Source organism: Hwangdonia sp., assembly GCF_048381975.1.
In the GTDB taxonomy this organism is placed as follows: domain Bacteria; phylum Bacteroidota; class Bacteroidia; order Flavobacteriales; family Flavobacteriaceae; genus Hwangdonia; species Hwangdonia seohaensis.
Genome location: NZ_JBLWYT010000003.1, coordinates 115,343 through 230,685, shown reverse-complemented (window position 1 = coordinate 230,685; position 115,343 = coordinate 115,343). Strand labels below are relative to the sequence as shown.

The 115,343-nt window shown below is 35.3% G+C and carries 98 protein-coding genes and 1 tRNA gene (2 of these 99 running past the window's edge); 53 read left to right on the top strand and 46 right to left on the bottom strand.

Annotation, left to right across the window (positions count from 1 at the left end; translation table 11 throughout):
* The 19 genes from ACN5J7_RS07190 to ACN5J7_RS07100 form a co-directional block, all read left to right on the top strand.
* Window positions 1-905, top strand: the 3' portion of a protein-coding gene (locus ACN5J7_RS07190; protein ID WP_418603372.1) for a glycosyltransferase family 2 protein. The gene continues 43 nt to the left of window position 1, outside the view; only the last 905 of its 948 coding nucleotides appear in the window; its start codon lies beyond the left edge, outside the window; the stop codon is at window positions 903-905.
* A 45-nt stretch (window positions 906-950) separates the two neighbouring features.
* Window positions 951-2,204, top strand: coding sequence for a UDP-glycosyltransferase (locus ACN5J7_RS07185; protein ID WP_418603371.1), 1,254 nt, complete (start codon window positions 951-953; stop codon window positions 2,202-2,204).
* Window positions 2,204-3,334 (top strand): glycosyltransferase, encoded by a 1,131-nt coding sequence (locus ACN5J7_RS07180; RefSeq protein WP_418603370.1) that lies wholly within the window; start codon window positions 2,204-2,206, stop codon window positions 3,332-3,334. The genes ACN5J7_RS07185 and ACN5J7_RS07180 overlap by 1 nt, the downstream gene beginning before the upstream one ends.
* Window positions 3,334-4,416 carry a glycosyltransferase family 2 protein gene (locus ACN5J7_RS07175; RefSeq protein ID WP_418603369.1) on the top strand — a complete coding sequence of 361 codons (1,083 nt, stop codon included), beginning with the start codon at window positions 3,334-3,336 and terminating at the stop codon, window positions 4,414-4,416. Before ACN5J7_RS07180 ends, ACN5J7_RS07175 begins: the two co-directional genes overlap by 1 nt.
* A gap of 63 nt (window positions 4,417-4,479) precedes the next feature.
* Window positions 4,480-5,481 (top strand): N-acetylneuraminate synthase family protein, encoded by a 1,002-nt coding sequence (locus ACN5J7_RS07170; RefSeq protein WP_418603368.1) that lies wholly within the window; start codon window positions 4,480-4,482, stop codon window positions 5,479-5,481.
* Window positions 5,481-6,638: a UDP-N-acetylglucosamine 2-epimerase gene (neuC, locus tag ACN5J7_RS07165; protein WP_418603367.1), complete on the top strand. Its 1,158-nt coding sequence runs from the start codon at window positions 5,481-5,483 to the stop codon at window positions 6,636-6,638. The genes ACN5J7_RS07170 and neuC overlap by 1 nt, the downstream gene beginning before the upstream one ends.
* Before the next feature lies 1 nt (window position 6,639).
* Entirely contained in the window at window positions 6,640-7,338 is a 699-nt protein-coding gene (locus tag ACN5J7_RS07160; protein ID WP_418603366.1) for a cytidylyltransferase domain-containing protein, read from the top strand.
* Window positions 7,338-9,044, top strand: a complete 1,707-nt coding sequence (asnB, locus tag ACN5J7_RS07155) for an asparagine synthase (glutamine-hydrolyzing) (RefSeq protein ID WP_418603365.1) — start codon at window positions 7,338-7,340, stop codon at window positions 9,042-9,044. Before ACN5J7_RS07160 ends, asnB begins: the two co-directional genes overlap by 1 nt.
* Window positions 9,041-10,444 (top strand): UDP-glycosyltransferase, encoded by a 1,404-nt coding sequence (locus ACN5J7_RS07150; protein WP_418603364.1) that lies wholly within the window; start codon window positions 9,041-9,043, stop codon window positions 10,442-10,444. The genes asnB and ACN5J7_RS07150 overlap by 4 nt, the downstream gene beginning before the upstream one ends.
* 18 nt (window positions 10,445-10,462) lie before the next feature.
* On the top strand, window positions 10,463-11,896 hold the full coding sequence (locus ACN5J7_RS07145; protein WP_418603363.1) for an MBOAT family O-acyltransferase: 1,434 nt from the start codon (window positions 10,463-10,465) through the stop codon (window positions 11,894-11,896).
* 1 nt (window position 11,897) lies between these two features.
* The gene (locus ACN5J7_RS07140; protein ID WP_418603362.1) at window positions 11,898-12,791 is read left to right on the top strand and encodes a hypothetical protein; all 894 of its coding nucleotides are present in this window, start codon (window positions 11,898-11,900) and stop codon (window positions 12,789-12,791) included.
* Window positions 12,788-13,930: a glycosyltransferase family 4 protein gene (locus ACN5J7_RS07135; protein ID WP_418603361.1), complete on the top strand. Its 1,143-nt coding sequence runs from the start codon at window positions 12,788-12,790 to the stop codon at window positions 13,928-13,930. The genes ACN5J7_RS07140 and ACN5J7_RS07135 overlap by 4 nt, the downstream gene beginning before the upstream one ends.
* Window positions 13,927-15,465, top strand: coding sequence for a glycosyltransferase family 2 protein (locus ACN5J7_RS07130; RefSeq protein WP_418603360.1), 1,539 nt, complete (start codon window positions 13,927-13,929; stop codon window positions 15,463-15,465). The genes ACN5J7_RS07135 and ACN5J7_RS07130 overlap by 4 nt, the downstream gene beginning before the upstream one ends.
* Window positions 15,466-16,461 (top strand): glycosyltransferase family 2 protein, encoded by a 996-nt coding sequence (locus ACN5J7_RS07125; protein WP_418603359.1) that lies wholly within the window; start codon window positions 15,466-15,468, stop codon window positions 16,459-16,461.
* Window positions 16,458-17,579 carry a glycosyltransferase gene (locus tag ACN5J7_RS07120; RefSeq protein WP_311940224.1) on the top strand — a complete coding sequence of 374 codons (1,122 nt, stop codon included), beginning with the start codon at window positions 16,458-16,460 and terminating at the stop codon, window positions 17,577-17,579. The genes ACN5J7_RS07125 and ACN5J7_RS07120 overlap by 4 nt, the downstream gene beginning before the upstream one ends.
* Window positions 17,576-18,646: a glycosyltransferase family 4 protein gene (locus ACN5J7_RS07115; RefSeq protein ID WP_311940226.1), complete on the top strand. Its 1,071-nt coding sequence runs from the start codon at window positions 17,576-17,578 to the stop codon at window positions 18,644-18,646. The genes ACN5J7_RS07120 and ACN5J7_RS07115 overlap by 4 nt, the downstream gene beginning before the upstream one ends.
* A complete protein-coding gene (locus ACN5J7_RS07110) occupies window positions 18,643-20,013 on the top strand; it encodes an O-antigen ligase family protein (RefSeq protein WP_418603358.1) in 1,371 nt (456 codons plus the stop codon). The genes ACN5J7_RS07115 and ACN5J7_RS07110 overlap by 4 nt, the downstream gene beginning before the upstream one ends.
* Window positions 20,014-20,056: 43 nt before the next feature.
* Window positions 20,057-21,067, top strand: coding sequence for a glycosyltransferase family 4 protein (locus ACN5J7_RS07105; protein ID WP_418603357.1), 1,011 nt, complete (start codon window positions 20,057-20,059; stop codon window positions 21,065-21,067).
* 58 nt (window positions 21,068-21,125) lie between these two features.
* The gene (locus ACN5J7_RS07100) at window positions 21,126-22,517 is read left to right on the top strand and encodes a sugar transferase (RefSeq protein WP_418603356.1); all 1,392 of its coding nucleotides are present in this window, start codon (window positions 21,126-21,128) and stop codon (window positions 22,515-22,517) included.
* A 147-nt stretch (window positions 22,518-22,664) separates the two neighbouring features.
* Here the strand turns inward: ACN5J7_RS07100 and ACN5J7_RS07095 are convergent, their stop codons facing one another.
* Together ACN5J7_RS07095 and ACN5J7_RS07090 are read right to left on the bottom strand one after the other, a co-directional pair.
* Window positions 22,665-23,837, bottom strand: a complete 1,173-nt coding sequence (locus ACN5J7_RS07095; protein WP_418603355.1) for a DUF4105 domain-containing protein — start codon at window positions 23,835-23,837, stop codon at window positions 22,665-22,667.
* A gap of 58 nt (window positions 23,838-23,895) precedes the next feature.
* The gene (locus ACN5J7_RS07090; protein WP_418603354.1) at window positions 23,896-24,966 is read right to left on the bottom strand and encodes a PorV/PorQ family protein; all 1,071 of its coding nucleotides are present in this window, start codon (window positions 24,964-24,966) and stop codon (window positions 23,896-23,898) included.
* Between the two features lie 128 nt (window positions 24,967-25,094).
* Here ACN5J7_RS07090 and ACN5J7_RS07085 point away from each other — a divergent pair, with 128 nt between their 5' ends.
* From ACN5J7_RS07085 to ACN5J7_RS07075, 3 genes are read left to right on the top strand one after another with little or no spacing between them, the layout of a single operon-like run.
* Window positions 25,095-25,844 carry a CDP-alcohol phosphatidyltransferase family protein gene (locus ACN5J7_RS07085; protein WP_418603353.1) on the top strand — a complete coding sequence of 250 codons (750 nt, stop codon included), beginning with the start codon at window positions 25,095-25,097 and terminating at the stop codon, window positions 25,842-25,844.
* 5 nt (window positions 25,845-25,849) lie between these two features.
* A complete protein-coding gene (locus ACN5J7_RS07080; RefSeq protein ID WP_418603352.1) occupies window positions 25,850-26,731 on the top strand; it encodes a DUF808 domain-containing protein in 882 nt (293 codons plus the stop codon).
* Window positions 26,732-26,787: 56 nt separating this feature from the next.
* Entirely contained in the window at window positions 26,788-27,099 is a 312-nt protein-coding gene (locus ACN5J7_RS07075) for a GIY-YIG nuclease family protein (protein ID WP_418603351.1), read from the top strand.
* Window positions 27,100-27,374: 275 nt separating this feature from the next.
* Here ACN5J7_RS07075 and lptB read toward each other — a convergent pair whose 3' ends face one another.
* The 4 genes from lptB to ACN5J7_RS07055 form a co-directional block, all read right to left on the bottom strand.
* Complete coding sequence (lptB, locus tag ACN5J7_RS07070) at window positions 27,375-28,115, bottom strand: LPS export ABC transporter ATP-binding protein (protein ID WP_311940242.1); 741 nt, start codon at window positions 28,113-28,115, stop codon at window positions 27,375-27,377.
* Window positions 28,116-28,220: 105 nt separating this feature from the next.
* The gene (locus tag ACN5J7_RS07065) at window positions 28,221-28,571 is read right to left on the bottom strand and encodes a carboxymuconolactone decarboxylase family protein (protein ID WP_418603350.1); all 351 of its coding nucleotides are present in this window, start codon (window positions 28,569-28,571) and stop codon (window positions 28,221-28,223) included.
* Window positions 28,564-29,388: a twin-arginine translocase subunit TatC gene (gene tatC / locus ACN5J7_RS07060; RefSeq protein WP_418603349.1), complete on the bottom strand. Its 825-nt coding sequence runs from the start codon at window positions 29,386-29,388 to the stop codon at window positions 28,564-28,566. The genes ACN5J7_RS07065 and tatC overlap by 8 nt, the downstream gene beginning before the upstream one ends.
* Complete coding sequence (locus ACN5J7_RS07055) at window positions 29,388-30,305, bottom strand: KpsF/GutQ family sugar-phosphate isomerase (RefSeq protein ID WP_418603513.1); 918 nt, start codon at window positions 30,303-30,305, stop codon at window positions 29,388-29,390. Before ACN5J7_RS07055 ends, tatC begins: the two co-directional genes overlap by 1 nt.
* A gap of 254 nt (window positions 30,306-30,559) precedes the next feature.
* Between ACN5J7_RS07055 and recQ the strand changes: the two genes are divergently transcribed.
* Window positions 30,560-32,764, top strand: coding sequence for a DNA helicase RecQ (gene recQ, locus ACN5J7_RS07050; RefSeq protein ID WP_418603348.1), 2,205 nt, complete (start codon window positions 30,560-30,562; stop codon window positions 32,762-32,764).
* A 356-nt stretch (window positions 32,765-33,120) separates the two neighbouring features.
* Here recQ and ACN5J7_RS07045 read toward each other — a convergent pair whose 3' ends face one another.
* The 5 genes from ACN5J7_RS07045 to ACN5J7_RS07025 all read right to left on the bottom strand — a co-directional run bounded on the left by ACN5J7_RS07045 (window position 33,121) and on the right by ACN5J7_RS07025 (window position 36,540).
* On the bottom strand, window positions 33,121-33,546 hold the full coding sequence (locus ACN5J7_RS07045; RefSeq protein WP_418603347.1) for a hypothetical protein: 426 nt from the start codon (window positions 33,544-33,546) through the stop codon (window positions 33,121-33,123).
* 396 nt (window positions 33,547-33,942) lie between these two features.
* Window positions 33,943-34,638, bottom strand: coding sequence for a hypothetical protein (locus ACN5J7_RS07040; protein WP_418603346.1), 696 nt, complete (start codon window positions 34,636-34,638; stop codon window positions 33,943-33,945).
* Between the two features lie 147 nt (window positions 34,639-34,785).
* On the bottom strand, window positions 34,786-35,244 hold the full coding sequence (locus ACN5J7_RS07035) for a hypothetical protein (RefSeq protein WP_418603345.1): 459 nt from the start codon (window positions 35,242-35,244) through the stop codon (window positions 34,786-34,788).
* Between the two features lie 135 nt (window positions 35,245-35,379).
* A complete protein-coding gene (locus tag ACN5J7_RS07030; protein WP_418603344.1) occupies window positions 35,380-35,913 on the bottom strand; it encodes a GNAT family N-acetyltransferase in 534 nt (177 codons plus the stop codon).
* 18 nt (window positions 35,914-35,931) lie between these two features.
* Window positions 35,932-36,540 carry a DEAD/DEAH box helicase gene (locus ACN5J7_RS07025; RefSeq protein ID WP_418603343.1) on the bottom strand — a complete coding sequence of 203 codons (609 nt, stop codon included), beginning with the start codon at window positions 36,538-36,540 and terminating at the stop codon, window positions 35,932-35,934.
* A 97-nt stretch (window positions 36,541-36,637) separates the two neighbouring features.
* Here ACN5J7_RS07025 and ACN5J7_RS07020 point away from each other — a divergent pair, with 97 nt between their 5' ends.
* On the top strand, window positions 36,638-37,843 hold the full coding sequence (locus tag ACN5J7_RS07020) for a multidrug effflux MFS transporter (RefSeq protein ID WP_418603342.1): 1,206 nt from the start codon (window positions 36,638-36,640) through the stop codon (window positions 37,841-37,843).
* A gap of 8 nt (window positions 37,844-37,851) precedes the next feature.
* Here the strand turns inward: ACN5J7_RS07020 and ACN5J7_RS07015 are convergent, their stop codons facing one another.
* Both ACN5J7_RS07015 and ACN5J7_RS07010 read right to left on the bottom strand, forming a co-directional pair.
* Window positions 37,852-38,370 (bottom strand): DinB family protein, encoded by a 519-nt coding sequence (locus tag ACN5J7_RS07015; protein WP_418603341.1) that lies wholly within the window; start codon window positions 38,368-38,370, stop codon window positions 37,852-37,854.
* Window positions 38,371-38,380: 10 nt separating this feature from the next.
* On the bottom strand, window positions 38,381-40,141 hold the full coding sequence (locus ACN5J7_RS07010) for an ABC transporter ATP-binding protein (RefSeq protein ID WP_418603340.1): 1,761 nt from the start codon (window positions 40,139-40,141) through the stop codon (window positions 38,381-38,383).
* A gap of 504 nt (window positions 40,142-40,645) precedes the next feature.
* On the opposite strand from ACN5J7_RS07010, the gene ACN5J7_RS07005 reads away from it, so the two are divergent.
* Entirely contained in the window at window positions 40,646-42,565 is a 1,920-nt protein-coding gene (locus ACN5J7_RS07005; RefSeq protein WP_311940269.1) for a DUF294 nucleotidyltransferase-like domain-containing protein, read from the top strand.
* The gene (locus ACN5J7_RS07000) at window positions 42,562-43,227 is read left to right on the top strand and encodes a 3'-5' exonuclease (protein ID WP_311940271.1); all 666 of its coding nucleotides are present in this window, start codon (window positions 42,562-42,564) and stop codon (window positions 43,225-43,227) included. Before ACN5J7_RS07005 ends, ACN5J7_RS07000 begins: the two co-directional genes overlap by 4 nt.
* Window positions 43,228-43,251: 24 nt before the next feature.
* On the opposite strand, the gene ACN5J7_RS06995 is transcribed toward ACN5J7_RS07000, so the two are convergent.
* Genes ACN5J7_RS06995 through ACN5J7_RS06985 form a run of 3 tightly spaced genes read right to left on the bottom strand, consistent with a single transcriptional unit; the run spans window position 43,252 to window position 46,602 of the window.
* Window positions 43,252-44,949 carry a sodium:solute symporter family protein gene (locus ACN5J7_RS06995; protein ID WP_418603512.1) on the bottom strand — a complete coding sequence of 566 codons (1,698 nt, stop codon included), beginning with the start codon at window positions 44,947-44,949 and terminating at the stop codon, window positions 43,252-43,254.
* 19 nt (window positions 44,950-44,968) lie between these two features.
* On the bottom strand, window positions 44,969-45,226 hold the full coding sequence (locus ACN5J7_RS06990) for a DUF4212 domain-containing protein (RefSeq protein WP_311940273.1): 258 nt from the start codon (window positions 45,224-45,226) through the stop codon (window positions 44,969-44,971).
* Window positions 45,223-46,602, bottom strand: a complete 1,380-nt coding sequence (locus ACN5J7_RS06985; protein ID WP_418603339.1) for an alanine/glycine:cation symporter family protein — start codon at window positions 46,600-46,602, stop codon at window positions 45,223-45,225. The genes ACN5J7_RS06990 and ACN5J7_RS06985 overlap by 4 nt, the downstream gene beginning before the upstream one ends.
* Window positions 46,603-46,749: 147 nt before the next feature.
* On the opposite strand from ACN5J7_RS06985, the gene ACN5J7_RS06980 reads away from it, so the two are divergent.
* From ACN5J7_RS06980 to ACN5J7_RS06965, 4 genes are all read left to right on the top strand, one after another.
* Window positions 46,750-47,112: an RNA methyltransferase gene (locus ACN5J7_RS06980; RefSeq protein WP_418603338.1), complete on the top strand. Its 363-nt coding sequence runs from the start codon at window positions 46,750-46,752 to the stop codon at window positions 47,110-47,112.
* Between the two features lie 82 nt (window positions 47,113-47,194).
* On the top strand, window positions 47,195-48,148 hold the full coding sequence (locus ACN5J7_RS06975) for a hypothetical protein (protein ID WP_311940279.1): 954 nt from the start codon (window positions 47,195-47,197) through the stop codon (window positions 48,146-48,148).
* Between the two features lie 118 nt (window positions 48,149-48,266).
* Window positions 48,267-50,666: a TonB-dependent receptor domain-containing protein gene (locus ACN5J7_RS06970; RefSeq protein ID WP_311940281.1), complete on the top strand. Its 2,400-nt coding sequence runs from the start codon at window positions 48,267-48,269 to the stop codon at window positions 50,664-50,666.
* 21 nt (window positions 50,667-50,687) lie between these two features.
* Window positions 50,688-51,281 (top strand): YdeI/OmpD-associated family protein, encoded by a 594-nt coding sequence (locus ACN5J7_RS06965; RefSeq protein WP_311940283.1) that lies wholly within the window; start codon window positions 50,688-50,690, stop codon window positions 51,279-51,281.
* A 300-nt stretch (window positions 51,282-51,581) separates the two neighbouring features.
* On the opposite strand, the gene yajC is transcribed toward ACN5J7_RS06965, so the two are convergent.
* The 3 genes from yajC to nusB all read right to left on the bottom strand — a co-directional run bounded on the left by yajC (window position 51,582) and on the right by nusB (window position 53,467).
* Window positions 51,582-51,878, bottom strand: a complete 297-nt coding sequence (gene yajC / locus ACN5J7_RS06960) for a preprotein translocase subunit YajC (RefSeq protein WP_311940285.1) — start codon at window positions 51,876-51,878, stop codon at window positions 51,582-51,584.
* A 12-nt stretch (window positions 51,879-51,890) separates the two neighbouring features.
* Window positions 51,891-52,436 carry a DUF1573 domain-containing protein gene (locus tag ACN5J7_RS06955; protein ID WP_311940287.1) on the bottom strand — a complete coding sequence of 182 codons (546 nt, stop codon included), beginning with the start codon at window positions 52,434-52,436 and terminating at the stop codon, window positions 51,891-51,893.
* Window positions 52,437-52,519: 83 nt separating this feature from the next.
* Complete coding sequence (gene nusB / locus ACN5J7_RS06950; protein ID WP_311940289.1) at window positions 52,520-53,467, bottom strand: transcription antitermination factor NusB; 948 nt, start codon at window positions 53,465-53,467, stop codon at window positions 52,520-52,522.
* Window positions 53,468-53,667: 200 nt separating this feature from the next.
* On the opposite strand from nusB, the gene ACN5J7_RS06945 reads away from it, so the two are divergent.
* Both ACN5J7_RS06945 and ACN5J7_RS06940 read left to right on the top strand, forming a co-directional pair.
* Complete coding sequence (locus tag ACN5J7_RS06945) at window positions 53,668-55,425, top strand: ABC transporter ATP-binding protein (protein ID WP_311940291.1); 1,758 nt, start codon at window positions 53,668-53,670, stop codon at window positions 55,423-55,425.
* Window positions 55,426-55,590: 165 nt separating this feature from the next.
* Complete coding sequence (locus tag ACN5J7_RS06940; RefSeq protein ID WP_311940293.1) at window positions 55,591-55,977, top strand: PUR family DNA/RNA-binding protein; 387 nt, start codon at window positions 55,591-55,593, stop codon at window positions 55,975-55,977.
* 194 nt (window positions 55,978-56,171) lie between these two features.
* On the opposite strand, the gene ACN5J7_RS06935 is transcribed toward ACN5J7_RS06940, so the two are convergent.
* Together ACN5J7_RS06935 and lysA are read right to left on the bottom strand one after the other, a co-directional pair.
* Window positions 56,172-57,101, bottom strand: a complete 930-nt coding sequence (locus tag ACN5J7_RS06935; RefSeq protein ID WP_311940295.1) for a sterol desaturase family protein — start codon at window positions 57,099-57,101, stop codon at window positions 56,172-56,174.
* A gap of 131 nt (window positions 57,102-57,232) precedes the next feature.
* Window positions 57,233-58,495, bottom strand: coding sequence for a diaminopimelate decarboxylase (gene lysA, locus ACN5J7_RS06930; RefSeq protein WP_311940583.1), 1,263 nt, complete (start codon window positions 58,493-58,495; stop codon window positions 57,233-57,235).
* A 175-nt stretch (window positions 58,496-58,670) separates the two neighbouring features.
* Here lysA and sucC point away from each other — a divergent pair, with 175 nt between their 5' ends.
* A complete protein-coding gene (sucC, locus tag ACN5J7_RS06925; RefSeq protein WP_418603337.1) occupies window positions 58,671-59,861 on the top strand; it encodes an ADP-forming succinate--CoA ligase subunit beta in 1,191 nt (396 codons plus the stop codon).
* Between the two features lie 40 nt (window positions 59,862-59,901).
* On the opposite strand, the gene ACN5J7_RS06920 is transcribed toward sucC, so the two are convergent.
* A complete protein-coding gene (locus ACN5J7_RS06920; RefSeq protein ID WP_311940299.1) occupies window positions 59,902-60,159 on the bottom strand; it encodes a DUF1456 family protein in 258 nt (85 codons plus the stop codon).
* A 369-nt stretch (window positions 60,160-60,528) separates the two neighbouring features.
* On the opposite strand from ACN5J7_RS06920, the gene ACN5J7_RS06915 reads away from it, so the two are divergent.
* Window positions 60,529-60,942, top strand: coding sequence for a TerB family tellurite resistance protein (locus ACN5J7_RS06915; protein ID WP_418603336.1), 414 nt, complete (start codon window positions 60,529-60,531; stop codon window positions 60,940-60,942).
* 69 nt (window positions 60,943-61,011) lie between these two features.
* Here the strand turns inward: ACN5J7_RS06915 and uvrB are convergent, their stop codons facing one another.
* The 6 genes from uvrB to ACN5J7_RS06885 form a co-directional block, all read right to left on the bottom strand.
* Window positions 61,012-63,015 carry an excinuclease ABC subunit UvrB gene (gene uvrB, locus ACN5J7_RS06910; RefSeq protein WP_418603335.1) on the bottom strand — a complete coding sequence of 668 codons (2,004 nt, stop codon included), beginning with the start codon at window positions 63,013-63,015 and terminating at the stop codon, window positions 61,012-61,014.
* Between the two features lie 27 nt (window positions 63,016-63,042).
* Entirely contained in the window at window positions 63,043-66,621 is a 3,579-nt protein-coding gene (locus ACN5J7_RS06905; RefSeq protein ID WP_418603334.1) for a T9SS type B sorting domain-containing protein, read from the bottom strand.
* Window positions 66,622-66,764: 143 nt separating this feature from the next.
* A complete protein-coding gene (locus ACN5J7_RS06900) occupies window positions 66,765-71,651 on the bottom strand; it encodes a choice-of-anchor L domain-containing protein (RefSeq protein WP_418603333.1) in 4,887 nt (1,628 codons plus the stop codon).
* 139 nt (window positions 71,652-71,790) lie between these two features.
* The gene (locus tag ACN5J7_RS06895; protein WP_418603332.1) at window positions 71,791-74,499 is read right to left on the bottom strand and encodes a T9SS type B sorting domain-containing protein; all 2,709 of its coding nucleotides are present in this window, start codon (window positions 74,497-74,499) and stop codon (window positions 71,791-71,793) included.
* 28 nt (window positions 74,500-74,527) lie between these two features.
* Window positions 74,528-75,352, bottom strand: coding sequence for an ABC transporter permease (locus tag ACN5J7_RS06890; RefSeq protein ID WP_311940315.1), 825 nt, complete (start codon window positions 75,350-75,352; stop codon window positions 74,528-74,530).
* 32 nt (window positions 75,353-75,384) lie between these two features.
* Entirely contained in the window at window positions 75,385-76,281 is an 897-nt protein-coding gene (locus tag ACN5J7_RS06885) for an ABC transporter ATP-binding protein (protein ID WP_418603331.1), read from the bottom strand.
* Between the two features lie 123 nt (window positions 76,282-76,404).
* Here ACN5J7_RS06885 and ACN5J7_RS06880 point away from each other — a divergent pair, with 123 nt between their 5' ends.
* Complete coding sequence (locus ACN5J7_RS06880; RefSeq protein WP_311940319.1) at window positions 76,405-77,469, top strand: hypothetical protein; 1,065 nt, start codon at window positions 76,405-76,407, stop codon at window positions 77,467-77,469.
* Here the strand turns inward: ACN5J7_RS06880 and ACN5J7_RS06875 are convergent.
* Genes ACN5J7_RS06875 through ACN5J7_RS06840 form a run of 8 tightly spaced genes read right to left on the bottom strand, consistent with a single transcriptional unit; the run spans window position 77,466 to window position 83,748 of the window.
* Window positions 77,466-77,978 carry an IS1096 element passenger TnpR family protein gene (locus ACN5J7_RS06875; protein WP_418603330.1) on the bottom strand — a complete coding sequence of 171 codons (513 nt, stop codon included), beginning with the start codon at window positions 77,976-77,978 and terminating at the stop codon, window positions 77,466-77,468. The genes ACN5J7_RS06880 and ACN5J7_RS06875 overlap by 4 nt on opposite strands.
* Window positions 77,979-78,016: 38 nt before the next feature.
* Entirely contained in the window at window positions 78,017-79,030 is a 1,014-nt protein-coding gene (locus ACN5J7_RS06870) for a COX15/CtaA family protein (protein WP_418603329.1), read from the bottom strand.
* A gap of 56 nt (window positions 79,031-79,086) precedes the next feature.
* Complete coding sequence (locus tag ACN5J7_RS06865; RefSeq protein ID WP_418603328.1) at window positions 79,087-79,542, bottom strand: GNAT family N-acetyltransferase; 456 nt, start codon at window positions 79,540-79,542, stop codon at window positions 79,087-79,089.
* Between the two features lie 2 nt (window positions 79,543-79,544).
* Window positions 79,545-80,960 (bottom strand): HD domain-containing protein, encoded by a 1,416-nt coding sequence (locus ACN5J7_RS06860; protein WP_418603327.1) that lies wholly within the window; start codon window positions 80,958-80,960, stop codon window positions 79,545-79,547.
* A gap of 30 nt (window positions 80,961-80,990) precedes the next feature.
* On the bottom strand, window positions 80,991-81,365 hold the full coding sequence (locus ACN5J7_RS06855) for a GxxExxY protein (protein WP_418603326.1): 375 nt from the start codon (window positions 81,363-81,365) through the stop codon (window positions 80,991-80,993).
* A gap of 27 nt (window positions 81,366-81,392) precedes the next feature.
* Window positions 81,393-81,953, bottom strand: a complete 561-nt coding sequence (locus tag ACN5J7_RS06850; protein WP_418603325.1) for an L-threonylcarbamoyladenylate synthase — start codon at window positions 81,951-81,953, stop codon at window positions 81,393-81,395.
* 8 nt (window positions 81,954-81,961) lie between these two features.
* Window positions 81,962-82,633 carry a class I SAM-dependent methyltransferase gene (locus ACN5J7_RS06845; RefSeq protein WP_418603324.1) on the bottom strand — a complete coding sequence of 224 codons (672 nt, stop codon included), beginning with the start codon at window positions 82,631-82,633 and terminating at the stop codon, window positions 81,962-81,964.
* Between the two features lie 38 nt (window positions 82,634-82,671).
* Window positions 82,672-83,748, bottom strand: coding sequence for a glycosyltransferase family 4 protein (locus ACN5J7_RS06840; protein ID WP_418603323.1), 1,077 nt, complete (start codon window positions 83,746-83,748; stop codon window positions 82,672-82,674).
* An 83-nt stretch (window positions 83,749-83,831) separates the two neighbouring features.
* Between ACN5J7_RS06840 and ACN5J7_RS06835 the strand changes: the two genes are divergently transcribed.
* Window positions 83,832-84,593, top strand: a complete 762-nt coding sequence (locus ACN5J7_RS06835; protein ID WP_418603322.1) for a lipopolysaccharide kinase InaA family protein — start codon at window positions 83,832-83,834, stop codon at window positions 84,591-84,593.
* On the opposite strand, the gene ACN5J7_RS06830 is transcribed toward ACN5J7_RS06835, so the two are convergent.
* Together ACN5J7_RS06830 and glf are read right to left on the bottom strand one after the other, a co-directional pair.
* Window positions 84,571-85,341, bottom strand: a complete 771-nt coding sequence (locus ACN5J7_RS06830) for a glycosyltransferase family 2 protein (protein ID WP_418603321.1) — start codon at window positions 85,339-85,341, stop codon at window positions 84,571-84,573. The two genes, ACN5J7_RS06835 and ACN5J7_RS06830, sit on opposite strands and share 23 nt — an antisense overlap.
* Window positions 85,342-85,365: 24 nt before the next feature.
* Complete coding sequence (gene glf / locus ACN5J7_RS06825; protein ID WP_418603320.1) at window positions 85,366-86,472, bottom strand: UDP-galactopyranose mutase; 1,107 nt, start codon at window positions 86,470-86,472, stop codon at window positions 85,366-85,368.
* Between the two features lie 60 nt (window positions 86,473-86,532).
* Here glf and ACN5J7_RS06820 point away from each other — a divergent pair, with 60 nt between their 5' ends.
* Window positions 86,533-87,576, top strand: coding sequence for a beta-1,6-galactofuranosyltransferase (locus ACN5J7_RS06820; protein ID WP_418603319.1), 1,044 nt, complete (start codon window positions 86,533-86,535; stop codon window positions 87,574-87,576).
* Here ACN5J7_RS06820 and ACN5J7_RS06815 read toward each other — a convergent pair.
* Window positions 87,573-88,628 (bottom strand): glycosyltransferase family 9 protein, encoded by a 1,056-nt coding sequence (locus ACN5J7_RS06815; RefSeq protein ID WP_418603318.1) that lies wholly within the window; start codon window positions 88,626-88,628, stop codon window positions 87,573-87,575. The two genes, ACN5J7_RS06820 and ACN5J7_RS06815, sit on opposite strands and share 4 nt — an antisense overlap.
* Window positions 88,629-88,729: 101 nt before the next feature.
* Window positions 88,730-89,545 (bottom strand): 2,3,4,5-tetrahydropyridine-2,6-dicarboxylate N-succinyltransferase, encoded by an 816-nt coding sequence (locus tag ACN5J7_RS06810; protein WP_418603317.1) that lies wholly within the window; start codon window positions 89,543-89,545, stop codon window positions 88,730-88,732.
* 326 nt (window positions 89,546-89,871) lie between these two features.
* Between ACN5J7_RS06810 and ACN5J7_RS06805 the strand changes: the two genes are divergently transcribed.
* The 9 genes from ACN5J7_RS06805 (at window position 89,872) to ACN5J7_RS06765 (ending at window position 95,070) form a co-directional block, all read left to right on the top strand.
* On the top strand, window positions 89,872-90,189 hold the full coding sequence (locus ACN5J7_RS06805; protein ID WP_311940347.1) for a hypothetical protein: 318 nt from the start codon (window positions 89,872-89,874) through the stop codon (window positions 90,187-90,189).
* Window positions 90,190-90,292: 103 nt separating this feature from the next.
* On the top strand, window positions 90,293-90,703 hold the full coding sequence (gene ruvX, locus ACN5J7_RS06800) for a Holliday junction resolvase RuvX (protein ID WP_311940349.1): 411 nt from the start codon (window positions 90,293-90,295) through the stop codon (window positions 90,701-90,703).
* Between the two features lie 66 nt (window positions 90,704-90,769).
* On the top strand, window positions 90,770-91,360 hold the full coding sequence (locus ACN5J7_RS06795) for a T9SS type A sorting domain-containing protein (protein ID WP_311940352.1): 591 nt from the start codon (window positions 90,770-90,772) through the stop codon (window positions 91,358-91,360).
* Between the two features lie 111 nt (window positions 91,361-91,471).
* Complete coding sequence (gene def, locus ACN5J7_RS06790) at window positions 91,472-92,062, top strand: peptide deformylase (protein ID WP_311940354.1); 591 nt, start codon at window positions 91,472-91,474, stop codon at window positions 92,060-92,062.
* A 58-nt stretch (window positions 92,063-92,120) separates the two neighbouring features.
* Complete coding sequence (locus tag ACN5J7_RS06785) at window positions 92,121-92,552, top strand: DUF5606 domain-containing protein (RefSeq protein ID WP_418603316.1); 432 nt, start codon at window positions 92,121-92,123, stop codon at window positions 92,550-92,552.
* 160 nt (window positions 92,553-92,712) lie between these two features.
* The gene (locus ACN5J7_RS06780; RefSeq protein WP_418603315.1) at window positions 92,713-93,273 is read left to right on the top strand and encodes a TlpA family protein disulfide reductase; all 561 of its coding nucleotides are present in this window, start codon (window positions 92,713-92,715) and stop codon (window positions 93,271-93,273) included.
* A gap of 69 nt (window positions 93,274-93,342) precedes the next feature.
* The gene (locus ACN5J7_RS06775; RefSeq protein WP_418603314.1) at window positions 93,343-94,305 is read left to right on the top strand and encodes a D-2-hydroxyacid dehydrogenase; all 963 of its coding nucleotides are present in this window, start codon (window positions 93,343-93,345) and stop codon (window positions 94,303-94,305) included.
* A gap of 82 nt (window positions 94,306-94,387) precedes the next feature.
* Complete coding sequence (locus tag ACN5J7_RS06770; RefSeq protein ID WP_311940363.1) at window positions 94,388-94,717, top strand: hypothetical protein; 330 nt, start codon at window positions 94,388-94,390, stop codon at window positions 94,715-94,717.
* Complete coding sequence (locus ACN5J7_RS06765; RefSeq protein ID WP_311940365.1) at window positions 94,714-95,070, top strand: hypothetical protein; 357 nt, start codon at window positions 94,714-94,716, stop codon at window positions 95,068-95,070. The genes ACN5J7_RS06770 and ACN5J7_RS06765 overlap by 4 nt, the downstream gene beginning before the upstream one ends.
* Before the next feature lie 35 nt (window positions 95,071-95,105).
* On the opposite strand, the gene ACN5J7_RS06760 is transcribed toward ACN5J7_RS06765, so the two are convergent.
* From ACN5J7_RS06760 to ACN5J7_RS06735, 6 genes are all read right to left on the bottom strand, one after another.
* Window positions 95,106-96,254, bottom strand: a complete 1,149-nt coding sequence (locus ACN5J7_RS06760; RefSeq protein ID WP_418603313.1) for a lycopene cyclase family protein — start codon at window positions 96,252-96,254, stop codon at window positions 95,106-95,108.
* A gap of 15 nt (window positions 96,255-96,269) precedes the next feature.
* The gene (locus ACN5J7_RS06755) at window positions 96,270-96,719 is read right to left on the bottom strand and encodes a sterol desaturase family protein (RefSeq protein WP_418603312.1); all 450 of its coding nucleotides are present in this window, start codon (window positions 96,717-96,719) and stop codon (window positions 96,270-96,272) included.
* 9 nt (window positions 96,720-96,728) lie between these two features.
* Window positions 96,729-97,568, bottom strand: coding sequence for a phytoene/squalene synthase family protein (locus ACN5J7_RS06750; RefSeq protein ID WP_418603311.1), 840 nt, complete (start codon window positions 97,566-97,568; stop codon window positions 96,729-96,731).
* A gap of 4 nt (window positions 97,569-97,572) precedes the next feature.
* Complete coding sequence (locus ACN5J7_RS06745) at window positions 97,573-99,036, bottom strand: phytoene desaturase family protein (RefSeq protein WP_418603310.1); 1,464 nt, start codon at window positions 99,034-99,036, stop codon at window positions 97,573-97,575.
* 45 nt (window positions 99,037-99,081) lie between these two features.
* Complete coding sequence (locus ACN5J7_RS06740) at window positions 99,082-99,981, bottom strand: MerR family transcriptional regulator (protein WP_418603309.1); 900 nt, start codon at window positions 99,979-99,981, stop codon at window positions 99,082-99,084.
* A gap of 100 nt (window positions 99,982-100,081) precedes the next feature.
* A tRNA-Leu gene (locus ACN5J7_RS06735) sits at window positions 100,082-100,166 on the bottom strand.
* Window positions 100,167-100,542: 376 nt separating this feature from the next.
* On the opposite strand from ACN5J7_RS06735, the gene ACN5J7_RS06730 reads away from it, so the two are divergent.
* The 7 genes from ACN5J7_RS06730 to ACN5J7_RS06700 form a co-directional block, all read left to right on the top strand.
* Window positions 100,543-101,553, top strand: coding sequence for a LacI family DNA-binding transcriptional regulator (locus ACN5J7_RS06730; protein WP_311940377.1), 1,011 nt, complete (start codon window positions 100,543-100,545; stop codon window positions 101,551-101,553).
* Between the two features lie 260 nt (window positions 101,554-101,813).
* The gene (locus tag ACN5J7_RS06725) at window positions 101,814-105,020 is read left to right on the top strand and encodes a SusC/RagA family TonB-linked outer membrane protein (RefSeq protein WP_418603308.1); all 3,207 of its coding nucleotides are present in this window, start codon (window positions 101,814-101,816) and stop codon (window positions 105,018-105,020) included.
* 27 nt (window positions 105,021-105,047) lie between these two features.
* The gene (locus ACN5J7_RS06720; protein ID WP_311940381.1) at window positions 105,048-106,544 is read left to right on the top strand and encodes a SusD/RagB family nutrient-binding outer membrane lipoprotein; all 1,497 of its coding nucleotides are present in this window, start codon (window positions 105,048-105,050) and stop codon (window positions 106,542-106,544) included.
* 224 nt (window positions 106,545-106,768) lie between these two features.
* Window positions 106,769-110,149 carry a VCBS repeat-containing protein gene (locus ACN5J7_RS06715; protein WP_418603307.1) on the top strand — a complete coding sequence of 1,127 codons (3,381 nt, stop codon included), beginning with the start codon at window positions 106,769-106,771 and terminating at the stop codon, window positions 110,147-110,149.
* A gap of 10 nt (window positions 110,150-110,159) precedes the next feature.
* Entirely contained in the window at window positions 110,160-113,528 is a 3,369-nt protein-coding gene (locus ACN5J7_RS06710; protein ID WP_418603306.1) for an FG-GAP-like repeat-containing protein, read from the top strand.
* Window positions 113,529-113,531: 3 nt separating this feature from the next.
* Entirely contained in the window at window positions 113,532-114,905 is a 1,374-nt protein-coding gene (locus tag ACN5J7_RS06705; RefSeq protein WP_418603305.1) for an aldehyde dehydrogenase family protein, read from the top strand.
* 27 nt (window positions 114,906-114,932) lie between these two features.
* Window positions 114,933-115,343, top strand: the beginning of a protein-coding gene (locus tag ACN5J7_RS06700; protein WP_418603304.1) for a sodium:solute symporter. It continues 1,170 nt past the right edge of the window; the window shows 411 of its 1,581 coding nt (coding positions 1-411); its start codon is at window positions 114,933-114,935; its stop codon lies off the right edge, out of view.

Below are 115,343 nucleotides of genomic sequence, written 5' to 3'. Positions count from 1 at the left end.
TAATCGGCGATACCTTACAAAGTATATTAAATCAAACCTATCCAAATTGGGAATGTATTGTGGTCGATGACGGGTCAACAGACAATACCAACCAAGTTGTTAATAGTTTTATTGCCAAGGACGCCCGTTTTTCTTTTTATAAAAGGCCAGAAAACAGACTAAAAGGCGCCAATGCTTGTCGTAATTTTGGATTTGAAAAAAGTAAAGGAGACATTATAAACTGGTTGGATAGCGACGATTTATTTGCTTCAAATCATTTTGAAATTCATTTAGAACAACATAAAAACAACGAGGTTGATTGCGTGGTGTCCAAAGCAAAAACATTTGAAAGCAAACCAGAAGAAACCAGTGGATTTTGGTCAAATGTAGTGCCAAAAAGCCAACCTTGGAACGACATGATTTGTGGGAGAATAAGTTGGGCAACACCAACGGTTACTTGGAAAATAAACTCTTTAGAAAGTAAGCCTTTTTGCGAAAAACTGCAAAGTTCGCAAGAATGGTTTTTTCACACCTCAATGCTGCTGAATAATGTTTCATTTAAAATAATCGATATCAATACCATCTTTGTTAGACGGCACGAAGAAAGAATAGGAAAAAGTGAAAGCCCTCAAAAATTTTTGTCCAGATTTAGCTCAAGGTTAACGATATATAAATCTTTAAAAAGTGATAAGAAACTAAATAATCATTTAGAATTCCATTTGTTTCGAGTGATGCTAAATGCATTAAAAAAATCTGCCTTTCACGGATACTTAAGTAATGTGTTTTTAATGTCGTTTCCATTATTAAGGTATGGGATAATTTCGATATATTGGAAACCCTTATACAGGGCCATTCTATTTGGGACACCTGTGTACTTTATTTTTAAAAAGGGAGAAACTTTTTTTAAACTTGAAGAACACGTTTAAAATTTAATAGTAATCAATATTTGAATATAAAATATAAAATATAAAATGAAAGTGCTGGTTTTATGTGAATCCCTGAATGAAAACGATAGTAGCGGCACCAAAGGGCGTGTGGGTTTGCTGAAAAGTTTTGTAAAAGCTGGATTTAGCGTAACCGCATTGCACTATTCTCAAAAAGACTTAGAAATTGAAGGTGTTGAATGCATTCTGGTAAAAGAAAATAAAGCAAGTTTGCTATTTGTTTTAAGTAGAATTCAACGCTTACTTTTTAGATGGTTTAAAATTAATATTAGCCCTACTGTCGATAAATTATTTGGTTTTCCTTTTGGTTTTTTTAACGATGCTAAAAGTTTATCTAAAGCCGTTAAAAAGTTTAAACCATATGATTTTCAAATGATTTGGACATTAAGTAAAGGCGATAGTTACAGGTCTCATAAAGCGGTATTAGCATTGCCCCAATGGCATAAAAAATGGTATGCATATGTGCACGATCCTTACCCTCAACAACTATATCCGCGCCCGTATAATTTTGTGCCCCACGGTTACAGAAAAAAACGCTATTTTTTCAGGGCTATTACTCAAAAAGCTAAGCGTGTAGTGTTTCCAAGCTTATTGCTCAAGGAGTGGATGCAAAGCTATTTTGTGGATGTAAAAGGTAAAAGTTTGATTATCCCACATCAACTCAGAAGCATTCCTTTCTCAAAACGAGATTTACCTAACTATTTCGATACAGATAAATTTAATTTACTGCATGCAGGTAGTTTACTGGATTTAAGAGACCCGAAGCCCATAATAGAAGCTTATAAAGAATTTTTAAACAAAGTTCCAAAAGCAAAAAATGATTCTTCTTTATTGTTCATAGGAAAAACATCCGTTTTTACCGGTTATTTATTAAAACAGCAATCACGAATCCCACAAATATATTTAAGTAAAGATTATGTGCCTTTTAAAAACGTTTATGCAATGCAACAATTGGCATCAATAAATATAATTTTGGAAGCAAAATCAGAAATCAGTCCATTTTTACCAGGAAAGTTTCCACATTGTGTAGCAGCCAATACCCCCATATTTTTAATTGGGCCATATTATAGTGAGTGTAAACGAATTTTAGGCGAAACTTATCAGTATCAATTTGATTTTGATGATGTTGATAAGCTTGCAAATGCTATGGTAGAGACTTATAAGATTTGGCAAGATGATAAAGAAATGCTAAAACTTAATCGAAAAGATTTGATACAGTATTTATCGGCAAATCACCTTAAAAAAGTTATAGATGAAACCTCTGAAAATTTAGTTGTTTAATGAAGGTTCTTATAGTTTCAATGCGCTCAATTCATACCATAAGGTGGGTGTCTCAATTAAGAGATAGTGGGCACGAGGTATTTTATTTCGATATATTAAACGGAGGTTATATAAAAGCATGGGATTGGGTAGAGCAGCATACCAATTGGCGCTATAAGTTTGGAAATTTTAAAGGGCGGGTTTTTTTGAAAAAGCATTTTCCAAAAATTCACAAGCTTTTTGAAAATAATGCAGAAAAAGAATTTGAAATTGTTTTAGATAAATTTAAACCCGATGTGGTGCATAGTTTTGTAATGTACAGTTGTTGCGTACCTATTTTAAAAAATATGCAGAAACATAAATATATTAAATGGATATACTCGGCTTGGGGTAACGATTTGTATTTTTATCAAACCGTTCCTAAATATAAAAACGACATTGTTAAAACCTTGCCAAGGATAAATTATATGTTTGCAGATTGTAATCGTGATCTTAATTTAGCCAAGGTTTTAGGTTTTGAAGGCGAAACTTTGGGTAGTTTTCCCGGAGGCGGCGGTTATAATTTATCAGATTATAATCCATATATAAAAGCACTTAATCATAGAAATATTATTTTAATAAAGGGTTACGAGCAACGTTTTGGAAAATGTTCGGTAGTGCTTAATGCGGTTTCAAAAATAATTAAAAATTTAACTGATTATAAAGTAGTTGTTTTTGGTGCTGATTTAGAGTTGAAACAGTATTTAACCAAACATACGATAAGTGATAAAATTCAGATTTTAGATTATATGCCACACAAAAAGGTTCTGGAATTAATGGGGAAATCCATCATTTATATAGGAAACAGTGTTTCTGATGGGATGCCAAATACCTTGCTCGAAGCCATTATAATGGGCGCATTCCCAATACAATCAAATCCTGGGGGCGCCACTGCCGAAATTATAAAGCATCAGGAAAACGGATTGTTAATTGGCGATGCCGAAAACACAGATCTAATTCAAGAATTAATTTTGCAAGCCATCAACAGTAAAAAAATGATTGAAAATGCATTTAATCATAATCAAAAACTAAAACATAATTTAGATTTTAAGGTGATTCAAAAACAAGTATTGCAAGCCTATAATCAAGTTGAAAATGAATTGACAAAATAATGTTAGAAATTATTTTTCCATATCGAAATCGAGGTATTGAACGCGTAAAGAAATCGTTAGATGCTTTGGCTAATCAAACCAATAAAAATTTTTCAGTCCATTTTGTCGATTATGGATCCGATATCGAAACCGCTAAACAAGTTGAGGTATTAATACAGAATTACAGCTTTGCAAAGTATCAATATCATCCAACCAACTTTCAGCCATGGAATAAATCCAGGGCTTTAAATACCGTTATTAAGCAGCTAAAAGCAGGGTTTTGTTTTGTAGCAGATATCGATATGATTTTTCATCCTGAATTTGTTGCTCGTGCTATCACACTTCAAAAAGAAAATACAGCTACTTATTTTAAAGTGGGTTTTCTATCTGAAAACGAAACTAAATATTCAAAACAATTCAATGCTTATTCCATAAATTTTGAAAGCACCCACGAAGCAACCGGCTTAACCATGTTTCCTGTAAAAGCATTACATGAAGTAAAAGGGTTCGATGAGTTTTATCATTTTTGGGGTGCCGAAGATACCGATGTACATGTGCGTTTAAAAAACGATGGATGCAAGATTGTTTACTATGAAAAAGAAATTTTGCTATTGCACCAATGGCATAAAAGTTATAGAAGCAAAGAATCCCAAAATATCACATCAGATTTGCAGCTTGGTGGAGTTGTAAGGTTAAATCACCAACATTTAATGTATGCAGGTTTTAATAACAAAACCAGTGTAAATCTGTGTAAATGGGGCGAACCGCTTTCCAAAGAGAATTATCGATCCTTGATGGGTTTTTCTGGTGAATCGAAAAAAATCTTAAACAGAAAAGAAGCTATTGATTTCTTGTTGTTTTGTAAACTTCCAGAAGTTGATAAAACGGTGATGCGCTTTGAAGTTGGATTAGACGATTTTCAGAACTCTATAAAATATAAAGTAAAAAGATTATTAGGTAAAAAAACTCCGAGTTACTACACTTTAAAAGAGGTTAATGATATGCTGTTAACCCATATTATAGCGTTTTACAGAGATTACGATTATATATATAGAGTATTTGAATCTGAGAACAAAATAGAATTAACGCTTAAAAAACCTTAATTTCCAATGGCTTTTAAACAAGGATTTGTGTTGCAAAACCACTTTAAATATTATATTTGATTGATGGGAGTTTTTACAATAGCAGAAATTGGTCAAGCTCATAACGGGAGCATAGAAAAGCTACATAAATACATTGATGAAGTAGCAAAAACAAGGGTTGATGCCATAAAGTTTCAGACCCATATCGCCGATGCCGAAAGCAGTATTTATGAACCTTTTAGGGTAAAGTTTACCAATGAATACGCCACGAGATTCGACTATTGGAAAGCCATGGAGTTTTCTGAAGAACAATGGATTGAAATAGGAAAGCACTGTAAAAAAGAAGGTTTAACCTTTATTAGCAGTCCGTTTAGCAATGCCGCCGTAGATGTGTTGGAGCGAGCCGAAGTAGAGCAGTACAAAATTGGGAGTGGAGAAATTACTAATTTTTTACTATTAAAAAAGGTGGTTGATACAGGAAAACCAATTATCATTTCAAGTGGCATGAGCTCGATTGAAGAGTTAAATAAAACGGTTGGTTTTTTAAAAAAACACGATGCCAATTTTTCTATTTTGCAATGCTCAACAAGCTATCCAACTAACCCTAAAAACTACGGATTAAATGTAATTAACGAACTAAAAGGACTTTACGGTGTACCCGTTGGGTTTTCTGATCATTCTGCAAAAACAGCAACTGGAATAGCTGCTGTGGCTTTAGGAGCAGAGATTTTAGAGTTTCACGTGGTTTTTAATAGAGATGAATTTGGGCCAGATGTTACCTCTTCGTTAACCATTAACGAAACCATCGAATTGGTTAGAAGCGTCAAGCAAATTCACGAAGCATTAAAACATCCTGTTGATAAAAAAGATAATAGCGCTTTTGCGGATTTAAAACAGATTTTCGAAAAATCGCTAGCCGTAAATAAAGATTTAAAAAAAGGGCACAGTATTACTTTTAACGATTTAGAAGCCAAAAAACCAAAAGGCTATGGCATCGATGCCTCAAAATATAAGTTGGTTTTAGGAAAAAAGATTAATAAAAATTTGAGTCAGTGGGATTTTTTAAATAATGAAGATATAGTATAATGACAAATCGTAAAATATGTGCAGTAATTACAGCACGACCATCTTATAGCCGAGTAAAAACAGCATTACAGGCAATTAAAGACCACCCTAAGTTGGAGTTGCAATTAGTAGTTGCAGGCTCAGCATTATTGGATAGATATGGCAATACCTTAGATTTTATTGAAAAAGACGGGTTTGTTGTAAACGAAAAAGTCTTTATGGTTTTAGAGGGCGAAAATAAAACTGCCATGGCAAAAACCACGGGTTTAGGTGTTATGGAGCTCGCCAATGTGTTTTACAACCTGCAACCCGATGCGGTCTTAACCATTGCCGATCGTTTTGAAACCATTGCCACCTCCATTGCCGCGGCTTATCAAAATATACCATTAGTGCATTTGCAAGGTGGAGAGGTAACGGGTAATATCGATGAGAAAGTACGGCATGCCAATACAAAATTAGCCGATATTCATTTAGTGGCTTCAGAAGATGCAAAAAAACGCGTAGAGAAAATGGGCGAAGATTCTGCTTATGTTTTCAATACGGGTTGCCCGTCCTTAGATATTGCTGCCCAAGTTTTAAAGGCTCCACAATTGGATTTCAACCCTATTGAAAAATACGGTGGCGTCGGTGGCAATATTTCTTCAAAGGGCGATTATTTAGTGGTTATGCAACACCCGGTTACCAACGAGTATAAAGCCGCTAGGGAAAATGTTTTGAAGACATTAAGGGTTATTGACGATTTAAATATACCTACGTTCTGGTTTTGGCCTAATGTAGATGCCGGAGCAGATGGGACATCAAATGGCATCCGGTCTTATCGTGAAATCAATAAACCCAAAAACATCCATTTTTTTAAAAATATGGAATCTGTAGATTTTTTAAAACTGCTCGTCAACAGTAAATGCCTCGTTGGAAATAGCAGTGTGGGCATTCGGGAATGTTCGTTTTTAGGCGTACCTGTGGTTAATATCGGCACCCGACAAAACCGACGATTGCGAGGCGAAAATGTTATCGATATAGATTATAATGAAGATGCAATTAAAAACGCGATAAAATCACAATTAGCCAATCCAAAGAAGACTAAAAGCAATGTTTACGGAAATGGAGATAGCGGTAAGAAAATAGCTGAGGTTTTAGCGAATACAGACCTGCACTTTCATAAAACCATCATGTATTAAAATGAAAATATTAGGGCTCATACCAGCACGGGGTGGCAGTAAAGGTATTCCGAACAAAAACCGAAAGGTGTTAAACGGAAAACCCTTGTTGCAATATACAATTGAGGCTGCTTTAGGCTCTAAGTTACTCAACCGGGTTGTGTTTTCTTCTGAAGATGAAACGCTTATCAAATTAGCTAAATCGTTGGGGGTGGAGGTGCCTTTTGTGCGTCCTTCAAATTTATCAAATGATAATTCCGGTACGTTAGAAGTGGTGCAACACGCCATAAAAAACCTTAAAGAAAACGGTGATGGTTTTGATGCTGTTTGCCTGCTTCAGGTAACCAATCCGTTTAGGACTTCAGAGTTTATTGATGAGGCTATAAAAAAATTTAAAACTTCTGGGGCAGACACGCTGCTTTCAGTTTTAAAAGTACCACATGAATACAATCCGCATTGGACGTTTAAAGTGTCTGAATCGGGGCATTTAAAATTGGCTACGGGAGAAAAACAAATCATAAAAAGACGTCAAGATTTACCCGATGTCTATCATCGAGATGGTGCCATTTATTTAATAAAATCAGATACCATTTTAAACCAAAACACGATTTACGGAAAAACGATTAGCTATATAGAATCCAACCCCAAACGCCATATAAATATTGATACAGCCAAAGATTGGGAAAAAGCAGTAGAATTGTCAAAAAACCTTAACCTATAATGTGTGGAATAGCGGGAATTATTGGGCAAAAAGCTTCCGAAGGGAGTTTGCAAAAAATGCTTTTGGCACAAAGGCACCGTGGTCCTGATTTTACGGGAACTTTCTTAAAAAATGATGTGGCATTGGGGCATAATAGGCTTTCGATAATCGATACCTCTCCCAATGCGAATCAACCCTTTATTTCAAATTGCAAAAGATATATTTTATGCTTTAATGGCGAAATATATAATTATCTCGAATTAAAAAACGAACTGCAAAACTGTTACGATTTCAAAACGGTTTCAGATACCGAAGTACTGTTAGCCGCCTATATTAAATGGGGAGAAAACTGTTTGCATCGATTAAACGGCATGTTCTCGTTTACCATTTGGGACACTAATAAACAGGCTCTTTTTGCCGCTCGTGATAGGTTTGGGGTTAAGCCTTTTTATTATGCACATAAAGGCGGTTCTTTCTATTTTGCCTCCGAAATAAAAACACTTTTTACTGGAGGAATTCAAAAGAAAACAAACGATTCGGTTTGGGCAAACTACTTTGTTTATGGCAGTTACGGCATGCCAAACGAAACATTTTGGGAAAATGTAAACCAATTACCTGGTGGTTGTTTTTTGTGCTTTAAAAAAGGAAATATTTCCACCAAAAGATGGTATGTCTTTGAAAACGAAATAAAAAAATATAAAGAAAAATTACCTTTTGAAGACGTTAAAGCTATCTATAAAAACTTATTGGAAGATAGTATTAAACTACGATTTCGCTCTGATGTGCCCATAGGGTTTAATGTGAGTGGCGGATTGGACAGTTCCGCTCTTTTAGCCTTGGTGAATAAAAACGAAAAAGGACAAAACATAAACGCTTACACTTTTTATACAAACAATTCGGATTATGATGAATTACCTTGGGTTGAAAGTCTTTTAAAACATACAAAGAATCCGTTGGAAAAAGTACGTTTTAATGCTAATCAAGTCAAAGAACTTAGTGATACCATGTCAACTTATCAAGACGAGCCCTTTGGCGGAGTGCCCACAATGGCTTACGCTGAAATTTTCAAAAAAGCCAGAAAAGATGGCGTTATCGTTTTGTTGGATGGACAAGGTATGGACGAGCAATGGGCGGGTTACGACTATTATTTGAATAACAACAATAGCGTGATTCAAGGTGTTAATAAATCACCGTTTAAACCTGAAATTTTAAATGATGAATTTTTAAAACTTGCTAAAAAACCAGAGTATCCCAAACCTTTTGATAGCAATCTTTTAAACTTACAATTCAGGGATTTGTTTTACACCAAAATTCCGAGGGCATTGCGTTTTAACGATCGCATTTCCATGGCCAATAGTACAGAATTAAGAGAACCTTTTTTAGATTATAGGCTAGTTGAATTTGCTTTTGCCCAACCGTTAAATTATAAAATCAAAGATGGCATACAAAAGTATTTATTAAGATCTTTAACCTCTGAATATTTATCGGATGATGTAACGTATGCACCCAAACGCCCCTTGCAAACACCACAACGTGAATGGTTGGCCAATAATTTAAAAGATTGGGTGCAGTTAAAAATAGACACATTAAAAAATGTGGACTGGTTTAATGAAGCATTAATGGAAAAAGAATTACAATATTATTTTAATAAAAATCAGGACAGCAGTTTTCATATCTGGCAGTGGATTAATACGAGTCTGCTCTTAAATTCGAGCAAAAATACATGAAAAATAAGGTTTTTGTTTTAGTTTCCGATGGTGTTAGCCTTCGCAATTTTGCTTATACCTCCTTTTATAAATTAGGAATTGCGCAAGGTTACGATGTTGTTTTTTGGAATGCCACACCTTTTAATTTGGAGCAACTTAACTTAAAAGAAGTTAAAATAAATAATGCTAAACCAGGTGCGTTTTCAGATGTATTAAAAACGGCATTAATAAGAATTGAACTGAATCTGTTTTCAAAACGCGATAAGGATGATATCTATCATAAATACAAGTTTCCGTTATCTTATAAAAGCATTAAAGCTTCGGTTAAAAGTTTAATTGTTCAAAGTTATATTACACGATATAGTTCTGAAAAAGGCATTCTAAAAATACGTCAAAAAATAGCTTCTTCAGAAAGAAAGACAAGCTATTATAAAGATTGCAAAACCACTTTGGAAACCGAAAAGCCAGACTTCATTTTGTCAACCAGCCAACGTGCATTAACCGCCTTTGCGCCTTTAACGGCAGCACAAGATTTAAATATACCAACGGCATCGTTTATTTACTCATGGGATAATATCCCTAAAGCGACAACGGTAGTAACAACTGATTTTTATTTTGTTTGGAGTACATATATGAAAAACGAGTTGCTCCATTATCAGCGTTACATAGCGTCAAATCAAATTAGAGTAACGGGCACACCTCAATTTGAAAATCATTTTGATATAGCTTTACAGGAATCAAAAACAGACTTCTTCAAATCCCATAATTTAGATTTGAATAAAAAATATATTTGTTTTAGTGGTGATGATATAACCACTTCACCCAAAGATGAAATGTATTTACGAGACCTTGCAAAAGCTGTGAGAAGCCTCAATAAAAAAGAGCATAATCTGGGTGTGGTATTTAGAAAATGCCCTGTTGATTTTTCGGATAGATATGATGCCGTAATTAAAGAATACAACGATGTAATTGTGCCCATAGAACCAAAATGGAAAAAAATGGGAGCAGCTTGGAACAGCATTTTACCAACCAAAGAAGATTACAAATTGCAAACCAACATTATTGCACATACCGAATGCGTTGTAAATTTAGGATCGTCTATGGTGTTTGATTATGCGGCACATAATAAACCTTGTGCTTTTATAGATTATAATTATTTAAACGCTTCAAATTCGTATAAAAAAGGTGTGTATGTTTATGATTTTGTCCATTTTAGGTCAATGCCTTCTTCGGAAGCCGTAATTTGGTTGTCTAACCCAAACACTATGGCAGACCAATTGGCAGCGGTTTTGGAAAACCCATCAAAAACAATATCAAAAGCTAGGGCGTGGTTTGAGATTATCAATGCACATCCACCAGAGCATGCTTGTAATCGTTTTTGGGAAGAGATAGAAAAATTGGTGATTAAAAATGATGCCTAAAATTTTAAACAATTAACAATGCTCTTCAACTCCATAGCTTTTCTAGTATTTTTGCCAGCTACCTTTTCTTTGTATTGGTTTTTGCTTAAAAAAAGTACAAAAGGTCAAAATATACTGTTGTTGTTGGCGAGTTATTTTTTCTACGGCTGGTGGGATTATCGCTTTTTAATTCTTATTGCATTAAGCACCATTGTTGATTATTTTGTAGGGTTATCGCTTGAAAAAGAATCAGTTGCTAAAAAGCGAAAACGTTTATTGGGTTTTAGTTTAACATTCAATTTGGGGTTATTGGGTTTTTTTAAATACTACAATTTTTTTATTGAAAGTTGGATTGATGCTTGGCAAAACATAGGTGTCGAAATGCATGCCTCAACCCTAAATATTGTACTGCCAGTTGGTATTTCGTTTTATACCTTTCAAACCCTAAGTTATACTATAGATGTTTATCGTAAAAAACTCCAACCAACACATAATTTTATCAACTTTGCCACCTTTGTGGCTTTCTTTCCGCAATTGGTAGCTGGCCCCATTGAACGCGCCACAAACTTATTGCCTCAATTTTCTGTAAAAAGAAATTTTAATACCGAAAGGGCCATATCTGGCATACATTTGATTATTTGGGGCTTGTTTAAAAAAATAGTAATTGCCGATAGTTGTGCGACCTATGTAAATGCCATTTTTAGCGATTACGAAACACTAAATACATTAACGCTGTGCATTGGGGCTATCTATTTTGCATTCCAGATTTATGGCGATTTTTCTGGTTATAGCGATATAGCCATTGGTACAGCCAGATTATTTGGTTTTGAATTAATGCGAAACTTTAATCTGCCTTATTTTTCCAGAGATGTGGCAGAGTTTTGGCGCAGGTGGCATATATCTTTATCAACATGGTTTCGCGATTATTTATACATTCCTTTAGGTGGCTCAAGAGGAAATAAGGCTAACCAATTACGTAACGTATTCATTATATTTTTAGTAAGTGGTTTTTGGCACGGAGCCAATTGGACTTTTATTATTTGGGGGACGTTGCATGCCGTTTTTTTCATTCCTCTATTATTAAGAAAGCAAAACAGGAAACATTTAAACCAAGTTTCAGAGACAACATTAATACCATCCTTTGGAGAGCTATTTAAAATGCTTAAAACCTTTGCACTTGTTACATTAGCTTGGGTGTTTTTTAGGGCCGACAATGTGTCTATTGCAATTGGCTATCTACAAAGATTAGCGCTAAACCTGAATTTTAAAATTGAATATTTAACAATTGAAAGATATAGTATAGAAATGTTTGCTCTTATAGGTATATTTATACTTTTAGAATGGTTTAACAGGCAAAAGGAACATCCTTTTTCCGGTAGATTTAAATGGATTAAGATTACAGGTGTCATGCTTATGCTACTTCTTTTTGGAGTATATTCAGACCACCAAGAATTTATATATTTCCAGTTTTAATATGAAGGAATTTTTAGGGTACATATTTAAAATACTTATTATTGCTTTCGTTGTCATGTATGTTTTTGATAAGGTTTATTCCTATACCTTCCAAAATGGAACTCCGAGAAATAAAATTCATAAAATATTACAATTAAAAAACCAACATTACGATTATGCTTTTTTGGGTTCGTCAAGAACCGAAAACCATATAGATTGTGAACTTGTTGAAAAATTAACAGGGAAGTCCTGTATAAACTTAGCTATTTCGGGTGGGACTATAGGCGACATGTTAATATTAATGACCATTGCAGAATCTAAAGGAATCACCTTTAACGAGGTCATTTTACAAGTGGATTATAGCTATAACAGTTCAGGGATATCCAATAATTTTAGGGCAAGTTTAGTTCCGTATATAAATCATAAAGTGGTAAAGCAACAACTAGTTAAAAATGGAGAAAGTGTGTTTTATAATTACATCCCCTTTTATCGCTATTTAAAATACGATAAAGTAGTTGGTTTTAGAGAGTTTTTTTCGGTGCTTTTTAATAAGAAACCTAAAACAGATCTTAATGTAGGCTTTGCTCCAAAAACAGGACAAGGGTTGGCGGTTTCCGGTAAATTACCCGATAAATTTAAAGCTGAAAATGATGAGTTGACCGCACTATTCAGACTTATGGAAAAGCGGAATACAAAGGTGGTTTGTTTCACAGCACCCTATTGTAAAAATATTGAAAACCGAGCGTTTATGCGTACTTTAAAATCCCGAGTCCCTGATTTAAATGATTACATTTCAATATTTGATAACAATCCCGAGTTTTTCTTTAATTGCGGACACCTTAACATTGAAGGCGCTAGAGCCTTTACTAAAATTATTACCGAAGACCTGATTCAACCTACAAAAACTAATCTATGAAAATTGCCTTTTTGACTCCCGAATACCCACATAGACGTACAGGTACAGCAGGTGGCATTGGCACCAGTATACTAAACTTAACAAAAGGTTTAACTGCGCTAGGGCATCAAGTTGTTATTTTGGTTTACGGGCAAGATAAAGATGCTTATTTTGAAGAAGATAACGTGCAGTATTATAAAATAAAGAATATTAAAATTAAAGGTTTATCGTTTTATTTTACCCAAAAAAAAGTAGAGCGTTTAATTGATAAATTATATTCCGAAAATAAGATTGATATTGTTGAAGCGCCAGATTGGACAGGCTTTACAGCATTTATAAACCCTAAATGCCCATTGGTAATTAGAGAAAATGGTAGCGACACCTATTTTTGTCATTTGGATAATCGACCAGTAAAGTTTAAAAATAAATATCTCGAAAGACGGGCCTTAAAAAAAGCCGATGCCATTATTTCGGTAAGTCATTTTACTGGAACCGTTACCAATAAGTTATTCAAATTAAAAAGACCTTTTACTGTAATTCCCAATGCTATCGATGTTTCGGCTTTTAAGCCATTGCCAAAAACAGATACTCGACTTACCATTTTATATTTTGGAACATTAATACGAAAAAAAGGCCTGTTGGAGTTACCGGAAATTTTCAATAAAGTGCATGCTGAAAATAAAGAAGCAAAACTTGTTTTAGTGGGGAAAGACAGTCCGGATATTTTTACGAATTCTAAATCCACTTGGGCATTAATGCAGCCTTTGTTTAATGCAAATGCTATAAAAAAAGTAAACTATTTGGGTGCTGTACCTTATAAAGACATGCAAGATTTAATACTGCAAGCTACAGTTTGTGTGTTCCCTACATTTGCAGAAGCTTTACCGGTATCATGGATTGAGGCTATGGCGATGGAAAAACCCATTGTAGCCTCCAATGTGGGTTGGGCAAAAGAAGTGATTTCAGATGGGATTAATGGCTATTTAGTGCATCCAAAAGACCATACAGCCTATGCAAACCGAATTGTTGAGCTCATGGAAAACACTAGTCTGCAAACAGACTTTGGTAAAGCCGCTAGAAAAAAAGCAATCACTACGTTTAGTGCAGAAGTAGTTGCAAAACAGAGTGTTGAATTTTATAAATCGATGGTTACTTCATGATAATAGTGTTTCATAAACAAGGTAAAATTACAGATTTGAGAGGCGACTCTCAGCCTAATTTACATGTTTATACACAAAAGAAGGTAACGTCATCGTTATTCGATTTGGCATCAAATCACCCAAATTGTATTTTAGTTTGGTGCCACGAATCTCTAAAAGAACATATTAATATTGAAGGTATAAAGGCATCTTTTCATCTTAAAAACATGATGCTTTCTTATGGGGCAAACCCATATTTTTCCAACCGGATTGGTTATGTTGAAGATTCTCCATTTTTAAAAATAAATAAAACCGTAAAATACCCAACATGGTCAATGAGTAGTCAAGTTGGCGCTATTTACGCATCGCAGCTATTAAAGTTTAAAAACAAAATACAGTTGAACGATACTTTCGATTTTGTTTTAAACACCATGGCAAAACAGGGCATGCCCAATGGTTTGTTTTGTTATTCCGAGCCTAAACTTTTAAATAAAAATGCCGCTTTTATTCATTCTGAAACAGCTTCAAACATTCAATTGTTTAAGTTTGTAAAACTACATTATAAAAGTGTTTGGAGCAGTTTATTGCTTCTTAATATTATAGTAAACGAAGCTAAGTTTCCTATATGGGCTTTTGTTCGGAATTTGCTTAAAAGACAACAAAAATTCAAGTTGAAATTTGATTTAGAACCTCTTGATAAACAAGTTATAAAAACGAGCTCGACAATAGATGTTATTATTCCAACCATCGGGAGAAAAGAATATTTGCATAATGTGTTAAAAGACTTGTCAAATCAAGCTTTATTGCCCACAAAGGTGATTATTGTTGAACAAAATGAAGCTATTAATAGTAAAACGGAATTGAATTTTATCGAAAATGAAAAGTGGCCTTTTAGTATTGTTCATAAATTTATACATCAAACAGGAGCATGCAACGCCCGTAATTTGGCTTTAAAAGAAACAACCTCAAACTATGTTTTTTTTGCTGATGATGACATAAGATTTAATGAAAATTTATTGTTAAATAGCATTAATTTTATGCATGAGAATTATATAAATGCGATGACTCTAAGTTGTTTAAGGAAAGATGAAGTAGAAGTTTTTAAAACCACATTTCAGTGGTCGTCATTTGGTTCGGGTTGTAGTATCGTAAAACGTAATGTTTTAAATAAAACCGAATTTAATGTAGCTTATGAACATGGTTTTGGAGAAGATGCCGATTATGGCATGCAATTAAGGAATCTTGGATTAGATATCATATATTATCCAAAAGAAACAATAATGCATCTAAAAGCACCCGTAGGTGGTTTTCGTGTACCGCACAAGCACCCTTGGCAAAAGGAGCTCGAAGTGCAACCCAAACCTTCCCCATCAGTAATGCTGTATCGATTGAATAATTCAACTCCGCAACAAGTTTTGGGTTACAAAACTAAGCTGTTTTTTAAATACTATAAAGCGCAAAAAGTTAAAAATCCAATAATGTATTATAAACGATTTAAAAAGCAATGGGCACAAAGTTTGTTTTGGGCTAATATTTTAAAAGAACAAGATAAATAAATGAAACTTTCATTAATTATATGTACCTATATGCGGAGCGAACCTTTATTGAAGTTGCTGTTTTCAGTAAAGGAACAAACCCTATATCCCAATGAAATATTAATTATCGACAGCTCTATTGATGATAAAACGAAACAACTATTTAAAAACCATACCTTTAAAAACCTAAGTTATTATAAAGTTGAAGAAAAGGACAGAGGCCTAACCAAACAACGTAATTTCGGAATTAATTTAGTTGATGAAACTTCAGAAATTATTTGTTTTTTAGACGACGATATTATTGTGAAACCAAATTACTTTGAAAATCTAATAACTACCTACAAAGAAAAACAAGATGCTTTGGCTGTTGGCGGTTATATTTTAAATGATAATGTATGGAAGTTGTCCGATAATAAAAACAATAACAACAATTTCTATTTTGATGGCTGGATGCGCAACGAACCAGCACGTTTTAAATTAAGACGAAAGTTTGGTTTGCTTCCAGATAAAATTCCTGGTTTTTTCCCAACCTTTGCCCACGGAAGATCTGTTGGTTTTTTGCCGCCTTCTGGAAAAATTTATCATGTGGAACAAATTATGGGGGGCGTATCGTCATATAAAAAAGAGATTTTTGAGCAACTTAATTTTTCAACCTATTTTGAAGGCTACGGATTGTACGAAGATGCCGATTTTAGTTTACGGCTCTCAAAAATAGGTAAGCTTTACGTAAACACTGCAGCCCAATTGTACCATTATCACGACGATTCAGGCAGACCAAATAAGTACAAATATGGTAAAATGGTAGTAAGAAACGGGTGGTATGTTTGGCGTGTAAAATATCCAAACCCCACTTTAAAATCTAGAATAAAATGGAATGCCACTTCGTTTTTGTTAACGATTATCAGGTTTACAAATGTTGTAAATACAAATAAGAAGAAAGAGGCTTTAACCGAAAGTTTGGGTAGGATAGTAGGTTGGTGGTCATTAGTTTTTAATAAACCAAAAGTGCAATTATGAGGTTTTTAATCATTTCGCACACCAAACATAAGCAGCAAAATAATGTGCTTTATGCTTATGCGCCTTATGTTCGCGAAATGAATTTATGGTTAAAATATGTAGATGAAATTGAAATTGTAGCTCCAAAAATAAAGACTCCTATTTCAACTATCGAAATGGCGTACAGACATGATAATATTCGCCTTAACACCGTACCCTCAATAGCATTTACTTCGATTAAAAAGGGGTTAGAATCCTTTATTAAAATTCCAATAATTTTCATTTCTATTTTTCAGGCCTGCAAAAGAGCCGACCATATTCATTTACGTTGCCCCGGAAATATTGGGCTTTTGGGGAGTTTGGTTCAAATATGTTTTCCAAAAAAAATAAAAACCGCAAAATACGCTGGCAATTGGGATCCAAAAAGCAAACAACCATTAAGTTACAAATTTCAACAATGGATTTTAAGCAACACGTTTTTTACTAAAAATATGCAAGTGTTGGTTTATGGCCATTGGAAAAACCAAGCCAAAAATATTAAGCCGTTTTTTACGGCCTCATTTTCTGAAAAAGATAGAGTTAAGGTTGAAGAACGCGATTATAATAACAGGTTGCACTTTGTTTTTATAGGGACTTTGGTAAAAGGAAAACGACCCCTTTTTGCTATTAAATTGGTGGAACAATTAAAAAAAGAAAACAAAAATGTTTTTTTGGAACTTTATGGGGAAGGACTTTTAAAAGAAACGCTCAACGATTATGTAATTAAAAATGGTTTAAAAGATGTTGTTTTATTTAAAGGCAACCATAGCGCGTCGATAATTAAACACACGCTGAAAAGAGCACATTTTTTAATACTGGCATCAAAGTCCGAAGGTTGGCCCAAAGCCATTGCCGAAGCTATGTTTTTCGGAACTATTCCAATTGCTACCAAAATTTCGTGTCTACCGTTTATGCTTGATTATGGAAATCGCGGTATTTTGATTGATGAAAATTTGGATACGGCCATCCATCACCTTACGAATCATTTAAAAAATGAATCGCTCTTAAAATCTATTTCGAAAAACGCTAGTAATTGGTCTCAAAATTATACTTTAGAAGCCTTTGAAAAAGAAATTGTTAAATTGTTAAAGCCACAATGAAAGTATTACAATTAATAGATTCTTTACAAACTGGAGGTGCAGAACGCACTGCGGTAAATTATGCTAATTTACTGGCTGATTTAATTGATAAATCTTTTTTGTGCGCAACACGTTTAGAAGGTGCATTAAAAACAACCATAGACAAAGATGTTGGATATGTGTTCTTAAATAAAAAAAACACCATCGATTTTAAAGCCATAAAAAAACTGAATGCATTTATTAAAATGCACGACATTGATTTTGTGCACGCGCATTCTACATCCTATGTGCAAGCAGCTATTTTAAAAATATTTAATAGTCGTATTCAGGTCATATGGCATGATCATAATGGAAATAGAAATTCCCACGGCTTATTTAAAAATTTGGTGTTAAAGTTCTGCTCGATTTTTTTTAATAAAGTAATTGTGGTCAACACCAATTTAAAGCTTTGGGCAGAAAAAAACCTATTTACAAAAAACATATACTACCTATCTAATTTTTCTGTTTTAACAGAAGAAAAACAACGCACAGTTTTAAAAGGAAATATCGGGAAACGTATTGTTTGTTTGGCAAATTTAAGGCATCCCAAAAACCATATACTGCTTTTAAATGCATTTAAAAATATTTCAGACTATAAAACTGATTGGAGTTTACACTTAATAGGCGAAGATTTTAACGATGCCTATTCAAACCAAATAATAGCATATATTATTGAAAACAAACTAGAGGATCACGTTTTTTTATATGGCTTAAGGCAAGATATAAATTATATTTTATCACAATGTGATATTGGGGTATTATCCTCGTCATCAGAAGGGTTACCATTGTCTTTGTTAGAATACGGATTAGCTAAACTAGCTGTTGTAGCTACTAATGTTGGCGATTGTAATAAAGTGATAACTAACAATTCAGAAGGTATATTGGTAAATTCTAATGATGTAGATGCATTTTCAAAAGGCTTATTAAAATATATCAATAATGAAGACGAGCGCACACAAGCTGGCGAAATGCTGTATAAAAATGTAACTAATAATTTTAGTGCTAAAAAAAACTTAGAGCAATTAATTTCAATTTATAACAAAGCGTGAAACAGTATAGTTACATAACGTTAATCGTGTTTCATGTGGCTTTAGCTGTGGGCATATTTATTTTTGAGCCCTTATCTAAAGTTTACTTTATAGCCATTCTAGCTATTAGTTTATACAGCATCATAAATGCTCCAGCAAAAAAACGATATGTATATGTTTTGGGAGCGTGTGCGTATGTGGTTGGTTCAGAGGTGTTTTTAAGGATGACTGGAGGCAATTTTATATACGAAGCATCAAAGTATTTTGTTATTTTATTTGTTTTGTTAGGTATGGCTTTGGGCGATGGTATTGGTAAAAAATCATATATATACTTTATGTATATTTTGGCTTTAATACCCGGCATTGTTGTGGCAGCCAACACCTTGGGCTTTGAAACCAATGTAAGAACAGCTATTGCTTTTAACTTAAGCGGACCAATTTGTTTAGGAATAGTGGCCTTATACAGTTATAAACGAAATGTAACAATTGTAGCACTACAGAATATTTTATTAGCCGCAGTTTTACCAATAATAACTACAACAGCTTATTTGTTTTTATATAGCCCCAGTATTGAAGCCATTTTGTCTGGAACTCAGTCAAATTTTGAAGCTTCAGGAGGGTTTGGGCCAAATCAAGTGTCAACCGTATTGGGTTTAGGTGTTTTTTTATTGGCAGGCAGATTGTTTTTGCAATCCAAAACACTTTTTTTAAAGATTTTAAACGTTTCAATATTAGGCTTAATGGCATACAGGGCTATCATCACATTTAGTAGAGGGGGCGTTTTCGTTGCCGTTGTCATAATTTTAGCTTTTATTGCTGTGTTTTATTTTAAATCTTCGTCCAAAACAAAGCTACGGCTAACGTTTACATTACTGATTTTAGGATTGGCAATATTGTTAACATGGTATGTTAGCTCTTTTAATACAGGAGGCTTAATAGATAAACGTTATAATAATCAAGACGCAATTGGCAGAACAAAAGACGATGTAACCACGGGAAGGACAGGTTTGCTAACAAACGAATTAAACGAATTTTTCGAAAATCCATTTTTAGGCGTTGGCGTTGGTAAATTAAAGGAGTTACGATTTGAAAAAGAAGGCATACAAGCTGCATCGCATAACGAAATGAGTAGAATAATTGGAGAACACGGTATTTTTGGCGTGGTAGCTTTTTCAATACTATTGCTAGCACCATTGTTTTTAAGGTTTAAAAACAAAAAAAACATATATTTCTTTTCCTTTTACTTATTTTGGTTTTTAACCATTAACCATTCATCCATGCGTATCGCAGCACCTGCATTTATTTATGGCTTATGTCTATTAAATATTCAGTTTGAAAAGCGAACCAACAAAAAAAGCATACCCATTAAAATACAGCATCGCGAATAGCAAATGACATCTGAGCTAATGAAAAGCAATAAAACTTAAACGGATGAAAAACCTATTGTACATAGGAAACAAATTATCAAACAAGGGGAGAACGGTAACCTCTATTGAAACTTTGGGTAAATTGCTTGTAGATGAAGGTTTTACGGTAAATACAGCATCCAGCAAAACGAATAAAATTTTAAGGTTGTTAGATATGTTTTTTAGTGTTTTAAAACATAGGAAGCAAACTGATTATGTTTTGATAGATACATACAGCACTTCTAATTTTTATTATGCCTTTTTTATTAGCCAGTTGTGTCGATTTTTAAAAATAAAATACATCCCAATTTTAAGAGGTGGAAATTTACCTAACAGGTTAAAAACGCATCCAAAATTATCAAAAGCAGTATTTAATCACGCGTATAAAAACGTGGCGCCATCAAAGTATACACAATCTAATTTTGAAGCCTTGGGATTTTCAAATTTGGTTTGTATTCCCAATAGTATCGAAATAAAAAATTACTCGTTTAAGGCACGTTACTTTGATAAGGTGAAACTATTGTGGGTGCGTTCGTTTTCAAAAATTTATAATCCATTATTGGCCATAAAGGTTTTAAAAGCCTTAAAGGACGACCAGATCGATGCAGAGCTTTGTATGGTCGGTCCAGAAAATGATGGGAGTTTAGAAGAAGCAAAAAAATATGCTGAAACGCTTAATGTAAAAGTAACCTTTACTGGAAAATTAGAAAAAGAAGCATGGATTAACTTATCTAAAAGCTTCAATATTTTTATAAATACCACCGATTTAGACAATATGCCTGTAAGCGTTATTGAAGCCATGGCGTTGGGCTTACCTGTAGTTTCCACAAATGTAGGTGGTATGCCTTATTTAATAACCAATAACAAGTATGGTATATTGGTAAAACCCAATAATGTTGAAGCGTTTATAGAAGCCATAAAAAAAATTAAAAACCAACCAGAACAAACCGAATTAATGGCAGTTTCAGCCAAAAGTAAAGCAGAGGAATTGGACTGGAATACAGTTAAAAACCTATGGATTAAACTCTTAAAATAATTAGAGCATAATTAAATTTACTTACTATATTTATAGTCTCTCGATTTTCACTTAAAACATGTCAAAAAAAGGAATTCATTTTAATATTTCCGAACGTAAAGTTCTACTGCGAATATTCGATTTTATTTCTGTGCTTGGTGTGTTGTATTTTGTAAGCCATACATTCGATTTTGACTATTTTACCATTACCAAAGAAAACTGGACATGGGTTTTTGTATTAATGATTTATATATTGGTTTTTGGTACAATTTTCGAATTGTACGATTTACAAAAAGCGAGCAAGATAGAAACGGTGTCGGCTAATATTGTGTTAACGGTATCCATAACCGTTTTGTTCTATTTTTTAACACCATTTTTCACACCTGTATTACCGGTTAATCGATTGCAAATCCTATACTTTTATTTCGCAATTCTGTTTGCGCTTTTTGTTTGGAGACTGGCATACATAACTTTTGTGGTGTCGCCCAGGTTTTATAAAAAAGTACTTATAGTTGGCGAAACATCCAACATTCAGGCTATTGTTGAGGCTTTTAATGTTGCAGATCCGAATTATAAAATAGTGGGCTTTATTAATTGTGAAGCCAATAAAACCGATAAAATTAAATTTAAAGGAATTGTTGAGTACAGTCCCAAGCAAATTTATCAGGTTATTAAAGATGAAAACATATCCGAAGTCGTTATAGCCAGTTACAATTCCGAAACTATAACCCCAACCATTTACAAAGACCTTATTACTCTTTTAGAAGGCGGATTCCCCATAAATGAATACACACAGGTTTACGAGGATTTAACCCGTAGAATTCCCATACAGTTCATCGGAAAGGATTTTTACAAGTATTTTCCGTTTAGCCGAAGCAACCAAAATAAACTATATTTATTTTTTCATCGATTTTTTGATATACTGATAGCGGTAATGGGTGTTTTGGTCGGGATTATTTTATTGCCATTAATCCTTTTGGGAAATGCTATTGGCAATAGAGGAACGCTTTTTTATTCCCAAGAGCGCATTGGTAAACACGGAAACCTTTTTAGGATTATCAAATTCAGGACCATGATTAAAAATGCTGAAAAAGAAGGTGCGGTTTGGGCGAAGAAAAACGATGCCAGAATTACCAAATTCGGTAAATTTTTAAGACATTCAAGGTTAGATGAAATCCCACAATTTTGGAATATTTTAATGGGTGATATGAGTTTGATCGGCCCAAGGCCAGAACGTCCGTATTTTGTTAGAGAACTATCTCAATTACTTCCGTTTTACGAAACCCGCCATATCATTAAACCAGGGTTGACAGGTTGGGCGCAGGTAAAAACCAGATACGGCTCATCGGTTGATGATAGCCTTCTTAAACTTCAATACGATTTGTATTATATTAAACATCGAAGCTTTTTTCTGGACATGAATATTCTTGTAAAAACGCTAAGTACCGTGATATTTTTTAGAGGACAGTGATTTTGTGTTCAGTTTTCAGTCGCAGTATTCAGTTACAGTCTCAGCTTTTAGTATATCATTGTTTCGGTCAAAACTCCGTGCACCTCTGTGAATCTCAGTGAATCTCTGCGTAATAATTTGGTCTCGGTTTTCAGTCGCAGTTTTCAATCATTTAACATTAAAATACTTTATCAAATACACATATCTAATAAAAAGGGCGATTAAAAGCGGAATTAATCCAATGGCAAACACTTGTACGCCAATTAGCCAATGCAGGGTCATTAAACAAAGTAAAATGACTAATAGCTTTAAATATTTAACAAACCAATTGCTAGGTTTCTTTTTTAAGAGTTGCGGTATCACTAATAAATTTAGTGCAAAAGCCCAAAGTAAATTGTAGTTTTGGTGTGTTCCGGTGTGGTCGGTTGCAAACCAAAGCAATAGAATAAATACACCAACAATGCCTGTAATGCCGAACAAAACAACGTCCAGCCATGTGCTGCGTTTTTCATTTTTGCGGTCGCTGTAAGTGATATATAATATGAGTAATCCTACAAACCCAAAAACGAATAACGGACTGGTAAAAAACGACGTTGGTTTAACTCTGTTTTTTTGTTGAAAAAGTATTTTGCTTTCCTTTACCAACGGCTCGTTATTGGTTTTAATAGTTGCATTTTCAAAGAATTTATAAATAAACTCAGGTAAAAACATGTGCTGTTCGGGTGTTGCTTTTCTGTCGATTACCGAACCTAAAGCCACATCAATCCCCAAACTTCCCCAAGAATTTTTGTTGAGGTTATTATGAATTAAAGTTCTAAAAGTTTCATGTTTAAAGCCTTTGGGTTCGTTAAAAGTAATGTTGTCATTTAAAGCAATTTTGGTAACATCCTTAATTTTAGTCGCACAATTATCAAAAAAGAACTCATATAAATACTCCCTGTTTTCTGGCTTGTAGTTATTGACCAAAAAATTATAAAGCCTTTGTTTCTCCAGTTGCGAAAGATTTAAAACTTGTTCTTTAACCGTTCTATCTTGTCTAATGTAATAACTTAAAAGATCATAATAATCACTTTTTCCAAGCGAATAATTTAATTTGCCAGTTGCAAATTTTAAATAAAAATAAGGTGTCGAAAAATTAAAAAGACCATAATCATACGTTTTATCAAGATTTAGGGACTCATCTTTTATTCTAAAAGCGTTATGTCCAAAAGCGTCATTTAAAGAATTCCCGGGTCCAATAGTTAATACACTAATTTTGGCTTCGTTTGACAATTCAATTTGTTGCCCAAATGAAGTTTTAATACATAAAAGAAAACATAAAAGAAGTAGTGTTTTTTTCATTTAAAATTGTTTTTTTGGCTTTAGCATGATTTTATTTAACAAATACTTTTTAATGAGCTTATCTAAAAATACTTAAGTCGAGTTTTAATGAAAACACATTCGAGTATAAGGCTACACTCTGGTCGCCAATATCGGTAAACGCATAATCTATTTGAACGCCGTTATATTTAAAACCCACACCAAAACTGGGTTGAAAGCTCAATTGCTCGGTGTTATCTATTTGCATTTCGTTTTGAAAATTACCAACACCAGCACGTAAATAAACCATATCGACATAGCCAAACTCAAAGCCTATAGCTGGATTTATACTGGCGAATGATGATGAAATAACATCGTTGTTTTCCTCGAACCGAACATTTAAATTAACCGCTGTTAACAAGGTGTAGTCCACATTAAAATCGACTAATTTTGAAACTCCTATTTGTAGTTTCGGTATGGTGATTTCGGTAGTTTCTGGTAATTCTTGATTTTGGCCTGCAACCGCATTTTGTATTTTGGCAAACTCGTCCTCGTCAATGGCCCAAGCATTAAACGTGGTGGTGATATCGCGCGCCATAACACCAAATTTCCAATTGTTTTTGGTTTCAAACTGAATGCCAACATCAAAACCAAAACCCCAAGACGCCGCAAAATCGCCAATAACGCGTCTTATAATTTTCGCATTTACCCCATAATTTAAACCTTGAACCGGAAGTTTTCTGGCATACGAAAAGGTTAACCCGTAATCGGCAGTCGAAAACAAACTAATTCTGTCGTAATTAATATTGCCCTGTGCATCAATTAACTGTGTGGTATTTAAAATGTCATCAACCGCAAAACGAATTAGCGAAATGCCTACAGCACTTCTGTTATCAATAGGCATCGCAAAGGCCGCATAATCGTAATTGGCAATATTGGCAAAGTAACTGGAGTGCATCAAAGCGAGCTGACTGTCTTCAAGATTTAATAGCCCCGCAGGATTCCAATAACCGGAATTCACATCGTTGGTATGCGCCGTAACCGCGCTACTCATGCCCAAAGCTGCGGCATCAACGCCAATATTCATAAACTCGTTGGAGTATTTTCTAACGGTTTGAGCGCATAGGGTTAGTGTTAAAAAGCAAAATAATGTGGTTATGTAAGCCTTCAATCGCTATTTTTTTTACAAAGATGCATATAATTTATCACCTAATAAACTTGAAATAATAATAGATATTGTTTGATAGTTGTTTTTCACAACAATAGTTTGTTATTTTTACATCTCTAAAAATTAAATTTATGAAGCGATATATTCCGAATGCACTCACTCTTTTAAACCTGTTTTCAGGATGTATTGCCGTAATTTTTGCCGTTAACGATAATTTTGTTGCAGCGGCTTTGTTTGTTTTTCTCGGAATTTTCTTTGATTTTTTTGATGGTTTTGCAGCACGAAAATTAAACGTACAAAGCGAATTGGGCGTGCAATTGGACTCCTTGGCGGATATGGTTACCAGCGGATTGGTACCCGGAATTGTTATGTTTAAACTTATAGGGTTAACGCAACGTGTTTGGACAGATGATTTTTACGACCACGACAGTTACAATTCGCTTTTAGAAATATCGGGCGGAAGTTTTTTGCCGTTTTTAGGATTGGCAATTACATTGGCATCGGCTTATCGATTGGCAAAATTCAATATCGATACCGAACAACAAAGCTATTTTAAAGGATTACCAACACCGGCAAATGCTTTACTTATATTGTCGTTGCCGCTAATTATGGAATATCAGAATAGCGATTTAATAAACTCTATAATTTTAAATCAGTGGTTTTTAATGGGATTAACCGTTTTTAGTTGTTGGATATTAAATGCAAACACTAAACTCTTCGCCTTAAAATTTAAAGATTGGAGTTTTAAAAACAATGCCACACGCTACATTTTTATACTGCTCTGTGTGGTGCTGCTAATTATACTCCAGTTTGCAGCCATCCCAATTATTATAATACTTTATATTTCCATGTCTGTTTTAGACAACCTAACTTCAAAATAGCATATATGGCATCAGGGTTTTTTGCAATATTCGACGACATAGCGGCTTTAATGGACGATGTTGTGGTAATGAGTAAAATAAGTACAAAAAAAACAGCAGGTATTTTGGGCGACGACTTAGCGGTGAATGCCGAAAAAGCCACAGGGTTTGTTTCCTCAAGAGAGCTGCCCGTTTTATGGGCCATTACCAAAGGTTCTTTTTTAAATAAATTAATCATTTTACCCATTGCCTTTTTGCTCAGTGCTTTTGCGCCATGGGCGGTTACCTTGGCTTTAATATTGGGTGGTGTGTATTTAGCTTTTGAAGGCGCAGAAAAAATATACGGATTTTTTGTGCCCCACGAACACGATAAAGTTGAAACTAAACCTGAAAATCTTTCAAAAGAAGCTATTTTAAAAACTGAAAAAACCAAGATTAAATCGGCTATACTTACCGATTTTATTTTGTCGGTAGAAATTGTAATTATCGCTTTAGGCACGGTTTTGGGCAGACCTATTTTGTTTCAAATTATAGTGGTTTCCATTGTTGCCATTATTGCTACCGTTGGCGTTTATGGTATTGTAGCCCTTATTGTGAGAATGGACGATTTTGGTTATAAGCTTGTAAAAATGAGCAGCAAAGAAAAAAGTGTTTCAAAGTTTATCGGCAACTTTTTAATAAATGCATTGCCTGTTGTTATTAAAAGTTTAGCGGTAATTGGTACGATAGCTTTACTGTTGGTTTCAGGCGGTATTTTTGTCCATAATATTGAATTTTTGCATCACTTTTTAGAGGTTTTGCCGTCTATTTTAAGGGACTTTATTGTTGGGTTGTTGGTTGGCTTAATAGCGGTTTTTGTGGTTAAGGCTTTTAAGCGTGTTTTTAAAAGAAAGGTTGACAAAGAATAATACAGGCTCTGTCATTCCTGCGCAGGCAGGAATCCACTCGGATAACTAAAATTTCAATGCATAAAACCATTCATCAATATTATTTATACATTTTAACCAGTAAAACTTATGGCACGTTATACATTGGTGTTACAAACGATTTGGAACGCAGAATGTTTGAGCATAAAAACAAATTAGTCGAAGGGTTTACTAAAAAATACGGTTTATGTAAACTCTTGTATTTTGAAACCTATCAATTTGTAAATGATGCTATTAAAAGAGAAAAGAACATGAAAAAGTGGAAACGTCAATGGAAAATTGATTTGATTGAAAAAGATAACCCTAATTGGAAAGATTTGTCTAAAGATTGGAATTATTTAGTTGATTAGGGAATTTGTATAAAATTGGAATAACCTTAACTTTTAAGTGGATTCCTGCCTGTGCAGGAATGACAAACAAAAAAAGTAAAAGAATTAAGAAACAACAAAGTCACTTTAAAGTCTCATCAATCTAAATAATTTAGATTCACAAAAGCCATAAATATTTTTTTCAAAGTAAAATAATTATTGCTGTTTTAGTGGATTCCTGCCTGCGCAGGAATGACAAACAACTTGGGAACGACATACAAACTAACCAATAAAAATTACTAAATGACACGTAGTGTCTACTCACGGATTTTCTTTTTACGCAGCTCGAAGTTTTGGCCTAAATACACTTTGCGCACCATCTCGTCTTCGGCTAATTCTTCAGGTTTTCCGGCTTTTAAAATACCGCCTTCAAACATTAAATAGGTTCTATCGGTAATGGCCAGGGTTTCTTGTACGTTGTGGTCGGTAATTAAAATACCGATATTCTTTTTGGTAAGTTGGGCTACAATACGCTGAATATCTTCAACCGCCACGGGATCTACTCCGGCAAAAGGCTCGTCTAATAAAATAAAACTAGGGTCGGTTGCCAAAGCACGGGCAATTTCGGTACGTCTGCGCTCGCCACCCGATAATAAATCGCCGCGGCTTTTTCGAATATGGCCCAAACCAAACTCTTCAATTAACGATTCCATTTTATCGTGTTGCTGTTTTTTACTCAGTTTTGTAAGTTGCAACACGCTTAAAATATTATCTTCAATACTCAGTTTTCTAAACACCGAGGCTTCTTGCGCCAAATACCCAATACCGTTTTGCGCTCGTTTGTACATGGGATATTTGGTAATTTCGGTATCATCTAAAAAAATATGTCCGCCATTGGGTTTTATCAAACCCACAATCATGTAAAACGAGGTGGTTTTACCGGCACCATTTGGTCCCAGAAGTCCAACAATTTCACCTTGGTTTACCTCAAGTGAAACATCTTTTACAACTTTTCGTCCGCTGTAGGACTTCATTAAATTTTCGGCTCTTAAAATCATATCTTTAAATACTAAACGCTAAAAATAGTAAAATCATATAGGCTATTATAACGCAAGGTTCATTTTTATCTTATTGCTGTGCCCATCAGCGCAGCAATCAATAATCTATTGGTCTTTGGCTTCTAAAGCATCCCAAAATTCGTAAGCACGACGCAAATGCGGAATAACAATGGTGCCACCAATTAAATTCGCAATACTTAAAGTTTCAACAACCTGTGCTTTTGGTATGCCTTCTTTATAACAGGTTTCAAGATGGTATTTTACGCAATCGTCGCAACGTAAAACCATGGATGCCACCAAGCCTAAAAGCTCTTTTGTTTTAACATCTAAAGCGCCTTCCGCGAAAGCGTTAGTATCTAAATTAAAGATGCGCTTAATAACTTTGTTGTTATCGGCGAGAATTTTATCGTTCATTCTCTGGCGATATTCATTAAATTCGGTAACGATATCAGACATGCTTTTTTTCTTTTCTTTTTTGATTTCTAATAACGATTTTAGAAATATAAATACTTATTTGATATAAAACTATAATTGGAATGGCTACTATAACTTGACTTACAACATCTGGAGGCGTTATAATGGCTGAAAGTATAAGTACAACTACGAGGGCATATTTTCGATATTTCCTTAATATTTCGGGCGTAACCAAACCTATTTTAGTGAAAAAATAAATGATGATGGGCAGCTCGAAAATTAAACCCGAGGCTAATACGGAATTCCGCACTAAAGCAATGTATGAGCTTATATCAATTTGGTTATCTACGACTTTGGAAATGCTGTAATTCGCTAAAAAATTAATCGATAAAGGCGTTACAATGTAATACCCAAACAATACGCCAACAAAAAACAAGAGTGATGAAATGATGATAAAACCACGTGAATGTTTGCGTTCGTTTGAATGTAATCCCGGACTGATAAATTTCCATAATTGGTATATAACATAAGGAAACGATATGATAAAACCGCCTAAAATAGCGGTCCAAATATCTGCTGAAAACTGTCCGCCCATGGTTCGGTTTTGCAGTATCATGGGCATTTCCTCGGCGCAAAACGTAGTATCAACGCCTATGAAATTTGCTCCATTACATAAAAAACTATAGGTTGGAAAATCCATTTCCAAGGGTGCAAAAATTATCTCATCAAATATAAATCGGCTAAAAATAAAGACTAATGTAGCAACTATAATTACTGCTAAACAAATACGGATTAAATGCCAACGTAAATCTTCAAGATGGTCTAAAAAAGACATCTCATTAATATTCTTTTTCGCCATTATATAATGCCTTCTTTAATTAAATCGTGTAAATGTACCACACCTGCATAATTGCCATTGTCCTCAACAAGTAACTGAGAAATACCGTTGGTTTCCATAACTTCTAAAGCATCAACAGCCATGGCATCTACATTGATGTGTTTGGGGTTTGAGCTCATAATATCTTTGGCGGTTAAACCAGAAAAATCGTCCACTTTGGTTAACATTCTACGTAAATCGCCATCGGTAATGATACCAATAATTTTTCCATTTTCAACCACAGCGGCAACACCCAACATTTTTTCTGTAATTTCAATTATAATATTTTTAATGCTCGTATCTAACTGTACTTGTGGCTTTTCGTTTACGGAGGAGATATCGTGAACCCGTAAGTACAATTTCTTTCCTAAAGCACCACCGGGGTGATATTTGGCAAAATCGTTGCTCGAAAAACCTCGTAACTCCAATAAACAAACGGCAAGCGCATCGCCAATTACCAATTGTGCCGTTGTGCTTGTTGTTGGTGCCAAATTATTTGGGCAGGCTTCCTGTTCGACATAAGCGTTTAAAACAAAGTCTGCCTGTTGCCCTAAAAACGAATCTATATTACCGGTAATGGCAATCATTTTGTTTTTGGCACTTTTTATTAAAGGCACCAAAACTTTAATTTCGGGTGTGTTTCCGCTTTTCGAAATGCAAATGACCACATCGTCTTTAAGAATTAACCCTAAATCGCCATGTATGGCATCGGCGGCATGCATAAAAATGGCAGGCGTTCCGGTGGAGTTTAAGGTGGCTACAATTTTATTGGCTATAATGGCACTTTTGCCAATTCCTGTAATAATTACCCGTCCTTTGGAGTTGTAAATTAGTTTTACCGCATGGGCAAAATCATCGGTAATAAGAGAAACTAAGTTAGAAATGGCCTTACTTTCCATTTCAATAGTGTGTTTGGCAGTACCAATAATAGAAATTTCGTCTTTCAAAATTTATTATATTTTTTGGTTGAAGCTTTAAAGATTTTGTTATCTTTAAATGTTAATCAATATTGAATTTTTATTGTAAATTCGAATTGCGTTACAAAACTAACGAAAAAAACATGAGGGTTCTCTAAATACACTGCTAAATTAATGAATATCATACTTAGAAATGGTGTATTTTTTATCGCGTAAATTAATTTTTTATTTTATCAATGTTAACAGCAAAAAGTGACATTCATTCTGCATTAAAAAAGTATTTTGGATTTAACAAATTCAAAGGATTGCAGGAAGATGTAATTAAAAGTATTTTATCAGGAAACCATACGTTTGTAATTATGCCAACAGGGGGCGGAAAGTCGCTTTGTTACCAACTTCCAGCATTAATGCAAGAAGGCACAGCCATTGTGGTGTCTCCGTTAATAGCCCTGATGAAAAATCAGGTAGATGCCATTAGAGGCCTTTCAAATGAAGAAGGTGTGGCGCATGTATTAAATTCTTCATTAAATAAAACCGAGGTAAAGCGCGTTAAAGAAGATATTGTTAACGGCGTTACCAAACTGCTTTACGTGGCTCCGGAATCGTTAACAAAAGAGGAGAACGTAGAGTTTTTACGCTCTGTAAAAGTGTCTTTTATGGCTATTGACGAGGCCCATTGTATAAGCGAATGGGGGCACGATTTTAGGCCGGAATATAGAAATCTCCGCAATATAAAAGAACGTATTGGCGACGATATCCCCATAATTGGTTTAACCGCTACAGCAACGCCAAAGGTACAGGAAGATATTATAAAAAACTTAGGTATTGCCGGCGCTACAACGTTTAAAGCGTCATTTAACAGACCTAATTTATATTACGAGGTACGCCCAAAAACAAAAAACGTTGATGCCGATATTATTCGGTTTATTAAACAAAACGAAGGAAAATCCGGTATTGTTTATTGTTTAAGCCGAAAGCGTGTTGAAGAACTGGCACAGGTATTACAGGTAAACGGTATTAAAGCAGTGCCATACCATGCCGGTTTAGATGCGAAAACCAGATCGAGCCATCAAGATAAATTTTTAATGGAAGATGTAGATGTTGTTGTGGCCACAATTGCCTTTGGGATGGGTATCGATAAGCCCGATGTGCGCTTTGTAATCCATCACGATATTCCTAAGAGCATAGAAAGTTATTATCAAGAAACCGGTCGTGCGGGTCGCGATGGGGGCGAAGGCCATTGTTTGGCGTTTTACGCTTATAAAGACATAGAAAAGCTAGAGAAATTCATGTCTGGCAAACCCGTTGCCGAACAAGAAATTGGGCACGCTTTGTTGCAAGAAGTTGTCGCTTTCGCGGAAACATCCATATCGCGCAGAAAATTCATTTTACATTATTTTGGCGAGGAGTTTGACAATGAAACAGGAGAAGGTGGCGATATGGACGATAACGTACGTTACCCCAAAAAGCAAAAAGAAGCTAAAAACGATGTTAAGCTACTATTGGAAACCATTGATAAAACCAACGAAAAATACAAATCCAAGGATTTGGTAAATGTGCTCATCGGGAAAGAAAACGCTTTGATAAACTCGCATAAAACCAACGAACAAGACTTTTTTGGTAAAGGTAAAGCGCAAGACAACAAACATTGGATGGCCTTATTGCGGCAAGTATTGGTTTCGGGGTATCTTAAAAAGGATATTGAAACTTATGGCGTTATAAAGTTAACGGATTCCGGTAAGGCATTTATTAAAAAGCCAGTGTCGTTTATGATGACCGAAGACCATATTTTTGAAGGTGAACAAGAAGACGGCAGCATCATTACCGCCGAAAAAGGAGGTGGCGCCGTAGCCGATGATGTGTTAATGGGCATGCTTAAGGATTTGCGTAAAAAAAATGCAAAAAAACTGGGTGTTCCGCCGTTTGTTATTTTTCAAGATCCGTCGCTGGAAGACATGGCTTTAAAATATCCCATTACCATGTCCGAGCTTAGTAACGTGCACGGTGTTGGCGATGGAAAAGCAAAAAAATACGGTAAAGATTTTATCGACCTTATTTCAAAATATGTCGAGGAAAACGACATTACCCGTCCAGACGATTTGGTGGTAAAATCTACGGGCAGCAACTCTGCAAATAAGCTGTATATCATTCAAAATGTAGACCGAAAATTACCTTTGGATGATATTGCGTCGTCTAAAAAAATGTCTATGGAAGATTTTATAAAAGAAATGGAAGCCATAGTATATTCTGGCACCAAGCTGAATATAAATTATTGGATTGATGAGATTCTGGACGAAGACCAACAAGAGGAAATCCACGAGTATTTTATGGAATCTGATTCTGATAGTATCGATGATGCCATTGAGGAATTTGATGGCGATTATGACGATGAGGAATTGCGTTTATACCGTATAAAATTCATTAGCGAAGTGGCTAATTAGTTTTCAGTCTTGGTCTCAGTCCCAGCATTCAGTTGTGGGCAGTCCGTTTCCACTTTGCGTTTTTGCGCCTTTCCGCAACTTCTTTCTTTTAATATAATTTGGGCGTTACCCGCCTTAGGTCGGGGTCGGGCTTTCACTACTCAATCTTTTTAAAGCGTCATAGTGAGGACGAAGATAGCCTGCACTGAGCGCAGTCGAAGTGTGGCAATTTGTTAAATTATAGTTCTTTTCAAACTAACGATCATCTTTACTTGGATGTTTCTAAATTTAACAAATACAAACCTAATAGAAAGTCTGTGAGGATTTTCGTGCGTCGGCTAGAACTAGCATTAAATTATATGTGTTGTACGCAGTTTTTAATTTTTTAATAAATAACAATTATCTTTCAATTGAATATCCTTTCCGTCATAAAAGTCAATTTCCTTTTTTAAATTTTCAATGAATTTTGGTTCATTTATCGGACATATTTTCATAAACTTACTTTTAATTATTAACTCTCCAGACTTATCATAAATTGAAATCACTGCGTTGTTTTTATGATAATGCAACCAATCCACGTTAAACCAGTTTCCGTTTCCATTGCTTTCAATCCAAAATGCGGTTTTTGGTATTCTTTCCGTTCCTTTTAATTCACCTTGAATCTGTTCCGTTCGGTCAGTTTTATTGTTAAATTCCGTAATTCCGTTTTTTTTAATTACAAAAATGAAAAGTCCAATGACTAAAGTCAGAATTACACTTGCGGAAATTAAAATCCGAAGTGTTAATTTTTTCGGGCTATACATTCGATTTAGTTTTAAAAATTCCGAATACCCATTTTAAGTTTATAAAAATCAAAATCAACAAAACTATTCCTATAATGATAAATTCATTCGTCGGTAAGTTTTTAAAAGTCGGACGTTGTATTTTTTCGATAAATGCAATTGAATAAGCAAATATTAAAAGACCAGTCAGAAATACAAGGATTGATTTTCCTATAAACTTAATTGTATTCAAAATTTGAGGTTTATTCATTCGGTTTGTTGGTTTGGTCAAATTGCGTACAACGGTTTTGGCTATGGTTTCGTTGCGTGAAAATCCCCTAGGATTTTCCGCCGTAAACCGAAGATATCAAATTTGCGAGGACTTTACGCAAGGAAAGTCAAGAGCAATGAACTAAGGCGTTGTTGCCAACTGGATTTTTAAAATTTTTTATAATATGTTTTTTCAGTTCCTAAATAGCCTACTTCGGGTTCGAATTCTAGTGGATAAAGCTTTCTGCCTTTAATCAAAAGTGTTCTTGTCATCCATTCAGTTATAAGTAAGTCAGTGTATTCGTCACTTTCAGATGCGTAGATTTCAATTCCGTTCTTTTCCGTTTTTGGTTTAAAAATTGAGTCAGTCAGTTTGAGTAATGGTTTACTATTTAATTCAATTTGAAAAATGTCTTTAAGTTGAATTTTATTCACTTTTGTTTTAGGAATTATTAAAATTCCGTTTTCGTCCGTTTTTAAATATTTACCATCATTTACTGAAACGTACCAATCCAAACTATCAATGTCTTTTTCTCCTTTTCTAGCTACTCTTTGTAGAATTATCTGGATTTTGGTTGAATCGGATTCTTGATAATCAGATTCCATTATTTTAGATTTGGACGCATAAAGAACTTTGTCAGGCGATAGTTTAAGAGTATCCCCAACTTTTTGATAATTTCCGGTTAATGTTCCACTACCTAGAATGTCCTGATGATACTGATATTCAAAAGTTCCGTTTTCATTGAATTTATACACAAAACAATTCGGTCCGTATTTACAGATTTCGTGTTTATATTTTCCACTGATTTGAGCGCTCAAAGTCAGTGAAATCAATAATATGAATATTTGAATTGTTTTTTTCAAACTTGTTGCCAACTCATTATATAATAACTTTTATTACTCATATCCCCTAAATAAGTAAAGATATGATATGTTATTTGTCGTTGTTATCACGTAAATATAATTAATTTTTCTTACAGAATTACACTAAAAAAGGTATCACTATTTAATCTAATCTTTCTTTATAGCATTCAATGGTGTGTTAAATATAATCTCATGCTTTTTTGCAGTTAACCTTAATGTATTGATACGTGCTTTATCAAATTTTTCAACGTCTTCTTTTTCAATTTGAAAGTCGATTCTGGTTATAAATCGGTTCGATACATTTGAATGATCCGATTGAAACTCATCCATATCCGATTTTAAATCCAAATTAAAATCGGTGCCTTCAATGTTAAGTTTAGCACCTTTCATGGTTTTAATTTTAAAAGCACCCACAATTATGGTAATGACGTAATGGTAGCCACCAAGTTCTTTAGTGCTGGCATATAGCACGTTTTTTTCAGATATGGCAAATGCGTCATCTGTAATGGAATTGATGATGTCTTCGGTGTGGTTGTCAACATGAGTGCGTTCCATGGCACGCCAATTTCCAAAAGCGGCCAAAATTTTGTCCAAGTTAAATTTCATATTCTAAGTTTCAACAAATCTAGATATAAATTTTATCATATAGTTTGGTTAAGACTTCAAGTGTTTTTTTGAGTTTACTAATTAATTACCAAAAGGCTTAATGGTATGTATGGTATCTTTTTTTTAGATGTCCAACTAGAAAATTCGTCCGTAATAGTTTAAATCTACTATGTCTCCTTTTGTTGTTTTATAATCTCTTCGTATTGTGCCTTCAAATTCAAAACCATTTTTAAGTGCCACATTAATACTTCCGAGATTTGTGGAGTTTGCCCGACATAGTAGTTTTTTGAATTTATATGTCTCTAAAAGATAATCTATAACCAAACCTAAAGATTTTGATATAACGCCCTGACCTTCGTAATTTATGTCTATAAAATAACCAATTTCTGCTTTTGGAATACTCCAATCAATATTTTTAACATCAACCAAACCAATTAGCAAATTGCTGTTTAAATCATAAATAGTAAAAGGAAAGTAACTTTTATTTTTAACTTTTTGCTCAATTGTTTTACAATAATTAGCGGTATCTTCTAAAGTTTTTGTTTTTGAAAGTGTACCAGCAAAAAAATCTTCTAAACGATTTCTATTCGCATCAATTAAACTAAAAAAATCATCATATTTATTAGAGTCAAAAGATGTTATTTTAAAATTTGTAAATGTTTTATTCATTTTAAAAATAAATTGTAATCACATTTTAACAACTTGAGCGTTGTACATAAAAGAATCTTGCCAACGCTTAAAGCGGGCATCAAATTTATCAGCAAAAACCAAATATTGGCATTTGCCTATACTTTCTGGCGTACGGGTGGCTTCTGCAAAATTATTGTTTCTAAATAAAAAATCGGCGTCTTCAACAATGCAAATTTGTAGCTTATTCAAATTAATGCCGTTTAGGTAAAACAATCTGTTCAATCGTTTTGGTGTGGCAATCACGATGTCGGTGCCTTCGTAAATCTCGTCGCGCTGTATATCGATACTGTGTTCGTCGTAAGCGCAGTACACCCTTAAATCGGTGCCGCGTTTAAAGGCATTAAACTCTAACTCTAAATTTAAAGCGGCTTGTTTGTCTTTTACAAAAATTAAGGCTCTTGGTGCATCTTCAACGGCATGTTTTAATTTCTGGATAACGCTAATAACGATGCTTGTGGTTTTGCCACTTCCCTCTGGGGCGATAACAAACAAACTTGCACCTCCTTTTATGTTGGGTAATATTTGTTTTTGAAGCGGTAAAGGTTCTTTAAATCCTTTGTGATTAATGGCATCTGTTAGCGGTTCAATTAATTTTTTAAAAGACATATAAGATTTTCTTTAAGCTGTAAAGGTAGGTTTTTAAATACCTACGAGTATTAACGCTTAATTGATTTTTAGAAAATAATTAGTTTACTTTTGCCCCATGCAAAACAACAACACTTATAAGTTTGAGTTTGTCGCTTTAATGGCGTCATTAATGTCTATTGTGGCTTTATCCATCGATGCTTTATTGCCGGCTTTACCCGAAATAGGGTATGATTTAGGGGTTACAAATCCGGCCGACAAACAACTGCTTATCACCATGATATTTTTGGGTTTGGGTTTTGGGCAACTCCTTTTTGGACCGCTTTCAGATAGTTTTGGAAGAAAACCCATAGTTTATATTGGATTTCTCGTTTTTATTGTGGCAAGCATTATCTGCGTAACGACTAAAAGTTTTGAGGTGATGATTTTAGGGCGGATACTACAGGGCTTTGGGCTATCGTCTCCCAGAAGCCTGAGTATGTCTATGATTAGGGATTCTTTTAGCGGTAACTATATGGCAAAAATACTATCGATTGTGGTTATGTTTTTTATTTTGGTACCGGTGGTTGCACCAACTTTAGGCCAGCTTTTGCTCTATCTTTTCAACTGGAAATCGATATTTCATTTTAACTTGATATTTGGCGTTTTAATAATGCTTTGGTTTTGGTTACGGCAACCCGAAACACTGCCCCAAAGCAAGCGTATTAAGTTTAACAGTCGCCTGTTTATTGATGGCGTAAAAGAGTTTTTTAAGTATAAAGAAGCGGTGGCTTTTACTATGGTTTCCGGTTTTATTACGGGGTCTTTTTTGGTGTATTTAAGCACCTCGCAACAAATTTTTCAAGAGCAGTATAATTTGGCAGAAATGTTCCCGTATATTTTTGCGAGTTTAGCGATTTCCGTAGGTTTGGCAACCTTTTTAAATAGCCGGTTTGTGGTTAAATATGGCATGTTGAAAATTGCCTTTGTGTCTTGTATAGCTTACGCTTTAATTTCGGTTTTATATGTGGTTTTGTTTTCATCGGGAGAAAACCCGAGTATCACCGTTTTGTTGAGCTTTTTTGCGTTACAGTTTTTTGCCGTTGGTTTTTTATTCGGGAATTTACGCGCCTTAGCCATGCAACCTTTAGGGCATATTGCCGGGATTGGCGCTGCTTTAAATGGATTTGTTTCAACGGTTATGGCAGTGCCCATCGCCAACTATATTGGAGGTTTTGTAACCACTTCGGTATTGCCGTTATTTATTGGGTTTTCTATATTTGGAGTCCTTTCTCTATTGGTTTTTATTATCGTGAAGAGAAAAGTTACATTTATAAATACATAAGTTATAATTTATAAATAGTGTGTTTTTATAACATCGATATGCCAGATTTCGTGACCAAGAATAATGAAAGCGGCAGCTCGGGCAGATAGGGTGTTTTCTGAAGCTGTTCCAACAAATTTTAAATCTTCGTTGCTCAAACTATTTAATAAGGTGATGGAATTTTTCCTAACTGACGAATATTCCAAAAGTAACGTTGCCATAGATTTTTTATGGGCTTGAGAAGGCATAATATAATCGTCTTGATTGAAACCAGGCAATGGTGTTTTATCATGTCTTGCGATACGAAAGCAGCGATACATAAAAACACGTTCGGTATCTATAATATGCTGAAAAACTTCTTTTACACTCCACTTGCCTTCTGCGTATCTGTATTCTAATTTTTCTGATGGAACGGAATGAAAAAATTGCAGTACATTATCTAAACCTTCAGTAAAACCATCAATTAAAGCCAAGTTTTCCGGAAGCTTTTTAATATAAGGACCATAATATGAATTGTATTCGGTGGTATTTAAATCTTTTACTGTCATAATTACGGGTTTAAATTTTAGCTTGATAGGTGTATAAATCGTAATACCTGCCACGTTTTTCAATTAACTCGTCATGCTTGCCTCTTTCTACAATATGGCCAGCTTCAATAACTAAAATTTGGTCGGCCTTTCTTATGGTACTTAGGCGGTGCGCAATGACGATAGTGGTTCGGTCTTTAATCAATTCGCTTAAACTTTTTTGAATAAGCGCTTCACTTTCGGTATCTAAACTTGAGGTTGCTTCATCTAATATAATAATTTTTGGATTTGCCAAAATAGCCCTTGCAATAGCTAAACGCTGACGTTGCCCTCCGGATAGTTTTACACCTCTTTCGCCAATTAAAGTTTCTAAACCATCATCAAACCTATCGGTAAATTCATTTACATAAGCGGCTTTTACGGCGTTTTGTAATTCTGCTTCGGTAGCATTTGGCCTTGGAAACATTATGTTTTCTTTTATAGTGCCTTCAAATAAAAATTCGTCTTGTAAAACCACGCCCAAATATTTACGATAACTACTCAGTTTAACTTTTGATAAATCTTGATTATCGATAGTAACTTTGCCGAGTTTTGGTGTTAAAAACGTAGCCGATAGTCCTGCAATGGTTGATTTACCAGAACCCGAGCTTCCCACCAAAGCCGTTACAGAGCCTGCGGGTGCTTTAAAGTTGATATTATGGAGCACTTCTTTACCTGCTTCATAAGAAAAAGAGACATCTTCAAACTCAATATTTCCATGAAGTGTTTCTAGTGTAATGTCTCGATCTTGGTTATCTTCTTCCGAGGTCATATTCATCAATTCTTCGGTTCTATCCAAACCCGCCAATGCTTCCGTTAATTGGCTGCCAATATTGCTCATTTGTACAATGGGCGCAATCATAAAACCGAGTATTAAGGTGAAGAATAAAAAATCGCCGGTTGTCATTTCACTTTGAATCATATAATAACCTCCAATTCCCATAATACCAGTGGTAGCAACACCAATTAAAAAGGTAGAAGCGCTTGTCATAAATGCAGTAGCCGTTAAGCTCTTTTTTACATTTTTATATAATTTTTCAACACCTTTTTCGAAAACCAAATTTTCTTGATTTTCAGCATTAAAAGCTTTTATAACCCGAACTCCCGCTAAAGTTTCCGTTAGCCTGCCGGTTACTTCGGCGTTAATCTTTCCTCGAATTCTAAAAATAGGACGAATATATTTGAAGGCCCTTAGTGCGATGTAACCGAATATAGAAAGCGGAACAAATACAAAAAGTGTCATCCAAGGGTTTAGTTTTATTAAAATGATGAGTGACACAATGGCTGTAAAAGAACCGCCAACCAACTGTACCAAACCAGTGCCAATAAGGTTTCTTACGCCTTCAACGTCACTCATAATTCTGGAAACCAAAGCGCCCGATTTTGTATTGTCGAAAAAACTAATTGGTAAAGTCAGAACTTTTTTCTGCACTTGAGCCCGCAATTCGCTTATTAGATATTGTGCCTGTACACTTAATATGCGCGTTAATAAAAATGATGTTACCGCTTGAATTGTTATGGCGCCTATAACGATGGCAATTAAATAATACAGTTGCGTATAATCTTTGTTTGGAACAACATCGTCTAGCAAAACCTTACTCTGCCAAGGCAAAACCAAACCTGCCAAACTTTTTATAACTATTAAAATTAAACCAATAAAAACAAGATTTCGCCGTGGCCAAATAATGGTTTTAAAAGCTTGTGCCATGGTTATTTTCGATTGTGTTTTAGGGGATTTTATATTGTGTTTCATTCAGTTTCGTATTAAAAGATCTTTTTTCCGATAGGTAATTGGTGTAAATGTAAAATTAAAAAACCACTCAAAAGGAGTGGTTTTTTAATTTATAATAAGAATTATAAACAATTTTACTACATGCGTTTCGCCTTTTTTGCTAGTTTGGCAGCCTTTTTCTCTTTTGGTGTTAAAAGGGGTTCTTTTTTTACGTTTTTCTTTGCGTCTTGAGATTTTGCCATATTTTTATTCACTTTAAGTGTTAATTGAACAAGGTAGTTAAATTTAGGTTTAATTATTTACCTTATTACAAATATTAAGTTAAAGTTGAATAATAACAATGTTGCTTGTTGATTTCTTATATTTACGAGTATAATTTTAGTGTTAATGATAGAAAATAAATTAGGCAAATCACTTTCAAATGGTGCAGTTAAAAATTTTAAGATGAACCATTTGAAAGCTTCAATTGAAGGCAAACTACTGCTGAATTTTAAACATATTTAATATACAAAACACAGCATTTTAATGAAAAATTCTATAGCAGAACGTGTCAGTGATTTTTTGAAGAACCATCCGCCCTTTGACTTATTGGACGCTAAAAAACTTCTTAATATAGCAGAGGAAGTGGTTATTATTTATCTGGAAAAAGGCGATGTTTTGTTTAAACAAGGCACCAGTTTTAACAATCACTTTTATATGGTTAGAAATGGTGGCATCAGCTTAACATATTCCAACAATAACACGCAAGAAGTTGTTTCCATTAGTGATGCCGGCGATATATTTGGAGTAAGGCCTCTTATCGCCCAAGAAAACTATAAACTTACCGCGTCTGCTCACGAAGAATCCATAGTTTACGGCATACCTATTGACAGTTTTAGGTTGGCGGCCGAAAACAATTCCAAGGTATATAAATATCTTATTACAGCCTTCGCAACCAATGCTTACGACGCTTATACCACCAAAGAAACCCATGAGATTTTTGTAGATTACCTTCCCAGTAATTCGCGAGATATTGCTAATTTTCAAACGGCCAATTATACCAAAAAACCTGTTACATGTGGTGTTAATTCATCATTAAAAGAGGCCGCTTTAAAAATGAGCAAAAACAAAATTGGGTATATAGTTGTTATCGACGACACTAAAAAACCAGTAGGTATTATTACAAATAGCGATATAAAAAATAAAATCGCGACGGGTATATTTCCTATTGATACGGTGGTAACCAACATTATGAGCTCGCCCGTTATAACAAATAAAAGAAACCTAACCGTTGCAGATGGCCAATTGCAAATGATAAAACATAATATTGCCCACTTGTGTATTACCAAAGACGGTACGGTAAATTCTAAATTGGTAGGCGTATTAACAAATCACCATATTTTGGTAGCTTTGGGCAATAATCCAACGGCCATTTTAAAGGAAATAATACGGGCAAAACGCACAAAAAAATTGCGTAATGCGCGACTAAAAGCCGACACGTTACTCAAAAACTATTTAGAACAAAACATTCCCATTACACATATTACAAAGGTAATTTCTAAAATTAACGACGCCCTTACGGTAAAGGCGATAGAAATTGCGCTACCGAAAATGCCAACACCTCCGCCCGTAAAGTTTTCGTGGCTGGCCATTGGGAGCCAAGGCAGGAAAGAACAATTGCTGTACACCGATCAGGACAATGCCCTTGTGTTTGAAGATGTGCCCGAAGCAAAATACGAGGAAACCCAAGCTTATTTTTTAGAGCTTTCAAAATATGTTACAAAATCATTAAATAAAATAGGATTCGAATATTGCGAAGCCGATATGATGGCGAGCAATAGTGCCTGGTGCAAATCTATTTCTGAATGGAAAAGCCAATTTAAGGAATGGATATTAACACCCGGTGAGGAGGCTGTGCTGTTATCTTCTATTTTTTTTGATTATAGTATGGTTTACGGAAGTCAAAACCTAACCGATGAGATAACGGATACCATTTATGAAGCATTGGAAGAAAGCAATTTGTTTTATAAACTATTGGCGCAAGATGCCGTAAAAAGCCCTTCGCCCTTAGGGTTTTTTAAACAGTTTTTAGTAGAAAAAAATGGAGAACAAAAAGATATGTTCAACATAAAAAACAGAGGGCTTATGCCTTTAGTTGATGCAGCGCGGTTACTGGTGTTAACCAAACATATAAAAGGCATAAACAATACTTTTGAACGTTATGAAAAACTAGCCGAAATTGAACCCGCTAATAAGGAGTTATACGAATCTTGCTCTTACGCCTTTAAAGCACTTACAAAGTTTAAAACAAAACAAGGTTTGCAACACAATAACTCTGGAAAATTTATTGATTTGGAAACACTGTCCAAAGAAGAAAAATTAAAGCTGAAACGCTGCTTTAAGCCTATTGATGAAATCCAAAAAACGCTAATTCTAAGGTTTGATTTAAAAACTTTACCAATATGATATTAAATTGGTTTAAACGAAAAAAAAGAAACTATCCCGATTTTTGGTTGCGCTATTTAGAGACTTTCAGCAATACTAAAAAGGAAACTATAGCAACTACCAGATTTGTGGCCTTTGATACGGAGACCACTGGATTTGACAAAAAAAAGGATAGGGTATTATCTATTGGGGCTGTTTCTATTTTAGATAAATCGATTGAAGTAAACAAAAGTTACGAGGTGTATTTGAAACAAGATGTTTTTAGTAACAAAACCGTCGAGATACATGGCATATTAAAAACAGGGTCTTTAAAAAAAGTCTCTGAATTGGAGGCTGTTATATCTTTTTTAGCGTATATAAAAGATGCTGTATTGGTAGCGCACCACGCCAATTTCGATAAAGACATGGTGAACGAAATGCTATTGAGACATGGCTTAGGAAAATTAAAAAATGAATTTATAGATACGGGTTATTTGTTTAGTAAATCTAAGCATATTATATATCGGGAAAACCTAAAAGACCATTACACATTAGACGATTTATGTGCCGAACTTAATGTGCCAAAAGTAGATAGACACACAGCGAGTGGCGACGCCCTTATTACGGCCATTGTGTTTTTAAAGATATTAACGCGATTAAATAGGCGCAAGCACTTAAATTGGGATTATCTTTTAAATAAATGATGCATAATTATTGGACTAGGGCAGTTAGTGTGTCGCATCGCCCGCACCACTAGGAATTCTAATTTTCTCTACAATTTCCTGTACGTCTTTTGGCGGTGCTTTAGTAAATTTCATAATGGTAATGGACACTATAAAATTAAGCACCATGGCAACGGAACCAAAACCTTCGGGAGAAATGCCAAACCACCATTCGCCTTTATCCGGTAGCACGTCATCAAACCAACCCAATTTATATTTAATCATGTACAGCAACATCGCCGTGATTCCAACAACCATTCCCGCAATAGCACCTTCTTTATTCATACGTTTGTAAAAAATCCCTAAAATAATGGCAGGGAAAAACGAAGCAGCTGCCAAACCAAAAGCCAATGCAACCACAGCGGCGACAAACCCAGGCGGGTTTATGCCAAAATACCCAGCAACACAAACCGCTCCCACAGCCGATAAGCGCGCTGCAACCAGTTCGCCTTTTTCAGAAATTGACGGTTTGATTATTTTTTTGATTAAATCATGAGATACCGACGATGAAATCACCAACAACAAACCTGCTGCTGTTGATAGTGCTGCCGCTAATCCACCAGCGGCAACCAAAGCTATAACCCAATTTGGGAGTTTCGCAATTTCGGGGTTTGCCAATACCATAATATCTCTATCGACAGTTAATTCGTTTTTATTTTCATCGGCCACGTAAGAGATTAATCCGTCTTCATTTTTGTCATTAAACGTGATAAGTCCCGTAGTTTCCCATTTTTTAAACCAATCCGGCACATCTGCATACGGTTGGTTTGAAACGGTTTCAATCATATTCGTTCTGGCAAATACGGCTACCGCTGGTGCTGTGGTATATAAAACAACAATTAAAAGCAATGCGATTCCTGCGGATTTTCTGGCGTCCTTAACCCGTTTTACGGTAAAGAAACGAACAATAACATGAGGTAAACCGGCCGTTCCAACCATTAAAGCAAGTGTTATTGCAAAAACATCTATTAACGATTTGGAGCCTTCGGTATATTCGGCGAAGCCCAACTCGGTACTCAATCCGTCTAATTTATCCAATAAATACGTTCCGGAACCATCTGCCAATTCACTGCCAAATCCCATTTGCGGAATGGGGTTTCCCGTCATTTGAATGGAAATAAAAATAGCAGGCACCATAAAGGCGAATATCAACACACAATATTGAGCCACCTGTGTATACGTGATGCCTTTCATTCCGCCTAAAACGGCATAAAACAAAACGATAAGCATGCCTATGATGACGCCCGTATTGATATCGACTTCCAAAAAGCGGGAAAATACGATACCAACACCGCGCATTTGTCCGGCAACATAGGTAAACGATACCAGTAAAGCACAAAACACAGCCACGATACGCGCCGTTTTTGAATAATATCTGTCGCCAATAAAATCGGGAACGGTAAACTTTCCGAACTTTCGTAAATAGGGTGCCAGCAATAATGCGAGCAGTACATAGCCACCTGTCCATCCCATTAAATACACGGCGCCATCGTATCCGGCAAACGATATAATACCCGCCATTGATATAAAGGATGCAGCACTCATCCAATCGGCTGCCGTTGCCATGCCGTTGGCCAAAGGCGAAACGCCTCCACCGGCAACATAAAAATCTTTTGTAGAACCAGCTCTGGACCAAATGGCAATTCCAATATATAAGGTGAAGGTTAAGCCAACTAAAATGTAGGTCCAATTTTGAACGCTTATCTGTTCGGCTATCAATAAACTATTCATCATAGCCATATTTTTTATCGAGTTTGTTCATTAATCTAACGTAAATGAAGATTAGGATAACAAACACGTACATAGACCCTTGTTGTGCAAACCAAAACCCGAGTTTAAATCCGCCTACTTTTATTTCATTTAAAATATCCTTAAAAATGATACCAGCGCCGAAAGATACCAGAAACCAAATGGTAAGCAGTATGAGTACAATTTTTATATTTTCTTTCCAGTACGCTTTAGGTTTGTTTTGATGGGTCATGCTTTATTTTCTTTTAAACGTTTTTTATAAGCAGCCAATTCTTTTACAACTTTTGGTGCCAATATGATAGTGGATAACATGGTTGGGATTGCCATTAAAGCAAACACGCCATCGATAAGATTTATCATCATATCCAAGGTTGTGGTTGCACCTAAAATAATACTGGCAATATAGAAATAGTTGTAGTAATGCATTTTATCCGCTCCGATTAAAAACGACAAACATTTTGAGCCATAATATGAAAATGAGAACAATGAAGATATACTAAACACCGCAATACAGACCAAAAGCAAATACTTGCCAAATCCAGGCATGGCATTACCAAAAGCATTGGCGGTTAAGCTCACACCGTTGTCGGCCGTGGTTTCCCAAACACCGGTAACCAAAATGGCTAAAGCGGTAAGTGTACACACAATTAAGGTATCGATTGCTGGTCCCAACATAGCTACTAAACCTTCGCGAACAGGCTCGTCGGTTTTTGCAGCGCCATGGGCTAGGGGAGCGGTACCAATACCCGCTTCGTTTGAAAAAGCACCACGTTTAATGCCCAATAAAATCAATCCGCCTACAACACCGCCAAAAAAAGCATCGCCTTTAAAGTTATTGGCCGCAAAAGCATCCGTAAAAATCATGGCAAAATACTTTGGAACCACATCAATATGTACAACCAAAATAATCATAACAGAAACAAAATAAAGCAGTACCATGGACGGCACGAGTTTAGATGCCGTTTTGCTGATACGCTTAATACCGCCAAGTATTACCACGGCTGTAATACTAACCAAAACCAGTCCAACAATTAAGTTAGATGAGAACCCAACTTCCACGCCATTTGGTGCAAGTAAAATATGGTTAATAGCTTGCGTGAGCTGATTGACATTAAAAACGGGCAAAGCCCCAACCAAACCGCACACACTAAACATAATAGCCAGAGGTTTCCAAGATTTGCCCAAACCTTCCACAATAAAATACATGGGGCCGCCTTGTAACTCGCCATTGCTGTCTTTACCTCTAAACATAATGGCCAAGGTTGAGGTAAAAAATTTGGTGGACATTCCAACCACGGCACTAACCCACATCCAGAAAACAGCTCCCGGACCACCAATGGAAATGGCCACGGCAACCCCTGCAATATTCCCCATGCCAATAGTAGACGACAATGCCGTAGTTAAAGCTTGGAAATGACTGATTTGCCCCGGGTCGTTTGGGTCGTCGTACCTGCCGCGAAGCACTTGAATGGCATGCCCAATTAAACGAAATGTTCCGAACCTTGAGCGAATAAGTAAATACAAACCGCCACCAATAAGAAGTATAAGCAAAGGCAATCCCCAAACTGCACTGGAAAAATCGGCAGTCAGTTGTGTAAGTTGTTCCATAAAAATGAATTAGTTTTCGTTATAAATGTATGAAAGATGCGTGAAACTATTAAAAATGTTTATACTTTAATAGGAATATGTCATAAAATTTATTGAAATAAAAATTACCTTAGCGTACGTTACTAGCTAATTAAAACACGCTTTTGTATGGCATACGACGAATTTTTAGCCGATAGGATACGGCAACAATTAAAAGAAAAACACGTGATTTTTACCGAACTGAAAATGATGGGTGGCCTATGTTTTAAGGTCGATAACAAAATGCTTTGTGGGATACATATCGATAAGAAATTTGGCGATAGTTTGCTTATGGCCAGAGTTGGTGAAGAAGCTTATGCACACGAAATTAACCATACCCATTGTTTACCCATGGATTTTACGGGTCGCCCCATGCGCGGCTATATTTTTGTAACCCCAGAGGGTTTTGATGCCGAAGTTGATTTGTCGCGTTATTTAGATTTGTGTTTGGCCTTTAATCCTTTGGCAAAAGCGAGTAAAAAGAAAAAATAATTAAGACTTTAAGTTTTATATTTGTTGATATTTATGCTTATTTCTATAGTTGGCCACCATTTAAAATGCCACAATCCTAATAATGATAATTGCAATAGACGAATCCGGTAGTTTTAATAAAGATTCAAATGATTTAAATTTATTTGTTGCTGCCCATATATTGTCTGAAAATGGACAATTGGAAATAAAGAGAAAACAATTTGAAAATTGGGAAAATGGCATTGCAGAAAAATTTATAGATAAAAATGGCGAAGTTAAGGGACAATTATTGGGTAAAGTTGAATTAAGAGATTTTCTAAAGAATGTGGTTCTTCAAAAACCTGAAGTTGGATTTTCAATTGTATCGATAATTCCAAAAAATAATAATTCAGAGGTAATAAACAAACATCATCGTTCGCAAATCGTGCAATTAGATTACAGCAAAGAATTATTTATAGAAAATAATGCGATTAAGAAAAACGTGAATTTTTTTGACCAATTCACAAAATGGCTGAATAAAAGAAATGAATCACAATTTCTTAAAATGCTTTGTTTAAAAAACTGTATTTATGAAAGCTTCTATAATGGTTTTGTCTTTGGCATTATAACTGAATTGAACGATGAGTTAATAAATCTCAAATTTAAAATAGACAATGATTTCATTTCCAACGACAACAAATATTGGAAAGGTTATCTTCTCAAATTCCTTGAGGAACACAGTAAAAGAAAACTTATACCAATATTAGATACTTGGACGGATAATCACCCTGTAATTCAAAAATATGTGAAAAACGGTAGATTTAATTTGAATATCCCGTTTAAGGAAAATCTTGATTTTTTTGATTCTAAAGATAATTTTGAAATTAGAATTGCAGATATTGCTGCTATAATTGTAAACAGAAATTTTAATTCGCAAGGATATAAATCTCTATACCAAAGTTTAAGAAAAAGATTATTAGGAAAAGATGGTCATTCCCAATTAGTTTTTAATGATTTTAATTTTGATAAAACAATGGAACAATTTAAGAGAGATTCCGAAAAGAAAAAAGGTGGTTAACAACGAACCAAGTTAAAAAACAAGTAATTTTAAGCTAATTTAGAAACAAGTTCTCATCATAAGGTAATCCGAATTTAGCAATGGCAAAAGCTTGTTTTAACAACTTGTTCACTTAATCATGAAACAACCCATATACAAACGCGCTATGATGAAAAACCTCATTATAATTTTACACCTACTTTTTGGTTTTAATATCGTTGTTTCACAAAGTTCCCAAATTTTAATTACGGGAAAAGTTTTAGAAAGCAATAACAACCTTCCTATTGAATACGCTACAATAGCCATATTGGATAATAATTCCAAAAAACCATTAACGGGCACAATAACTTCTGAAGATGGTACATTTTCCATCCGTACAACCGGCACTAATTACTATATTGAGGTTAGCTTTATGGGTTATGAAACAAAGATTTTTAACGATTTTGAAATAATAAACAACACGATAGATTTGCAGACCATTATACTGTCGGTAGACAATCATGCTTTAGATGAGGTTGTGGTTCGTGCCGAAAAATCCCAATTGGAATTTAAGTTGGATAAACGTGTGTTTCATGTCGGTACAGATTTAAGTTCTACTGGTGCCAGCTCATTAGAGGTTTTAAATAGCATTCCCTCGGTAAATGTGAATATTGAAGGCGAAGTTAGTTTAAGGGGCAGTCAAGGCGTGCAAATACTCATAAACGGAAAGCCGTCGGTTTTAGCCACTGCAGATGGCAATGCGCTAGGTAGTATTACTGCAGATATGATTGAAAAAATAGAGGTTATTACCAATCCTTCTGCTAAACACGACGCTGAAGGCACATCGGGAATTATAAATATCATTATTAAAAAATCAGAAAAACGCGGTGTAAATGGGTCGGCGACTTTAAATGTTGGCGTACCAAATAGCAATAGTTTTGGTTTAAGCGTTAATAAACGTACCGAAAAATTCAACCTGTTTAGCCAATTGGGTTTTGGCATTCGCACCTATCCGGATGAACGAAAATCTATTAATCAAGATTTAATAAACGGCACAACAATAACCAGTTTTGGCGAAAGTGAATTTGATGAAAAATTTGCAAACATCCTTATTGGAACCGATTATCACATCAATGCTAATAACGTGATAACGCTTTCGGGTTCTTATGCTTACGAGGTTGAAGACCAGTTCTCAAAAACCAATTTTAGTCAAACCGATGCTTCCAATTCGGCTACCGATAGCTGGCTGCGCAACGAAATAACCGAAGCAGACAACCCCAAATTGCGTTACGAATTGCAATACAAAAAGAATTTTAAGAGACACAAAGATCAAAGTTTATTGTTTAGTGCTTTAGGAAATTCTTTTAGAAAAGACCAATTTTCAGATTTTGAGAATACCGTTGTTTTAGGTAACGATGATGATTTTAAACAAAAAACACGTACGGATTACACCTTGGAAGATTACACGTTTAAGTTGGACTATACCCATCCTTTTTTAGAAAAATACACGATCGAGACAGGTTCGCAGTATGTTATAAATAGCGTGTCAAACGATTTTGCAGTAAGTGATTTGGTTAATGATGAATGGATTAACAATCCTGATTTAACCAATGTATTCGATTTCAACCAAAAGGTTTTGGGTATTTACACCACTGCCGCGTACGAAGGCGATACTTGGGGAATTAAACTAGGTGTAAGGCTTGAAAACACCAATCTTGATACCTTGTTGCAAACAACTAACGAACAAAACGGAGATAATTATACAAACTTGTTTCCCAGCATTCATACGTCTTATAAAATAAACGATAATTTTTCATTACAAGCCGGCTTTTCCAAAAGAATACGACGCCCTGGTTTAAGGGAATTAAATCCGTTTTCAAACATTCGAAACAATTTTAGCATTTCTACCGGTAACCCCGATTTAAAACCGGAATACACAGATTCATACGAGATTACCAGCATTCATAAAATTGGTAAAACCACATTAAATTTTAGTTTATACAACCGCTATACCGTTGATGTGGTTGAGCGTATTTCTACTTTTAGCAATAACGTAAGCACTTCGAGACCAGAAAATGTAGGCACAAATACCACCACGGGTTTTGAAGCCAACGGAAAATATGCTCCAACCAATTGGTTTTCCGTTAATGGCGATTTTAATATAAATTATTTTTACAGAAAAGGGGTGTTTGAAACAGTTTCTTTCGATTTTAAAGGCAATCAATGGGCAACGAGCTTAACGACAAAATTTAAACTTCCTTCCGAATTTGATTTAGAAATATCGGGCGATTATAGGTCCAGATACAAAACGGTGCAAAATGAAATTGCCGATAATTTTTTTACAGATATGGGCTTAAGAAAAAAAATCCTAAAAGGAAAAGTTATTTTAAATTTGAGTATTCGCGATGTTTTTGCTTCTAGAATAGATGAATCGACCACCAATCAACCAGATTTTTATTTGTTTAATAGCAGAAAGCGCGGACGTTTTGTAATATTTGGTGTGAGCTATGGCTTTGGAAAAGGCGAAGCCATGGAATTTTCAGGACAAAGAAGACGCTAGATTAACTTAAAAATTTTAACAATGAAAAAAGTATACTCCGTTGAAGAATACATTGAAGAAAACGCTCTTTTTAGTGAAGCGTTAAACATTTTACGAGCTATAATAAACTCGACCGAACTTGAAGAAACCGTTAAATGGAGCGCACCCGTTTATACCTTGAACAATAAAAACGTTATTGGTTTAGGAGCTTTTAAAAACCATTTCGGGATTTGGTTTTTTAACGGCGTGTTTTTAAAAGACAAGCACAATGTATTGGTAAACGCCCAGGAAGAAAAAACAAAAGCCTTACGACAAATGCGTTTTGAATCGGTTAGCGATATCGATAAAAACGTGGTTTTAGCTTACGTTAAAGAAGCCATTGAAAACCAAAAATTGGGCAAAGAAATTAAACCGGACCGAAGCAAGAAAGAAACCGTTGTTCCGCCAGAGTTAAAGGCTGTTTTGGTAAACGATTTAAAAATCGGTTTTGAAAGTTTATCGGCTTACAAACAGCGCGAATATTGCGAATATATCAGTTCTGCAAAACGGGAAGCCACCAAACAAACACGCTTGGAAAAAATCAAGCCCATGATTTTACAAAGTGTTGGTTTAAATGATAAGTATAAGAATTGTTGATTTTAAAAATTATGTCTTTCCGAACACTTTTGAAATCAAAATATATTTTGATTGCGCATACTTAAGCGAAGCTTATGAGGAGGCATCTCATAATTAAGAGAATTCTCGTCGCTGGTTCCTCGCTCTGTTGAAATGACACATCAAATGATAAACAATAAAAAAAAGCTTCCGATTCGGAAGCTTTTTCTGTTAAACTGAACTTGTTTCAGTTTCTTATTATTCTATTAAAAGTGTTCTGCGATTCTGAAATACTGATATAAATTCAGCACAAGTGAATTCAGAATAACAATGTCTAAACACCTATTTTTTTGCTACTACCGGTGCATTTAGTTTGCTACTCATTTCCATAGAAATCGCAGAGCGTTCAAACTTTACTTTCCCAGACATGGTTTCAATAACACAGCTGCCATCTTTATCGTTAAGCTCTAAAATTTTACCGTGCATACCGCTTTTGGTAATTATTTTATCGCCACGTTTTAATTCGGCTGCAAACTTCTTTTCTTTTTTTGCACGTTTCATTTGTGGTGCAATCATAAAAAAGTAGATCACTACAAACATTAATATAAACGGCATAAATTGCCCTATTCCTTCTCCCATTGTTATTGTTTTTTAATCGTGGTTGTGCCCTTCGTGACCTGGTCGTGTACTAGATTTTACCGGTTTACTTGGTGCTGTTAAAGTTGGTTGTGGTGTTGTGGTTTTAGCGTTTGGATCTGGTTTTACAAAAGCTGAAATTCTTACAACCTCTGTTCCCTTTTCGGTATTTGCTGTAATCGTTACGGCTTTTGAGACTTTGTTTTGCCCCGTGCCGTTAAATTTTACTGTAAATTCTCCAGACTCGCCTGGTGCTAATGGCTCCCTGCTCCAATCTTGAGGAACGGTACAACCGCAAGTACTTTTAATATCGGTAATTACTAAAGGTGCATCACCGGTGTTTGTATATTTAAACACTGTTTCCACGTTTGTTTTCGCTTCAATTTCGCCAAAATCGTGTTCTGTTTTATCAAACTCTAATTTTGGGAATTTAGACGATACGGCATCTCTTTCTGCTGCTGCTGCCAAATTGCTTTCTTCAATTTTTTTAGCGGCATTTTCTTTACATGATGTAAAAGCGATTAAGCACATGGCGCTCAATCCTAATATTACTTTTTTCATTTTAAATGGTTTTTATCATTTGGGGTGTAAAAATAACAATTATTTAACCGATTAAAAACTTTTATTATACTCTTAACAGATTATTACATTAAGCCGCGCCCTATTTTATTCAAATTCCCGTCGGCGGTATATTCTTTTACCAACTTATCTAAAATACCGTTAATAAAAATACTGCTTTTTGGGGTTGAATATTCTTTGGCTATTTCTAAATATTCGTTAATGGTTACTTTTACGGGAATTGAAGTAAAATGCTTCAGTTCGCAAATGGCCATTTGAAGCAACACATAGTCTACATTGGCAATACGGTCGGTATCCCAATTTTTGGTTTTTTGTTCTATCTCTTCACTTAGCGCCGTTTTATTTAAAAACGTTTTTCTAAACAGTTCAATTGCAAATTGTTTATCCTCGGTATCTTTATACAATTGGGGCGTGAAATGATTTTCCGGCGATGTGAGCTTAACTTTTCTAAGTAACTTTAAAATCGTGGTGTTTACCGTTGGAAGATCGTCTAACCAAGTTAGGTTTTTGTCTTCCATATAATCGTAAAGCTTGTCGTTTGGCGCAATGATTTCTTTAAAAATATCAACTATAAAATTTTTGTCTTCTTTAAAATCAGACACTTTGGTTTGCATATATTCTTTGTACAAATCACTGGAAATAATAGCTTTAAATATAATATCGACATACTCGTTATCTAAATTCCAATTGGTGATTTTGTACGTTTCAAGCTGATTTTTTAGCATCGTATTGCTTTTAAGTATGTGCAATACTTGATTGTTAACAAATTTCCGGTTCGGGTCTTTGTCTTCTTTGGTTGCTAAATGTTTATTCTGTTTTTTTTGTAAATCGGTTTCGGCTCTTTTTTGCACTTCAATAAGTAGCGCCATTAACAATAGGTACAGGTTGTACATATTATCTATACTAAACAGTAAAAACTTCTGGTCCTTGCTAAAGTCGTCGCTTTCGCCGCCTTTAAAGGCATATAGGGTTTGCATTACTTTTACACGAATATGTCTTCTGTTTAGCATCATTACAAAGAACTTTAAATTATAAAAACGAAAATTTAAGTGATTTTTCGTGCTGCAAAAATAATACTATTTTAAAAAAACACTTCATATTAAATTAATTTATTTAGGCTTTATTTAACAATGAGAAGTTTAAAGGTAAATCGATTAATGGTTTTAATCTATTATCTTTGTTTCTTCAAATTAAAGTACCGATACCGTTATACATGAAGGAACTTCAGCATTTAAACAAATACTTTTTAAAATACAAAACACACCTTTTAATAGGTAGCGTAATTACTGTTGTTGCCCGCATTTTTTTGCTTTTTACACCGCGTTATGTAAAAGAAATTTTTGTAACCATTGAAAGGTATACTGATAATATTATCACCAAAGATGTGTTTAAAGCAGAATTAACCGAAGCTATTTTGTACATTGTTGGAGCCGCTGTATTTGCCGGCATACTTACTTTTTTTATGCGCCAGACCATAATAAATGTGTCGCGTTATATTGAATACGATTTAAAAAACGAAATTTATGCGCAGTACCAAAAACTCTCGTTAAATTTCTACAAAAAAAACAGGACAGGTGATTTAATGAATCGGATAAGCGAAGACGTAAGTCGTGTGCGCATGTACGCAGGTCCTGCTTTAATGTACAGCATCAATACCGTAACGCTTTTTATAATTGTATTAATTTACATGTTTAATGCGGCTCCAAAACTGGCGCTGTACACCATTGCGCCCTTACCCGTTTTATCGATTGCGATATATAAATTAAGCCGGGAAATACATAAACGCAGTACCATAGTGCAACAATACCTATCGAAACTATCAACTTATACACAAGAGTCTTTTAGTGGTATTTCGGTAATAAAAGCTTATGGTATCGAACCTTTAACGGCTACAAATTTTAAAACCCTTTCGGCTACCAGTAAAGAAAAACAGGTTAGTTTGGCTAAAGTGCAGGCTTTGTTTTTTCCGATGATGATTTTACTTATTGGCGTGAGCAATTTGTTGGTGATTTACATTGGTGGCATGCAGTATATAAATGGCGAAATTGAAAGTTTGGGTACCATTGCAGAGTTTATTATTTACGTAAATATGCTCACATGGCCTGTGGCTACGGTGGGTTGGGTAACATCCATAGTACAGCAGGCTGAGGCATCGCAAAAACGTATAAATGAGTTTTTAAAGATTGAACCCGAAATAAAAAACAACACGGTTAATCATACCGAAATTACTGGAGATATTACCTTTAACAAGGTGTCTTTTACTTATGACGACACCAATATTCAGGCTTTAAAAAATGTAAGTTTCGAAATCAAAGAAGGCGAAACACTGGCAATTTTAGGGAAAACAGGCTCGGGAAAATCCACTATTTTGGATTTGATAGGAAGGCTTTACGATATTGACGCGGGGTCGATAACAATAAACGGTACCGAAATACATCAGCTGAATCTTAACGATTTGAGAAACAACATTGGTTATGTGCCACAAGATGCTTTTTTGTTTTCAGATTCCATAAAAAACAACATCAGGTTCGGAAAAGAAGATGCCACAGACGAGGATGTTATTGAAGCGGCAAAAAACGCACAAGTACACAAAAATATTATAAAATTTAACGAAGGCTACAACACGGTTTTGGGTGAGCGCGGGATTACACTTTCGGGCGGACAAAAACAGCGTGTATCTATTGCACGAGCCATTATTAAATCGCCCAAGATTTTATTGTTTGATGATTGTTTATCGGCGGTCGATACCGAAACCGAAGAGAAAATCCTTGAAAACCTGAACAAATTATCAAAAGGAAAAACAACGCTGATTGTAAGCCATAGAGTGTCTTCTGCCAAAAATGCCGATAAAATCATTGTGCTGGAAAACGGTGAAATTGTACAAAAAGGAAATCACGATTCACTGATTAATGCCGACGGTTATTACAAAGATTTGTATTTAAAACAACTAAGTGAAGCAGACTCCAAATAAATGGGAAACTAACTGGAATTAAGACAGATACATTGTTCTATTTTTCAATAAAACCCAACAAATATGAACTTAAAAAAAAGAAAACTCAATATTTGTTGGTTAATATGCGATTTTTTTAGATTTTTGATACAAATAACAAAGTATTCAACAAATTTCTAAATAACTATGAATAATAATGACATGATGGAGCGCGAGGAGATTTTTTCAAAAGTATTACGAGCTGGAAGACGCACCTATTTTTTTGACGTAAGAGCTACTAAAGCAGAAGATTATTACCTGACTATTACCGAAAGCAAAAAGTTTACTAATGATGATGGTTCTTATCATTATAAAAAACATAAAATATATATTTACAAAGAGGATTTTGCTGAATTTAAAGATATTCTTGCTGAAATGACCGATTATATCATTAAAGAAAAAGGCGATGAAGTGATTAGTGAACGTCATCAAAAAGACTTTAAAAAAGAATATAACAACAATGAACCAAGGGTTACTGAAGATGAGTTAAAAACCCCTGAAAGTTTCACGGATATAGATTTTGAAGATATTTAACAGACTTCTTTAGTCTTCAATAAATTATAAATAACGCGCCACCATTTCACCATTTATCTTTATGGGTGGCTTTGTGAATCATGTATGTTTTACAGGGCGAATAGAGTAGTGCTAAACGCCCATCCAAACCATATAAACTACAAAAAGGGAATAGCCGTAGTAATTCTTTTAAATATGCAAAACTACTAACGGTGTTATAGTTTACCTTTTGTTTTTAAGAGTTTTTGCTGTTGCTTAATGGTAAGTGTGCTTCCGTCATGGCTCCAACCTGGAGCAGCAAAGGCGTACATGAATTTATGGTACCAGTTTTTAGACTTTTTCATGTCGTTCCAAATATCTTTATATTCATGCGTTAAAATAATTAATGGATTATATGAATTTGGAGCTTTTGAAACACCATATTTAATATCGATGGTGTCGTCAAGCTCTTTCCAAGTTCCAAAGATTTTATCAAAAATATTTAAAAACCCGCCATGATTTTTATCCATGTATTCTAAATTTTGAGCATGATGTACTTGATGCATGGTATGGGTGTTGAACACTTTTTCAATAATACCCATTTTAGGAATATAAACAGAATGTAATTGAAATTGCCATAAGGCTTCAATGCCCAAACACACCACCAACATTTCCGGAGGAAAACCAAGTGCCGGTATCCACATATAGAAAAAGGGTTTGTAAAAAATAGTAAACCAACCGTTTCTTACGGCAGTACCAAGATTAAAATTATCTGAAGAATGATGCACCACATGGGCAGCCCAAAGAAAGCGTACATTATGGTTTTGGCGATGAAACCAATAATAACTAAAATCGTCAAGTAGTTGGCAAATTATCCAAATATACCATGCATATCCAAACGATTTCCATCCCATGATATTGGTGCGAATACCGTCTATTTCCGGATTGAAAACTTCGTAAACAAAGTTAAAAAGCACAATGGCAGCTATGGTTTTTGTAAGGGGTGCTATAATGGTAGAGCCAATGCCCATTGTTAAACTCGCGGCCAAATCTTTCCAATGGTATAAATCTTTTTTGTCTTTTTTGTGTTTGCTATAAGATAATTCTAGTAAGATAAAACCAAGAAAACAAGGAACACCATAAACTAATGGGTTAGTAAAATTCATTAATATATTATCGTTTGCTCAAAAATAGGTCGATTTTTATCCTTAGGCAGTTTATATTAGATTTTTTTGAAAACAAAAATCCTGTATCTACTTTAACGGGTAGATACAGGATAAATTATATTTATGCTATGTTATTTAGCTAAAACAGTTTCTTTTTTATTTGAAAAATCAACTTCAATTTGATTATTTAAAATATCATCAAAGGTTTCTCTTTTTCGTATTAAATGCGCTTTGTTATTATACCATAAAACCTCTGCAGGTCGGTAACGCGAGTTGTAATTGCTGGCCATTGAAAAACAATAGGCACCGGCATTTTTAAAGCATAAAATATCGCCTTCGCTAATTTCATTAATACGCCTGTTGTTTCCAAAGGTGTCGGTTTCGCAAATATAACCTACAACGGTGTAAAAACGCTCGCGACCGTTAGGATTGGAAATATTAATAATATCGTGATGCGACCCATAAAACATGGGGCGAATTAAATGGTTAAATCCAGAATCAACTTGAGCAAAAACCGTTGAGGTGGTTTGTTTTACAGCGTTTACGGTGGTTAAAAACCTTCCGGATTCACTCACTAAAAATTTTCCGGGTTCAAATGCTAGGGTTAACTCCTTACCGTAATCTTTACAAAATTGATTGAATTTTGAAGATAGTTTTTTTCCTAATTCTTCAATATTGGTTTCAATATCACCGTCTTTATAGGGTACTTTAAAACCCGAACCAAAATCGATAAAGTCTAAATTTTTGAATTGTTTTGCAGTTTCAAAAAGTATTTCGCTTGCATATAAAAACACATCAATATCTAGAATATCGCTGCCCGTATGCATATGAATTCCATTAATGGTCATTTTGGTATTCTCAACAATGCGCAGTAAATGCGGAATTTGATGAATTGAAATGCCAAATTTGGAATCGATATGACCCACAGAAATATTGCTGTTTCCGCCAGCCATAACATGCGGGTTAATACGAATACAAACCGGAACATTGGGGTGCTTCGTACCAAATTGCTCTAAAATAGCGAGGTTATCAATATTTATTTGAACACCTAATTTTGCAGCTTCTTCAATTTCAGAAAGCGACACGCCGTTGGGTGTAAAAATTATTTCTTCGGGTAAAAAGCCTGCAGCTAAACCCAATTGAACCTCTTGGATAGAAACGGTATCAATTCCAGAGCCTAAGCTTTTGAAAAGTTTTAAAATTGAAATATTCGATAAGGCTTTTACGGCATAATTCAACTTTAAGGTTTTAACATTCTTAAAAGCATTGGTTAAGCGGTTATATTGTGCTGTAATTTTTTCAGCATCGTAAACGTAAACAGGACTTCCGTATTCTTTTGCTATGTTAAGCAACTGATTATTGGTCATAAGTACAACATTATTTTTTTCAAAGATATTTCATTATTTTCAAAATAAAATTAATAAACACAAAATTAATCAAATTACACAAAATGTTAAATATATAACAATTTATGGAATACAATTTTAATTTTCCTCATTCTTAAATAAAACATTAGTGTAATTAATAGCGATTATTTACATTTGTGCATCTTAAACTATTAAGCAAGTTATGAATTTACACGAATATCAAGGTAAAGAAATATTAAGCACCTTTGGAGTGCGTATTCAGCGCGGAATTGTTGCTCAAAATGCACAAGAAGCGGTTGCAGCAGCAAAACAATTAACACAGGAAACAGGTACGAGTTGGCACGTTATTAAAGCACAAGTTCATGCTGGCGGACGTGGTAAAGGTGGCGGTGTAAAGCTTGCAAAAAACTTACAGGAAGTAGAAACCATTGCTGGACAAATTATTGGGATGAACTTAATTACACCCCAAACTTCTGCCGAAGGTAAACGGGTGCATCAGGTTTTAATTGCCGAGGATGTGTATTACCCGGGCGAAAGTGAAACCAGTGAGTTTTATATGTCGGTTTTATTAAACCGTGGTACGGGGCGTAATATGATTATGTATTCTACTGAAGGTGGGATGGATATTGAAACCGTAGCCGAAGAAACGCCACATTTAATTTTTACTGAAGAAGTTGATCCATCTGTTGGCTTAATGCCGTTTCAAGCAAGACGTATTGCTTTCAATTTAGGGTTGTCTGGATTGGCATTTAAGGAAATGACAAAGTTTGTTTCTAATCTTTACACGGCTTATGTGAAATCGGATTCGTCTTTATTTGAAATTAATCCCGTTTTAAAAACGAGCGATAATAAAATAATGGCTGTTGATGCCAAGGTAACCATTGACGATAATGCCTTATACAGACATAAAAATTATGTTGATTTACGCGATATACGCGAAGAAAGTGCCATTGAAGTTGAAGCGGGAGAACTCGGTTTGAATTATGTGGATTTAGACGGAAACGTGGGTTGTATGGTAAACGGCGCTGGTTTAGCCATGGCTACCATGGATTTAATTAAACAAGCCGGTGGTGAGCCAGCAAACTTTTTAGATGTTGGCGGAACTGCTGATGCTGCACGTGTTGAAGCGGCTTTTAAAATTATTTTGAAAGACCCAGCGGTTAAAGCTATATTAATTAACATTTTTGGAGGTATTGTACGTTGCGACCGTGTGGCGCAGGGTGTTATTGATGCGTACAAAAACATGGGCAATATTACCGTACCAATTATTGTACGTTTACAAGGTACTAATGCAGATATAGCAAAGGAATTAATTGATAATTCCGGTTTAGATGTAATGAGTGCTACGGAGTTTCAAGAAGCTGCCGATAAAGTACAGGAAGTTTTGGGTTAATAAACCTATAGTTATATAATAAAAAAAAAGAGCAACTATATCAGTTGCTCTTTTTTTGTGTTTTGGCTTCGCCCTTTTTTGGCATAGGCCCTCGTAAATGAATCACCAAACCATTTAAAAAATTTCTTAAAATTTGGTCGCCACATTCCATGTATTTGGGGTGGTCTTCTTTTCTGAAAAAAGCCCCAAGTTCGCTTTTGGAAATTCTAAAATCTACAAGACTTAAAATCTTTACAATATCATCATCTCTCAGTTTTAGAGCGACTCTTAATTTTTTTAAAATATCGTTGTTAGTCATAAATAATAATATATCGTTTTTTCAATCAATGCATTTCATCGATTTAATTTTCAAGAATACACGTTCTTGACGTTTTTAATTTTTCATAAAGATACTTTAAATAATGATTTTATGCTCAAATAATAAATGCTAAAATCATTCATTTAATTTATTGATAATGAGAAAATTAGTTTAAAAAATGCTTTGATGGCATGTTATTTCACCTCTGTGTTTTACGTAAAAATCGGATAAAAAAAATGGGTTTATGATGAAATAATTAAAATCTTCGATTAATAACGCCCTGTTTTTCGATAAGTTACATTATATCTACGATTATCAAAGAACTCTTCTGTGTATCTTTATACTATAATTAATTAATCCCTTCAAGTCATGATTAATAGAGTCGAAAAATTGAGTCTTTTATCCGAAATGATTGCTTTTGCAAAATATGATAAAGACATAAAAAACATAGAATATAACTTTTTGTTGGGTGTGGCCAAACAACTTGAAATATCTCGTGAAGATTTTGAATATTTAATAGAACATCCAGTTACTTATACACATTTAAAATCGCATAGCGAGCGCATCGTTCAGTTTCATCGATTGGTTTTGTTAATGAATATTGAACAAGAATACGGCGATGCTAACAATTCAGCGGGAGTTATAAAGCTTTATAATTTTGGGCTTCGAATGGGATTGAGCCACGAATCGATAACCAAGGTTTTGTATTTAATGGAAAGTTTTCCAAATAAGATTGTTCCACCAGACGTATTAATAGATATTTTTAAAACACAGTACAATTAAAATTTTATCTGCTAAGTTTAATTTACTTGTGTTGTGAAGCCCTTTTTGGGTTATGGAAAAGCTAAAGGTTTACACTTTTAGCTTTTCTAGTTTATTTTGGTAGCTTTTTATTTCGTCTCGTAGTTGGGCCGCCACAATAAAATCCAGTGCTTTAGCGGCTTCTTCCATAATTTTGCGCTTTTCGCGAATTTTCTTTTCCAGTTCGGGTTTGCTTAAATAGGCGCTTTCCGGTTCGGCGGCTTTGGCGGCTTCCAATTCGTAACTATAGGTGCTTACCGAGTTTTTAGATAAAGCATTGTCCAAACTTTTGTTCAGCGCCGTCGGGGTAATGTTATTTGCCGTATTGTAAGCAATTTGTTTTTCACGTCGGTAATTGGTTTCATCAATGGTTTTTTGCATGCTTTTGGTAATTTTATCGGCATACATAATGGCCTTTCCGTTTAGGTTTCTAGCAGCTCTTCCAACGGTTTGTGTAAGCGAACGGGCAGAACGTAAAAAACCTTCTTTATCGGCATCTAAAATGGCAACAAGCGATACTTCGGGTAAATCCAAACCTTCACGAAGGAGGTTTACACCAACTAAAACATCAAACAGTCCTTTGCGTAAATCTTGCATAATTTCAACGCGTTCCAGCGTATCGACATCGCTGTGAATGTAGCGACATCGTATTTGAATTCTATCCAAATATTTGGTCAATTCCTCAGCCATACGTTTGGTTAATGTGGTTACCAAAGTACGTTCGTCTTTTTCAACACGTTGCTGGATTTCTTCAATTAAATCATCAATCTGATTTAAGCTTGGGCGCACTTCAATAATGGGATCTAATAAACCCGTGGGGCGAATCACCTGTTCTACGTAAATACCGTCCGATTTTTGAAGCTCGTAATCTGCAGGTGTCGCGCTTACGTAAATAACCTGGTTTTGTAAGGCTTCAAATTCCTCAAATTTTAATGGGCGATTATCCATGGCCGCGGGTAATCTAAAACCGTATTCTACCAGATTTTCCTTTCGGCTTCTATCGCCGCCATACATGGCGTGCACTTGCGAAATGGTAACGTGACTTTCATCGACCACCATTAAATAATCCTCTGGAAAATAATCCAATAAACAGAATGGTCGGGTTCCGGGTTGTCTGCCGTCCAAATACCGCGAATAGTTTTCAATACCTGAGCAATAGCCCAATTCGCGTATCATTTCCAAATCGAATTCGGTGCGCTCTTTCAGGCGTTTTGCCTCCAAATGTTTACCGATTTCCTTAAAATAATCATACTGTTTTACCAAATCATCCTGAATTTCTTTGATGGCACCTTGCAAAACTTCAGGCGAGGTTACAAACATGTTTGCTGGATAAATGGTAAGGATGTCATATTTTTCAATGACTTCGTTGGTTTGTATGTTAAAGGATTCAATATCTTCAATTTCATCGCCAAAAAAGTGAATTCTAAAGGCATCATCGGCGTAACTCGGAAAAATATCAACGGTATCGCCTTTTATCCTAAAATTACCGTGATTGAATTCGCCTTCGGTACGCGAGTATAAACTTTGAACCAATTGGTGCAATAATTTGGTGCGCGAAATTACCTGATCTCTTTTAAGGGTGATAACGTTTTTTTGAAATTCGACCGGGTTCCCAATACCATATAAACAGGATACGGATGCCACAACTATAACATCACGACGGCCAGAAAGCAACGAAGATGTTGTACTTAAACGCATCTTTTCGATTTCTTCGTTAATGGATAAATCTTTTTCTATGTAAACGCCTGAAACGGGAATGTAAGCTTCGGGTTGATAATAATCGTAATACGATACAAAATACTCGACGGCATTTTCTGGAAAGAACTGCTTAAACTCAGAATATAATTGCGCTGCGAGCGTTTTATTATGCGCCAAAACCAAAGTTGGGCGTTTCACGTCTTCAATCACATTGGCAACGGTAAAGGTTTTTCCTGAACCGGTTACACCGAGTAAAGTTTGGTACTTTTCATCCGTATTAATGCCATTGACCAACTGCTTTATGGCTTGCGGTTGATCGCCGGTAGGTTTGAATTCTGAATCTATTTTGAATTTCATTTTGCAAAATTACACAAAATATATGGGTTAGCGTTTTAGGGTGAAATGCCCCATAAACTGTCTGCCATCTTCGAGAAAAACTTTAAACCAATAATCGTCGGTGTTTAACAATTCGCCATTAAAAGTGCCGTCCCAACCAACAGATGCGGTTTGAATTTGTTTAATTAATTTTCCGTAGCGATCAAATATTTGAATGGTGCTATGGGGTTGAAACTGATTATTTACACCTAAAATTTGCCAATAGTCGTTATCGCCATCGCCATTGGGTGTAAAATATTTAGGATAACCTATAACAGATATTTCAATGGAACTTGTGCCACAGCCTTTTTTATCCCGCACATAAATGGTGTGAAACCCTGCTTTTATGTTATCGAAAAAAGGTTCGTCTTGATAGAATGAAAATTCTTCATCCAAAGCATACTCGTAATCCCCGAGTCCGAGATTGGTTTCATTTATGGTGATTGAATTATTATCTGAAATATCAACAATCGAAATATCATTTAAAGTAATGGTAGCAAGTTCCGATGCATTTACAAAAACATCACGCGTTCTTGAGCATCCGGTGCCATCGGTTTTTGTGAGTGTAATGGAATAAGTTCCGGGTGTTGAAACCGTTAATGTAGGGTTGTTGGACAGTGTTGTTCCATCTTCGTAAACCCATTCATAAACAAAATTCTCTGAAGGGTTGTCTTCCAAAGGATCTAAAATAATTGTAAAAGTGGGGTCGGAAGAACAAACAATTTGGGGTGTTTCAATAGAAAAATCGGGTAAAGGATTTACTATAAAATCAATATTTGTAGATGCTGTACAGGTAGAATTTATGGGGTTTACAACATCAACCCTGATGCTTTGCGTTCCCGAAACCAATGGATTTGGCAGCGAAGGACTATTGGTAATTTGATTCCCGAATTCATCTAAATACGTATAGTAAACTTCCATGCCAGTTTGCATCCCCAAAATGGTATTTTGGATGGTTGAGGTATCAAAATGATGTAACCCATCTGCGTCATCTAATCCATCATCGCCATCGCAAACTGCTGGAATGGTAACGGGGTTTGCAACAGGTTGTGCGTCAACAATAAACTCGATGGTTGTTTCTTCATAACATGGGCCATTTGGATCTGCGGTTATATTATTTGTTACCCGAGCGGTAATGGTTTGGCTTGCTGTTAAAAAAGGGTTTGGTAGCGGACTTGGTAAAGGCATATTGTTTTCATCAAAATAAGTAACCGACACATCAGCAAGTGACTGCCCGTTGAGTAAATCGGTTTCAATTTGTGACGTGTCAAACGGGTAGTTTATTACCGTATCGGTTGTGTCGAAATCACATTGTCTATCAACCGTTACAGGGTTTGCCGTGGGCAATGCTTCAACATTTAGTAAGTTGGTGAACTCTTTTAAACCTAAACAATTATTACCCAAATCGCTCTTTACTCGTACCCAAATTCTTTGTGTATTGGGAACGTTTGTATTTTGATAATTGGCAATATCGGTTATTTCATTTGTTTCCAATTCAGCATCTGTTTGACTTTCGTAAAAATGTACAGTAACGCTAAATGTTGAAAAAACAGTATTTGAAATATGGTTTTTAAGAGCGGACATATCAAAAGTAGAAATACCATCTCTATTATTTAATCCATCGTCACAAAGAGAAATTGGCGGCGGGTTATATTGGTCTAAAGCTGCGCTTGAAGGATTTACCTCTAATGTTAAAGGAACTACCCTAAAACAACCGTTAGGATGTTCAACTCTGATCCAAATTGTCTCTGGGGTGAAACCAATGCCATCTTGATAATTGGACGGATTTATAACGGGGTTTGTTGCATTTTCGGCCTGATTCTGGTTTTCATAATAGCTAAAAGTAAGTCCTTCGCTTAAATAACTAGGGTTTATTTCTTCTTTAATAGAATCGAGGGTTAAATTAAAATAAGCTTGTCCGTCGTTTGCTGCATCATCACATTGACTATATGTACTTGGGTAATTGGCATTTGGTAATGGTAGCACTTCAATGTTAAAAGAAGTCTCTGTGTAACAGGATGGGTTTAAATTGTTCTTTAACCGCACATAAATGGTTTGTCCGCTAGCCGAAGTATTTACAAAAGCATTCGGTGTTGTAATTTGAGTTGTGTAAGCCGAATCAGTAAAGTATGCAATTGTGAAATCTGATGAAGACTGACCATTTAAAATTTCGGTTTCTTTTAAGGTTAAATCGAATACATTATAGCCGTCGGTATCAGTGCCAGAAGTGGTGTTATCGCAGTAACTAAGTGCACTTATGGGTTGGTTAATTACCGTGGAGTAAACTTCCAAATTGAAGTTAGTTGTGGTATAACAAATATTGCCCAATAATTGGGTGTTGTTTTCTACCCGTGCATAAATGGTTGCATTATCGCTGTTATACATGTTTGGCAATGGGGAATTTCCCGTGTCGGCATCGGCTTGAGAACTATGATAGGTAATTGTTACGCCGCTATCTGCGTTTATAAAATTGTTTTGCGAAGTTAAATCGAATAACGCTGTGCCATCACCGGTGTCATCGCACAATTGCATATTGGGCGCGATGTTGGCATAGGTTTTATTATAAGTTAAAACCTCTGATAAAAAATGACATTTAGAATTAAGTAAATTGGCTAAACTGTGGGCAAATTTAAGCCGTATTAAATGCGTTGAGTTTGAGTTAGCAGGTATGGTATGGTTTAAAACGCTTGACGTTTCATTTGGAATATCAACCCATACACCTGGACTAGTAGATTCCTGCCATTGCATGGCAAAGCTGTTAGGGACATTGGCCGATAAACTAATGGAATTATTAGAGACATCGGTGATACAAAATGAATTGTTATTGGAGTTACTTGTTAATTGGTCAATGCTATCAATTACCGGACCGCATGGCCTTATTTGAATATCATCAATGGCCAAATCGTTTCCATCTAAGCCAGCAACATTGTTTTTTAACATAAAATAGATGTTCTCGGTTCCCGATGGCACGGAAAAAACGAGACTCCTGCGATGCCATCTGTTGGTGCCCACGCCTTCAATGGGACCTGTGTCTGTTTCAACAATGCTACCAATATTCTGGTCGTTAATATCCGTGAAACCAATTATTAGCTTAATATTTGGGTCTATAAAGTAATCGGGTGCATTTGTTTTTGCAAACCAAGCAGAAAGTTCATATTCTATATCATCACACAGGCCATCAATCTTTTGGGCATAAAATACATTTAAATCTTCCTTGGCATCGCAATAATATAAGTAGCCATTCGTGTTACCGGTGTGGTCTGGAAAATCATCATTCCAATCGGCACCATTGGGAGCAGCGTCTTTAGGGGTTTTCATTATGCCATATTGGTCTTGACCAACATTTCCGGTTCCCACGTACGTGTACAAATCGGCAGGCCTGAAATTTGGATGTACATTGTTTGGGTCTTGATTTAGGGAAGGACCAAGTCTCGCTGTACCCGAACCAAAATTTTCTTCAAAAACAGCGACACCAAACGTACAGTTTGTTTGGGATTGAATGGAGTTACAGAAAAAAGTAAATAGTGTGATAAAACATATAGTAACGATATATAATCGAATTTTTAATTTCTTCTTATAAAAAATCATACAATCAAATATGTTAATGCACATTATATTAAAGGAGCAACTAAAATATAGTATTTAATTAATTTGAAACTATAAAAAAGCCAAAGGTTGAATAATTTAAGATGAAGTGAACCGTATTTGAGTTAACGGGCTCAAACAGATGTTTATCGCTTTAACGCAAAATGGCCCCTGATATCAAAAGCTTCGTTGTTTTGGATAATTTTTGCAACAAACCAATAATCGTCCGAGGGCATATTCTGGCCGTTAAAAGTCCCGTCCCAACCAACAGAAGTGTGTGGGAGTGTTTTTAATAATTTGCCATGTCGGTTATAAATGTAAACTACAGTTCCTGGAATTTCCTGTACACCAACAATATGCCAGGTATCGAAAGTGCCATCGTTATTTGGGGTTACAAATTTTGGGATATCTACAACAACAACCTCTGTGGTTACGTCTTTACAACCGTTTAAATCGCGTATAGTTACTATGTGAAGACCAAAAGTTACGTTTTCAAAAACATTTGATGTTTGTGGTTCGCCATCATCTAAAATAAACACATAATCGCCAATACCGCTAACATCAACAGTTATACTATTGGGGTCTGCAAAATCAACTTTAGTTGTAAAATTAATGGTGGCATCTTCAGATTCAATAACCGTAAAGTTTTTGGTATACGAGCAGTCTGAACCTATAATATAAGGTGTTGTAACGGTTACCCAATAATCGCCAATATCCGTGACATCATCTAAAACAATTTCGGTCGACGTTTCGCCAGTAGACCATAAATAGGTGTCGTTTGGGTTTCCGGTATCTGCACTAATAATCAACGGTAAGTCGTTTATACAAAGTGGCACAAAATCATCAATGGGAATTATTGGATTTGGATTTATTCGAGTTGCAAATTGCGAAACGGCATAACATCCTGTATTGTTGTTTTGAATGCGAGCAAAAATAACTTCACCATCAAAAGCAGCGTGCAAATTTGGTAATGCATTTGTAGCAGCTTCGGCATTTGTAACATCGCTATAATACGTAACCGTATGTATTGAAGCATTTTGTGAGCCAATTATTGCACTGGCGCTTGCCGATAAATCAAATTCAAAAAAGCCATCATAATCATCATCACATTCCACCAAATCTGGAGATGTATTTGCAATGGGATTTGCATTTATTTGTAAGTTGAAAGGCACTGTTATTGGACAATTGACCAACGGATCGTTAACCCTTACATAAATAATATGATTACTAGCAGTATAGTTGAACGTGGTCCCAATAGGGTTTTGATCGTTATCAGCATCATTTTGGTTATCGTGATACGAAATGCTTACAGCGCTTGGGTCGTTAACAATTTGGGCATCTACGGTTGCTAAATTAAACGTGGCGGTATCGTTATCACAAATTTCAATGGTACCAATATTATTGGTTGGCGGAGGAGAAACAACAACCAGATCCAGCGGAATAACACTAAAACAACCGGTTAAGGTATTGGCAACCTTAATATAAACCGTTTTTGTGTCTGACATGTAATTTGTTGGATCTGTAATTTCGTTGCTGTTGTCTAAACCATCATTTTGATTAATGTCTGAAAAATTTTCAAAGTAATTGGTGATGAGGTTATTTTGTAATCTGTCATTAATTTGAAAATCGGCATCTTCTAAATTAAAGCTTACAAAACCATCGTAATCGGTATCGCAGTTTTCAAAAGGTGTTGCATCCGTTAAATCGGGCGATGCAATGATGTTTATACCCAATTCTTCAACAACATAACAAAACGATGCGCTATTTTCTATTCTTACATAAAGCGATTGCGGATTTGAAACATTGGTATATTGCAGTGGTTGCGGGTTCAGATTATCTTCGGCATCTTGTCGGTTTAAATGAAATGTAACATTAAGATTATCTGGTGAGCCTTGGGATATTTCGGTAACCTTTTCTGATAAATCGAAAACATGAATTTGGTCGTTGGTAATGTCATCACAAATCAAATACGGGTTAAACGCATTGTAAACAGGATCGGACGATACTTGTATTGTAAACGAAGATGTTGCAGAGCATGTGGCATCGGTAATATTCTCGACACGAACATATATGGTTTGCGACGGACTTGTATTTTGGTACACTACATTTTTATCAATAGGAATTGTAAAAGCCGCATCTTCAAAATAATAAACTTCTTTCCCTGTTTGACCGTTTAAAATTTCGGCATCTTTATCTACCAATAAAAAATCTGCTGTAAACGTGCCATCGTCGTTACATATTTGAAATGGGGTTATGTCCGGAATTACAGGTGTGGTGTTTACGGTAATTTCATATTCCACAATATTATAACACCCCAGGCTATCGTTATTTCCAACCCGAATGTAAACGATTTGCGTGTTGGCATTATAACTGGTGGTGTTTGTAATTGGGTTGACGTTATTATCGGCATCATCAAAGGAATTGAAAAAATCGATGTCAAGTCCTGTTGGGTTCGCTACAACCTCAGAGATAGCACCATCAAGATTGATGATTGAAAATCCATCTTCAGGGTTGCTGTCATTATCGCAAATCACTTCTGGACTTGGCGATGTCGCAGCTGGCGCTACAAAAATTTCAATATCAAAGGGGTTGATGGTGCTACAGCCCGTATTTATATTTTCAATGCGTGCGAAAATGGTTTCTATCGGACCGGTATTGGTGTAAAACGGAGGTAACTGGTTAGTGTTATTTTCGGCATCTGTATTGGTGGGGTAGTATCTTACTTCAAAATCTGTATTTCCGTTGGTTACAATATCGTCTAGAGATGCCAAATCGATGCTAACAATACCATCATCATCGGTATCGCAATACGGTAATGGTGTTGCGGGATTGAATAATATAACAGGGTTTACCAATAATGTTATTTCTGAAAAATCAGAACAACCACTGGCAGTATCATCTATTTTGATATATAAGGTTGTGGGGCTGGTCGCGGGATATAGTATGCTATCATCCAAAGGGTTTGTATCGGTGTCCCTATCAGTTTCGGTTTCATAAAACGTAACGAAAATATTAGGTAATTCATCCGCAATATAAAGGGCAACTGTAGTTAAGTCAAATGCTAAAGTATCGGTGGCATCATCATTTGTATCACATAAGGCAAAATCGCCCGTATCTGTGCCTGTAAGCAGTAAATTGGTATGAACTTCGAGCGGGACTATAGATGCACAGCCCGTAACATCGTCTACAATTCTTATGTAAAGCGTCGCGTTTCCAGGTTCTAATAAAGCATTTTGATATTGGTAATTGGTTTCGTCTGCAATGGGATTATCTCCCGTTTGGGCATCGGGTAAGGTTTCATGAAAGGTAAAGGTTACTCCGGTCAAGCCCATTAAAACATCGTTGATGACTTGTGTTAAATCGAATTCGGCACTACCATCATGGTCCATATCACAGGCGTCCAAATACTGTGTGTCCCTGTTTACTATGGGGCTTGTTGTAATATTGATTGTTAAAGACGATGAGGTATTTACACAACCCGTTTGCGTGTCTATAACCCTTATATAAACAACTTCAGTCGGTGTGTTGGTGTTAACATAAGGTATGGGAATTGGGTTTGCCCCGCTATCCGCGTCAACAGCACTGTAATGATAACTTACCAGTAAATTGCTTTGTCCCCCTGTTATTTCGTTATCCTTTTGTGTTAAATCTATAACGGTGTAACCATCGGGTTGGGTGTCGCTATCGCATACCTCTAAATCTGTTGGGTCAGTTATGGTTGGTACTGGATTTACTATTAAATTAAATGTAGTAAACCCATAGCAACCCGAATCGTTATCTTGAATACGGACATAAATGGTTTGTGGATTTACGGTATTGGAAAAATTACCCGAAACAGGATTTACATTGTTTCTGGCATCGGCATCGGATAAATGATAAGAGAAGTCATAATTTGAAAAAGGAATATTATTAATGACTTCGGTGTTTTTGGAGCTAAGATCAAATACTTCAGTTTCATCACCACTAATATCATCGCATAATATATAGTCTGTTACCTGGTTAATGGGCTCTTCGGTATTTAAAATCACTACGATTTCGTCGGTTTCAACACAAGCAGTACCATTTAAATCTACAGTTACTTCAACTCTATACGTACCATCTTGAGTGGCGCTTATTGTTGGGAGCGTTGTTGCTAACGGGCTGTTATCTAAAAACCAAGCATAAGTTGCGAGCGGATTGTCTATATCGGCATCTAAGGTTACTGAAGGCGCACATGTGGAAACATCTTCACCCAAATCTAAAATTTTAAAACTATTTCCTTCAATAAAAACTGCTGAATCAAAAGAACCATCGGTTTGATCGGCAATTACCAATTTTATATGATATTGAACATAAGGTGTTATGGTTGCTTGAGCTGTTAAAACGGTGGTTCTGCCATTATAATTGGTGTCACCAACGTTGTATCCATCAAAATACTGGTCGTTTTGAGCTGGACAAACTCCAAAAATCTCATCATGTATGGTATTAGTATTAACCGGTGTTGAAGTACCAGGAACTAAGGCGATATTTTGATAGGGTAGTGGGCTACCGGTTTCTTTAATTAAAAACGCAAAACCATCGGAAAGCTGACAAGGGTTAATGCCGAAATATTCTTCGGATGCCAATAAATAATTAAATTGAAGCTGACTTGATATAGATACAATATCAAACTCGATGGAAGTGGCATTCAGAGTATTGGAAATCCCCAAAGCAGCTTCTAAATCCGGGTCTGTTCCCCAAACGGATGAGCCTTCGCTAAGTGTTGGTGTAGTTACACCATTTCCACCAGAGGTGGCATTACCAGTGGAAAGCATAATACCATTTTGAAAAGGGAAGTTGGAACTTGCACGGTCAAATTGTGCATAACTTGAAAAACCACTGGCGCTTCCGTTTACAAACGAGGTAATATTAGTAATTTCAACACAACTATTTTGTACCAGGTTGTCTTCTATAAGTTGTTGTAAACCAACAGAATCATCGACAGAAATTTGTTGCGAAAACGCATAGCTACCCCAAAGCAAAAGTAGTCCTAATAAGTAGTTAACAAATTTCATAGCAGTAGGTTTCTTTTTTATTTGGAAAACTCAATTGAATATGCAAACTGAATTCATTATGAAAAATAGACTTTTTTCAGATGAAGCGCAAAATATAACCGATAAAATACAATTTTAATTGGTTTTCATGATTAATTAATTAATATTTTAGTGTAAAATGATTTTTAAAAATCCTTCCATCTTGTAAGGTGACCGCAAACCAGTAATCGTCGGCGGGCAGTTTTTCGCCATTAAAGCGTCCGTCCCAACCGTCGCCCAAAGGGTTCAACTGTTTTATCAACTTGCCAAACCTGTTAAAGATGAGGATGTTGGTGTTGGGCTGGAACATGCCGGAAATCCCTTGAACTTGCCAAGTATCGTTGTCGCCGTCGTTATTGGGCGTAAAAAACTTGGGGAACCCGATAACCGACACCAGGTCTTGCACGGTGCCACAGTTGTTTTTAATGTCGCGGACGGTTAGGGTGTAAATGCCCGGTGAAACGTTTTCGAACATATTGCTTTCCTGATAGGGTGCGTACACCACATTGTTCTCGTCCAGCAATCGGTACTCGTAAACCCCTTCGCCAGAAACCAAAACGGTAATGGTATTGTTTTGGGTGGCATCGACCACTTCAATGGTTTCAAAAGTGGCAATGTTCGAAGGATCTACGACAATGGTGCGTTGTTTGGTGCAGCCATTGGCATTGGTAACCGTAACGTTGTAAGTGCCCGCTTGATTTACATTGATTTGATAGGTGCTTTCCCCGGTAGACCAACTGTAGGTATAGTTTGAAGGCGAATCGTTTATAACAGCGGCGTCCAAAGCGATGGTGTCCGGGAAAAAGTTGAGGCAATAATACGCCAAAGCTTCGGTTTCAATATCGGGCAGCTCGTTTACGGTCAGGGCCACTTCGCTTATGCCGTAGCAGTTGTTGGCGTTTTCAACCCGCGCATAAATAATTTGTGAGTACGGATTTGTATTGGTGAACGATGTGCCCAGGTTGTTTGTTTCAAGTAAAGCATCATCATAGGTTTCGTAGTAGGCAATGGTCAAGCCGGTTGGAAGCCCGCTCACAATAGCGCTATCGGCATCGCTCAGGTTAAAGTTGAAAAAACCGTCTTCAGCACCATCGTCATCACAGGCAATAAGCTGGGTATCGCCGGAATCGGTGACGCTTACATTCAGGGTCAGTTCCGATGGCGAAAAGCAGCCCGTTGCATCGTTGACCACGTCCACGTATATGGTTTGCGGATTGCTTGTGTTGGTAAAGGCGTTGCCGTCAACTTGGGCGGTCCTCGCCGCATCGGTATAAAACCTGGTTGAAAGTCCGGAGACGTTGTTGGTTAAAACCGCATTAGCTTGGTTGAGGTTGAACAGCGTAAGCCCATCGGCAGTGCCATCCTCGTCGCACTGCAACAGGGTGTGGTTGAAGGCTTCGGGGTTAGGATTAAAAACCACAAAGGCTTCACCTTCAATAGCGCAGTCACCGTTATTGGGATCAATATAAACTTCGTAATGCCCATTTTGAGTAACCACTAAATCATAATCACTTTCAGTCAAAGGATTTCCATCACGTGTCCAACTATAGGTAGCACCAGTTATTTGGTCGGCCGTTAAAGTATACGTATCATTGATACAAAGCGCAAGGTTTATGGAATTCCTGCCGTTTTTAATAATGTCTATTTTTTCATTAAAAAAAGAAGCTATAAAAGGAGGCAACCCTTGTGACGAATTATTTGGTGAAACACTAATGGCGTTGTGGCTATAGTTCGCACTAAAACCAACACCGTTCGGATTATTGATTACCCCAAGATAAGGTAAGCCATCGTTGTAAGTTGCGCTTAAAGCTCTGTAAATTTTACCGTTTGGACCAAGTTGCAAACCACCTCTATATAATTCTCGATCATCTATAACAAATGAAGATGTAGAAATATTTGATGCTAGAAGATTGTATTGGAGTAATGATGAGGTGTGATTTGATGGGATATTATTGTTGGCCGGCGTTTCAAAATCGAAAAAATTGTTATACGAATGCACATAAAGCAACTGACTGTTTGGTGAAAATTCTACACCATAACTCGCATAATTAACAGATGGTAAATTAAGTTGCAATTGATTGCTTACAACACCTGTGGCGGCATCAAAATCATATAAATACAGTCCATCCCTAACATTGGCACATGCCACTTTTTCGCCATCGGGCGAGAGTTTTAAATAGCCTCGTGCATCTGAAACAAAAAGACTAAATGTTGAAGCGACCGATGTGGTGTTAACCCCTAAATTGTTAACTTCAAAAGCGTGAAAGGTGTTAAAAATATCTGCATCGCCATTTTCTGATGCTAGGGTAAGCACCCAAATGGATTTGGTAATGCAATCCTTTAAAACCGCCGTAATTTTTTCGGAACAACGCTGAAGTAAATTTGTGTTTTTAGTGGTAACTGCACCTAGTCCACCATCTAAAGTCATGTCGACTTGCGAATAGTTCAAACCGAAATCATTTCCGTCAAGACCATTATCAACTGTGAAAATGTAATAAATATTGTCATCGTCTGGTTTAGGTACAATAATAGCAGATTGTGTACTGGACGAATCGCCATACAAGCCCAAGCCGTTCAACATGGTGGCATGGTTTTTATTCCAAACGCGAGTGCCATCTGTATAAAACAACAAATTCCCAGAACTGTCTGAAATGGATGCACAACCTTCGTTTGTAAATAATTGCCCATCACTTACTGAGGTCACAGAATTGTTGACTTGGTTAAATTTTATGCCACCACCAAAGCCAAAGTACCAATTGGCGGCTTCACTTTGGGCAAAACCATTTAAACCGATTAAACAGCTTATTAAGAATATGGCAATTTTTTTCATCTTTCAGTAGCGAATGCCACCAAAGGTATTATAAATCTCGCTTTTTTAATAATCTGTACGATAAAAAGATAAATAGAGCAGTCCAACCTATTACAATGGCAAATTCGTGCCAATGTACAGCATAGTCATAAGCTAATTCTCCTTTGTCTGGAAACTTAGTCATGGCTATACGTTGGAATGGTTGGTCGATTAATTTATACATGGATTTTAACGGAAAGAAGTTTTGAATCCTTTCTGCAATATTAGCATCAAATTTCCAAACGATTAATCCAAATACAATCCATTCTAAAATATATAAAATGAATAAAAAGGCCAATGCAAAGGCAGATCGTTTTACGAGCATCCCAAAAAACAAACACAAACTAAAAAAGGCAATAAGCTTAACAAAATAGGCGAGTATAAACTCGGTTTCCCTGAGCACAATGGAAGCTTCGGTATAGCTGGAATAGTACAAACCTATGCACAGCGAAATAAAACTTATTAATACCGTAGAAACAAACGAAAAGAAAATAATGGTGTAGAATTTTGATAGGATAAATTCCTTTTTACTTAACCCGTCAATTAAGTTTTGTTTGATGGTTTTGTTGCTGTATTCGTTTCCAATCATACTTACAACCACAATGGCAAAAAAGAATTTGAATTGCGATGCGAAAAAGGTGGTTAAATGCCAGATAATCGGGAAGTTGAAAATGCCCAATTCACCCAATTCCAATGTAAAAAAACCGAATACATTTATCCTTAATGATGATAATAATATAACAAAGAAAGGCAGAATGAACGATACGAATATGAGTATTTTACTGGTTCTGTTAAGTAGTAGTTTTTGTAATTCTAAGTTTAAAAGACGTAACATAAAGTTAGTTTGTATTTTGGTTGGATTTAGTTTTATTTATTGTCTGTTAATTGTAAAAATTGTTCTTCTAAACTCTCTTTACGCTGTACTAAATGGGTGAGTATAATACCGTTTTCAAAAAGGTATTTATTAAAGTCTTCAGAAAGCATCGGTTCGTTTAAAAAAGCGGTTATCAATCCATCTTTTACTTTAATCGATTTGAATGAAGCATTGTTTTCCAAAAGTTTTATCAAATCCTTTTGCTTGTTACATTTCAATTCAAAAAAACCGTGACTTGAAATCATTTCGTCAACACGACCCGAATATAATTTTACGCCTTTGCGCAAGACCACAACGTGCGAGCATACTTTTTCAACTTCATCCAACAAATGCGATGCCAGTAAAATGGTGGTGCCTTTGGCTGCAATTTGCTTAATGATTTCCCGAATTTGATGAATACCTTGGGGGTCCAACCCATTTGTAGGTTCGTCTAAAATTAAAATTTCCGGATCGTTTAATAGTGCCGAGGCAATAGCTAAACGCTGTTTCATCCCTAAAGAATAGGTTCTAAACTTACTGTCTTTTCTATCTAACAAGCCAACAATTTCAAGCTTTTCTTCAACTTTACTATAATCAACGCCTTTAATTTTGCAAACCAGTTTTAAATTCTGTGTCGCCGTCATATATGGGTAAAAGTTTGGTCGCTCAATTATGGCACCAACTTTTTTTAAGGCATCGTGTGTGGTTGTTTGCCCGTCAAACCATTTAAAATCGCCATGTGTTTTATTAACAACATTTAAAACAATGCCTAAGGTTGTGGATTTTCCGCTTCCGTTTGGTCCTAAAATGCCATAAACGTTACCTTTGTTAATGGTAAACGACAAATCTTTTACAGCGGTTAAATACCCAAATTTTTTGGTAAGATTATTAATTGTAAGTATTGGTTCCAATATGTGTGGTTTTTATGCTGAATTAATATCAACACGGTTAGTTATTAAAGTATGACGATGCTCAACTTGTTTTGTTACACGATTATCAATAAAAGCTTTAACTTTGAATAATTTTATATATGTATGCAAGATTTAAAAATATCTAAAAAAAAGCCATCGTTCCCAATATCGGATCAGTTGAACGACTATCTTTCTGAATACAACAGAAATATTGAAATTCCTATCTTTTATGATGATTTATTGCGATTTCAAGGTTCGGTAGTGGTTTATGATAAAGATGATAACGATACGTTGTGGATACGGGTTTATTATAACGATTACGAGCGCGAAGAGATAGATTTGTCTTTAAAAAAAGTGTACACCATTTTACATTCTGATGGTAACGAAAGCACCATTCCGTTTTTAAATGTTGATGCCATTGATTACTGCACCTTTGGAAACTCGAAACCATTTAGAATAAAAATCAGAAATATTTTAAATGACAATTACACCTATTTTTATGTGAAAACTGCCGATGCATCGCGTGTTTACGGGCTTGAACTGGAGCACATGCTATCGCCTTATAACTTGAATTTTTTGGTGTACAATAATACCTTGATAGAGGAGCACATTGCAGGAATTCCGGGTGATGAGTTTATAAAAAAGATGCTTCCAAATTGTTCTAAATCTGAAAAATCTCAAATCGCCAAAGAGTTTGTCAAGTTTAACGAACGCTGTATGATTAGGCTTTTGGGCGATATGCGCTCTTACAATTACGTAATTGTGCCCACCCACGATTTTGACCATGTGGTGTACAAAATAAGACCCATAGATTTTGACCAACAATGTTACGAAGGCAAGTTTAATATTTACAGGCCCCAGTTTTTTAAGGAAAATTTTGAAATGGTTGAATTGGTAGCCAATAGTTTCCAGAAATTTTCGATAGACCAATATAAAATTGAAGAACGCTCTACGCTTGTAAAACGGTTAAAAAGCTTTCACGGTAGGATAGATGAGCTTATGTCATGTATGCTTAACGATTCCATATCCAAAGATGCCAACATAGATTTGCTTAAAATGAAAATATTTGAGTATACCCAAGACGTAAACTTTAAACGTTGTAATAATATGGGGCAAATTCTTAAAGCGGCACTTGAGTTTTTGGTAAGAAATTATGAAGATGTCAACCTTAAAAGGCTTAAAGCTTAATTCCAGTTTTCATCAAAATCCAGATTGTCGTAGTCGTCAATATCCAACTCGTCTTCAAATTCATTAAAGGTGTCATCGTCATCGGCTTCAAATAATTTTTCTGGAGCGTTATCCGGTACTTGACCTTGTACAAACATAAGGTTGGGGTAGTCATAACCTTCCTCTTCCTCAACAATTTCAGCGAGCTCAACATAAAAGGTCCACATGCTTAAAAAGTCGTAAACGTAAATTAGTTTGGTTTGTGCTTCGTGCACCACACTATCCAAAGACGTTTCGTTCATTAAACGTGCAGAATTATCGTCGCTTAAATCGAACAACGAAATTTCCTCACCTTGATCCCATTGATCGTTGCTCAAATAGAACGATGCCATTTCAGAACCATCAAACCCAAAAGACTGCGTGATGATGTTGTGCAAATCCTCAAGCGTATCGGTTTCCCGGATTTCTACATCGCGAAAAACATCCTCTTCGGTATCGTTATCAAGTATAATTCTAAATCTGTAAATCATTCTGAAAAATTATTGCTGCAAAGATAAGTCTTTTTGTGCTATTTACTAAAACGGTGCAAGGTAAATGTCATGGCACTTAATAAGAAAAAAGCACCCATTTGATGCGCCACACCTAACCATAATGGCACCGCATAAATAATTGTAAATACACCCAATAAAAATTGGAAACCAACCAAAATAAGCAAGGCATCTACACTTTTTTTCTGCAGATTCGTAAGCGTTAGTTTTCGGGCTTTAAACCATAAAATTACAATCGAAATGACTACGATATATGCTAAAGTTCGGTGAATAAATTGAATGCCACTTGGGTTTTCAATTAGGTTTTTATAGAAGGGTTCAAGGATATACACCGTGTGATGCATAAATTCATTTTCATTCATTAAAGGCCAGTGGTTATGGAGCAATCCAGCCTTTAGGCCAGCTACAAATGCACCATAAATTATCTGAACAATTAGGATTAAATAGCTTACGATAATAAGATTTCTAAATTTGGTGTTTATTGGTTTTTTGTTTGGGTAAATTAAATCCAAAGCCACCCAAAGTGTGGCCGCAAACGTGAGGAATGCTGTGGTTAAATGCGCCGCTAAACGGTAATGGCTTACATCGGGCCTATCAACCAACCCGCTTTTAACCATATACCAACCCAAAAAACCTTGAAAGCCACCAAGCACCAATAAAATCAGACATTTTTTAATCGTTTTTTTGGTGAGCTGTTTGGTTGCAAGAAAGTATAAAAACGGAATGATAAACACCAAACCTATAAGCCTGCCAATAACACGGTGCAGCCATTCCCAGAAATAAATACTTTTAAAATCATCAATGGTGAAATGCGAATGTAGTTTTTGATACTCGGGATATTGTTGGTACAGCTCGAAGGCCTCTTGCCACTCGGTATCGTTTAATGGCGGAATGGTGCCTGTTATTAATTTGTAATTTGATATGGACAATCCCGAATCGGTAAGCCTCGTAATGCCACCAACTACCACCATTATAAAAACGAGGACACAGCCCGTAAGTAGCCAGTAAATAACTTTTTTGTTGTCTTTCTTCATTTTCTGTCATTCCCGCTTTCGCGGAAATATTATTAATTAAAACTTAAATCGTTAGCTTATTTTTTTAGAACTTTCCTAAAACATAAACTGTTTTCTACATTTTTGTACGGTTCGAAATTTGGAATGGTGGCGTAATTATTTTTCTTATAAAACCCAACCGCTTCCACTTGACGAATACCGGTTTCTAAAACACAAGATTTATAACCCAATTCGTGGCTCCAAATTTCCAATGCGTTTAAAATTTTTGAAGCCACGCCTTGGCCTCGGTATTTTGGATTGGTGTACATACGCTTGATTTCTACACTGTTTTTATCAAATTCCTTAAACGCACCGCAACCCACAGGGGTTTTATCCGAATAGGCCATTACAACGTGTTTTAATACATCAATGTTATTGTATTGGTTATAAAAATCATGCTCCTCACCATCAACAATAGCGAGGTAATTATCTAGTTGTTTTACTAAATCTTTAAAGTCTTTGTTATCCGAATTTGTCCTAACAATGTGCAACATTATTACGTTGATGCTTTTAAGCCCAAGCGTTTCCCCTCCTTTAACATGAGCTGATACGCAGCTTCATATTCATTAGGAATATCGCCTTCTAAAATGGCTTCTTTTATGGTTTCTTTTATCATGCCAATTTCGCGTGACGGTTTTAGGTTGAAGGCTTTCATAATCGCTTCTCCGGAAATGGGCGGTTGAAAATTACGAACGTGGTCACGCGCTTCAACTTCTGTTATTTTTTCTCGAACTATTTTAAAGTTATTGTGATATTTTTTGAACTTTTTTGGATTTTTCGTGGTAATATCGGCTTCACAAAGTGTCATTAAATCTTCAATATATTCCCCAGCATCAAAAATCAAACGGCGAACGGCTGAATCTGTAACATCTTGCGCCAGGGCAATGGGTCGGGAACTCATAAACACCATTTTTTGTACAAATTTCATTTTGTCATTTAATGGCATTTTTAATCTTTTGAATAAACGATATACCATTTTTGAGCCTTCAAACTCGTGCCCGTGAAACGTCCAGCCTACTTTTTTGTTGAATTTTTTTGTTGGTGCTTTACCAATATCGTGTAATAAAGCGGCCCAACGCAACCACAGGTTATCAGTGTGTTTTGCAATATTGTCAACGACTTCTAAAGTGTGGTAAAAATTATCTTTATGGCGTTGGCCTTCAATTTCGTCAATGCCTTTTAAAGCCGTAAGTTCTGGCAGAATATGCTGTAGCAAACCCGTTCTGTCCAATAGTAAAAACCCTATTGACGGCGTTTCGCTTTCCAAAATTTTATGAAGTTCGACAACAATCCGTTCGTTGGTTATAATTTTAATCCGATCGCAGTTTTTGCTAATGGATTTTAATGAATCTTCTTCAATTTTAAAATCGAGCTGTGTGGCAAAACGTATGGCGCGCATCATGCGTAGCGGGTCGTCGCTATAAGTAATATCGGGATTTAACGGCGTTTTTATAATTTGATTTTTTAAATCTTCAATGCCGTTAAACGGATCGAGTAAATCGCCAAATTTATCTTCGCTTAAATCTAGAGCCAGTGCATTAATTGTAAAATCCCGTCGATTTTGGTCGTCTTGTAAAGAACCATTTTCCACTATAGGATTTCGGCTGTTTTCGTTATATGATTCTTTGCGAGCACCAACAAATTCTATTTCAATATCATCGTACCGAAGCATCGCCGTTCCGTAGGTTTTAAAGATTTGAACCTTGGGTTTATTGGGTAAATTTTTGGCGACTTGTTTAGCGAGTTCAATCCCGCTGCCAATGGCCACAATATCAATGTCTTTGGCAGTGCCACGCTTTAAAATATAGTCGCGTACAAAACCACCAATAACATAGCTGTCTAATTTTAATGTTTTAGCAGATTGGGATATGATCTTAAAAATGGAATGCTTGAGTGCGGTTTTATAATTCATTTTTTTTGCTGCCACGAATTCACGAATGTTTTATAAAACAATTCTTTTGTGGTCTAATAAGTCTTTGTGAAAATTTGCTAAAATTGCGAGTTTACATTGCGATACTTTTAAATAATTTAAACATTGGGCAGTATGCTTATCGTGCAGGTTTTCGGTCGATTTTATTTTTAAAATAATTTTATCAAAAACTACAAAATCTGTATAAAATTTATGTTTTAACAACGCATCTTTATACGCAACGCCAAATTCTTTTTCTCTTTGAAATGGAATATTCAAGCTTCTTAGTTCGTATTCGATAGCATCTTTGTAAACAATTTCTGAAAAACCACTTCCCAAATTATTATAAACTTCAAATAAAGCCCCAACAATAGCGTAGCTTTCATCCTTATAAATAATTTTAGACATAAATATTCGTGTATTAGTGGCTATTTTTTATTCCCGAATCACCTTAACAATCCCGCTATTGCTCAATTTAATAATTGAAGAAGGTTTGTCGCAGATTTTTTCGTGATGCAAATTTACAACATAGTCCACACCTTTTAAAATGGCAGGCGCTATTTCTTTAAATGATTTAGGCGTTGGTTGTCCGCTAACATTTGCCGAGGTTGAAACAATGGCGCCATTAAGTTTTCTTGATAGTTGATAGCAAAAATCATCGTTGGGAATACGGATGGCTATCGTGCCATCGTCTGCAATTAAATTTAAAGCCAAATGTTGTGCTTCATCATAAATGATTGTGATGGGTTTTTCAGAAATATCGATGATGCTATATGCGGCTTCGGGTATTTTTTTTACGTATTTTTTCAGCATTCTGTCGTCGGCAACCAAACAAATTAAAGCTTTGCTGTCCTCACGCTGTTTTAGTTTGTAAACCTTTTTAACCGCTTCAGGGTTTGTGGCATCACAGCCAATACCCCAAACGGTATCGGTTGGATAGAGTATAAGTCCACCATTTTTTAAGACTTGGAGTACATTTTTAATCTCGGTATTCATCAAAAAAATTATGAAAGACTTTCTTTTTTTACCAATAAAACTTGATAGGCATCAATTAAAATTTTCCAGTTTTTTTCAAGCATATAGGCGATTACGGTTTTGCCTTTTCCGCCGCCCGGTAACCCGCAATCGTCGATAAGTACTATGGAATCTTTATGCAATTTATCTTCGATGGTTTTAAATTCTTTTAAGTGATGTTCCTGACTTTTCATTTGAATCTCCGTATCGGTTTTTGAATAGTCGTAACTATCTAAATACAAGAAATCTACGGGGTCATCGAAGGTTTTAAGAAACGCTAACGAATCGTTTAAATGCACCGTAACCGTATCGTTTAAATTTTGGTTGTCAACTTCGCTTTGCGAGCCTTTTACCGAATCTTCGCTAATATCAACAGAGTGCATTTTGGCATGGTTTTGCTGTGCCCATTTTCCAAAAACTATGGTCGCTCCGCCATCACCTTTGGTGTTATTCAACCCTTCTCTGGAAGTGCCGGTTTCAATAATGGTTTTAACTTTTCTTTCGTCCAGTAATTTAAGTGTTTTTGCAAAAGTTATTCTTCGTCTTCTAAAATTATATTTAAAAGGCATAAACGGATATAATGATTTGTGTTTTGCGAATTTTATGGCATAGTGCATCAAGACTGCCAATAGGATAACTGCAATAATTATTTTAAAAATCATTATAGGTTTTTTTAATGGTTAGGCAGCAAATTTAGGATTTACTTTTTAAATAAAATGCTTTTATAAACTTCAATATATTGTTTTGCGGCGTTATTCCAATTAAAGCTTTTGGCGTGTTTTACGTAATTTTGGGAGAATTTGGTTTTGTTTTTGTTGAACGTATTTAAACCGTCTTTTAAAACTTTGGCCATGTAAGTGGATTCGAAATGATTCCAATAAAAAGCGTGTTCGCCGCCAATTTCGGGTAACGACGTGTTGTTTGATAGAAAAACGGGTTTCCCAAAACGCATGGCTTCAATGGGCGGAATACCAAAACCTTCGCGCAACGACGGAAACACAAACCCTTCGCAGTTTTGCATGTAATATTGCTTATCCAATTCGGATATTTTTCCGGTGATGATAACGCGGCTTTCCAGTTTTAACTTTTTAATGGTGTTTTGCAATGTGGCACTGGCATACCCCGTATTGTTGTTGCCCGAAAGGATTAAATTGTATTCCGGCAAAAGCGCTAACATTTCAACCAAAGTATGAAAGTTTTTACGTTCGGTAAATTCGCCAATGCTAAATAGATATGGTTTTTTAGAAGTTAATTTCGGTTTATGGTTTTCGGGAATTTCAATATCGATAATCGGGTTGCCGTTATAAATAACGAATTCCGGTACATTTGGCACCTTAAAATATTGATGGGTAGATTGTTTAGCATAGTCCGAAATGTACGTAATGGCAGTGCTTCGGTTGAGTTTGTTTTGGAATTTTATGTTTCTTTCGTGGTTTAAATCGCTTGAAACTTCATCAATAAAATTAACATCGTGCACCGTTAACAAATACGGCATATCGTAATGGGGTTCAATTTTAATATTCTGATTTAAACAATGCCATAAATCGTATTTTTTCCTTATTCTAAAAGCTTTGTGCCGTCGTAACGAATAGTATTTTTTATAGTTAAAATATGTGCCGAATTCTTCCTTTAAAACATGGGTGTCTTTGGCGTGAAGCGTAATTTTAAAGCCCTCGATATTTGCATTATATAGCCCTTTTATTAAATGATAATTAAACTGGCCAAAGCCAAAATGTTGGTTCTTTATGTTGTGTGATTCTAAAAAAATATGCTGCATGCCGTGTTTTTTACAAAGAAAAACAAATATAATATGAAATGCTTTGGATTTTTTAAAAGAAAAACTAATCGTAATATTGTGGCATGAATAAAGTGTTTCATAAATTATACAAACCCTTTGAAAGCGAGCTCGATAATTTCATCGAAAATTTTGATGTGCTTGGTGAAGATTTTGGCAATCAAGAAAGAAATTCACTCAAATTATTTCAATTGGGTGATGAAACGATTAACGTTAAATCGTTTAAAGAACCGCATTTAATCAATCAAATCGCGTATCGTTTTTTTAGAAAAAGCAAAGCGCAACGCTCATTTGAATACGCCAATACGCTGAAAGATTTAAACATCGGCACTCCGTACCCTGTGGCGTATTACGAATTTAAAACTCCTTTTTTATTCAAAAAAAGCTATTATATAAGCGAGCAGATTGATTGCGATTATACGTACCGGGAATTAACAACCGATTTTAACATTCCAAATTACGATGCCATTCTCAGGGCCTTTACACGATTTACATTCGATTTGCACGAAAATGGGGTGCATTTTTTAGATCATTCCCCAGGAAATACGTTAATTAAAAAAACCGAAAAAGGTTACGATTTTTATTTGGTGGATTTAAACCGCATGGAGTTTAAGGATTTGGATTTTGAAACGCGGATTAAAAACTTTTCTAAATTGACCATTCATAAATCGATGGTTGAAGTGATGAGTGATGAATATGCTAAATGTTCTGGAGAAAACTACGAGACCATTTTTAATTTAATGTGGCAGGAAACCGAAGCTTTTCAAGAAAAATACCACCGAAAAAGACGCTTAAAAAAGAAACTTAAATTTTGGAAGACCTATTGAGTTTTTGAAGTTCTTTATAGCGGTAATAAACACCATAAGCACTTAAATAACAAATTTGAAAACCAGCTTTTCCATCTAAAATACCGAGCCTAAAAATATAGTTTACCACAAACTTGTAAAATGGCCTAAATATAAAATGGAAAGCGTTGGCTTTTTTGCCTTTTTTAAAAAGCTCTAAGGCTTTTAGGCTTGCATAGTGCTCCATTTTTGCTTTATAATGGGCAGCACTATCAAAGCAATAATGCAGCATATTGTGTTTTAAAATACCGCTTTTACCATCAATTTGTGGCATTTCGTGTACTATTTTGTCTTCAATATATTTAACCTTGTTCCTTTTGAATAACCGGTAAGTGGTATCGGTTTGAAAGCCGCTAAAACGGATTCTTTTTTTCTTAAAATAATACAAACGTTTAACCATAAATGCCGCAACATCGGTTGGATTGTTTACTGTAGTAATAATTTCGGTTTTTAATTTATCGGTTAAGCGTTCATCGGCATCAATAAACAAAACCCAATCGTGAGTGGCCTGTTGCAAGGCAAAATTCCTTTGGTCTGCAAAGTTTTTAAATTTGCGTTTTATGGTGGTAACGTGTTTAGATTCAGATAGCTTTTCAAGCGTTCCGTCTGTGCTAATGGAATCTACAACTATAATTTCGTCAGCGAAACTAATATTGTTTATAACGGCTTCAATGTGATTGATTTCGTTATAAGTGATGAGTGAGGCTGATATTTTGTTAGAATTCTTCAATTTAGAAGTAATGATTTAAAAGCATTATTTATTGAGTTCCTTTTTTACTTTTTGCAAAGCCGAAGCTATTATTTGATGCATATCGTAATACTTATATTCAGCAAGTCTGCCACCAAAAATAATGTTATCTTCTTGAGAAGATAATGCTTTGTATTGCTGATATTTGTTTTGATTGTTGTCGTTATTAATAGGGTAGTATGCCTCTTTTTCTTTTGTCCATTGCTCGGGGAATTCTTTGGTTATAACGGTGTGGTTTTGTTTCCCAAACTCGAAATGTTTATGCTCGATAATTCGGGTGTACGGAATATCGCCATCGTTATAATTTACTACGGCATTGCCTTGGTGGTTTTCTTTTTCCAAACGCGTGTTTTCAAAGCGCAGCGAGCGGTATTCTAAATTCCCGAACTTATAATCATAGAATTCGTCTATTTTTCCGGTGTACACAATTTTTGAAGCTAATTTGCTTAATGCTTCTTTATTTTCAAAAAAATCAACATTGGTTTTTGTTTCAATACCTTCCAATAAACCATCAATAATTTTGTTGTAACCACCTATGGGAATGCCTTGGTATTTATCGTTAAAATAGTTGTTGTTAAAGGTATAACGCACGGGTAATCGCTTAATAATAAAGGCAGGAAGTTCAGTTGCTTTTTTGCCCCATTGCTTTTCGGTGTATTCTTTTATCAGCGTTTCGTAAACGTCTTTTCCTATTAAAGATAAGGCTTGCTCTTCTAGGTTTTTCGGATTTTCAAAACCGTATTCTTTTATCTGGCTTTCTATAATTTTTTTAGCTTCCTCGGGTGTTTTTGTGCCCCATAACTGGTAAAAGGTGTTCATGTTAAAAGGCAAATTGTACAGTTTTCCTTTAGAAATTGAAACGGGGGAATTCACATAATTATTAAATTCCGCAAATTGGTTTACATAATCCCAAATCTGTTTATCGTTGGTATGAAAAATATGGGCGCCGTATTTATGTACGTTAATACCGTCCACATTTTCGCAGTACACATTGCCTCCCACATGGTTTCTTTTATCGATAACCAAGCATTTTTTTCCAGCTTTGTTGGCTTCGTATGCAAATACGCAACCAAATAATCCGGCACCAACAATTAAATAATCATACTTTTGCATACTTTTATATTTTTAACAAAACTAGAATATTAATTTCCTAAACAAAACTTTTCAGCCTTTATGTATTACATTTCCAGAAATTATAAGTCGTTATTTAATGCCGCAGGAAAAGCAAAAACCGATTGCGAAATATCATTGCAAAACTTAGGGTTTAAAAACCTTGGGTTTAAACAATCGTCTATCCCTAGTTCGGCCGTTGGTACGATAAAGAATTTTTTCGGAATTACCATAGCCTTGTTGCGATTGCCGTTTAAGTCGACAATTTGCACGCAATATCCCAATAATAAATTTAGAAAACTGATCCTGTTTTTTGCGAAATTCAAACGTTGTAAAATAATTACGATTGTACACGATGTAAGATGCTTAAAAGGACGGGTAAAAGATGTTGAAAAGGAACTGTCTAAAATTGTGTGCTCCGATGTTATAATTGTGCACAACGATTCCATGAAACAATGGTTTTTAGATCAAGGCACATCAATACCTATCGTGGTTTTGGGTATTTTCGATTATGTTTCAGAAGAAAAACCAATCCAGAATATAAACAGAATTAAAAAAGATACATACGATATCGCTTACGCTGGTGGTTTTGGCGAAGGTAAAAACGCGTATATTTTCGATTTTGATGTTTTGGAAAACAGTAAGTATCATTTAAAATTATATGGTATTGGTTTTGATGCAAGTAGGCGAAAAGTGAGCGAAGAAGAATCTGTTATTTTTTATGAAGGTGCTTTTCCTTCCGATCAAATTGCGCATAAAATTGAAGCCGATTTTGGTTTGGTTTGGGATGGTATTTCAACCGAAGCTTGTAGCGGCGATTTAGGCGAATATTTAAAATATAACAATCCGCATAAAACCTCATTGTATTTGTTGTGTGGGCTTCCGGTTATTGTTTGGGACAAGGCCGCTATTGCCAGCTTTATAGTTGAAAATAAGGTGGGCATTGCGGTTTCTAATTTAAAGGATTTGAATGCTATTTTAGAAAATGTAACGGAGTCCGATTATAAAACCATGAAAACCAATGTTTTGAAAGTTCAAGAAAAAGTGATGCAAGGACAATTTGTTGAAACTGCAGTAAAAAAAGCTTTGGAGACTTTGAAGAGTTAATTTTGGTGTGACACTAAAAAATCCTCAATTTTATCAATAAACATTTCGGGTTTAAATTTTTGATATAAAGCTGATGCTTCATTTTTGTATTCTTTTTCAGGTTTTGTGTACAATTCGGGCAAGTAATCTTTTAAATGCACACTTAGGTTGTTTTCATCTTCAAAAAGATTCCACGAGGCTTTGTCAATCCACGGAGAATAAATGGCAAAGGTATTGATATTTAATGCTTTCGCCATATTTATAGCGCCTCCTTCGTTGCCAATTACCGCATCGCAATGATGCGTTATCGCTAAAAAATCCCTTAAACTTTTCCCGAAAACATGAAATTTAATATGCTTTTTGGTTTCGGTGTGGCATAAACTTAAAATGGCTTTGGCTTCAGTTTCTTGTTTCGGAATGTAATTAAACAGAATTTGTGCACTGGTTTTCTCAACAATGGCATCAATAACTTTTGCCATATAAGGAAACGGATAGGTTTTGTTTTCACCGCTACCCAAAACACTAATCATAAACAACTGTTTGTTTAAATCTATTTGATGTTTTTTTAAAAATTGTTTGCTATTCGAAATCTCGCTATCGGTTAAATAAATTTTCGGTTTAATCGATGTTGCTTCAATTCCTAAAGGCTGTAACAACTGCATTCTATTAATAATGGCTAAGCCAGATTTTCCATTAGTGCTTTGTTGTCTTTTTATATTATGCTGATAGAAGAGCGAACTATAATATTTATAATAAGAAATTTTGATTTTTGCCTTAGAAAAAGCCGTAATCAAATTACTGGAAAGCTTTGAATAGACATCAATTACGACATCGTATTCACGCTTTCTAATAGATTTAGCAAGCTTTAAAAGAGCTAGTTTACTAGATTCGGCTTCCTTAGTAAAAAAGATAAAATTATCAATAAACGGATGGTGCTCTACAACAGGAAAAGTATGCTCGTTAATCAAATAGTCCAATTGGGCGTTTGGGTATTTCTGTCTAAGTGCCTCAAACAGTATACTGCTTGTAAGCACATCGCCAATCATTTTTTGTTGTATTACTAAAATTTTCATACTTCAAATTTAAAATCCCAAATTCCAAAAACTAAATTCCAATAAAAGTTTCTATTGGAATTTGGTTTTTTTACTTTTTGAAATTTACGAGCAGAGCGGGTTTAAACAGCTACATCGTGCTCGCGTAATGCATCGTTTAGCGATGTTTTTTTGTTGGTACTTTCTTTACGCTTACCAATTATTAAAGCACAAGGTACATTATAGCTGCCCGACGGAAAATCTTTAGCGTAACTGCCCGGAATAACCACAGAACGTGCGGGTACTCTACCTTTATATTCAATTGGCTCATCACCGGTAACATCTATTATTTTTGTACTCATCGTTAAAACAACGCCAGCGCCTAAAACCGCTTCGGTCTCTACACGAACGCCTTCAACAACTATACAGCGACTGCCAATAAAGGCATTGTCCTCAATAATTACGGGTGCTGCTTGCAAAGGTTCTAAAACGCCACCAATACCAACACCACCAGATAAGTGTACGTTTTTGCCTATTTGAGCACAGCTACCAACAGTTGCCCAAGTATCAACCATTGTGCCCTCATCAACATAGGCACCAATATTTACATAACTGGGCATTAATATGGTACCGCTGGAAATGTAGGCTCCGTGGCGTGCAACGGCATGCGGTACAACACGTATGCCTTTTTCTGCATAACCTCTTTTTAAAGGAATTTTATCATGAAATTCCATGGGCCCAGCTTCAATAGTTTCCATTTTTTGAATAGGGAAGTATAAAACCACGGCTTTTTTAACCCATTCGTTAACCTGCCATCCGTTTGTAATTGGTTCGGCCACTCTCAATTCGCCTTTATCTAATAACTCGATAACGCTTCTAATGGCAGAGGTTGTTGATTCTTCCTTTAAAAGATCTCTGTTGTTCCAAGCGTTTTCAATGGTTTGTTGTAATTCTGTCATTGGTAATTATATTTTAAGCAAATATAATGTCTATCATTCGAAAAACTAAGGGAAACGGCTATAATATCCGTTGCATATTTGGTAAAAATTACAGCTTTATAAAACGAATTTTTCAAAAAGATAAAGGCCTTTTTTACTTTTAAATAAACTAATAAATCGATAAAACACATTGTTGCTGTGTTTAATCGATAAAATCATGCTGTTGAACTGTTAATCGGTAAAAAGCTACCGTTTTCTAATCATCGAGAATCTAAGGTCTTATAACTAATTTATTGTGTTAAACTTTAATGCGCTTCTATATTTGAACCATCAAACAAATAAACCTGATGAAAACAAAGATTTACACATTATTAGTTTTATTACTTTCTTTTTCTTTTGCAAACGCTCAAGATACTGTAGTAAAAGTTGAAACTGAAAATACGATTACGGTTTCTGACAATAATGAAGATGTTACTATTACTGTTGAAAGTGATGAGAATGTTGTAAATAAAGTAGAAGTTAAAACGGATAAAACTGAAGCTACCGAAGTAAAAGAAAATATAGCACGAACTAATAGCGATATCAGAGTATATTTAAACCGTGTAAGAAAGGTTGAAAATATTAAATGGTTATTTCCTAAAATAAATAAGGCTAAAGTAGCATAAAAAGAAAGTTCAAAATTAATATTTAAGGTTAAATTACTGGAAAGACTGTCTGTAAAGACGGTCTTTTTTGTTTTTAAACATTACTTTTGCGCAAAAGGTATTTATGGCACGCATTTTAGCAATAGATTATGGTAAAAAGAGAACTGGAATAGCGGTAACAGACGAGTTGCAGATTATCGCCTCAGGTCTAACCACTGTCGATACCAAAGTACTTATTCAGTTTTTAAAAGACTATACAAGTAAAGAAAAAGTGGAGTTGTTTTTAGTGGGCGAGCCTAAGCAAATGGATAATACAGCTTCTGAAAGCGAAACACTCATACAACCATTTTTAATAAAGCTAGAGAAGCAATTCCCTGATACTCCAATAGTTAGGGTCGACGAGCGCTTTACCTCAAAAATGGCTTTTCAAACCATGATTGATAGTGGTTTAAAAAAGCAACAACGCAAAAACAAAGCCCTAATTGACGAGATTAGCGCCACACTTATTTTGCAAAGTTATTTATATTCCAAATAATTTTTTTTTATCATAAGAAAATATGTACTTTTAATTTTTTATTTACAAAACCTAACCTTATTTATTATGAAAAAAAATTACATTATTTTATTATTGATTTCTGTATTCAGCTTTAGTCTAGCATATGCAGAGCCTTGTCCCAACGGTGGAGGTACAACTTCTTCTGGGGGCACAAAAATCTTTTTATCTTACTTGCCGGCAACCTCTTTTTGTGTAAACAGGCCCGCCAGCATTGAGGTTAATGGAACCTCTACCTTTACACTGGAAGTAGCTTCCTGCTCCGAAACTACATCTGTTTATAACCTTACAAGCGGTCCAGCTATTGTTGGTCAGGATTTTACAATAACATCTGGTTTCGATACCAATTGTTCATATTCTGGAGGTACGCTGCCTGTAGATAAAAACACTCTTGAAGCTAATATGGAAATATCCCCTAATCCACTTAAAAGCGATAATACACTAAAATTGTCATTTGCTTTTCCGGTAAAGGCCAGTATTGGTGTTTATAATATTACTGGAAAAAGAATAATTGAAGATAATATGAGTAACCAAGATAATAAGGAACTTAACATTGCCCATTTGCCTAATGGCATTTATATCTTGAATATTTCAACCGAAAAAGCAACTGCTATTAGAAAAATTGTAGTAGCGCGGTAATGAAACTTGTTATAAAAAAAACTCCTTTTTAAGGAGTTTTTTTTATGCCCAAAAACCGCTAATTAACTAGTAAGTATTGTATTTTTGCAAAAATTAAATATTGAAACCGGAATGATTTTACCAATTGTAGCCTATGGCGACGCTGTTTTAAAAAAGAAATGTGCCGATATTACCAAAGAATACCCAAATTTAGATGCACTTCTAGAAAACATGTTCGAAACCATGTACAATGCTTTTGGCGTTGGTTTGGCAGCTCCACAAATAGGATTACCAATTCGTTTGTTTTTAGTCGATACAACTCCATTTTCTGAAGACGAAGAGCTTTCAGAAGACGAGCAAAAAGCGTTAAAAGGGTTTAAACGTGTTTTTATCAACGCTAAAATTATAAAAGAGGAAGGCGACGAATGGGCATTCAACGAAGGCTGTTTGAGCATTCCGGATGTTAGGGAAGATGTGTTTAGGCAACCAAAAATTACGGTTGAATATTTGGATGAGCATTTTAAAAAACACACCGAAGTTTTTGATGGTTTAATTGCCAGAGTGATTCAGCATGAATACGATCATATTGAAGGCATTTTGTTCACCGACAAATTATCAAGCTTAAAAAAACGCTTGATAAAAGGAAAACTAAATAATATTTCCAAAGGAAAAATCAATGTCGATTACCGCATGCGTTTTCCGGTCCAAAAAAAGAAACGATAATAGTTGCATCATTGTATTAAACAGTTGATATTTGCCACTTTCAAAAAAATAAAAATTTATGGGTTTAGATAAAGTTTTAGCCATTTCGGGAAAACCAGGTTTATTCAAATTAATTGCGCAAACCAGAGGCGGTTTTGTTGCAGAGTCCTTAATAGATAACAAGCGTATATCTGTAAGTTTACAGCAAAACGTAAGCGTTTTAAGCGAAATTGCAATATATACTTTAACCGAAGAAATTCCATTAAGAGATGTGTTGGCGAAGATTAAAGAAAAAGAAAACGGCGAGCCAACAAGCATTAAACCAAAAGACAGTAAAGATAAATTAGAAGAATATTTCTTTAACGTGTTGCCAGAATACGATGAAGATAGGGTGTATGCAAGCGATATAAAAAAGGTTTTGCAATGGTACAACTTATTGCAACAACACAATATGTTAGAGCTGTTGGACGGTAAAAAAGAGGAGACAAAAACCCAAGATGAAGAAGAATAGTTTAAGCTATTTTAAATAGAAGAAACCTCCAAAATTTGGAGGTTTTTTTATGCCTTTTTTTAAGAGTAATTTAAGATATGTAAGGATATAAAAAGTGTTTTAAGTGCTTTATTTTGGTTAGTTTTGAGGAGTTGTTTTTACATTATATTTTTTATACATCATGAAAATTAATAAGCCCAAAAAAAGTACCATCGTTTTTTTAATCATTGTAGCCGTATTATTAATTCCGCAAACCCGAAAGCCTATAAAAGTGTTTGTTCAGAAAGGCTTAGCGTTAATTGGTCCATCCATAATAGATGATAATAAACAGTCTAGTATAGCAGATTACAATTGGAAGTTGAAAGATGAAAGCGGAACCATTTTTAATTTCGAAGAAAACAAAGAAAAAGTCATATTGATTAATTTTTGGGCCACTTGGTGTCCGCCGTGTATTGCGGAAATGCCAAGTCTTCAAAAACTTTATGATGACTATAACGATAAAATTGAGTTTGTATTTGTTTCAGATGAATCATTCAAAAAAATAAATTCGTATTTAGAAAAAAACAACTATACTTTTAAGGTTTATAATGAAGCTTCAAGATCAGATTTCTTCGATGTGAGAGGTATTCCAAGAACGTTTTTAATTGACAAGCAAGGCAAGGTAGTAATTGATAAAACTGGTGCTGCCAATTGGAACAGCGATTCGGTTAGAAATACCATTGATGCGTTGCTTAAAAAATAAAACGCTTTAGTATGTTTTCTTTTTTCATAAAATTTGCTATAATTTTAATGCCAATAAAAAAGGATATTTATGAAAATTGTGGTATTAGATGGTTACACCCTTAATCCAGGTGATTTAAGTTGGGAAGGCATTGAGCAATTTGGCGATTTGGTGGTTTATGACCGAACGGGTTTTGATACTGAAGAAATAGTAAAAAACATAGGGGATGCAGAGGCTGTTTTTACCAATAAAACACCTTTACCAAAAGCCGTTTTAACACAAGTACCTCACTTAAAATACATTGGTGTTTTGGCAACTGGTTACAATATAATCGACGTTGAAGTTGCAAAGGCCTTAGGCATTGTAGTTGCCAATGTGCCCACATACGGAACACAGGCTGTTGCGCAATTTGCTATGGCATTACTGTTAGAGATGTGCCATCATGTTGGCGATCATTCTAAAGCAGTAAAAGATGGTGAGTGGACCAAATCATTGGATTTTTGTTTTTGGAATACACCACTAATAGAGTTGGATGGAAAAACCATGGGCATTATTGGTTTTGGGCAAATTGGACAAGCCACTGCCAAAATAGCCCAAGCTTTTGGGTTGAATATTTTGGCTTATAACCGAAGCAAAAACCTGAAATTAGAAACAGAAACTTGCAAATATGTTTCGCTGGACGAATTATTGAAATCATCAGATATCATTAGTTTGCACTGTCCACAAACCGAGGCTACAACCGGCATTATCAACAAAAATAATATTGATAAAATGAAAGATGGCGTAATGATAATAAATACATCCCGTGGCGGTTTGATAGTTGAAGAAGATTTAAAAGAGGCCTTAAACTCGGGTAAAGTTTCAGGGGCAGCCGTTGATGTGGTTTCAACAGAGCCGATACAAGCAAATAACCCCTTGTTAAAAGCAAAAAACTGTATTATTACGCCACACATTGCTTGGGCGCCAAAAGCATCTCGAACTAGAATGATGGAAACTGCAGTTGAAAATTTAAAAGCTTATTTAAACGGCCACCCAATTAATGTGGTCAATTAGTGGTTTTTTAGCATAAAACTGTTGTAAAACCCATTTTTGCTTTTCGTCAGAAACAATTCTGATCTTCTAATTATTAATACCTTTGCAATTAATACTAATGGCTAATATGAGTATTCGGAATATCAAGTGCCTTAACTGTGGTATTTATAATGTTAACAGAGATTATTGCTCTAATTGCAATGCGGTTTTATCGTATAAAAAACGTCGTGAATTAGCCTACAAAAAAGAAGAAGAAGCCCGTTTGGAACGACGCCGTTTGGAAAAAGAAAACAACCCGTCGTTTTATGCAAGATACAAAGACCATCGTTTTTTTCTTGTGCGTGCATTTGTGAAGCTACTTAGGTCCATTTGGGTGGTTGTAATGTCTATTGGTATGTTTATCGCTTGGATAATAACAACTATTGCGGCATGAAGATTTTAAAACATCCTCTATTTATAATAGTTTGCATCATGGCCATTGGTATTTATGTGTCAAAAATAAGTCATGTGGCATTACCTAATTGGGTCTATTTTTATCTGGGTGATTTACTGTGTATGCCTTTTGTTTTAAGTTTATGTTTGGTGGCAGTTCGCATAATAAAAAACGACGATAGTTTATATATTCCGTTGGGACCTATTATAGCGTTAACAGCATTTTATGCCTTGTATTTTGAGTGGTTGTTGCCGCAGTACAATGCCCGTTATACTGGCGATATTATTGATGTTGTCATGTATATTCTAGGTTCAGCCCTGTTTTATGTATTTCAAAAACGATTAAGTTGGTAGTGTTTTAGACGCACTTTAAAACCACAAGTTCTTAACTAAAGCATTCTAAAAAAAGCCTTTATAAAACTCAGGGAAAAAAGAGAGGACATAATTTTTATGTCTTCAAAAAAAGAAGATTCCTCATCAAGAAATTTAAACATGGTTTCCACCGAATTTTCAGCATAAAACTGTTGGAAAATCCATTCGCCTTTATGGTTTTCATCTTTTAAAACCTTTAAAAACACTTTATCATAAAACTTGTATTTGCTTTTAAACAAATGGTTTGAAGGCGTTTTGTTGGCTTTTATATTCTCAATAATTTTTGCAGTCTTTTTTTCGGTGTGTTTAAACGAATAGCCCGTAGAACCTTTAACCCAACCACCGCCTGTGCCAATTTTAGTGATGCGCCTGGTGTTGTGTTTTTCAAAAGGAAAACTGGTCATTGGTATTTGTCCGGTTTCGGTTTCAACAATGGTATAATTGTCAATTTTCAGATATTCCTTAATATAGGTTTTAATGAATTTATCATAAATTTCTTCATCTACAAGCTGCTCGGTAAAATAAGTAAACTCCACCAAAGCTTCGGTTTTCGAGAATGGCAAAACGTAAGTGAATGTAGTTTGGTTGCCGTCTTTTAAACGATAATCCATCATAATAACTTTAGAATCATCAAACGCATCATAATCAGTGTTAATGATCCAACCTTTAAAATGTTGAATGATGGAAATACCGTGATTTGAATTTACTGAAAAGGATTCCGGAATTCGGCTATCAAATATATGGGCAGCTGTAAAAGTAATTTGTTTGGTGGTAACAAATACGCTGCCGTTTTCTTCTTTAACCGATTCCACACGGTCTATTATAAAATGAATGTTATTGTTTTTTTTCAGCTTTGCTTTGGCTTCTTTATAAAAATCAATAGAACGAATGGATTTATAAACATAGGGCTTTAGCTGTAAATCAATGATTTTTTTTGAAGTAATTACCGTTGCTTTTCTCCAGGATTTATGAATGATATTATTCCATTGCGAAGGTTCGGTTTCCCAAAAACTCCAGGTTTTGTCGTTTACGATTTTTTCGGAATAGTCGATTAACGCAATTTTTTTATCATTAAAAAACGCATCGGAAGCCATTTTTAAAGCCAGTTGGAAACCCGCTAAACCATTTCCTATAATGATGTAATCGAAATGGAATTTATCAAACATCGAATATAAAAGGTGTTATTTTTTAAAATATTTAAAAGGCACGAACAGCATCCCGAAACATTCGCCCTTTTCTTTGCTTAAGTGTTTATGGTGTATTTTATGGGCACGCCGTACACCTTTGGCGTACCAATTATTGGCATTTCTAAAGAGTTTAAAACGCTGGTGAATAAAAATATCGTGTACAATAAAATACGATAAGCCGTAAGCGAAAATGCCAATGCCAATGGGCAGACCAATCCAAAGATCGTTATACCTCCAGAGCAAAAAAAAGGTAATGCTAACTATGGCGTAAAAAATAAAAAACAAATCGTTGCGCTCAAACCAACTATCGTGGTCTTTTTTATGATGGTCTTTATGTAAATGCCATAAAAACCCGTGCATGATATATTTGTGTGTAAACCACGCCATAAATTCCATAAAGCAATACGTGCCTAAAAAAACAAGTATCCAAAGTAAAGTTTGCATAGCTTAAAATTACATTAATTTTAGTTGATATTTTACATAACTTCGCATTAAGAGTTCTACTTTTTTCGGGTTTGAAACTCTAATGCGTGTATTTTTAATTTGTAAAGCTGGTGTTTTTTTTAGTTTCTTCAATAATTGTCTGTAATATCTGTATGCCATAAATACACCAAATTTGGCTTCAATAGGCAACTTTTTTATACCGCTCAATCCTTTTTCAAAATCCAATTCAATATCATCAATGATGTTTTGTTTAGAGGTTTCATCAAGGTTTTTCAAATCTGTATTCGGAAAATAAGTTCGGTTCAATCCTTCAAAGTCTGCTTTTAAATCTCTTAAAAAATTCACTTTTTGAAACGCAGAGCCCAATGCCATAGCCGTTTCCTTTAGTTCATTGTATTTTTCGGCATCGCCTTTTACAAATACTTTTAAACACATGAGCCCAACAACATCGGCCGAACCATAAATGTATGCTTTAAATTCCTCTTCGGTTAAATATTTGGTTTTGTGTAAATCCATTCGCATACTATTCATAAAGTCATCAACTAAATCTTTATCGATGTTGTATTTGTGAAAGGTGTGTTGAAATGAATTTAATATAGGGTTTAAGCTGATTTTATGTTTTAAGGCGAGTTCTAAATCTTCATTAAATCTATTAAATAGCACTTCTTTGTTGTAATTATGGAAAGAGTCAACAATTTCGTCTGCAAAACGCACAAAACCATAAATGTTATAAATATGACTTCTGATAGAACCATGCAACATTTTTGTAGCCAACGAAAAAGACGTGCTGTACGTTTTGGTTACAAGCTTGCTGGAATTATACGAAACGGTATCAAAAAGTGATTTCATGTTATTAACTATAGTGTTTAGATACGAGGTTTGCCACTAATTTTCCTGAGATTAACGATGGTGGTACTCCGGGACCAGGCACCGTTAATTGCCCCGTGAAATACAAATTGCTTACTTTTTTACTTTTTAATTTAGGTCTTAAAAAGGCTGTTTGAAGTAGCGTATTCGCCATACCGTAAGCGTTGCCTTTGTATGAATTGTAATCGTTTATAAAATCGTTAATGCAAAAACTTTCCTTAAATATAATATTGTTTTTTACACTTTGCGAGGTTAAATTTTCAAATCTTGTAATTATTTTTTCAAAGTATTGCTCTCTAAGTTCTTGGGTGTCTTCAAGACCCGGTGCAAGCGGAATTAAAAATATGCTGGCTTCTTTTCCTTCGGGGGCGGTACTAGAATCGGTTTTACTGGGGAAACTGGCATAAAAAAGTGGATTTTCCGGCCATTTTGGGTTATCGTAAATCGCTTTGGCGTGGGTTTCAAAATCTACATCAAAAAATAAAGTGTGATGATTTACATGTTTTAGTTTCTTGTTAAAACCAACATAAAACAGTAGGGAAGATGGAGCGAATATTTTTTTGCTCCAATATTTTTCTGAGTACTGTCTGTATGGTTTTTCCAAAAGGGTTTCGGTATGATGATAATCTGCGCCACTAACTACAATATCAGAAATATAGGTTTCACCGTTTGAAACAATGCCTTTAGCCACACTGTTTTTAACGATGATTTTATCAATAGGAGAATTTGTTTTAATGGTTACACCAAGCTCTCTTGCGAGGTTTTCCATAGCTAAAATTACTTGATACATGCCTTTTTTGGGGTGAAATGTGCCCAAACCAAAATCGGCATAATTCATAAAACTGTAAAACGATGGTGTGTCACTGGGTTTGGCGCCTAAAAATAAAACGGGGAATTCTAAAATTTTAATCAATCTTTCATTTTTAAATTCTTTTCTAACATCTCTTTTTATGGTGCTAAAAAACTGATTGATTTTTTTAATGGTTGTTGGCGTGATGAGTTCTAATGGAGAAACTCCTGGGTTGTAAACCAAATCTTTTATGGCCACATCGTAATTATCTTTAGCATCTTTAATAAATTTTTTTAGTTTATTGGAACTTCCGGATTCTTCTTTTTCAAACGCTAGAATAATTTTTTCGAGAGTGTCTTCAATAGTTATAAAATCGTTTTTTCCAAAATAAACGCTGTAAGCTGGGTTCAGCTTTTCTAATGTATAATAATCTGAAGGTTTTTTGTTAAAATCGGCAAAGAATCGCTCAAAAACATCGGGCATCCAATACCAAGTAGGGCCAATATCAAAAACAAATCCGTCTTTTTTAAGTTGCCTTGCGCGACCACCAATAGTTTTGTTTTTTTCAAAAATGGTTACGCTGTAGCCTTCTTGTGCTAAATAACAAGAAGCAGCTAATGAAGAAAATCCTGAGCCTATTATATTTACTGTTTGTTTCAATTGTTTAACAAAAATACAAAAAAATTAAACAAAAATACAAATTAATTATAAATCTTTTATCAGGTTTTCAATAGAATTAAACACATTTACCTTCTTTGGTAGCTTAGATAATTCTACAGAAGCGAGTTTTGGTCCTAAAACCAAAAAATCAGAGGTTTTGTCTATTAGCAACAATTCGTTAAATTTATTTAAATAATCTTCAATGGTTTCTGCTTCAGGATATATTGTGAAATAGGATATAAATGTGATGTCGTCAAAAAATTCGTGTAAATCTTTTAAACTATCCATGGGGACGCTTTCGCCAAGAAAAATAGTGTGGTAACCTTTGCTTCTTAATTGATAGTTTATAAATAACAAACCAATATCGTGAATTTCATTTTCCGGCAAAAACAGCACAAAGGTTTTTGATTTTGGTTTAGGTTCTAAACTTTGTAACCTTTCAATATTTATAAGAATTTTTTGTTTTATGTGATTGGATATAAAATGTTCGTTCGCAGGTGTAATGGTGCTTGTTTGCCATAGCAACCCAACGTCGTTTAGTAAAGGCAGAAAAACAGTGTAAAATATTTCGCTAAAGGTTTTCTTTTCTATAAGGTTATTGTAGGTGTTGTAAAAAAGAACTTGATCAAAATTAATCATGGCCATTTTAAAGGCGTTAATCGCATGGTCTTCCACCTGAGCCCTGGACGCAATTTCTCTAACTTTTATTGGTATTTCTTCTTCTTTTAAATTCGCAATTTTGGAGATTTTTAATCCGTTGTTGTTTAAATAAGAGATGTTTAATAGTTTTTGTAAACTGGATAAACTGTAATTTCTAATATTGGTTTCTGTTCTGTTTGGGCTAAGTAAGTTATAGCGTTTTTCCCAAATTCTTATGGTGTGAGCCTTTATACCGCTAAGGTTTTCCAAATCTTTTATGCTGAAGTTGACCTGAATATTGTTCATTTATAATTAATTTATGTTAAACAAAAATATAAATAATAATCAATAAATTGGCCAAATAAAACTAAATACTTGATATGGGAATTTTTTTTTGAAGTAAAAGTGCGCACGAGAAGATTCGAACTTCCACATCCTAAACGGATACTGGCCCCTCAAGCCAGCGCGTCTACCAATTCCGCCACGTGCGCATAATGAAGAGTGCAAAAATAAAGAAAGTTAAGTGAATAAACTCAACTTTTTCGTCACTGATTTTTGAAATTTCAATTTAATTCTGAATTTTAGGCAATCGCAGGTTTTTGATCAATTATTAAAAACTAGGATGAGCAGGTGATAGGTTTATTGAATTTTTAATACATCAAATTTGTTTTCATTCATATTCAGTATTAATACAAAGGTTAAATAGACGGTGTAGACCTAAAATAATTTCAGCCACACCATACACGAGGTTTGCTTAATTTCATATAATTTTGAAAAAAATGCTTTAATCAATTTAAAGAATACTATAATTGTTAAAGTAAAATTTGAGTTAAGTTGAACCTGGTTATCATAATTTAAAAACAAACTATGGGTTTTAAAAAAGTAAGTCTAAAGGATATTTCAAAAGAATTAGGGGTCTCTCAGTCTTTGATTTCATTTGTTATGAATGGAAAAGCAAAAGAGATGCGGGTAAGTGATGCCATGGTTGAAAAAATACTTAAAAAAGCAGATGAAATGGGCTATAAAGCCAACCCCATGGCTCAAGCTTTAAGAACGGGAAAATCGAATACCATTGGACTTATAGTTGCAGATATTTCAAATTCATTTTATTCTAAAATAGCTCGTAGCATTGAAGATGAGGCGACCGAACATGGGTATCATGTAATTTTTGGAAGCTCGGACGAGAGTGATAAAAGATCTACAGAGTTGATCAATTTATTTTATGACAAAAAAATTGATGGCCTAATTATATCTCCAGCCAAAGGCGATCGAGATAATTTATTGAAGTTGCAAAACGATGGCTTTCCCATAGTATTAATAGATAGATATTTTTCAGAAAACGAAAGCAATATCGTAGTGGCCAATAATTTATCGGGATCTTATGAGATTGTAAAAAGGTTAATTAAAAATGGCAATAAAAAAATAGGATACATTACCCACGGAACGGATTCTTCGGTGGTGATGTACAGATATCAAGGGTATGTTCAAGCACTTGAAGAGTTTGAATTAGAACTCAATCACCAAATAATTAGAGAGGTTTCCCATATTAATAATGAGAAAGAAATAGAATCTAATGTTAAGGATTTGATAGAGAACCACAATATTGACTCGATTTTTTTCTTTAACAATACCATGGCCATTGAAGGCGGAAAGATCATTAGGGAATACAACAAGTTAAGTGGTAGAAATTTGGGAATTGGTTGTTTTGACAGTTCTAGATATTTGGAGTTATTGGATATTCCTTATGTTTCCGCAGTTCAACAAGTTGAAAAATTAGGCGAAGTTTCAATGAGGCTGTTAATGCGCCAAATAAATTCAGTTTCTCAACTGAATGAAAAAAAAGTATTAACAGCAAGACTTATAGATAAACTTAACTAAAATAGGGCGGTTTGCTCTGTTTAGAGGAATTAAAAAATCAGAACCCATCGTTTTATTGAAAATTCAATTAGGATTTTAACAAATAATTATATATTATTGTAAGCTAAATGGATTTAGCAATACATTTTTAATGATTTTAAGTTCAGAACAATTAAAGTGTTTTTTTTATATCATAATTCGCTAAATCGATTTAGCAATCAACTATTAACCAATTGGAGGCTATAAAACTCCTCCTTAACTAATTTAAAACCATACTTAGTATGAAAAAACTTAAACTCTGCAGGTTTCTTTTATTAAAAAAGCCTTACAAACAATTAAAAACCAGTTATTTGTTACTGGTATTAGTGTTTGCTACATGTAATATGTATGCAAATATTAATTTGTTGCCCGCTTTAGGAGATGGCGTTTCTGAAAATGTTTTTCAGGAGGTTATTATTACGGGTACAATTACCGACAAGAACGGAGCGCCACTACCAGGTGCTAACGTATTAGCCAAAGGAACTTCGGTTGGTGTGGTGTCCAATTTTGATGGAGACTACACAATAAAGGTGCCCGACGGTGTAACAGCCTTGGTAGTTTCTTTTATTGGTTTTGCGGAACAAGAAATAAACATTGATGGAAGAACAGAAATCAATATAACATTATTGGAATCTGCTGAAGGATTAAATGAAGTTGTCGTAACCGCTTTAGGGATTAAAAGGTCTAAAAGATCTTTGGCCTATTCCATTACAAAAATTGATGGTGATGATTTTACCGAAAATAGAGAAACCAACGTTGCTTATGGTTTAGCCGGTAAGGTAGCTGGTGTAAATGTAACAAAACCGGCATCGGGACCTGGTGGAACTGCACGTGTTTTAATTCGTGGTAACTCTTCATTAACAGGTAATAACCAACCATTATATGTTATTGATGGGATTCCTATTGATAATACCAATAGAGGTTCTGCCGGCGAATGGGGCGGATCTGATGGTGGTGATGGTATTGGTAATATCAATCCGGATGATATCGAAACCATGTCTGTGTTAAAAGGTAATTCTGCAGCAGCACTTTATGGATCTCAAGCATCCAATGGTGTTATTTTGATAACAACTAAAAAAGGTAAAACCAATCAGGGGCTTCAAGTAGAGGTTAATTCGAACTATGTTTTTGAAGAAGCGATTAATCATTTAGACCCTCAAACGGAATATGGCTCTGGGCTTTTAGGCCAGAAACCAGCAACACAGGCGGAGGCTTGGGATGCCGGCGAATTTTCGTGGGGAGCCAAATTAGATGGATCGAGTGTAATTCAATTTGATGGGGTAAGCAGACCGTATTCCTATTCAGGAAACAATTTTGATAAATTCTACAAAACCGGTAGCACATTTACAAATACCATTGCATTAAGTGGTGGTTCAGATAATATAGGTTATAGATTTTCTGCTTCTAATATGGAAAACGAAAGTATTATGCCCAATTCCGGGTTGAAAAGACAAACCTTAAGTGTTAATATGCATGGTAAAGCATTGAATGATAAATTATCATTTCAAACCAGTGCACAATACATTTTACAGGATGTAAGAAACAGACCTCAGTTAGCGGATTCCCCATGGAATGCGCACTATACCGTTTGGCAATTACCAGTTACAACAAACATTCTTGATTTAAGAGGAGATCCTAACAGGTTGGGAGCCAATGCCGAAGATGCAACTCATTTATATGGTTCTACCATGGGACAAAAAGGCTATGAGTTGTTGCCAACTAGCTCCATTTGGATGCAAAATCCTTATTGGGCAGCATATCAACAAACAAATAATATTTCCAAGAATCGTTTAATTGCAAGTTCTTCTTTTCAGTATGAAGTTAATGAGTGGGTGTATGTTAAAGCTAGAGGAGGAATTGATCAATCTGATCGTTTAACTGAAGATGTTTTTCCAACGGGAACCGGACATAATTTAAATGGCGGAATGAATCAAGGTCAATACAAATACAAACAAACAAATTTTGACATCATGGTAGGTTCAAATCATGAATTCGATAATGGTATTGCCTATGATTTCTTAGCAGGTGCTAATAAAATGAGATTGCAAGAAGATGGAACTTACGCTTACGGTAATAACTTTGCCTTACCATTTTTCTATTCTATAGCAAATGGAATTAATAACGGAGGTAGTAGCTCTTTTGCAAAATTAGGATCACATTCTGTTTACGGTCAAGCCGAAATTTCATATAATAATTGGCTGTTTTTAACAGGTTCAGCTAGAAATGATTGGTTCTCTGTATTGGATGGGAGAGATATTTTTTACCCATCGGTTGGATTAAGTGCTGTTTTATCAGATGTTCTTAATCTACCTGAAATATTCGATTATGCCAAAGTGAGAACTTCTTGGGCTCAAGTAGGTGGGGTAGGAGACATTAGTGCATATTCTTTAAATCAGAACTATGGTTTAGGAAGAGCACAATTGGGTATTCCTCGTGGCGCTTTAAGTGGTAGCTCTGTAAGAAATGCAAACCTTAACCCGCTACTTGTAACAGAGTTGGAATTAGGTTTTAACGTTCAGCTTTTAAACAATAGGTTAGGGGTAGATTTTTCATACTACGACAAAAAAACCGAGGACGATATTCTAAATGCTGGAATTTCTTATACTTCTGGATATAATTCAACGGTAGTAAATATTGGTGAACTTTCTAATAAAGGAGTTGAGCTTTTACTAACAGGAACACCTGTTGTAACAGAAAACTTTAAGTGGGATGTTTCATTTAACATGAGCTATAATAAAAGTAAAGTGATTAGTTTGGTTGACCCTGAAAATGACGATGAGCGATTTAATATAGGGTTAAGTAGAGCCAGACATGCTTGGGTAACACATATTGAAGGCAAGCCTTTCGGGCAAATTACGGGAAGCCAATACCTCAGGGATTCTAATGGCGAAATAGCATTGGATGCCAACGGATTGCCGCAAGTAGATACTGATGCCGGTACGGTTGCTTTTGGTACGGGTGTACATCCATTTAATGCCGGTTTACAAAACAGTTTTAAATATAAAGATTGGCGTTTAAGTTTCTTAATCGATATGCGAGATGGAGCAGTAGGGCATAGTGGAACCAATCAGCAATTATACCGAAGAGGGGTACATAAAAACACCTTGGTTGGTCGTGAAACAGGCCTTGGCGGAAACCCAGCAAGTGAAATTAGAAATTATTACACTAAAATTTTCAACGATATTGCAGAAGAATTTATTTACGATGCAGGATTTGTAAAATTAAGAGAACTATCGATTGGCTATAATGTGCCTTCAAAATTCTTGGATAAAACCTTTATACGTAAGGCAAGTATTTCGGCAGTAGGACGAAACCTTTGGTTAATTCACTCAAACGTTGATAATATTGACCCGGAATCCAGCTATAACGCCAGCAATGCACAAGGATTGGATTTCTTCGCGATGCCACAGTCAACCACGTTTGGATTTAATGTGAATCTTACTTTTTAGTAATAAAAAAAATAAATATATAGTATTATGAAAATAAATAAAATTAGCATAAAAATTGCATATTTTTTCGTGGCAATTATGGCTTTTTCTATCACATCATGTGCAGACGAATTAGCGGAATTGAATGAAAATCCTAATGCAATTGAAGACCTGCCATATGGACTTCAACTCACAGAAGTACAATTAGATGCTCCCGGTGGGCGATACGAAATGCGTAGAGTCGCTCTAGGTTGGGGGTTATCATCCATTCAGCAACTAGCCGATGTTAACATCGCTACAAGTTTATTGCCAGGAGATAAATACATAGACTTTATTGATTATAGCTATGCTTTGTACGATAGATATTTTTTACAGGAATGTAAAGAAGTTGTCGATTTTGTAGCGCGTACAGCCGAAGATCCGGAAGCTGTAAACTACAACGCTATGGGACGTATTTTAAAGGTAATGTCTTTTCATAAGGTAACAGATATGTATGGCGACATTCCGTATTCTGAAGCAGGCCAAGGCTTTTTAAGCAATAATTGGTTTCCAGCTTACGATAGACAACAAGACATTTACCTAGACATGCTTAGTGAATTGGAGGCTGCTGCGGCACAATTAAGTGGTTCAGCCGAAAATCCGGGTTCACAAGATGTTATGTATGGTGGTGATATTACGCAATGGAGAAAATTAGCCTATTCAATGATGTTAAGATTAGGGCTTAGGTTATCAAAAGTAGACCCAGCCGCTTCGGAAGCATGGGTTAAAAAAGCGATTACAGGTGGTGTTATGACTAGCGTAAATGATGTGGCCAAAGTAGAGCACGAAATAGGAGGAGTTACAAGTCCTATTGGAGACTCGTTTGAAGCCGATAAATTTATGAGATTGAGCGATACCTTTGTCAGCTGGATGGAAGACCGTAACGATCCTAGATTGGATATACTATCTTGGGTAGAATCTGGCGGACCGCACCAAGGTTTACCAAACGGATTAGATCCTACCACACTGGCATCATCTGGACCAGCGGGAGGAGATCTTTTGGATTATTCGCAAGTCAATCCAGCGTTAGTGCTACAGGATTCACCTTCAATGTTTATAACCTATGCCGAAGTAGAATTTATGCTAGCCGAGGCGGCTGTTCGCGGATGGCACACAGGAGATGCCGAGACCCATTATAACAACGGTGTTCGCGCCGCTATGGCAAACTGGGGCTTTTATGGTGTAGCAGCACCTAGCACTGGTGATGTAGATGCGTATTTAGCAGCCAATCCATATGATGCAGGAAATGCTTTGGAAGTGATAGGTGAACAGTTTTGGGCTGCAACATTCTTAAATCCATGGGAAGGCTTTTCAAACTGGAGACGTACTGGATATCCTGTATTAACGCCAGTAAACTATCCTGGAAATGCTACAGGTGGAACTATTGCTAGACGAATGAAATATCCTATTGTTGAGTTTAGTGTAAATGGAGATAATGTAAATGCAGCCATTGCAAATCAAGGTCCAAATGAATATACTACCAGAATTTGGTGGGATAAAAATTAAATAATTTGGACCATAAAAATAAATCGCCTTTTTTCATACTTAAAGACCGATTTAGTTAGTTTTTTAGAGTTAGTTTAAAAAAGGTAGACCTTACCAATAGATCTGCCTTTTTTTTTAGAATTTTTTATGCTGAACAAATTAATTATTTACTAACTAGCTTTTTGAATAAATTGCCTTATGTTGTAGATTTATCAAACCGTATAAAATAATTATAGCTTGTATAAATGAATGTTATATTTAAAAATAAAACAGCCTATTTGATCGCGCTAATTGCGTTTACCAATACTATTTTAAATTCTCAGAATTTTAATGGTGATATTAAAAATAATACGCTTTTTGAATTAAAGGAATCATCGAGTACAGGGATATCTTTTAATAATGTAATTGAAGATACTCCAGAGGCAAATGTGTTGATCTATGAAGCCTTTTATAACGGTGGCGGTGTTGCTATTGGCGATTTTAATAATGATGGGTTACCAGATATTTATTTTGCCGGAAATCAGGTTGAAGATAAGCTTTATTTAAACCTAGGCGATTTTAAGTTTAAAGACATTACCCAATCCGCAGGAATTTTAAATCGAGGCGGATGGTCAACAGGCGTGAGTATTGTTGATATTAACGGCGATGGATATAAAGATATTTACGTTTGTAAAAGTTTATATGATGACAGGCCCGATTTAAGAATAAACGAATTGTACATTAATAACGGCGATTTAACTTTTACCGAATCGGCCGCAACTTATCGCGTAAATGATCCTTGGAGAAGCATGCACGCCAATTTTTTTGATTATGACAAAGATGGCGATTTCGACTTGTTTTTAATCAACCAAGCTCCAAACCCTTCCATGTTGTCCAACTTAAAAGGAAAAAACTGGTTAGACCCAAAATTAACTTATCGATTTTTGAAAAATAACAATGGGATTTTCGAAGAGGTTACCAAAAGCGCAGGATTGGAAAATGTGGGATATGGCCTTAGTGCCGTTACCGCAGATTTTAATAATGATGGTTGGCCAGATTTATATGTGGCTAATGATTATGAAGGCCCTGACTTTTTATACATTAATAATCAAGACGGTACGTTTTCAAATAAAATTAATGAGTATTTAAGCCATATTTCGTTTTTTAGTATGGGTACCGATGTTGGCGATATTAATAACGACGGTCTTTTAGACCTCGCAGTTGTCGATATGGTTGCCGAAGATAACTTCAGGATTAAATCGAATATGTCGGGCATGAATCCCCAAGAATTTTGGAATATTGTCAATTTAAATGGCCACTATCAATATATGTACAACACCATACAATTAAATAGGGGCTTAACCAAAACCAGCGATTTGCTTTTTAGCGATGTAGGCCAATTAATAGGTGCATCTAGTACCGATTGGAGCTGGTCGCCAATATTTGCCGATTTTGATAATAATGGCTTTAAAGACCTTTTTGTTACAAACGGAATAAAACGCGACGTTAGAAATACCGATGCCTTAAAAAAGATAGATGAGTATTTAAATGAACTATCAGAAAAACATCCATCAAAAAACCTTGTAAATAATGTGCCGGAATTAAAAAAAGTAGTTTCAATTGAAAAAATGCTGGGTTTTTTCCCGGAGCAAAAACTACCAAACTACACCTTTAAAAATAAGGGCGATTTAAAATTCGAAAAAGCGGGGAAATCATGGGGTTTAAATCAAAACTCTTTTTCATCTGGTGCCGCTTATGGCGATTTGGATAACGATGGCGATTTAGATTTGGTGGTTAATAACGTGGACGATGAGGCATTCGTTTATGAAAACCATTCAAATAAATTACTAAAAAACAATTATTTAAATATAAAATTTAAAGACAACAACCAGCACAAAAGTTTCTTTGGTACACGCACAACCGCGTATTACAACGTTAACCAACAAGTAGGCGAATTAACCAGCGCCAGAGGGTTTTATTCAAGTAGCGAAGATATCATTCATTTTGGTTTAGGGTCTGTTAAAAAAGTAGATAGCCTGGTTATACAATGGTACAATGGTGGTCGGTCGGTTATTAATAAAGTAAAAACCAACCAAACACTTGTTTTGGACAGATCGGACTTAAAATCGTTTCCCGATTTAACCGTAAAAGCACCCTCAAATACGATTTTTGAAGATGTTACCGAAGCTTTGGACATGAATCACACACATAAAGAAAACATTTTTGATGATTATGAAAGAGAAGTGCTCATGCCGCACAAAATGTCGGTTCTCGGGCCTAGTTTAGCGGTTGGCGATATAAATAATGACGGAAGAGAAGACTTTTTCGTTGGCGGTTCCGTGGGAGAAAATGGTAGTTTTTTTATCCAGAATGAATCAGGGAAGTTTACGCAATTAAGCGATGAGTTCTATAAAAGTTACGTGTACCACGAAGATATGGGCGCATGTTTGTTTGATGCCGATTTAGATGGTGATTTAGACTTGTATGTTTCAAGTGGAGGTAACGAATACGATGCAGGTAACGGGTTATATCAAGATCGATTATACCTTAATGATGGCTCGGGAAAATTTACATTAGCTAAGAATGCTTTGCCTGAATTAAGAGCTAGTGGCGGAAAAGTAATTCGAGCCGATTACGATGGCGATGGCGATATCGACCTCTTTGTTTGCGGCAGGCAAGTTCCCGGTAGATACCCCGAACCGGCAGATAGTTATTTGCTTAAAAATAATTTAAAAGAAACCGGAACCTTAACTTTTGAAAAAATAGTCAATGATGAATTTCAAAGCTTAGGCATGGTAACAGATGCTAATTGGACAGATTATGACAACGACAATGATTTGGATTTGATTTTAGTTGGCGAATGGATGCCCGTTACAATTTTTGAAAACAACAAGGGTCATTTTAAAAATATCAATACCAATTCCAATCTTTCAAACACTACCGGATGGTGGTACAGTATTGCATCGGCAGATATCGATAACGATGGCGATGGCGATTATATTATTGGAAACCTTGGCTTAAATTATAAGTATAAAGCCAGCACTGAAGAGCCCTTTACCGTTAACTATGGCGATTTTGACCAAAACGGTAAAAACGATATTGTTCTGGGCTATTATAATTATGGCGAACACTATCCGTTAAGAGGGCGCTCGTGCTCAACCCAACAAATACCTGAGTTAAAAAAGAAATTTAAAAGCTATAACGAATTTGCTGGAGCAAGTTTAATTGATGTTTATAGTTCCGATTTGTTAAATCAATCCTTAGAATACAAAGCAAGTACATTCAGCAGTATTTGCTTGGAAAATTTGGGCAATGGAAAATTTAAAATCCATGAATTACCAAGAATGGCTCAATTGTCATCTATAAACGGAATTATTATCGACGATGTTGACAACGATGGAAAAAAAGATGTTATCATAGCCGGTAACATGTACGGATCAGAAGTTGAAACCCCTCGAAACGATGCAAGCGTAGGCTTGTTTTTAAAAGGAAATGGAGACTGTACGTTTAGCGAGGTTGCCATGCAAGAGAGTGGATTAAGTTTGCCTTATGATGTTAAAAAACTAAAAACCATTCATATAAATGGAAAAAAACACATGGTTGTAGGAATTAATGATGGCCCAATAAAAATAATTAAGTACGAGTAAATCCTATAAAATGCATAAAAGTCGTTTAATCATATTAACTGTTTGTTTTTCAATATTGATTTTTGCCGGTTTTAAAGGCAATTCTCAAGAGAGCGAGCCACTGTTCACCCTACTTTCAAGTGAACACACCCATATTGATTTTAACAACACCATTGAAGATGAAATTGAGCACAATATCTTAATTTATTCCAACTATTACGGTGGTGCCGGCGTTGGGGTTGGCGATTTTAACAACGATGGGTTACAGGATATTTTTTTCGCCGGAAACTTAGTTGGCGATCGTTTATATTTGAATAAAGGGGAATTTCGGTTTGAAGACATAACGCAATCTTCGGGCATTTTGGATAATGGTGGTTGGTCTTCCGGCGTTATTATTGGTGATATCAATAATGATGGTTGGCAGGATATTTACGTAACTAGGGAATTATACGATGGCAACCCAGAAATCCGAAGAAATAAATTATATATAAATACCTCTAAAGATAATCCAAATGGTAAAATTACTTTTAAGGAATTATCAAAAGCCTACGGTTTGGATAATTCTGAAAGAACAAGACACGCCACTTTTTTAGACTATAATAAAGATGGTTATTTGGATGTGTTTTTGCTAAATCAACCTCCAAATCCTGGGAATTATTCAAACATGTATTACGTTGATCGTAAACAAGAACGATTTGCTCCAAGGCTTTATAAAAATAATGGTAATGAAACGTTTTCAGATGTAACCTCAAAAGCAGGACTCTTAAAATTGGGCAATGCAAATAGCATTTCGGTTTTTGATGCCAATAATGATGGTTGGCAAGATATTTACATAGCACACGATTTTAAAGCACCAGATGCGCTTTATTTAAACAATACGGACGGCACGTTTAAAAATGTTGCCGATGAATCGCTGCGTCATATTTCCTATTTCAGTATGGGTGTTGATGCCGCAGATATCAATAACGATGGCAACCTCGATGTCATGGTTTTGGATATGGTTGCAGAAGATAATTACCGCATTAAATCGAATATGAGTGGCATGAATCCACAGTCGTTTTGGAATATTGTAAATAGCGGAGGCCATTACCAATACATGTTTAATACGTTACAGCTGAATCAAGGGGTTTTTTCAAACACACCACAGTTTAGTGATGTGGCACAATTGGCAGGTGTATCGAGTACAGACTGGAGTTGGTCCAATGTCATGGCCGATTTTGATAACGATGGCTTTAAGGATATTTACGTAACCAACGGGCTTTTTCGAGATATTAGAAATACAGATTCAGATAAAGAAGTTGGAAAATACATTACCAAAGTAGCCGACGATTTTGTGAAAAACAATCCTACAGCGGGCGATGTTACCCTTTGGGAAATTTTAGATTTAGATGAAGCCCTTAGTCTTGTGCCTTCAGTAAAAATTTCAAATTATGCCTTTAAAAATAAGGATGGACTAACTTTCGAAAAAGTTTCGGAAGCCTGGGGGTTGGACCAAAAAACATTTTCAGCAGGTTGTGCTTATGCCGATTTTGATAATGATGGCGATTTAGATTTAGTGGTCAATAATGTAAATGATTTGGCCTCAATTTATAAAAACAACAGTAATGAAAATCCCAACAATCATTTTTTACGGGTTGCGCTTACAAATACCGAATCTAATCAATCAATGCTCGGATCAAGGGTTGAAATTACCCAAGGCAACACAACACAACTTTATGAATTTACTAGCGTGCGGGGTATGTATTCCTCAAGTGAACAAGTTGCTCATTTTGGGTTAAAAGATAACAGTAATATAAGCACTATCTCCATTACTTGGCCAAACCAACAACAAAGCGTTTTAAGTAATATTAAACCAAATCAGCTGTTAACTGTCGATTTTGGTTCATCTAAAAAAGTCAACCCAACAGTACCGCAACCCAAACAGATCTTATTTACCGAAACCCATAATTTTAATCACGTTCATAAAGAAAATATTTTTGACGACTTTGATAAACAGGTTTTATTGCCTCATAAACAATCTCAATTTGGTCCAGCATTGACAACAGGCGACATTAATGGCGATGGATTGGAAGACGTATTCGTTGGTGCTGCAACGGGTTTTCCCGCTGCGATATATGTTCAAAATAAAAAAGGCTTCTTTAAAAAAGCCGTTCAAAATTCATTTTTAGAGGATGCTAAATTTGAAGATATTGATGCATTGTTTTTAGACATGGATGGCGATGGTGATTTAGATTTATATGTGGTAAGCGGAGGCAACGCATGGGAAGCCAATTCTATACACTACCAAGATCGTATTTATGTAAATAACGGAAAAGGAAAATTCACCGTTTCAAAAAAGGCACTGCCAAAATTTACTGAAAGTGGTGCTTGTGTGCGTCCTTTTGATTATGATAACGACGGCGATTTGGATTTATTTATAGGTGGGCGCCATAACCCATGGGATTATCCCGCGCCAACAAATAGCCGCATTTTAAAAAACGAAAACGGCATTTTCAAAGATGTTACTAAATCAATCGCTAAAGACCTTTTAAAAATTGGATTGGTTACAGATGCGGTTTGGATGGATTATAACAACGACGGTCTTACAGATATAATTTTAACCGGCGAATGGATGCCCATTACATTTATTAAAAACACTGGTGAATCATTTGTAAAGGACGCTAGCAATAATGGTTTATCAAACTCTGAAGGCTGGTGGTATAGCATTGAGGCAAGCGATATGGATAACGATGGTGACCTCGATCTGGTTGCTGGAAACTTAGGGTTAAACTATAAATATCAAGCAGCAATTGAAGCACCTTTTGAAGTCCATTATGACGATTTTGATGACAACGGAAATAAAGATATTGTATTGAGTTACTATAATTTTGGCGAACAATTTCCGCTAAGGGGCAGGTCGTGTTCTTCACAACAGGTTCCCAAAATCGCCAAGGAAATTAAAACCTATAATTTATTTGCATCATTGAATCTTAAAGATGTGTATGGCGAATCTAATCTGGCAACGGCCTTACATTATCAGGCTAAAACCTTTGCTAGTGCGTACATTGAAAATCAAGGCGATGGTAGTTTTAAGTCCACACCACTTCCCAACGAAGCCCAATTTTCTAACATCGATGATTTTATTTTAGAAGATTTTGATGAAGATGGTCATAAAGATATTTTATTCGTGGGTAATATGTATCCTGTAGAAATTGAAACCACCAGAAACGATGCCGGTGTTGGCCTTTATTTAAAAGGGGACGGAAACGGTAATTTTAAAGCAGTAAATACAAGTGAAAGCGGCTTTTTTGTACCTGAGGATGCCCAAAGTATGGCAAAAATTAAAGTGAAGAATGGTGAATTAATAATCGTAGCTGTGAACAATGATGTATTAAAGAGTTTCAAATTAAAAGCAAATTAAAAAATGAAAATAATCTCAACAAACCCTTCTCGAAATTACGAGCCTATTGGAGAGGTGCAGATGACCTCAAATATAGAGATTGAAGCTTTGGTTAAAAGCGCCCATAGAGCTCAAAAAAAATGGGAAAAGGTTAGCTTGTCTAAACGAATTTCGTATTTGAATGAATTGCTAAATCGATTTAGTTTAGAGCGTGATAAGTTGTCCCAACTGTCCAGTAAAGAAATGGGAATGCCTATTTCCCAAGCAAGGGGAGATATGGAAAATGGGATAAACTATTTTTCATGGTATCTCGAAAATGCATCAAAATACTTGAGTCCCGAAATAACTTATCAAAAAAACGGGGAGATAAACGAGGTGCATTATATGCCAATAGGTGTTGTGGCTTCAGTTATTTCATGGAATTTTCCTTTTTCTATTTTTGTGTGGCAGGTCATCCAAAACTTGATTGTTGGTAATGTGGTAATTTTTAAACATTCAGAAGAAACGCCGTTATTTGGAAAAGAAATAGAAAGAATTTTTAAAGAATCCAATATCCCCGAAGGTGTTTTTACAGAAGTTTTTGGGGGAAAAGAAACGGGTGAGTTTTTAATGCAACAAGATGTTGACATGATTACGTTTACCGGAAGTTCAAAAGTCGGTAAAAAACTGTATCAAATTGGAGCAGAAAAATTCATTCCCGTATTGATGGAATTAGGAGGTTCTGCTCCGGGAATTGTTTTTGAAGATGCCGATTTAGATAATATAATAGAAAGTTTATACATTAAACGTTTTTTAAATTGTGGCCAATGTTGCGATGGATTAAAACGACTGATTGTACATGAAAGCAGATGGGATGAAACTATCGAAAAACTATCCGAAATAATAGGAAATAAAAAGTTCGGACTGTCTGAAGATGAAGCTACCCAAATAGGGCCGCTGACATCAAAAACACAAGTTGATACCATTGAGAAACAAGTTAATGATGCGATAAATAAAGGTGCTAAGGCAATTATTGGCGGGAAGCGACCCAAGCATTTAAAAGGGGCGTTTTTTGAGCCTACCATTTTGGTTAATGTAACAAAGGATATGGCCGTTTGGAACGAGGAAGTTTTCGGACCTGTATTACCCGTAGTGTCCTTTAAAAATTATGACGAGGCTATAGGCTTGGCGAATGATACAAAATATGGTTTGGGCGGATATGTTTTTACTGAAGATAAAGAGCTCTTTAATCAAACTGTTTTTGATGTTAAAACGGGAATGTTGGCCCATAACAGTACAAGTTATGTAAAACCTTGTAACCCCTTTGGAGGCATAAAAGACTCTGGTATGAGTAGGGAAAACGGAAAATTTGGATTTCACGATGTTTGTCAAATCAAAATAATTTCAAGAGATGAATAAAAACAATTTTCACTAAAAATTAAATTTATGGACAAATTTGTACTCTCTAACCTAGACCTAGGTATAATCATCGGGTATTTTATATTTATAATGATATTGGGTTTTTTCATTGGTAAAAAACTAAAATCCGCCGATGATTATTTCCTAGCCGGAAGATCCATGATTTGGCCATTTATAGGTGTTTCCTTATTCGCATCAAATATTTCAAATGCTAACCTACTGGGATTAGCAGGGGAAGCATACGAATCTGGAATTGCTGTTTTTAATTATGATTGGATGGCGGTAGTTGTACTCGTACTGTTTGCAATCTTTATTTTACCGATATACTTAAAATCCAAAATGTTCACTTTACCTGAATATTTGGAAAAGCGGTTTGACCAGCGTTCGCGACTTTACTTTTCAGCCTTAACTTTAGTTGGTAACATTGTTATAGAAGCG

Coding starts and splice junctions, on each gene's coding strand:
- nusB (WP_311940289.1), bottom strand. CDS start 53,467: ATGATGCTAAACAGAAGACATATTCGTGTAAAAGTAATGCAAACCCTA.
- ACN5J7_RS07000 (WP_311940271.1), top strand. CDS start 42,562: ATGATATTAAATTGGTTTAAACGAAAAAAAAGAAACTATCCCGATTTT.
- ACN5J7_RS07045 (WP_418603347.1), bottom strand. CDS start 33,546: ATGTATAGCCCGAAAAAATTAACACTTCGGATTTTAATTTCCGCAAGT.
- ACN5J7_RS06855 (WP_418603326.1), bottom strand. CDS start 81,365: ATGTCTAAAATTATTTATAAGGATGAAAGCTACGCTATTGTTGGGGCT.
- ACN5J7_RS07015 (WP_418603341.1), bottom strand. CDS start 38,370: ATGACAGTAAAAGATTTAAATACCACCGAATACAATTCATATTATGGT.
- ACN5J7_RS07080 (WP_418603352.1), top strand. CDS start 25,850: ATGGCATCAGGGTTTTTTGCAATATTCGACGACATAGCGGCTTTAATG.
- ACN5J7_RS06920 (WP_311940299.1), bottom strand. CDS start 60,159: ATGACTAACAACGATATTTTAAAAAAATTAAGAGTCGCTCTAAAACTG.
- ACN5J7_RS07120 (WP_311940224.1), top strand. CDS start 16,458: ATGAGGTTTTTAATCATTTCGCACACCAAACATAAGCAGCAAAATAAT.
- ACN5J7_RS06865 (WP_418603328.1), bottom strand. CDS start 79,542: ATGTTGCACATTGTTAGGACAAATTCGGATAACAAAGACTTTAAAGAT.
- ACN5J7_RS06760 (WP_418603313.1), bottom strand. CDS start 96,254: ATGTTTGATAAATTCCATTTCGATTACATCATTATAGGAAATGGTTTA.
- ACN5J7_RS06860 (WP_418603327.1), bottom strand. CDS start 80,960: ATGAATTATAAAACCGCACTCAAGCATTCCATTTTTAAGATCATATCC.
- ACN5J7_RS06900 (WP_418603333.1), bottom strand. CDS start 71,651: ATGAAATTTGTTAACTACTTATTAGGACTACTTTTGCTTTGGGGTAGC.
- ACN5J7_RS07085 (WP_418603353.1), top strand. CDS start 25,095: ATGAAGCGATATATTCCGAATGCACTCACTCTTTTAAACCTGTTTTCA.
- ACN5J7_RS06945 (WP_311940291.1), top strand. CDS start 53,668: ATGAAGGAACTTCAGCATTTAAACAAATACTTTTTAAAATACAAAACA.
- ACN5J7_RS07010 (WP_418603340.1), bottom strand. CDS start 40,141: ATGAAACACAATATAAAATCCCCTAAAACACAATCGAAAATAACCATG.
- ACN5J7_RS07130 (WP_418603360.1), top strand. CDS start 13,927: ATGATAATAGTGTTTCATAAACAAGGTAAAATTACAGATTTGAGAGGC.
- ACN5J7_RS06705 (WP_418603305.1), top strand. CDS start 113,532: ATGAAAATAATCTCAACAAACCCTTCTCGAAATTACGAGCCTATTGGA.
- uvrB (WP_418603335.1), bottom strand. CDS start 63,015: ATGAAATTCAAAATAGATTCAGAATTCAAACCTACCGGCGATCAACCG.
- ACN5J7_RS06985 (WP_418603339.1), bottom strand. CDS start 46,602: ATGGAACAACTTACACAACTGACTGCCGATTTTTCCAGTGCAGTTTGG.
- ACN5J7_RS06850 (WP_418603325.1), bottom strand. CDS start 81,953: ATGAATACCGAGATTAAAAATGTACTCCAAGTCTTAAAAAATGGTGGA.
- neuC (WP_418603367.1), top strand. CDS start 5,481: ATGACAAATCGTAAAATATGTGCAGTAATTACAGCACGACCATCTTAT.
- ACN5J7_RS07150 (WP_418603364.1), top strand. CDS start 9,041: ATGAAAAATAAGGTTTTTGTTTTAGTTTCCGATGGTGTTAGCCTTCGC.
- ACN5J7_RS07135 (WP_418603361.1), top strand. CDS start 12,788: ATGAAAATTGCCTTTTTGACTCCCGAATACCCACATAGACGTACAGGT.
- ACN5J7_RS06730 (WP_311940377.1), top strand. CDS start 100,543: ATGGGTTTTAAAAAAGTAAGTCTAAAGGATATTTCAAAAGAATTAGGG.
- ACN5J7_RS06820 (WP_418603319.1), top strand. CDS start 86,533: ATGTATTACATTTCCAGAAATTATAAGTCGTTATTTAATGCCGCAGGA.
- ACN5J7_RS06805 (WP_311940347.1), top strand. CDS start 89,872: ATGAAAACAAAGATTTACACATTATTAGTTTTATTACTTTCTTTTTCT.
- sucC (WP_418603337.1), top strand. CDS start 58,671: ATGAATTTACACGAATATCAAGGTAAAGAAATATTAAGCACCTTTGGA.
- ACN5J7_RS06915 (WP_418603336.1), top strand. CDS start 60,529: ATGATTAATAGAGTCGAAAAATTGAGTCTTTTATCCGAAATGATTGCT.
- ACN5J7_RS06870 (WP_418603329.1), bottom strand. CDS start 79,030: ATGAAGAAAGACAACAAAAAAGTTATTTACTGGCTACTTACGGGCTGT.
- ACN5J7_RS07175 (WP_418603369.1), top strand. CDS start 3,334: ATGTTAGAAATTATTTTTCCATATCGAAATCGAGGTATTGAACGCGTA.
- ACN5J7_RS07140 (WP_418603362.1), top strand. CDS start 11,898: ATGAAGGAATTTTTAGGGTACATATTTAAAATACTTATTATTGCTTTC.
- ACN5J7_RS07030 (WP_418603344.1), bottom strand. CDS start 35,913: ATGAATAAAACATTTACAAATTTTAAAATAACATCTTTTGACTCTAAT.
- ACN5J7_RS06715 (WP_418603307.1), top strand. CDS start 106,769: ATGAATGTTATATTTAAAAATAAAACAGCCTATTTGATCGCGCTAATT.
- ACN5J7_RS07105 (WP_418603357.1), top strand. CDS start 20,057: ATGAAAAACCTATTGTACATAGGAAACAAATTATCAAACAAGGGGAGA.
- ACN5J7_RS07170 (WP_418603368.1), top strand. CDS start 4,480: ATGGGAGTTTTTACAATAGCAGAAATTGGTCAAGCTCATAACGGGAGC.
- ACN5J7_RS07180 (WP_418603370.1), top strand. CDS start 2,204: ATGAAGGTTCTTATAGTTTCAATGCGCTCAATTCATACCATAAGGTGG.
- ACN5J7_RS06750 (WP_418603311.1), bottom strand. CDS start 97,568: ATGAAATCACTTTTTGATACCGTTTCGTATAATTCCAGCAAGCTTGTA.
- ACN5J7_RS07075 (WP_418603351.1), top strand. CDS start 26,788: ATGCATAAAACCATTCATCAATATTATTTATACATTTTAACCAGTAAA.
- glf (WP_418603320.1), bottom strand. CDS start 86,472: ATGCAAAAGTATGATTATTTAATTGTTGGTGCCGGATTATTTGGTTGC.
- ACN5J7_RS06795 (WP_311940352.1), top strand. CDS start 90,770: ATGAAAAAAAATTACATTATTTTATTATTGATTTCTGTATTCAGCTTT.
- ACN5J7_RS06955 (WP_311940287.1), bottom strand. CDS start 52,436: ATGAAAAAAGTAATATTAGGATTGAGCGCCATGTGCTTAATCGCTTTT.
- ACN5J7_RS07020 (WP_418603342.1), top strand. CDS start 36,638: ATGCAAAACAACAACACTTATAAGTTTGAGTTTGTCGCTTTAATGGCG.
- ACN5J7_RS06845 (WP_418603324.1), bottom strand. CDS start 82,633: ATGATTTTTAAAATAATTATTGCAGTTATCCTATTGGCAGTCTTGATG.
- ACN5J7_RS07095 (WP_418603355.1), bottom strand. CDS start 23,837: ATGAAAAAAACACTACTTCTTTTATGTTTTCTTTTATGTATTAAAACT.
- ruvX (WP_311940349.1), top strand. CDS start 90,293: ATGGCACGCATTTTAGCAATAGATTATGGTAAAAAGAGAACTGGAATA.
- ACN5J7_RS06810 (WP_418603317.1), bottom strand. CDS start 89,545: ATGACAGAATTACAACAAACCATTGAAAACGCTTGGAACAACAGAGAT.
- ACN5J7_RS06970 (WP_311940281.1), top strand. CDS start 48,267: ATGAAACAACCCATATACAAACGCGCTATGATGAAAAACCTCATTATA.
- ACN5J7_RS07185 (WP_418603371.1), top strand. CDS start 951: ATGAAAGTGCTGGTTTTATGTGAATCCCTGAATGAAAACGATAGTAGC.
- ACN5J7_RS06905 (WP_418603334.1), bottom strand. CDS start 66,621: ATGATTTTTTATAAGAAGAAATTAAAAATTCGATTATATATCGTTACT.
- ACN5J7_RS06935 (WP_311940295.1), bottom strand. CDS start 57,101: ATGAATTTTACTAACCCATTAGTTTATGGTGTTCCTTGTTTTCTTGGT.
- ACN5J7_RS06875 (WP_418603330.1), bottom strand. CDS start 77,978: ATGATTTACAGATTTAGAATTATACTTGATAACGATACCGAAGAGGAT.
- ACN5J7_RS06965 (WP_311940283.1), top strand. CDS start 50,688: ATGAAAAAAGTATACTCCGTTGAAGAATACATTGAAGAAAACGCTCTT.
- ACN5J7_RS07005 (WP_311940269.1), top strand. CDS start 40,646: ATGAAAAATTCTATAGCAGAACGTGTCAGTGATTTTTTGAAGAACCAT.
- ACN5J7_RS06980 (WP_418603338.1), top strand. CDS start 46,750: ATGGCATACGACGAATTTTTAGCCGATAGGATACGGCAACAATTAAAA.
- ACN5J7_RS07055 (WP_418603513.1), bottom strand. CDS start 30,305: ATGGAAAGTAAGGCCATTTCTAACTTAGTTTCTCTTATTACCGATGAT.
- ACN5J7_RS07160 (WP_418603366.1), top strand. CDS start 6,640: ATGAAAATATTAGGGCTCATACCAGCACGGGGTGGCAGTAAAGGTATT.
- ACN5J7_RS07100 (WP_418603356.1), top strand. CDS start 21,126: ATGTCAAAAAAAGGAATTCATTTTAATATTTCCGAACGTAAAGTTCTA.
- ACN5J7_RS07125 (WP_418603359.1), top strand. CDS start 15,466: ATGAAACTTTCATTAATTATATGTACCTATATGCGGAGCGAACCTTTA.
- ACN5J7_RS06740 (WP_418603309.1), bottom strand. CDS start 99,981: ATGAACAATATTCAGGTCAACTTCAGCATAAAAGATTTGGAAAACCTT.
- lptB (WP_311940242.1), bottom strand. CDS start 28,115: ATGATTTTAAGAGCCGAAAATTTAATGAAGTCCTACAGCGGACGAAAA.
- ACN5J7_RS06835 (WP_418603322.1), top strand. CDS start 83,832: ATGAATAAAGTGTTTCATAAATTATACAAACCCTTTGAAAGCGAGCTC.
- ACN5J7_RS07145 (WP_418603363.1), top strand. CDS start 10,463: ATGCTCTTCAACTCCATAGCTTTTCTAGTATTTTTGCCAGCTACCTTT.
- ACN5J7_RS07065 (WP_418603350.1), bottom strand. CDS start 28,571: ATGTCTGATATCGTTACCGAATTTAATGAATATCGCCAGAGAATGAAC.
- tatC (WP_418603349.1), bottom strand. CDS start 29,388: ATGGCGAAAAAGAATATTAATGAGATGTCTTTTTTAGACCATCTTGAA.
- ACN5J7_RS06840 (WP_418603323.1), bottom strand. CDS start 83,748: ATGCAGCATATTTTTTTAGAATCACACAACATAAAGAACCAACATTTT.
- ACN5J7_RS06990 (WP_311940273.1), bottom strand. CDS start 45,226: ATGACCCATCAAAACAAACCTAAAGCGTACTGGAAAGAAAATATAAAA.
- asnB (WP_418603365.1), top strand. CDS start 7,338: ATGTGTGGAATAGCGGGAATTATTGGGCAAAAAGCTTCCGAAGGGAGT.
- ACN5J7_RS06710 (WP_418603306.1), top strand. CDS start 110,160: ATGCATAAAAGTCGTTTAATCATATTAACTGTTTGTTTTTCAATATTG.
- ACN5J7_RS06755 (WP_418603312.1), bottom strand. CDS start 96,719: ATGCAAACTTTACTTTGGATACTTGTTTTTTTAGGCACGTATTGCTTT.
- ACN5J7_RS06785 (WP_418603316.1), top strand. CDS start 92,121: ATGGGTTTAGATAAAGTTTTAGCCATTTCGGGAAAACCAGGTTTATTC.
- ACN5J7_RS06720 (WP_311940381.1), top strand. CDS start 105,048: ATGAAAATAAATAAAATTAGCATAAAAATTGCATATTTTTTCGTGGCA.
- ACN5J7_RS06940 (WP_311940293.1), top strand. CDS start 55,591: ATGAATAATAATGACATGATGGAGCGCGAGGAGATTTTTTCAAAAGTA.
- yajC (WP_311940285.1), bottom strand. CDS start 51,878: ATGGGAGAAGGAATAGGGCAATTTATGCCGTTTATATTAATGTTTGTA.
- ACN5J7_RS07035 (WP_418603345.1), bottom strand. CDS start 35,244: ATGAAATTTAACTTGGACAAAATTTTGGCCGCTTTTGGAAATTGGCGT.
- ACN5J7_RS06975 (WP_311940279.1), top strand. CDS start 47,195: ATGATAATTGCAATAGACGAATCCGGTAGTTTTAATAAAGATTCAAAT.
- ACN5J7_RS06880 (WP_311940319.1), top strand. CDS start 76,405: ATGCAAGATTTAAAAATATCTAAAAAAAAGCCATCGTTCCCAATATCG.
- ACN5J7_RS06775 (WP_418603314.1), top strand. CDS start 93,343: ATGAAAATTGTGGTATTAGATGGTTACACCCTTAATCCAGGTGATTTA.
- ACN5J7_RS07025 (WP_418603343.1), bottom strand. CDS start 36,540: ATGTCTTTTAAAAAATTAATTGAACCGCTAACAGATGCCATTAATCAC.
- def (WP_311940354.1), top strand. CDS start 91,472: ATGATTTTACCAATTGTAGCCTATGGCGACGCTGTTTTAAAAAAGAAA.
- ACN5J7_RS06815 (WP_418603318.1), bottom strand. CDS start 88,628: ATGAAAATTTTAGTAATACAACAAAAAATGATTGGCGATGTGCTTACA.
- recQ (WP_418603348.1), top strand. CDS start 30,560: ATGTTAACAGCAAAAAGTGACATTCATTCTGCATTAAAAAAGTATTTT.
- ACN5J7_RS06780 (WP_418603315.1), top strand. CDS start 92,713: ATGAAAATTAATAAGCCCAAAAAAAGTACCATCGTTTTTTTAATCATT.
- ACN5J7_RS06765 (WP_311940365.1), top strand. CDS start 94,714: ATGAAGATTTTAAAACATCCTCTATTTATAATAGTTTGCATCATGGCC.
- ACN5J7_RS06890 (WP_311940315.1), bottom strand. CDS start 75,352: ATGTTACGTCTTTTAAACTTAGAATTACAAAAACTACTACTTAACAGA.
- ACN5J7_RS07115 (WP_311940226.1), top strand. CDS start 17,576: ATGAAAGTATTACAATTAATAGATTCTTTACAAACTGGAGGTGCAGAA.
- ACN5J7_RS06895 (WP_418603332.1), bottom strand. CDS start 74,499: ATGAAAAAAATTGCCATATTCTTAATAAGCTGTTTAATCGGTTTAAAT.
- ACN5J7_RS06725 (WP_418603308.1), top strand. CDS start 101,814: ATGAAAAAACTTAAACTCTGCAGGTTTCTTTTATTAAAAAAGCCTTAC.